Here is a 113,709-nt window from a genome sequence, read left to right on the forward strand (position 1 = left end):
ATCTTGGGATAAAATAAACGCTGCTAAATCAGCCGCTTCTTGATCTGTTAAAGTCCCTGTTGCACCTACTGGCATATTATTTTGAATATAGCCAGCCATTTTTGACATACGCGCCATACCTGCTCCATCATTAAAGGAATTATCACCCCATAATGCTGGACCAGTATTGGCACCAGTCCCAGAGCCATCAGCTGCATGACAAGCTATACAGGACTGACCATAAAGCTCCTCACCATTGTCAACATTTGGAGTCGGTACATTCTTCATATCACTAGTACCTGCCCATTCACGTTTTGCTCCAATTGGAACACCTTCAGAAATATATGCAAAATAAGCGACCATAGCCTCTAGCTCATCACTATTCATTTCGAATTTTTTACCATTCATACTACGAACCATACAACCGTTAATACGCTCTTCTATTGTAACTACACCACCAGAGCGTCCAATATATTGTGGATAATTAGCCATTACTCCTACTAATGATGATGCTTGCTCGTCATAGCCAGCACCAGCATGGCAGCTTGTGCATGATAATTGGTTCCCTACATATTCGTCCGCCGCAACATGTGTGTTATTAACAAGCTCATAGCCGTTTAAAATTGCATCCTTCATTGGTCCATCTGGCACTTCATCAATACTTGGTGGAGCATAGACAACTGACTGAGCAGCTGCTGTCGTTGGTAATTGCGTCTGCACTGTCGTTTCGTTCTCCTCCACAATCGAATCAACTGTAATTTTGTCACTAATAATGGTTGCTACAAAAATTGTGCCTACTAACAGTACTGTCCCTGCTACTCCTGCTACTATAGGTTTCATCTATAATACCCCCCTTTGTATACTCACTTATATTTTAGCAACATAACATTTTATTGGATGTGATTTTTCTCACACTACTGTAAAATAGAACCATTCAGATGATAAAAATGGATAAATTATCCACTAATTGTTGTACTACAACACCGAAATCACGACTTAATACCTCTTGTAGTATGTGGGTGAATCAAAAAAGTGCCGAGTACTTTAAGTACTCGACACTTATCCATCGGTTTACAGGTTACATGCACCATCCGTACACGTATCCTCACCATTTCCCATTAATTGAATCGTTGGCTGAATCCCCACTATTTTTGCTGTTTGATGTAATGTTCGCACAAAGACTTCATTTGGCTCTGCCCCTTTAATGCCATAACGATTTTCAAATACAAAGAATGGCACGCTTTGTATACCAAGTTGCTGTGCATCATATCGATCCTGATCTAAAGCCTCAAGAAAGACATTAGTAGCTAGAATGTCCTGCGCCCCCTCTATATCTAAACCTAATTTTGCAATCACCCTTAATAAAAAGGAATCATCATTCACATCTTCACCAGCCATAAAATAACCAGCCATTAGCGCTTCCGTATATGCCGATGCTTGGCCAAATTGCTGTGTCCATTTTGCTAATCGATGAGCTTTTTCTGTGTGAGCTGTTGTCATCAATTCAAAATTATAATTCAACCCAACTTCTGCAGCTCTTGATGCCATATTCTCTGTCATGTCATGTACTTCTTCACGCGTTGCGTTATACTTCATAACCAAAGTGTCTAAAAAGGTTGGTGCATTTACTTTAGGCGTTTCTGGACCTATTTGAAAAGCCTTGTATTCAATTTCTACTTGTCCCGTATAGCCGCTTGTCTCAATCGCACGTTCCAATTCTCGCTTGGCAATATAACAAAACGGACAAGTAAAATCCGTGAAAACTTCAATTTTCATGGTTAGACCCCTCCAATAATATCTACCCAAATTTTAATGGCAGTCGCCAATATAAGCATTGCCAAAATGCCTTGCAAGCTTTTGGTATTTAATTTTTTTCCAGCTCTCGCACCAAGTGGGGCTGCTATAAGACTAGTAATGATCATAATGAGCGCGGGGAAATATTCAACTTGTCCGGTCATTAATTTCCCAACCATTCCCCCTATGGAGGAGATAAATGTAATTGCTAAACTAGTAGCAATGGTCATACGCGTAGGGATCCCTAAAACCACTAACATAATAGGGACTAATAAGAACCCACCACCTGCTCCCACAATACCTGATCCAATACCAACAACTACGGCCAATAAAATTGCCAATGTCTTATTAAATGTGATATCCTGCATCGGTTGATCATCAATTTGTTTTTTTGGAATAAACATCATGACTGCCGCTATTAAGGCTAGCACACCATAAACTATATTGATGCCTGACTCGGAAAAAAATTTGGAACCAAAACTACCAACAAAACTTCCTGTTAATATAGCACCCCCCATATAGATAATAAGTGATTTATTTAAAAATCCACCCTTGCGATATACCCATACACCCGCAATGGATGCAAAAAATACTTGTATGGCAATAATTCCGGATACCTCATGAGCCGAAAAGGCCATAAATCCTAATAATGGTGGAATATACAGTAGCATTGGGTAATTAATAATGGCACCACCGATACCTAACATCCCTGATACAAACGAACCGAGAAAACCAATTAAAAAGATCGTTAATATCCATGTAATATCCATGCATTCTTCCTCCTTTCCGAAAAGTGAAAGAAGGGTTGTTCTATTTAATAGACAACCCTCCATTAGCCTTAAGCTTTCTGAATTAAAAACGTGATGACACCAGCTTTTTCGGATTGATCTACGATATGATGACCCCCAGCTTTTGCCCAAGCAGGAATATCCGCTAAAGCCCCTTTATCTGTCACCTGAACTTCTAAAATTTCTCCTATATTTAATGTGTCTATCGCCTTTTTTGTTTTCACAATAGGCATTGGACACGAAAGACCTGTTGCATCTAATTGTAAATTTGATTTCATATTGATCCCCTTCAACACGGCAAAGATTGTAAGCGATTTGCCTGTTCTTCTTATTATTTTAGATTCATGAGGGATGAGCGCCTTCAATTTCTGGACGATCCACATTTTTAATACACAGACGTATCCATTGTACTTTTAATAAATTTCATCGAACAGCACAGCGATTTGGGCCGATTTCCATTTCCGTTTGTTGATCTGGCGAAGGCGTTATTTTCCCCATATTTACCTGACGAATTTCTTGATAGGCATTAGGTTGTGGTGGCAATTGATCTGTCACGACACGTTTAAATTCTACTTCATCATGAATATTCAAACCATGATTTTGTAAAAATAAATCCCCTAGTTGTTTCGCTACCGTCCCATCTTCATTAAGTTCATCAATGATCATAAAGTGAGCTGGTAACACGATAAGCTCTCTGGACAATTCTCGATAACGCTTATAAAGTGTATCTCGTAAATCTCCAACCCAGTCCTCAGCAAGGCCTGCTAAATCAGGACGTCCAATAGAATCGACAAATAAAATATCCCCTGTTAACAAATATTGGCTATCGACAACAAATGATGTAGAGCCAATTGTATGACCTGGTGAGTAGATAGCTCCTACATTTATTTTTGATGATCCAATTTGAACAGTCACCCCATCCACTAACGGTCTATATGAAAAGACAACCTCTTCTGCATCTTTCGGTGGCAAGTAATAGACCGCACCAGTTAACTCAGCTATATGGCGTCCACCTGAAATATGATCGGCATGTAAATGTGTATCAAAAACATGTGTAATCTTCACATTCTTCTGTTCGGCGAAATTGATAAATACATCTGTAAAGCGAACAGCATCAATGATAGCTGCCTCTCCTTCAGATATCACCATATAAGAAAGACAGCCCTTCCCTAAACGGACAAATTGATAAAGCTCTCCTCCGCCCGTTAATTCACCAATTTTAATAGGCTCTAAATATTCGCTCCAAGATTTCATACCGCCCGCTAAATAGGCAACATCTCGACCAGCTTCTGACAACATTTCAGCAACCATCAATGAGGATCCTTCCTTAGCACAAACAACTAGAATTTCTTTATTGGAGGGGATGTTCGGCAGGATCTCCTCAACACCATCTAACAGTTCAAAATATGGTACATTTAAATACTCAAATCGGTGACCATCAATTTTCCAGTCTTCAAACGCATCTGCATTACGAACATCTAAAATAAACAACTCTTCATTGTTAATGACCTTTTTAGCAATTTGTGAAGCGTTCCATTTCTGCATTGGCATATATATAACCCCCATAGGTATAATTTCGAAGTTTTTTAAAGCGGAGAGCCTTTAGCCCCTCCGCCTTCCTTGCACAAAAACTCTTTAGAAAGTTAGTGATGGTGCTGCATCTTTTGCAAATTCAAGGAAAGTAACAGCTCCACCCACTTCAATACCATCAATAAAATCATCTGTCGATAAACCCATTACATCCATCGTCATTTGACAAGCAATAAATTTAACACCTAATTCTTGGGATATGTCCACTAGTTGAGGAATGGCAGGAATATTCGCTTTCGCAAACCCTTCTGCATAATGCTCTGCCCCTGCAGGCATTGGTAATGCATGCATCCCTTGCTTATGAATGAGATTCAATCCTTCAAATGTGAAGAAGATTGCTACCTCCTTCTCAGAAGCTGCAGCTGCTGTTGCGATATTAAACACCTTATATGCATCAAATAAACCACCGTTACTTGCAATAATTGCTACCTTGTTTGACATAAAAAATTCCTCCTATTAAATGTTTTTTGTTAATGTACCTTTCCAAGATGTCATTCCTGGTAAAACATTAAAGACCTTTATAAAACCATGTGAAGCTAGCTTCTGCGCAGCCATATCACTACGCTTTCCAGTACGACAAATAACATAAATCTCTTGCTCTTTGTCGAGCTCCAAGAGTCGTGCTTCCAATTCCCCCATCGGGATAGATTTAGCGCCCTCAATATGCCCAAAGGCAAACTCCGCTTCCTCACGTACATCAAGAATTAATCCATGACGATTGTTAATTTGCTCTAGATCAATCGTTGGGTCAAACGAAATTTCTTCTATTTGATCGTTTGTACATTTGCGAATGTAATGCTTGAGCACTCCTTCATTATCTAAAGTGCCAATATATTGGTGTCCTACCGTTTCTGCCCATGCTGCAATATCAGCTTTTGATCCTTTATCTGTCGCAGACACTTCTAAAATTTGACCATCTTCCAGGTCGGCCATTGCTTTTTTCGTTTTCACTATGGGCAAAGGGCAAGAAAGACCCTTGGCATCTAGCTGAAAATCTGCCTTCATCCTCATTACAACCTCCATATACCTATAAGGGTATTATTTTTAGCAAAAAAATATAGCTATAAGCTACTATTGTACTTCGCCCTCCCATGACAACATTCCACCAACCATATTCGAAACATTAAAGCCTTTACCTTCTAATATCTCGGTAGCACGGCCACTACGAGCACCTGATCGGCAAACGATAATATATGGTTCATCCTTATTCAGATCCTGTACGCGGAACTCTAATAAACCAAGTGGAATATGAATAATACCCGGAATATGACCAGTCGCTACTTCATCTACCTCCCTTACATCAATCAAATTCGGCGTTTCGCCCTGCATGATTGCTTGTTCTACTTCTTTTGCTGTAATTTCCTTCATTTTCTTTCCTCCTAATAGGCACTCATTCCACCACGAACATTTGTAATACGCTCAAAGCCTTGCTTTTTCAATTGCTTACATGCCTGACTACTACGCATACCACTTTGGCAAATCACTACCACTTCTTTATCCTTCGGTAGTTTGTCAAAGCTTGACCCGAGAGGCATATTTTTAAACTGCGAGATATGGCGCCCTTTAAATTCGGCTGGCGTGCGTACATCGATAAATATCTTATCCTTATCATTCAGCATATTTTTTAATTGGGCAGTAGAAATCGATTGAACGCCCTTTGTTGGTTTCATTCGCCAAATGAAAAATGCTGCGATAATCGCAATAATGATCCACATTTCCAAGTTATCACCGCTCCTTTTTATACGATAAAGGGTATATAAAAACTATCTGCTTTTCACTACTAAATCCATTGCTTCTCGGATGGCTGAATTCATTTTTTCCGCATTACCTTCAGCAGTAGTGACACAATCTAATAAATTTTCACTAACAATAACTCCTATCGTCCGATCAACTGCTGAACGCACGGCAGATAGCTGTGTAATCACATCCTTACAGTTTTGACCTTCCTCCATCATGCGTAAAATCCCGCGTAATTGACCTTCCATCCGCTTCACTCGATTAGCTGTTTTAGAGTCATAAGCCATTCTGTTCCAGCCCCCTTTCAAAACGATAGATTCAACTTGCTTACGTGATTCATATTATACCCCAATAGGTATATTGTCAACATGAAAGCTTCAACTCTTTTTCTTGAAAGTCTTTATCTGTATTGACTTATACAAAAAAACCCTGCTATGAGCTGTAACTCATAACAGGGATTTCTACGATTTTATTTAGCTAATTGCATGGCTGGTCCGAAGAATTCATAATGAATTTTCTCGTCTTTCACGCCAATTTCTTGTAAATTTTTAATAACTGCTTCCATAAAGCCTACAGGTCCACATACATAAACATCAGCGTTATCAGCTACTCTTTCTGCTAATAATTCTTTTGTAATTTGCTTGTCTTCATCAGAATATAGAGCCGTATACGATGCATTAGGTAACGCATTTACTTTTCCTTGAATATCATCGCTAAACGCTACAACTTTTTCATTGCGTGCGCACTGAATAAAGTTAACTTTATTCGTTGAATCTTCTTTTAGAGATTGTAGCATACTGTTTAATGGTGTTACACCTATACCACCACTCACAAATGTAATAGGAGCAGTTGTTTCTTCTAAAACGAATAATCCTGCTGGCACACTTACATCTACTAAATCTCCAACTTGTAAGTCATCATGAATAAAGTTTGACACTTTACCGTTTGGCGTATGATCACTTTCACGTTTCACTGAAATGCGGTAACCATCTTCTGCGCTTGCTTGTGAAAGTGTGTATTGACGATTCATTAAATACTCTTCACCAGGAACTTTCACGCGGATACTAATATATTGTCCTGGCTCGTAAGATGGTAATGATGAGCCATCTTCATTAACAAAATAAACAGATGTAACTAAGTCGCTTTCTACCACTTTTTTCGCCACTTTTAATGGTCTAAATAGACGCCATCCACCATTATTTTCAGCTTTTTGGTATAACTCTTCTTCTACTTGAATGAAAATATCTGCAATAACGCCATATGCCTCAGCCCATGCATTAATAATATCGTCAGTCGCCGCGTCGCCAAGTACTTCCTTAATCGCTTTTAATAAGTTTTCACCAACAATTGGATAATGCTCAGGTAAAATACCTAAACTACGGTGTTTGTGCGCAATAAGCATGACTGCTGGTAAAATAGCTTCTAAATTTTCAATATGAACTGCCGCAGCATAAACTGTGTTTGCTAAGGCTGTTTGCTGACGACCTTTTTCTTGGTTAGTGTGGTTAAAAATATTTAATAATTCTGGATGAGCTTGAAACATATTTTTGTAAAACGTTTTTGTAATCTCTACACCATGAACTTCTAATACAGGGACTGTTGCCTTAATAATTTGAATAGTTTCTTGTTTTAACATATCGCTTACCATCCTTTCGTGATTACAATATAACGCTTTCATTTTCTTAAAGCAATATGTAAAATACATCTTTAACAAAATGGACATAATTAATGTATTTTAAATACATCTTTAAAAGTGGTTTCAAAATATTATACTTCATTGTAAAAATGCTATAATTACTTTGAATTATAGAAAGTAGGGTGTTCTTATGCGCTTAACTTTATACACAGACTATTCTCTTCGTACACTTATTTACTTAGGTGCAAAAGAAGATGGCCAATTATCAACTATTCAAGAGATTTCAGATGCTTATAATATATCGAAAAACCATTTAATGAAAGTGACGCACCAACTTGGATTGTTAGGCTATATAGAAACAATTCGCGGAAGAGGTGGCGGTATTCGCTTAGCCATCGATCCAAAAACTATCACCATTGGTGAAATTGTTCGTCATACAGAAGAGGATTTTCATTTAGTAGAATGTTTCGATAAAGAGAATAATTTATGTAAAATAGCTCCGGAATGTCAGCTAAAAGGTGTCCTATATGAAGCTTTACAGGCCTACCTAACAGTACTAGATCGCTACACATTAGATGACTTCTTACATTCAAAGGAAAAATTAATGGCCCTCTTGCTAGGTAAATAAAAATACCCGCTCAACGTTTGTTGGACGGGTATTTCTTTTATGAAAAACATCTACAATTGCTTAGTAAAGAAGATCATATCTAATGCACGAATGCCGTTTTCATATATTGGCTCTGGATAGTCGAGAAAGAAATCCTTTTCAATGGTCTCCATGCGAAAACCTGCCTTTTGATAAAAAGCTATATTATCAATACTTGAATTTGCTGTTCCAACTAAAAGCGTTTGATAGCCTTCCTTCTCACAAAATGCCGTAAGCTGTCGCAATACCTCTTTACCTAGCCCTTTCCCTTGGAATTTTGGCACAATCGCAATATTTTTCAACTCAATGGTTGTTTGAGATTGAGGGGTTAATAATGCCACTCCCGCAAGCTGTTCTCCACACTTCACTTCAAATAAGGTACCCTCATCTAGGTATTTTCGGATAGCCTCTTCACTCTCATCAGCAAGTAAAAGCTGTGGTAAAAAGGACTCTCTACTCCCATTTACTTTTTTTAGAGCTGTTCGAAATTGTACAAAATCCTCACGTTCAAAAACATTTAAAACACATGGTTGTTTCTCTTTCGCTTCTAACCATGAATGTTCTTCTGGATAATCTCCTTCCACCCCTAATCGAATAAAGCTCAGCTTTTCCTGTGCCTTTTGTGAACGGATATTCACCTTCCTAGCTCCCGCAAAAACTCGCTTTAGTCCAAGCTCAAAAAAGGCGATATCTAAAATAGCTGTTTTAGCCTCAAGATTATAACCTTTCCCCCAAAATGGATGCCCGAGCCACGAACCGATATGACAACTGTTTTTATGTTGGTCTATAAACATCAATGCGGTCACACCGATTAACTGTCCCTCCTCATTTAAAACAACACGAGGAACGGTCTTCCCTTCTTCTTCATCGATGCATTCACGTTTGATAAAATGAATAGTATCTTCTACTTTACCAACAGGTAGCCCTAGTGCATCTCGAACCTGTGGCATAGAAGACAACTCATGCATGGCCTCGGCATATTTGATATCATGTTTCACTAAAGTTACCGTCATCTTCTAATTCCCCTTTTACTAACATTCTATTGTCGTATTCTATTCTCAACTATACGTTAGTTGCCAGGAGACGCCAAAGCGATCCTGAATCCACGCAAATTTCTTTGAAAACCCATAATGATCAAGTGGCATTAACGCCTGCCCACTTTCCTCTATTTGATTTACTAAATTCTTTATTTCTTCCTCAGATTCACACTCTAGAAAGATAGACGTTGATGGCGTAAACGAAAAGTTATGTTGAATAACACTATCATTCACCATTAATTTTAACCCCTTTAATTGTAGGGTGGCCATCGCTACCTGCTGAGAATTTTCCATATATTCTATCTGTATAACTTCTAAATCTGTAAACCATTGCTGATATTGTTCAATCGCTTCATGCGCTTGTCCTTGAAACATTAAAAAAGTTGTCGCGCTTTTCATCTATTTTTCGCTCCCTCATAATGTGAAATCCACTCTGCTGGTGTCATTTTTGCAACAAGCTCACTAATTAAATCAAAGGGAATATGCTTCGTGCTTGTAAAACGAATACAACTTTTCCCCATATTTAATTTTGTTGGTACTCGCCTCGCATATTCCTCCTGAAACCAAGAAAGTAATGCTTGGTCTGCATATATACCCATGTGGTAGAGCGCAATATGACGTTTTTGAGCTGCAAGACTAATAAAAGGTAATGGCGTATTTGGCGTCACATGATAGCCACTTGGATACGTTTCTAATGGCACAACATAGCTAACCATGTCATATTGCATAGTTTGTTCAAAACCCTCTGGCAAATTGGCTTCTAAAACATCTACAAGCTTACTAAAGGCATCACGCCATTTTTCCTCTACTTGCTCCATATATATGCTCTTCATACCTTGCCTCACTTCGTCGTTATTTTCCCTACTTCACTCATTTATTTGTGCCTTGTGATACAATTCCTTTGCTTTATAGCCTAGTGGAATAATTTGACGCATCTCCTGTAAGCGAGCTTCTTGTGTTTCTAACTTTTTTGCACTATAAATATAACGTGCCCAATCCCTTTGATATCCCGGAGTGAGTCCATCATAAAAGGCTAAGTCATCCTGATTTTAGGAAAGTAAGTCCCGCAATGGAGGGATCATACTCTCATAGTCACTCACACATTGACTAATGGCTGTTATTTTCTTGCCTCTTCCTTTACCATCTCTCTTAATACTTAAGATTGAAAATGTTTCATCTAATGACATCAGGCTAGAAAATTTTAAATCACTACCATCCATATACTTTTCCTCGTCCACATGGATCGCCGGAAAAATCTCATCTCGGTGAATAAACTGTTCATATTTTTTATTACCCTTTTTAGGATAAACAAAAAATAAATAGCCCAGCTCCACTAGACTATTATCTTTTAACACTTTTTGTAAATAAGTTACCATGGCATCTATGGAAAACGCAAAAGAAATAATACGGTCATAAGGTGCCTCTCCAGAATGAAACACTCCATCTAATATCGAATCAAGCGGCTGATTATGGATGGCAATGGATACATCATCCTTTAGTTTAAATTTCTTTTGCATCATTTAAACACCTCTTCTCCCACTCATTTTTAGCTACTAAAAAACAGCTCATACATTTGGAGCTTAGTTTTGATAGTATACTGAATAAATGAGAGCTTGGGAACAAAAAATAAACGCTCGAAAATATCTCAAGCGTTTACAGTTCGGCTTTATTTTATTTTGCGAGTAACTATTATGCCTTTAATAATCGGTATAAAGATTCCAATTACGACAATTGGCAAGAACCACCATCCTATGGAAGTAGTCTCTCCAAGAGCAATGCGAATCATTTGGAATGATATAACTGCGAATAAAATAAGACAGAAGTTTTTTACTTCGTTTAACATTTTTCTGCTATTTAAATAAAATGCTTCTACATTTTGTTCATTCAAACGAGCTGGAAAGTTATACATATGTGGGACTTTCTCTAAAAGACTCATGATTATCCATAGAAACACACCTATAAACGGAAGAATAATGAGCTCAATTTTTGAACCCCACCGATCAATCTCTCCCTTACCATTAAAATGAACAGGAATTTCTTCAGGCAATTTCCCCCACATTACTGCAATATAAAAGATAGATAATAGGAATATGATAACTCCAATATAATCCCAGACCTTTTCAGACCTTGTTTTAGGGATTTTTAAAATAGGTCTATACACTTCGCACCACCTCAGTTCATCTTCATACGTAATTTACGTTTTGCCTACTCTATAAGTTTCAAAATTTATGAATATTGGCTTAATATTCAGTACAAAGAATTAACTTTCGCTTTATTTCTAGCATATTTTAGCGGTAAATGTCTTTTTTTTATTACTTCTATCACGAGTTTCTGTCACCTTTAAACTAATTATTACAGTAAAAATACTCATAATACTTTGTAAAATTCATATTTTCTGATATAAATGATATATATACATATTTCATTAATTTGTAACATTTCTACTAAATACTGAGAAAGGAAATTTCATCTATGCGATTTACTATCTACAAGAAATTATTACTCGGTTTTTTTATAGTTATTTTAGTTCTAGTTGCTACTATCGGCTTAAATATAAAGCAGCTTGATTCAGTGAACAAAACTTATCGTACATTATTGGAGGAGCAAACAACTAAATCTATCGCTATTCAGGAATTACGCGTTATTGCCAAACAAGAGATTGTTAGTTTGCGTGGCTATTTACTGCTTGGAGATAAACAGAATCTTCAAAGCAATCAAGACTCTCGAACAGAATTTAAACAAAAATCTGAAGAGCTAATGTCATCTTTGACGACCGAAAAATCCATTAAATTTCTAGAAGCTATTAATAAAAGCGAGCAAAATGTTCAACAGTTTGCGGACCGCATGTTTGAGTTAAAGGCTTCAGGTGAAACGGAAAAGTATGAAAAGCTTGATAGTACACAGGGGCGTCTAATTATTAAACAATTTGATGAACGCGTTGAAAACCTTTCCGATTATCAAAATGAGTATATTGAAGGAAAAATTGCTGCTACATCGAAACAAATTCAAGCTATTAAGTTCCAAATGTTAATTCTTGGAGTCTTTGCTGTTGTCATAAGTCTGATAATTGCAATGGTTGTTGGTAGTCTAATGTCTCGTCCAATTAACGGCATGGCTAAAGCTGCTAAAAAAATAGCTGAGGGTGACTTAACGGCTGAACAGATTCGTATCAAAAATCGTGATGAAGTGGGTGATTTAGCCCAAGCATTCAATCAAATGGCCGTTAATTTGAAAGATTTAATTACAAATGTACGCCATAACACTGTACAAGTTAGTGGCTCTGCCGCTGAGTTAACAGCAAGTGCTGACCAAACCATTCAAGCGACTGAGCAGATCACTTCTTCGATTCAAGAAGTGGCTAGTGGCTCTGAAGCTCAAGGTAAAAATGCTACAGAAAGCTCCGAAGCGATGAAGAATATGACAAAGGGCATACAGCAATTAGCATCTACTACGGCGGCGGTTTCTGAACTGGCATTGGAAACGAATTCAGAGGCTCAAAAAGGCAATGAATCATTACATCGAGTGATTTCACAAATGACTACCATTAACACTGCTGTATTAGAATCAGCAAGCGTTGTGAAAAATTTAGACGGGCATTCTATAGAAATTGGTAACATTATTGGCATTATTACAGATATTGCAGAGCAGACAAATTTACTAGCGCTCAATGCCGCTATCGAGGCAGCTCGTGCAGGCGATCATGGGCGGGGCTTTGCTGTCGTGGCAGACGAGGTGAAAAAGTTAGCAGAGCAATCCAAAAAATCTGCAGAGCAAATTGCTACGTTGATTGCAGAAATTCAACAAGATACAAACCGTGCTGTGACGGTGATGGATACTGGTACACAAGAAGTACAAATTGGGATGCAAGTGGTACAGGTAGCTGAAGAAGGCTTCTCTAAAATTATGGAGCTTATTGAACAAGTGTCCATGCAAATCCAAGAAGCTACAACAGTTTCGGAAGAAATGTCATCCAGTGCAGAACAAATTTATGCTTCCTTCGATGAAATAGCAACAATCGCGCAAATGTCTTCTAGTAATTTACAAAATGTCGCTTCTGCCTCTGAGGAACAGTTAGCAACTATCGAAGAAGTCGCTGCTTCAGCAGCAACACTTTCAAATATGGCAGAGGAGCTTCAAACAGAAGTCTCTCGCTTTAAATTAGAATAAATGAAAACTGCTCGGATTCCCTCTAGGAAACGAGCAGTTTTTTCTATATATGTATAGGCCTTTACTCACTTATATTTATCGCTTAAATGACTGAGCATTTCTATAATGGCTGCTTCCTCACTAGGTACTTGCAACGTAGCCCAATCACCAACCTGATGATTCCCTACACAAACACTTTCCTTTGCCTTCAAGAACATCGAGACATCGTTTGCATCATTTCCAAAAGCAATATACTCCCCCTCGATGACACCTAATTTAGTTAGGCCATTCCACTTATCAATACCATTAGGGCTTATATCTATAATATTTTCTGATGCATGTTCATAAAGAGTAACAGCAAGCTGTTGTAGCTCAAATAACACTGCATCTCTATTCTCCCCCGGAAATAAAACAACTTTTACAATATCATGAAGATCTTGCAACGCTACTTTTTTAGCTATTTTTAGAGGATCTAGATTTTGATAAATGGGATGCGCTTCACTGCCTGTATACGCATAATCCCACTGACTATCTACTAGGTAGGGTAATTGAAATGCTGTAATGATCTGTCGAAGCGCCCCTACTATCTCCGTCTCAAATGCTGCAACCTCCTTCGTTACTCCATTACAGGCGACGAATGCTCCATTTCCACCTACCATCGGAAATTCTCGCATCTTCTCAGGCAATACAGGTAATAGATCACGTATTGGTCTAGCAGAAGCAAAAATAACTTCATGCCCACTTTGTCTACATGCCTCTAACGCATTGATAATACCCCCACTCAAAGGCTTCCCTTTAAAGCAAATTGTACCGTCTAAATCAAAGACAAATTTCATAGTTCTTCCTACCTCTCCTACGTTCATTCACAATTTTTATTATCTCACAGAAATGACTATTTTTAGTGGACGTTTATTTATTTCACAACTATCAAATATTTAACAGAACAAACAATACTTTAGACAGAATTAAAAAAAAATTTAGAAAATTATTGACAGGCTATTAATATCCACGTAATATTGCTTTCAACAACACATTGCAGGCCAAGATTGGAAATAGTAAAAATGGTGATGTACTTGTAGAGAGCCGATGGTTGGTGAAAATCGGTAGACACACATTTTGAACTCGTCCATGAGCTACTCCCTGAATAGTCTAGTAAGGGATGTCGGTTTCCTCCGTTAACAGGATAGACAGTGATAGCTGTCGATAAGGGGACTTTTTCTGTACAGAGAAGGTCAATTAGAGTGGTACCGCGAGCATAAACTCGTCTCTATTTTTAAATAGAGATGGGTTTTTTTATTTTTTAATGAATCATTGGCCTACGTGTAGATTTTAAATACAGATAACTACAAGAGGAGTGTTAAAAAATGGGAAGAAAAATTTGGGTATTTGATACAACATTACGTGATGGTGAACAGGTGCCAGGAGCCAAGCTAAATTTATATGAAAAAGTAGAAATAGCACAGCAACTGAAAAAATTAGGTGTGGATATTATCGAAGCCGGATTCCCCGCTTCATCACAGGGGGATTTTGATGCTGTCAAAGCTGTAGCTGAGAAGGTCGGTACCACTAGCGATATTATGATTACAGCATTAGCACGTGCAGTAAAGGCAGATATTGATGCCGTCTATAATGCTGTGAAATACGCTGAAAATCCAATGATTCACATGGTTCTTGGGACATCCGATATACATGTGGAGAAAAAATTCAGTAAATCCAAAGATCAAATTCTGCAAATTGGTGTAGATGCTGTAAAGTATGCGAAAACTCTATTGCCACAGGTTCAATATTCTACTGAGGATGCGTCTCGTTCAGACTTTGAGTATCTTTGGAAAACGATTGAAGCTGTTATGCGAGCTGGTGCAACTATGATTAACGTTCCTGATACAGTCGGTTTTGCAGAACCAGAAGAGTTCGGTGAGATGATCTTTAAATTAAACAACCGTATGAAAAACTTAGATGATAGCGTTCTTCTTAGTGTTCATTGCCACAATGACCTTGGAATGGCAACAGCTAATACGCTTGCCGCGATAAAAAATGGTGCCGATAAAGTAGAATGTACAATTAATGGTATCGGTGAACGCGCAGGAAATGCGGCATTAGAAGAAGTCGTTATGGCGCTAAAAACGCGTAGCACTATCTACAATGCTGATACACGTATTAACACAAAAGAAATTATGAATACATCACGACTTGTATCTAGTTTTATGGGCTTAGATGTTCAAGTTAATAAGGCTATTACTGGAGATAATGCTTTTGCCCATTCATCGGGTATCCATCAGGACGGATTACTAAAATCCCGTGATGCCTATGAAATTGTGCATCCAGAAGACGTAGGTCTTGATGATATGGAGCTAGTACTGACAGCACGTTCTGGCCGACATGCCGTGAAAAATGCTCTTGAAAAATTAGGGTTTTCGAATCTTTCTACAGATGAATTCGAGGGAATCTTCGAAGGCTTCTTAAAGCTAGCGGATGCCAAAAAAGAAGTATACGATCATGATTTATACGTGATCGTTGAAAGCTATTATGAGAAACATGATGCTTCTCACAAGAATGCCACACATTATAGTGATCAATTCTTTGATATCGAAGATCTACAAGTCGTCAGCAATACAAGCTTCCCTTCTGCGAGCGTTAAAGTGCGGAAAGGTAATGAAGTATTGAAGGCTAGCGCAGTTGGCTCAGGCCCAATTGATGCTCTCTATTCTGCCATTGCCGAAATTACAAGCATGGATGTAAAACTAGTGGAATATAATATCAATAGTGTTTCGCGTGGCAAAGAGGCGCTAGGAAAAGTAAAAATCACGATTGAGCATGAAGGTGAAAAGTATATGGCTAAAGCTGCAGATACTGACATACTAAAAGCAAGTGCTCTAGCCTATATTAATGCCATCAATAGCATTGTGGTTGCCAAATTGACACCTGTCATGAATTAAAACAAAAGAAGCAGTATGGTCCATTAGCCATACTGCTTTTTCAATGCTAGCGACTATCTCTTACTAACTTTTGATATTCTTCTTCTATTAGTTCGATATCCAGTCGTTCAAACAAAGGTGTTACGCCTTGAATGGTTTTAGGTAACTCTACTTGTTCATGCCACATCATTTCATCTATACCTAGCATATTTCTTACTTTCTCTGCTGAAAACGGTAGGAATGGATGTAGTAATTGTCCGAGATTGGCAATGATATAGACGCAGGTTGCAAGTGTGCAATTGCCCGCCTCCACATGTTCTTTTACTTGTAACCATGGCTGCTGTTCATCGAAGTAACGATTAGCGCCACGAATATACTCAAAAATGGACTCTAATGCTTGCTTGAAATGGCCACCCTCAATAAGAATACCCACTTCATTAAATAGCTGAATAGTTTGTTTGCGAATAGTACTATCCACTTCAGCCTGAGGTACTTGATTAGCAAAGGATTTCTCTATAAATTTCAATGTTCGGTTCACAAAATTACCATAGGCACCAAGTAATTCACCATTATGGCTGTAAATAAATTCTCGCCATGAAAAATCAGTATCTCGATTTTCTGGTGCATTAGTCGTTAAAAAATAGCGAATAGAGTCAGCATCATAACGACTTAAAATATACGGAACCCATACAGCCCAGTTTTGACTCGTCGATAATTTGCGTTTTTCTAATGTTAAATATTCATTAGATACGATATGTGTCGGCAAAGCTTTCGCACCTAGTCCCATTAAAATAGCTGGCCAAATAACTGTGTGGAATGGGATATTATCCTTTCCATGGACATAGTATGAAATGGTTTCTTCATTCCATAAATCTTCAATCGCCATATGATGTTGCTTTGCCCATTCTAGGCTAGCCGTTAAATAACCTGCAACTGCTTCAATCCACACATATATTTTTTTACCCTCAAAGCCAGGAACTGGAACATCTATTCCATTTGGCAAATCTCTCGTTACTGCTCGGTCAGGAACGCCCTCTGCTAAGTAGCGCTCTGTCAATCTTAAAGCATTGTCCCTCCAACGTTTTTCTGCCTTTGCCTCGGATAAAAAGGTCTCTAATCTCCCTTGAAATTGACTAAAGGTAAAATAAAAATGTTCTGTCTCTCGAATGACTGGCTCATTCCCACATATTTTACAGCTCTTATCGATTAAATCCAATGGGTCTAAAATTTCCGAGCAGTTATCACATTGGTCTCCTCTCGCCTTTGCACCACAATTTGGGCATATGCCCTCTACAAATCGATCCGGCAAAAATTGCTGATCTGCCTCACAGTAAGCCTGTTCAATTTTCTTTTTATATAAAAAATTGTTGGCAAGTAGCTGTAAAAATAAGCCTTTAACGGATTCATGATGGTGCTCTGCGTCTGTTCTTGTGTATAAATCATAAGTAAATCCTAGCTCATTAAAACATTTTGTAAATTCTTCATGATAATGATTAGCAATCGCCTCGGTTGTTGTGTTTTCCTGTGCTGCACGTATAGAAATTGGTGTACCATTACAGTCACTACCCGATACGTATAATACTTGCTCACCTTTTTGACGGTAATATCTAGCCAAAATATCACCTGGTAATAGTGCGGCTACATGTCCTAAATGCAAAGAGCCATTTGCATACGGCCAAGCGCCTCCAATAACAATACTCATTCTAAATTGCTCCCCTCACATAAAAAAATGGTAAAAAAAATCGCCCTAATCAAATCTGATTAGGACGAGTCTACCCGTGTTACCACCTATATTTACAAATAGCTCACACTATTTGCCTCATTCAGTACGTCTTTTTTTAAATATGAGATACTGCCGCCGTTGTAACGAGTGCCCATCTCGTCGTAATCTACTTGCTAAAAAGCTTTCGGTACGAAGCTCAAAGGTCATTTTCAAAAGGATTCATTTACCTCATTTCCACCAACAGAGGCTCTCTACAAAATGCTGTTCCTATTTACTTTTCCTTTTCAATGCATTATCTATAGGATTGGCACTATTCTACGCTTTATTGCGATGAAATGCAATAATTGTCGTTAAGGTCGCTTCCATTTTTTCAAAACGCTCACTCATATGTTAATGTGTTTATCATGATTAGCCTATTTCTATGTTTAATAACTCCGTTAAATCATCTATTACAATATGTGCCTGTTGCAATTCATGATCCTGAGCAAAGTCAAAACGAACACCTATTGAGAGTAGCTCATTATCGTGGGCAGCTTGAATATCGGATGAACGATCTCCAACTACCGCCCCGTCCTGAATCCCATTGTCTTGCATTACTTTTTTAACTAAATCTGATTTATGTCCGCTTGCAATGGATTGAATGCTGTAAGTCCCCTTTATAAATTGCTCTAATTGATAGGTTTCAACAATTGCCTGTAAATAGTCAACCTGTCCATTACTCGCTATGTATAACGGATAGCTTTTCGACAATGTAGCAAGGGTTTGCTCAGCATGTGGATAAAGCGCACCTTTACGACTACGGATTTGGTCGGTCAACTCTACATGAAATAGCACATTGCTCTCCTCACGTATGTCTACTGAATGCATTGGACATAAAGTCTCCCATACAACCGGTAAAGGAACGCCCATAATTTCACGGTATTTTTCAATAGGTGTTTCTCCCTGCCATAAGCCCTTTGTACGCAACACATCAAATGTGGCATCCAGCGCAGGTTCTAAAATAAGATTTGTTTGAAATAAAGTGCCATCCATATCAAAAATAAAAGCTTTCGTCACAAAATCACTCCTTGATTAATGATTAAAAAACTCCATATGTAACTTTTCCTTCTTATAATAATCCAAACGATCTTGTAAAGTCCCCGTATGGAATTCAAACTTATGTCCATCAGGATCGGTAAAATAAATTGATTTTTTATCTCTTTCATCTCTTTGTCGGCCATCTAAAATATGAACCTTCAATTGTACCAATTTATCATACATTTTATCGAACTCATCCTCAGAGATCGTGAAAGCGATATGTGTATAGGAATATTGAATGTCATTGCGCGGTATATCTTTTTCAACATTGAGGGCAAGCCACAGCCCATTTACATCAAAATAGGCTGTGTGTTTCCCTTTACAAGTAACTTGGCATCGAAAACATTTTCATAAAATGCAATAGATTGCTCTAGATCAGACACTGAAAATAGTAGATGATTTATGCTTTGTATGGTCATATGTGTTTGTGTGCTCCTCTTTATTTTTTTCCCTTTTTAACGCCTTTAGAAATTTGCTTCCATTTACGTTGCTCCTCGAGCTTTGCCTGCACATTTGTTTTGCGTTCCATATAAGCCAATTCTCTTTGTAGCTTAAAATAGCTTTGTAAACGATTTTGATCAAGTTCACCATCTGCAATAGCTTGCTGTACTGCACAATACGGCTCTTTTTGATGGGTACAATCACGATAACGGCAAGCTTTTGCTAATTCCTCAACATCTTGAAAGCTAGATGATAAACTATCACCTTGATTCCATAATTGTAGCTCACGCATTCCCGGCGTATCAATTAAACAGCCGCCAGAAGGTAACATCACTAACTCTCTGTGAGTCGTTGTATGACGTCCTTTAGCATCGTCTTCACGTATGTCTGATACCTTCATCAGCATTTCGCCACACAGAGCATTCGTTAATGTAGATTTCCCTGCACCAGAGGAGCCCAGTAATGCCCCAGTAACTCCTTCTGTAAATAAGGCCTGAATTTCCGTTAAGCCTTCTCCAGAAATGGCACTCGTTACGAAAACATCTACTCCAAATGCTACTGAATCAACTTCCTTCACTAAGCTTGATGCATCGTCGCATAAATCCGCCTTTGTTAGAACAATAATGGGCTTTGCACCTGAATCCCAGGCAGCTACTAAATATCGTTCCAAACGGCGAATATTAAAATCAGCATTCAAGCTCATGACAAGTAACACAATATCCACATTCGATGCAACAATCTGTTCCTGGATTTCCAGACCAGCAACTTTTCGAGAAAAGACTGATTTTCGTTGGAATAATTGATGAATAATTGCTCGTTCCTCACCAGGCATTTTCTCTACTAGCACCCAATCGCCCACTGCGGGATAGTCTTCACGAGCTAAAGATGTATAGGCATAATGGCCAGCTATGGTCGCAAGCCATTCCCCTTCCTGAGCTAACACTCGATAGGAATGCTTATGCTCTAAAGTAACCCTCGCAGGCACACAATTTTTAAACTTAGACTGTTTCTTCATTTCTAACATTTGCTCTTCAAAATATTTTGTAAAACCTAATGTTGTTAAATTCAAATTAATTTCCTCCTAAAGGTACGTTTCCATGACGCTTCTGTGCAGACTTCCGCCAGAAGCAATTATCTTGATTCAGAAAATTTGAACCACGATAAAAAAACCTTGTATCTGCGCAATTCGGCAGTTACAAGGTTTCACACGCACGTTTAAAGGATATACAAATACCTCGAGCTATGCACGACGTCGCTTTGTATATTTTAGGCGTGTGAAATGAAACAAACCGAATTGCAGTTCGCTAAAAATAGATTTATTCATCATGTCACATCACCTACTTTCCATTTAGTTGTTTCCAATATATATAAAATTTAGGGAATTGTCAAATAAAATATTATTAGCATGTATCTCCTTCCTTCACGCATAGAATGTACAAGACCAATAAATGCGAGGAGATGTTGAATTGCCTAAAATCATTTCTATTAGCACACATCAACCACCTTACACATTACAGCAATCAAATGCAGAGGAGCTTACAAAGGAGCTTTTCTATGAAAAAATCCCAAAACTAGAGCGCTATTTAAAGGTTTTCGATAATGGCGGAATTGAAACACGTCATTTTTGTGTACCACCTGAGTGGCATCGTACAAATCACTCCTTTGAGGAGCGTAATGGTTTATATATTGAACTAGCCACACAATACAGTGTAAGCGTCATTCAGGCATGCTTACAAAATGAAGCCTTCTTACATTCACCCATTTCTCCTAAAGAAATCGATGCCATCATATTTGTAAGCAGTACGGGGATCTCAACACCTAGCATTGACGCTCGTGTGATGAACAAGCTTCCTTTTTCCGATCAATTGAAACGTATTCCGCTATGGGGATTAGGCTGTGCAGGAGGAGCAGCAGGTGTTAGCAGAGCCTATGATTTTTGTAAAGCACACCCTAATGCAAAAGTGCTTGTTGTTTGTGTTGAACTATGTAGCCTCACTTTTCAGCCAAATGATTTTTCTAAAAGTAATTTAATCGGTGCTTCACTTTTTGCTGACGGTGCCGCCTGTATTCTCGTATGTGGCGATGAAATCATGATTGATACAAAAAAACCATCACCATCTATTTTGGCGGCAGGCTCTAAATGGATGCCTGATTCAGAAAATGTAATGGGATGGGACGTTAAAAATAATGGGCTTCATGTCATTTTCCAAAAAAGCATTCCGGCTATTATTACTAGTTGGCTTGGACCATATATTGAACAATTTTTACTGGAACAAGGAATTTACAGTGAACAGCTTACTCATTTTATTGCACATCCTGGAGGAAAAAAAGTATTAAAAGCCTATGAGGACACGCTTTATCTTTCTTCTCAAAAAACCGACATTTCTCGGGAAATATTACGTCAGCATGGTAATATGTCATCGCCAACCGTGTTATATGTGTTAGAACAATTTATGTTACATGAAGGACAAGTGGAGGATACAGGTTTACTCGTCGCTCTTGGCCCTGGTTTTTGTGCAGAAGCTGTATTACTAAACTGGAGGGAGTAGCATGATCTTCTATCTAATTGTAACGCTTGTCATTCTACAAAGATTGACAGAGGTTGTCATTGCTAAACGAAATGAGAAATGGATGATTGCTCAGGGAGCCTATGAGGTTGGTAACTCCCACTACCCTTATATGGTCACTATGCATATTAGTTTCTTCTTGTTTCTAATTGTTGAAGTAGTAACCAATCACAATGGTATATCGCCCTTATTCCCATTATTTTTTATTTTATTTGTAGCCGTTCAGGCATTGCGTATATGGTGTATCCGTTCTTTAGGAACGTTTTGGAATACAAAAATTCTCATTCTACCTCATGCACAAGTCGTGCGTAAAGGTCCCTATGAAATTATGCGCCATCCTAACTATGCTGTCGTTTGTTTGGAAATTCTCCTTCTACCTCTTATGTTTCAGGCATATTTCACGGCGTTTTGTTTTACACTATTAAATATTACAATGCTTTCTGTACGAATTCCGATAGAAGAAAAGGCATTACGAGATGCTACTAATTATAATCGTGTGTTTGAAAAGAAGATTTCGGAATCGTAGCCGAAATCTTCTTTCTTTTTATGAATGCCATTCCCAGTTAAACGGATCTTGTAGTCGTTCCCAAGGATTACGAAACTCTTCATCTGTTAATAAACAGCTGTCCAACTGTTTGATAATACGCTCTCTATCTAAGTCTATACCAATAAGAACAAGTTGGGTCATGCGATCTCCAAACTCGCTATCCCAATCTTCCAACACCTCCGGACTTTGTAGGAAGACATCTTCCTGCTGAGCTTTTGGTAGTGCCGCTACCCAATAAGAAACAGGTTCAATTTTTGCAGATGAACCAGCCTGTGATAGCAATAATGCTACGTCTTGATGCTTTGCACTCCAAACAATTCCCTTTGCTCGCACAATTGATGGTGGCATTTGGTCACACCACTCGACAAAGCGCATTGGATGGAATGGTTTTCTACTTGTATAGGTAAATGAAGATATGCCGTACTCCTCCGTCTCCGGCATATGGTTTTCATGACCAAGCTCTAATTCTTTTAACCAGCCAGCTGATTCTGAGACACGTTCGAAGTCAAAACGACCTGTATTTAAAATTTCAGCAGGATCAATTTCACCACTAACCGTTCGGATTATTTTTGCCTCGGGCTGTAATGCGCGTAGTATACGCTCTAACCGTTCTACTTCTTCTATTGAAACTAAGTCACACTTATTTAATACAAGGACATCACAAAATTCTATTTGATCAATAAGAAGGTCTGCAACATCCCTTCCATCTAACTCACCAATTGCTTCCTTACGCTCTAATAAACTCTCTCCCGATTGAAAATCATGCCAAAAGCGATGCGCATCTACAACTGTTACCATCGTATCCAATTGACAAAATCTCGTTAAATCTATGCCCAGCTCTTCATCTAAATAGCTAAATGTTTGTGCAACTGGAATCGGCTCACTAATACCTGTCGATTCAATCAATATATAATCAATATTGCCAAGCTTCGCAAGACGTTCCACCTCCTGTAATAAATCTTCTCGCAATGTACAACAAATACAGCCATTGGATAACTCCACAAATTTCTCTTCTGTTCGTGAGATCCCGCTGCCATTTGCAATAAGCTCAGCATCAATATTAATTTCACTCATATCATTCACAATAACAGCAACACGTAAATCCTTTTCGTTTTGCAATACATGATTCATCATCGTGGTCTTACCAGAACCTAAATATCCACTTAATACAGTTACAGGTATTTTCATTATTCTCTCTCCAACTCCTTAAATCGTAATCATTACTATTTACAATTTGTAATTAAAACATATATATTTTCAAAATGCAAAGCTTTTAATCACATGAAAAAATAAACTTGACAATTTACACCCTAAAATATATTGTTTAAATCGTAATAATTACTATTTACAAGGAGGCATATTTATGCGCGTACAAATAACACTAGCCTGCACGGAAACTGGTGATAAAAACTATATCACGACGAAAAATAAACGTACTAATCCAGAGAGATTGGAGCTTAAAAAGTATTCCCCTCGCTTAAAACGAGTTACTTTACATCGTGAAACAAAGTAACTTAGGCAGTAGTTAATTAATTTGAATGTTTTTTGGACCAAGCAACCTTGCCCTAAAAAATAACTGTTTCAAAAGAGGAAGGCTTACTCTCTTTTGAAACAGTATTTGTATACCATCTATTCTCTATTTATTTCGAATGCGAGCTCGTTCAATTTTTGATCGAGTTCATCAAGCATTCGTAATCGAAAATCAATCTGCTCGTCTATATTTATAGACTCATTCATTTTTACTCTACTATCATCAGATTGATTTTTATAGCCCTTTATCTCATTAGTAAGTTTTTCTATTTCTAGATTTTTCGTTTCTAATTCTTTTACTAATTGTTCATAAAGGCTATCCGTCTCTACTTTGTTTCTATATGATTGTTCTATCGTCTCTAAAATACGTTCCATTTGTCCACCTGTAACGATAGTAAAGTCATTTAATCTTTTATCTAACGCCTCCATCATTGACTTATAGTTTGTTTCTTCGATAGATACATCAATGTTTTCCTTTAATAACTTATTTTCTGCTCGCAGCTCGCTTAGTTCCTTTAATAAAGACTCTATCGAAGCAATTTGTTTTTTTCTTTGGAGCTCTCGCTTTTGTAACTCTTCATCATATGCTTCCAATTCCTTATCAAAATCTCTCTTCAACTTTAATAGTTCCATCGAAAGATCTTTTCTGAGCCTTGTTAATTGTATATTCTCCCGTTCAAGACGTAGCACTAATGCATAATAATCACTATCCCTAAGCCTTTTCACTTCATTTTTATATTTGGCTAATTCGGCCCTTAAAAAAATAATCATTTGTTGGAGCTGTAGAGGATCATTGTTTTTGACAATATCGTTGTCCATCCTTGCACCTCCTAGCCTGAAAAACTTTTTAGAATTTCAATGACTTCTTCAAACTGTGCTTTACTGTCTTCTAACATTTCATCCAGTTGTTTTAACCACTTTTTTTGTAGTTCTGGATGATCATGTTGTTCAAATTTTTCACTTTTTTCCCCAGAGACAAGATAAGCAATTAATTGTTGTAATGTATTTTTTTCAAGAAAGGCAAAACTATTATCTTGTACATTACGGCGGTTAAGCTGGTCCTTCAGCAATTGTTGGATTACGCTATTAAGTTCTTGTTTTTCATGATCCCCCATTGTTTTCCTCCTGTGTTGGACTAATGCCATTGAGATTAATTGGGTTTAACACAAGCACACCATCAGTTAGCTGATCACAATATGTAAAACCCATAATAGTGCCAGAATAAGATAAATTATGGGACCATTTAATTTGAAAATTGGTAAATGAAATCGTTTCATTTGGTTCGATGGTGGACTTCCCTATTGGTCTCAGCCAGTATTCCTCTTTGCTCGATTTGTCATTAAAACGCTCCCAATTACTTTGCCCCTGCGTCTTTAAAGTAGGTGTAAAATTTTCGTGGACATACCTTCCTGAGAAATAAAACGGAGAATCTTTCGGTAATTTAATGCATAAATATGGATTGGTGACGGGTGTATGCCCAATATTACGAATATGATAGGATCCTAAACATAGACTTTCTTGCTCAGAATCATAGGATATATTGAACGAGGATGTAAAATAACTAATAAGATTAACCTTATTTGGCACTGCTAGCTCTTCTACCAGCTTTTTAATTTCCTGTACATATGTGTTTGTCTGTTCTTTCACCGCTTGTATCTTGTCTTCTATCCGTGTTATCACTTAATGCCCCCTTACTATGGTTCATAAAAAAAAAGAGAGGATAACCCTCTCTTCATGATATGACTTTCCTCTATTTGTTAGCACTATTAACCAACAGTTGGGAAAATAACTGGGCATTGTTGTGGACGAACCGCAGTTGGACATGTGAATGGTAAATCTGCTCTTGGTTCGCAGAAAGTTGCTAAGAATTCCACAGTAACTGGGAATGTTGATTGAATGCTTTGGCAAACAGCAACAGTAATTGTTAACGCAGAAAACGTAATCGCACCTGCTGCAGGCGTTAGTGTACCAGTCGTACATACGAAGCAATCTAAATCTGTATATAGAATTTCTACATCTGTACCCTTAGGTGCACATAATGTCACTTGCTCACAGCGTGAAACAGGAATTTCAGCGCTTGTGAACATTGTTCCATTTGGTAATGTAACTATGATCGTAAGAATGAAATTCTTTTGAATATTTAAATGTTGAAGACAAACAGTTGATCCATCGATAGAGAATTGGCGATTCTCACGGTTTAGGATCACAATTGGATTTGTAGCTGCTGGAATTACACGACATGTAACAATAGCACCAGTTAAGTCAGTAGCTGGTGTTACGCCTGGGAATGTAATTGCTCCAGTTGGTGAAATATCAAATGACATTTCCTTTACAATCCAATCATATACCTTATCAACATTTATACAAATCAGTTCCTGCGCCTGGGATGGCATATGTTCTTGCATCCTTTTGACACCTCCATAAGTTTTTTATCTTTCGTTTGTAGCATATGTTTTTCAGCTATAAGTGCATGGGCTAATAAATAGTTACATTGGATATTTATAAAAATCAACGGCAAACATTTTTACTTACAGTGCTTTCTTTATAATAAGAACTAAAATGTTGAATGAACCGGTATATTTGTAACAGAAAGTCAATATTTTTAATAAACTAATAATGGAAAAGGGGTGAACTACAATGGAAGAGTCAAAATTGTATACCACTCAAGAAATTGAAAATTTAAGGCAAAAAATTGAAACCTATAGAGAATCGTTATCTTCATTAAAAATGGGATCGTCAATTGAAGATTTTCTTTATATGAAGCAGGAGTTTGATGGACTAAAAACGCAGATGGCACATTTAGAGGGGATTACAGAGACATTGGATACTAAACAAAATTCATATATAAAAGGGTATGATGATCAAATAAGGCTTCTGTCCATTCAGATTGAGTCTCTGAATCAAACCATGGAAGAAATGAATCAAGAAATTTTAGCTGTTTTAAACAAATTAGTAACTGTTGAAGGAAATGATACTACAACCATTTCTCCCTCCAATAAAATGCCTTCTCAAACTTCCGCTACTCACATACCTAGACAACCTAGAATGATACAGACAGCAGATAAAACTACGATAACATCAGCACAGCCATCTTATAGATTATTACAAAATTTGGCAGGAAAAGCCACAAACCACCAACAAAATGTAAATAATAATGGCGCTTCCTCTCCTCATAATGATCGACAGACAACTAAACCTGAAGAGCGGCATTTTAATCAGCAGTATTTTCAATCCATTAATACGCATCCAAGCCATATATACAATGGCTTATTCAGAAACACGACAGTTGAATCCACCTTCCATTTTAAAAATGCCACGGATGCAAAAGAAGTTCCAGTAAGTGTTTATGATCCATCTGCTGTACAGCTCACTTTAAGTGAAGAAGACATCGAGAAAGATCATTTACCATCAACTATTGTTCATGAATCGAGTACTGGAACCGAAAAAACAGATGATCCTATAGAGGTTGTGCATTCGAAAAATGAACGTAACAATCATGAGATTTCTGAAGTATCTACAGAATCGTTGGAACAGGTTCATTCGGGGATGCTTAGCGAGCCAGTTAGTCAAGACAATTCGGCAATAGCTAACGAGCCTCTAAACCAAGTTGTTTCAGAATCAGTAACAGAACCTGCTGACACACATCATTCTCCTTCATTAGAAACCGAAGAGTATGTTGAAGTGTATAATTCTGAAGAAGTCTATGAGGTTCATTCGTCCCTTGAAAAAGAGAATAAGCAACCTGATCCTGTAAACACACCAATTGAAGAAAATAAGAAGGGAAAAAACTCATTTTTCGATTTTTTTAAAAGGTGGAGTTAAATTTATCATTTTATAAAACATCCATTATGTATGTAAATATACATAGTGGATGTCTTTATGTTTCAAATAAAGCTGGCTTTAAGAAATCATTGAATTTATAGGTGAAGTAGATATTTGCCCTTAACCCCTAATCTGAAATGAATAGAATAATGAAGAAAGGGGGTGTAAAAATGTGTTTAAATAATTCTATGTGTGGTTGCTCAAAAAATGGCAATGGTGAATGTACTGCATTAGGACCTTTTGTAGCGATTGATGCGGCATGTATTACTACGCCTCAAGCAACTGGCTCAATCATTCCTTTCTCTTCTGGTGTCACACCTGTTGTTTTAGCATCATTAGTTACTGGATTAATTGCAACACCGAGTCTAATCGGATTTGGTACAGCAGTACCTGGTGTTACAATTTTAGGAAATACCATTGATTTATCTGGGGTTGTAACAGAGGCATTCTCAGTTCCTCGTCCAGGTAATATCACGGCTATTTCTGCATCATTCTCTGCAACAATAGCTATTGCTTTAATTGGAACAACAACCGTAACTGCAACAGTTTACCGCGCTCCTGCAGGTAGCACTGTGTTCACTGCAACAACAGCAACTGTCAACTTAGCTCCAGCATTTACTGGTGCCATAGCATTAGGCCAAACTTCATTCGCTTCTGCGAACGTAGCACCAGTTCCAGTCGTAACAGGAGACCGTTTATTAATGGTTTACTCTATTACAACTGCCGGTGTTGCTGTTGCACAAGTTCTAACAGGAACTGCAAGTGCAGGTATTACGATTGCTTAAGCCTCGATACAATCACCTAGAAAGTAATTTAAATATCCTTCATGTATGAAAAAATTGATAGCATTGTACTAAAAAATAATAGGCGATTTCTTTTTCAAGAAATCGCCTATTTCGCATTTTTACTATTTCGTCAAAGCATTCCGAATATGCGCCAAATGATGTTTGCCATGCCATGCATATAACCCAATTGCCTGTTCCAATGTTGTCAGACCTGAATCAGGATGATTAAACGCTCGTTGTAATTGTTCATCTGTTAAGCTTGTTAATAAGTAAACCCAACGTCCATGTAAACATTCGATTAGTTTAAGAGAAGTCGCTATTGGCATTTCTGAATCTGGTAGCAGTGCCCACTCAGCTTCATTGTATGGCTTAATAGTTGGCTCGTCCTCTGTTAAACCTAGCTTAAAGCGGATATAGCTGTTCATATGACTATCAGCAATATGATGGACTAGCTGTGTTACAGTCCAGCTATTTTCACGATAGGATTTTGCCAATTCCTGCTCACTTGCTCCACTTAATGCTTCTTCAAGCTGCTGTGGTAATAAACGAATATCTTCCAACCATTCTTTTACTTGCTGTGATGTCACTTCTGTTGGACATTGAAACTCCCCAATTGGATATCGTAAATCAAAATCGATCAAATTACTCTCCTCCATTTCTATATCCTCTTACTTTTCCAAAGTGTTTTAGGTCACTATTATTCCTGAATATCATAAATCAACGTATCAAAGTATTTACCATTTGTATACAGTAAAATTGCCCATTCTCCAGGACTAGGAATTTTTACGCTTGAAGGTCTATGAGCATCTGCTCCATTTGCGGGCCCGCCAAGGCCTATGCTCCATCCATCCACTAAAATTGGCTGAATAGTTTTAGTATCTCTATGGTAGCCTACTACTGTTAAAAGCCTGTTCACCAGCCTGCATACCCTGTTCAATGGATTCTACCGTTTCACTCAATGCACTAGATGGTGGTGGTGCCGCTGCATACTCTTGAAATGCCTGAATCATCACCTCATGTATAATGGGTGCATCTTTTATTTCTGCTAATACTAGCTCAGTTAACCTCCACGAATGATTTTTAATACACTTTAATGTATATAAACACAAAAAAAACTGTATTACTCATGAAAGAATAATACAGCTTATGACCTCATTTTTTTTCTTTAGCTTTTACTTCTTTCTCAAGATGCTTTTTGGCTATCTTCAATCGTTGAATGTCTTTTTTCTTCAGCGGAATAATCTCATCCTTCATCATTTTAATATAAGAAATCATTAACAACAGTAATATTACCGTAAATGGTAAAGCGGCAATTAACGACGCCGTTTGTAATGCATCTAGCCCACCCGTATACAATAAAACACCTGAAATAGAGGCCATTAATATACCCCAAACTAACTTCGACAGTACTGTAGGGTTTAAGGATCCCCTTGTCGTCATACTGGCCATAATGAAAGTAGCAGAATCGGCTGACGTAATTAAGAAGATAATAATGAGCAAAATCCCAATAAAAGAGGCTACTGTTGAAAGTGGCAAATGCTCTAACATTTGAAACAACGCCACTGTTACATCGTTATGAACGGTTTGTGCAATTTGAGCTTCTTGATGCAAATCGAACCACAAGGCAGTACCTCCAAAAACAGCAATCCAAAAACAAGCAATAAGAGGAGGAATGATTAATACGCCAACAATGAATTCTCGAATGGTCCTACCTTTTGATACACGAGCAATAAAAGAACCAACAAAGGGTGACCAAGCTATCGCCCACGCCCAATAAAAGATAGTCCAATCCTTTACCCACGTCCCCCCGACATACGGTTGCATCCTTAAACTATATTGAATAAAGTTTGAAATATAATCGCCTATTGCTAGTGTAAAGGTTTCCATTATAAATACCGTCGGACCTGTTATAAAAACAAATAGCAGTAACACAATCGCTAGCATCATATTGACATTACTTAAGATTTTCATTCCCTTTTGAAGGCCTGTAGTGGCAGATAACATATAGCCAATAAACATGATAAGAATAATGACTACTTGGAAGAGAAATGTATTAGGTAAACCAAAGACAAAGCTTAAACCTCCATTTGTTTGGAGCACGCCCAAGCCAATAGAAGTAGCTACCCCCATAACTGTTGCAATAACCGCTAAAATATCAATCGTGCCCTTCACGACTCGATTTTTCCCCGTTACAGGCTCTAAGGCGGTTGAGATGAGCATATTTCTTTTTTTGTTAAATTGCACATACGCCATAACGAGCCCCAATATGGCATAAACTGACCATTGGCTGATTCCCCAATGAAAGAATGAATAGCCCATTGCCAGTCGGGCTGAATCTGTCGTAAGAGGTTTTGTGTCACTAAAAGGTGGTGAAAAATAATGACTCATTGGTTCAGCTACTCCCCAAAAGACTAGTCCAACCCCAAGTCCTGCAGAAAAGAGCATAGAAATCCATGTGAGAAAGCTAAATTCTGGGCGACCCTCTTCTGCTCCTAATCGAATAGTGCCATATTTACTAATCGCCAAGCCAAATAGAAAAACCACGATTATAAAGACCGCCATTAAGTAAAACCAACCAAAAAAATCCGTCGTCATATGAAAGACACTGTTCGCTACATTCTTAAACTTTTCCGGTATTATTGCCCCAATAATTACTAAAAGTAAAATGGCTCCACTAGAAATAATAAATACTGGGTTGATTAAATTTTTATTTTTTTGCATACAGCGCCTCCATTAATCCCAGACGTTTTACCAAATTTCCTTTATTATGAGTTTCCTTCAAGTATTTTATAAATCAAAACTTCCTGAAAATAAAAAACCGCATTACCCATAGATAATGCGGCTATTATTTATTCATTTTTAAAAGCAAAACGTATGGCTCTACTCATAACAGTAGGCACAACAGATGCATGATTTTCGTTTAAAGCTTCATAAAAATCAACCTTCATTATTTTTTCAAGCATTGTTGCCATTTGTCGTGCATCATCCACCATAAAGGTTTCCAGTTCACCAGCACTAATAAACAATGTTTCCTTCATAGCCTGATGCTCATTTAAAAATACTGAGGCACATGGGACTAATTCATGCTCATTCCACCAGATGGAGGGACTGATAGCCAGGTAATGTTGAAAGCTTGTTTGATGGTGAAATAATTGCCAAAGCGTAAAATAACCCGCTAACGAGTGACCAAATATCGATTGCTGTGCTTTATTTACTGGATAGTTAGCTTCAATCATTGGCTTTAGTTCTTCTTCTAGGAATCGACTAAAGTTTACTGCCCCACCAAGCTTTTCATGCCCTTTACCTTTAAATCTTGCGGGATAAATATACGTCTCTGCTGGTGCCGTAAAATCATAAAATCGTCGTTCACGTATATCTTCACCATGCCCAATACCAACTACAATGGATGGTAAAATACCTGTTTTTGGCGCATTACGACTTTGCAATCGGACTGCTTCTTTAACTAGAGGAAAATAAGAAGAACCATCCAATACATAGATGACAGGAAAACCTTCTGTTGGAGCTTCCTCATTGGGTATATATACGTTAATCCCATACGTATAGTCTGCCAATTTTGAAGTCATTTGCTGTGTTGAGTAATCTATTTCTGTTCGATTCATTTGTTTTCCTCCTTTAAAACGTCATAACCATAGCATACAGGTGTATTCGTTGCCGGATCTTCCATAATACGTGCATCAATGTTAAAGACTTGACGCATCACTTCTGCGCTCAAAATTTCCTGTGGTGTTCCGGTTTGCATGATAACACCCTTTCGCATGGCGATAAGATGATCTGAATACCTAGCGGCATGATTAATATCATGAAGAACCATGACGATTGTACATTGATGCTGTTCATTTAAATTTTTCACGATATCAAGTACTTCCAACTGGTGGGCCATATCTAAATAAGTAGTCGGCTCATCAAGCAACAATATACTTGTTTCCTGTGCCAATGCCATAGCGAGCCATACACGCTGACGCTGTCCTCCAGAAAGCTGTGCTAGCTCTCGATTTCGATATTCCATTGTATTTGTGACCGTTAACGCCCACTCAATCATTTTTTCATCCTGATTTGTTAAACGATTGACATTGTTGCGATGTGGATATCGCCCATAAGCAATTAACTCCTCGACTTTTAATTGCCCCGGTGCGATGGGTGTCTGTGATAATATTGCTAGCTTCTGTGCAATATCCTTTGTCGATAAATTTTGCATATTTTGCTCCTGCAAGTATACCGTGCCCTGTTGCTTTTTTAAAATTCGTCCTATCGTTTTGAGGAGCGTTGATTTACCACAGCCATTCGGTCCGATAATCGTTGTGACCTTGCCCTCTTCAATCGTTAAATTTAATCCTTCAAACACTCGAACCTGCTCATAACCCGAAGCCAAATTTTCCATTCTAAATGCAGTTTGCACACCGTTTCCTCCTATGCCTTAGATTTTACAAGTAAATACAAGAAATATGGAATTCCTATAATCGACACTACTATTCCAACAGCCAGCTCTGACGGTGCGAATACTGTTTTGCCGATAAAATCAGCTAGGATTAACAAGCCTGCACCAATCAATGCACTTACTGGCATGACATAACGGTGCTGAATACCAACAAGCTGCTTAGCAATATGTGGCGCCATTAAGCCAATAAAACCAATACTTCCTGATACGGATACGCAGGCACTAACTAGTCCCACACTGGCTAATAACAGCTTCATTTTCTCTTTTTCAACAGCAATGCCTAAACTTGTGATGCTATCCTCTTCCAGCTGAAAATAATCAAGTAAATACGATTTTCTATGCACATAAATTCCTAAAATTAAAAGCCAAGGTAACATAGTAAGAGCAAAAATCCAATTCGCATTGTAAATGGAACCTGCCATCCAAATGGCTGCAGATTCAAAATCCTGCGCACTCATTTTTAAAGATAGGAACAATGATAAAGCGCCAAATCCACTGTTAATGGCAATTCCAGTTAATATTAATCGCTGCATATCGAGATGACCGTTTTTTAAAGCAAATGTAAAAATCAATATAGCCGCAATTGTTCCACCGATAAAACCGAACAATGGCATCATTAAAATGGATAGCCAGCTATTCATATCTGCGCTCACTAATTTTAATTGAAAGAAAAACATAAAAATTACGACCGCGGCACCAGCTCCTGCATTAATTCCTAATATCCCTGGATCTGCGAGCCCATTGCGCGTAATACCTTGTAAAACAACCCCAGCCATTCCTAAACCAATACCAACGAGACCAGCTATGACAATTCGTGGTAAGCGGAATTCAAAAATAACAAGATCAAATTTTGGATTAGATTCAATACGCAATAATGTTTTTATGACATCCATCACTGACATATCAAAAACACCATTTGTAATATGTAGATAACTTGCAACTAAAATCAAAAGTAAAAGCATCGACATAGTCAAAAAGAATACACTTGAGGTATTTTTACGCACGTTTTTCACCTCCGTGCTTACGAACTAAATATAAGAAGAATGGTACACCAACCAATGCTGTTAAGACTCCAATTGGCGTTTCAAACGGATAATTGACAAAACGGCTCAGGACATCACAAAGCGCCAAGAAAAAGGCACCAATAACCGCTGCACAAGGGATGATATAGCGATAATCCACCCCAACAAGGAAACGAGTAATATGCGGAATAACTAACCCTACAAAGGCTATTTTTCCAACGAGAGCAACTGCTGTCCCTGTCAAGCATACGACAGCTAACATACTAATAATCCGTACTGCCTTAGTTTTTTGACCTAGTCCCATTGCAATATCCTCACCTAGCGAGGTAATCGTAATGGCCCTCGCACATAATAAGGCCAAAAATAAACCAGTTAATCCAAATGGAATTGAGAGCATCAGCATATCCATATCTACCATATGTACCTTAGTGTTATACCAAGCACTGACTGTTTGTGATACTTGGAAATACATCGCGATCGCTGTAGCTATACTGCTTAAAAATGTCCCAATAACCGTTCCAATAATAGCCAGCCTTACTGGTGATAAACCATTTCGAATTAATGAGCCAAAGCCAAAAACAATGCCCGCACCCAGTGCAGAACCTAGCATTGACAATAAAATCATCTGATAATTAGGCAGTCCTGGGAAAAAGACAATAGCTAATGTTATAACAAATGCAGAGCCATCGTTGACACCCATCAATGACGGAGAGGCTAAATAGTTTCGTGTAATTCCCTGCATAACTGCACCCGCAACTGCCAAAAATGCTCCAACTAACAGTACTGCGGCTATTCTAGGAATACGTCCTGTTCGTATAATTTGGTGATCAACATTGGAAGGATCAAATGCTGATATTGCCTGCCACACAGTGATTACACTAATATCCTTTGTTCCATACATAACAGAAACAAGTGCTACAAGGGCAATAAGGAAAGGAGATACCGCTAATATTGAAAATGACACTATGTTTGTTTTTTTCAACTTTCACACCTTTTTCTATACCATTTTCTTATCCAAACTTCTATTGAACAAAAGGCCGGTAATAGCCCGGTGATATCACCAAATCTACTACCAGCCTGTGTATACTATTTAAGTAATTTTTCAGCTGCTGCATCTAAGAATTTAACCTTAGACCAAGCCGTACCACCTTGTGCTAATGGGTCAATTGTATTGACATAAATTTCTTTATTTTGTGATGCCTTTAAGCTAGTGAAAATTGGATTTTTTTGTAGCTCCTCTAATGCCTTTGGAGTATCCTTATTTTCTGATTCCTCAAATTGAAGGAAAATAGCATCTGGATTTACTTGAGCTAGTGTTTCCAGCGATAATTCTGCTTGCGCTTTAGCTGTCGTAACTACCTCTGGAACTGGCGCACCTAAATCCTCATATAAGACAGGATTTAAATAAACGCCAGCCGGATAAATGTACATAACGCCACCGCGAACACGGATGATTAACACTTGTTTATCAGCTAATTGCTCTTTCGATTTCACCTGTGCATCAGCAACTTTTGCCTCATAGTCAGAGATGATTTTTTTAGCATCATCTTCTTTACCAGCTAGCTGTGCAAGCACTGTCAAATTTTCCTTCCAGTTTGTTGAAATATGCGAGTAAGGAATCATTGTTTGAATTTTTTTCAACTTTTCAGCCGTTTCTTCAGGGAATTTTGAAGTACCCACAATGACATCTGGATCCAAATTAAGAATGGCCTCTGCATTCGGCTCCATTTTATTTCCTACAAGTGTAGCACCTTCAAAATCAGATGCTAGATATGCTGGCACTTTGCCACCAACTTCAAGTACACCTACTGGCTTAATTCCTAGCATTGCAGCGTCTTCCATAGATTCAAGACTTGCAGCGACAATATTTTTCACTTCTGCTGGAAGCTCATATTTCTCACCTAAGTAAGTAATTGTCTGGGTCTTAGCTAGCTCTGTCTGTGATTCTGTTGCACTTGTTTCAGCCGTATTATTTGTTGATGTAGACTCCTCCGCCTTATCTGTTCCACATGCAGCTAATGATAGTGCTAAAAGTGCTGGCGCACACATTTTAAAATATTTATTCATAGATATTCTCTCCTAACGAGCTCATATTGATAATGATAATCGTTTTCATATGTATGTCAATATATAATTGATACTCATTATCATTTACGGATACTATCCTAACAAAGTGAAAATAGATTGTGAATGGACGATTTCGAAAATGACATGGATTTTTGCCGATTAAATCAATAAAAAAACTGTTTCTTTTTTTTAAGAAACAGTCATTTATACGTATTTGGCTTCCTCTATTTTTAATTTTCGATAGGCTGAAGGCGATAAACCTGTACACTTTTTAAATACCCTACTAAAATAAAAACAGTCTATATAGCCAACACATTCTGCAATTTCAGCTACAGGGATTCCACCATATTCTAGCAAGTCCTTTGCTCGTCTTATACGGTATTCCGTTATATATGTGCTTGGATTCATGCCTGTATGCTGCTCAAATAAATAGGCAAATCGACGTCGTTCAATTTCAAATTCACTAGCAATATTTGATACCGAAAGCTGCTCCGCGTAGTGCTCATGTATATACTGTAAAGCCTGCTCCATCATTTCATTGGCATTATCCAGAACCTTCACTTTTGCCGCTATAAGAATGTGTTCCAGCAAATTCATGAATAATGTCTTAGACTTAAATACCGCCATACTCCCTGGAAAGGAATAGCTTTCTACCAATTGCTGAACTTGGGTAATAATTTGCGTATTATGGCCAGTTTTAATAAGAAAGTGTTGCTGAGCTAGTGGATAAAGTGCCGCCTCATCCATAGGTAGATTATAATGAACTACAGCATATTCCCAAACCTTCTGGCTCGTTACGTTCACTTCAATTGGCATTTGAGAACCGGCATGCACTATTACTCCTGGTTCCATCACATAAGGCGTTCCATTCAGGCTAAAAATAGCACTGCCTGCAAGCGGCACAATAATTCCACACTTTCCTGGTGCAGTAGTTCTCCCTAAATCAGCTTCTCCCGGCTCCATTTTTTTCGTAAAGACATCGGTAAATTTTACAGATGCTTGGGCAAAGTAATCTATTAAATACTTGATATCCATGTGCTAGCTCCTATACATGTAAAACGCTCTGAATTTGTGAAAAATGATGTAAATCATGGTCAATTAATCCGCCAAAATAATCCGCAACCGTTATGTTAGACTGCCCAATACTGAACGACTGGTGCCATTGCTCATCTGTCAATTGCTGAATGGTCTGTAGCAATTGACGCCTTGTCGAAACAAATTCAGTAATCGTTTTTTCTAAATGTTGTTCACGACTTTTTTCAGCTGCCTTCGTGTTCATATGCTCGATATATGGCCCTTTTGGTAAAGATGTATTTATAAATAAATAAGGTATTCGATGTTCTAACACAAATGTATCCCATGGGGTAAGATGTCCTATCATCTCTGCAACCGACCATTTTCCAGATTCAATTGGCTTACGCCATTGCTCCTCAGATAAATTCCTCAAATCCTTTACCCAAATAAGAGATTGTTCATAGTGTTTAATAATCGACTTTTTGTCTCGTAGCATTGGATTTGCCCTCCGATTACTGTAGATTAATTTCTAATTTCGGCCATCTTAAATGCCACTGTTTAGAAGTAATTCTTTGGCGATATATCACATATCTTTCTTTATTTTCAAGGAAAAACGGCGTCGGTTCTATTATGCCAGCACTTAACTGGTGAATACCATATGGTGCAGCTACTTGTAGCCGACCATTCGTTAATTTAATACCGATAGCAGTTGCGATTTCAGGAAAATGAGAGATTCCATCTAAGGAAGAGTGATATGGATTACTCCCATTTATGACGTGCATCCTTGCCTGATTTTTGACCGACCAAGGCTCGTCTTTACAAATCTTCAACAGCTCCTGCTCATAATGCTTCTCTTTTTCCTCTGTTAAATTGGATGAATCATAATAGATCACATCAATATCAGCTACTGGTGTTCGATCTTCTTTCTCATAAATATAATCCCATACTTTTGAACGGATGAATCCTGCACATACCCAACAATCAGGGAGATGTACTTTTTCAACAGCTTCTAAAACATTCATCATCCAATCGTCTGCTGCTATTAGACTTATTAAATCATTCTCAGTTTGTAGCAATCTCATCTTAGCCCTCCAAAAGATAAAATAAATTTATAAATACTCAAAAATAATATATTAGATTTATATATTAAAACCCTTTACCCTAAAGCTATTCAAGTGAGGAGAGTCGCTTATGAAAAAAATTTTACTGGTATCGTTCTTTGTACTCCTTAGTTTGATGGGGCATTACTATGCAAAAATTTCTTTGACCCTCGTATGTATTGGTATTATAGCTGCCTTTATCGGTACACTTGCGGGAGGTGGAGGACTGATCACACTTCCTGCAATGATGCTGGTCGGCATTCCCATTCAGACTAGTATTGCGACAAATAAATTTTCAACTGGTATATCGGCTTTATCTAGCATTTTTTATTTACTGTACCATAAGGAGCTGCACTTAAAAGCTATTTTAAAATACATCGCTATTGCAGGTATAGGAGGGGTTGGTGGTGCACTTCTGGCCGTGTCACTATCTGAAAAAACTATGAATTTTACAGCCTGTATCCTACTGATCTTTGCATTAATCGTCACTTTAAAAAATAAGGCTTGGACTAACACTGTGAATCAAACAGAGCATACAACGTCCTCCCTTTGGCAGCCCTTTTTTATTGCTATGTATGATGGTGGCTTTGGCCCTGGTTCTTCAACTTTTAGTATTTTATATTATTTGCGTTGCCAGCACACTTACATAAAAGCCGTACAACTCACTCGTGCACTGCTTTTTGGGAGTTGTACAGGAGCTTTTATTGTTTTTTATCAAACTGGTTTTATTCAATGGCACTATGCAATTGCCATGGCATTAGGCTCTATCCTAGGCTCTCAATTAGGCCTCCTAGTGCTGCCACATATTCCAATAAAAATAGCCAAACTACTCCTACCTGTCATTATTTCATTGTTGATTATTCAGATGCTATGGAAAATCATTTAATATTGCCACTCAAATGTTCATGAATTAACTTCCATTCACCATTCATCAACGTAAAAATATTTGTCGCTCTACCGCTACCTGATACAAATTTTCCATTATGATAGCCTTCATAGTGATATGTATAAAGACAGGTAGCTGTCTTTTCATCAACGGTTAACCATGCTATATCAGCCGCTGAATAGACCTCTTCTTGAATTACATTCCATGCGTGATTGAAGTAAGCACCAATTTCCTCTGTAGTCGTACATGTTTTATCCGAAAACCAATATACAGCCTGTGGATGCAAAATAACTTTTACCTCATTAAAATCATGCGTATTTGTTGCTTGGATATAACGTTCTAATGCTTGTTTATGTGTCATATTCTCACCTCCTTTTTAACAATATTATCCCATATCTTACTTCTTATAAATAATGTATTTATGTGATGTTCTCCTTTGAACAGTTCATAAAGAACACCTATAATAAGGACAAAACCACATAAAAAACGGAGGATACTATGCTAGCTTCTATTGAAGAACAATCCAATCACCATGTTGCTACATTTAAACGCCCGCTCCCTCATGCGATAGAGGTTGTTTGGGCAGCAATTACTAATAATGACAAGCTGCAAAAGTGGATGAGTAATTTAGAAATCATTGAACTTCGTAACAATGGTAAGATGCATTTTAATATGAACGATGGAACAGATGCCTATGAAACAATAGGCATTACTGATTATGCAGAGAATAAAACTCTAGAATTTGATTGGGGTACGGATACTGTACGATTCGAACTTTCTTCTACTGACGAGGGCACATTACTACTATTAGTGGAGACACTTCAAGCTTTAACGGAGCATACGCCAAAGGATTTAGCAGGGTGGCATATATGTCTGGACTTGCTGGCTGATCTGCTAGATGGTCAGGAACCGCTAACATTCCCAATGGAGAGTTGGCAACAGCGATTCCACGACTACAAGGACCTTTTAGATTCCGTAAAATAAACGACTAAAAAAATCCTAGAGTGCAATTGACGTGCACCTCCAATTGTTAGATGTGTCTAATAATTGGGGTCACGTCACAATGACTCTAGGGTTTTTATTATTGGTTAAACGCTGTAGCTATTTCTATGGCCTTTAGAGGGTCCTTTATGGAATCGAGTGTATACACAAGCTTTTCATCCTGCCAAACGATTAAATTGCCTGATTGATAAACGTCCAATTGAGCCATGCCATATTGCTTTGGAATAGGGAGCATATGACTTTCTAAATATTCTACTACCTGCTTTGCAAGCTTGACACCAGCCTCTGGGTTTTCTGTTCGGGTATGTGTAGCAATTGCCCAACGTCCTTCATTCCATCCAGTCCATAAGGAACCGGCTCCCGCATCTTGGTAACCTTTCATATTGTAACCAAGATCCACTTTTCGCCCACCATTTTGATTAAAATTATCAAACGCTATTTGAGTGCTGGCACCTTCTGCATTATTGTATTGCTTAACGAGCAATCGCCCTATGACGGTTGCTGATTTCTTTAATCGAATATCATTAATAGGTATATTCTCTTTACTTTCATAAAAAATAATTTCCACCTGATTCCCTTCAGTTCTTGTAGTAGCTGATAAAAAAGCACCCTCTTGAATAGGTAAAGTTGTTGGCATTTTTACGGTGAAATCAGCAGGTATTTGATCCTTGATTTGTTGCAGGACCGCTGTTTGTTCCATAACGGCTCCGTTTTTATGATGATTAGCTTGTTCTACAGGTATCTGGGTCTCACTTTCATGTGCTTGGTGATTTTCTTCACGATTAGCACAGGCACTTATAAAGCAAATACTCAAAAAAAGGACAAATAGCATTCTTTTCATTCGTGTGAACCTCCATCTATTATTTTCCTTCTCTCAGTATTTTTCCCTAGTAAAAACCAACTTAAACGTTATCTATTTTAGCTCGTTAATTCGCTTCGTAAGTTCATTAAATTTTTCATCTAGCTTGGCGTAATCCTTATCCTTAGCTGTGAGAAAGCTTAGTTTACCTAATATTTCTTGCCGTTCCGTTTCTAGCTTTAAACGAAGTGTCATTACATCCTCGTCCTGCTTAACCTCTTTTCTCCATTTTTTCTCTATCTGTTGACCATGAACCTCCCAGACACTATTCGTTACCTTATCCAGAAAGTAGCGATCGTGTGAGACGACAAGTAATGTTCCATTGTATTGGGCAAGCGTTTGCTCTAACTGCTCACGAGAAGGCAGGTCAAGGTGATTCGTTGGCTCATCTAAAATAAGAACGTTCTTGTCTGCTACTATATATGCCATCAGTTTACATTTTACCCGCTCACCCATGCTCATCTCCCCAATCGAAGATGTCCAATGTGTAGAAGTAAAGCCTAGATTTTTCATGAGATTACGAACTTTCCCTCGCTCTTCAAACGTTTCTTGATAAAAATACTGCTCTGGTGTCTGATCAAGCGGTAGGTCAAAAACTTCCTGTGTTAAATAACCAATGTTAGCTGCCGGAGATACCCATACCTCGCCCTCAGCCTTTAATTGACCTAAGATGACTTTTAAAAAACTTGTTTTTCCACTACCATTTGTTCCCGTGATGGCAATTTTATCTCCAAATTGCGCAGTGATGTTCACATCATTAAACAACAATCTGTCGTCGAAGAGTAAGGAGACATTTTTGGTCTCTAAAAAACGTTTACCGACACGTTGGTTGGTTCCTAAAGAAAAGCGTATTTCTGATTCAGGCTTCACAGCTTCGACCTTGGCCTTCTCAAGCTCTGCTTCTAATCGCTTTTTCTTAGATTTCACCTGGGAATCAAGACGCTTTGCTTTCACACGGTGATATTCCTTAAAACCTTCTAGCTTGGTAGACTGAGCATGACCCTTTTGAGACCATGCTGTTAGTTCCTGCATCTGAGCCTCAATACGCTCAATATTTTTTTGCTGCTTGTCGTATGCACGTTGTTGTGTTAATCTTCGATGCTCTCTTTCAGCCATATAGTTTGAATAATTGCCGTTATGTTCAATAAGTCTCTTGTCCTCAATCGACCAGATTTTGGTCGCTACGCTATCTAAAAAGTAACGATCATGTGAGACAACAATAATCGTTCCCTTATAGTTTTGTACTTGTTTAATCAAAAATGTGGTACTCTGTTCGTCCAAATGATTGGTTGGTTCATCCAGCATCAGAATTTGAGCACCCTGCGAAAAACCTTCTGCCAGGCGCATTTTCAGTTTTTCCCCACCACTTAATGCTGCAAATGGCACATTGGGCACCTTCCATTTAGATAGCAAATCTGCCTCTCTAGCCGTTATTTCCATCCTATTAAAATGAGCTAGTTCCTGCTCTACAATTGCCATTTTCACAGTTTGTAGCCCTTTTATTTCTCCTGCTGTGGGTACTAGCATTCCGCGTATGAATTGAAGCAATGTGGATTTTCCAGCACCATTTCTACCAATAATGCCGATTACCTCACCTTGCTTTACGGTAGCAGTCACATGTTCAAATAAGAATGTATCCTTTATTTCATAGCTAATATCCTGTAATTTTAAAAGTTCCTTCATAACATCCATCCTCTCCAGTTGGAGGAATCAAAAAAATCCCTCCAAGTATTTTGGAAGGATTAGTCATCTCTACATATACACAAAATTAACTGTTGAAACAGCTATATTTGTTACTCCATTACTTATTTTAGACATAGTAAAATAAGCTTGCGGAATAGCGTTATATTGGCCTATTAAGACCAATACAAGCGTTAAATATGGAAAATGGGCAGACTAATCCTATTTTTATGGTTCGTGAAATATAAATTTCATCTGTAAAAAAATAAGATTAGTTATTCATTAGCCACCCATCGTCCCTTCATCTTTTATTACCGTCATTGTAACACCATTTTTTTGAAAATGAAACTTTCTGTGTGTGATATTATCTGAAACATTCAAATGAACGAATTTGATTTCTCGTTATCGTACGGAAATACCAGCCATACCGACTACTCCAACGAAAGCCAGCAATGAATTCTCTTCCTATAACCGTTGGGAAAAACCAAAAGCTCCTACCTGTATTCAACCAAATAAAGGTGTTTCTAAATAGGCAGGAGCGAATACCACTTGATCCTTCTCGCCGTGCAGGCACTGGTGGCGAAAAGCCTGGTGGTGCACTCATTGGCATTTGTCCTGCTGGAGGCGGACCAAAATTAGGTGGAACAAATGGCGGTGTTTCAAAATTATCATTGCCACCCCAACCAGGTCTTCTAAAATTATCTTCTCTAAATGGATTATTATACACACAAGCCCTCCTTTTACATAATTCAATATATGTAATCGGGCATTTAACCGTTGAGCCATTGCCTACCTAGGTGAAGATAATAGCAGAGTACTTTCCCTCATGCTATAACCTCTGGCAGCACATCTAAGTAAAGTGTAGGTATGCATCGCATCATCAGCGTATGGCTCTGATTATGTACAAAACAATGGTGGAATGACCGGCAAACTATTGAGATAAATATGACTGCATAATTCGCCAATCCTCTACTTTTTCGTCAAAGGATTTAATATTTTTCCCTGGTATCGGACTCGTTGACGGCATTTTTTTATAGGCTCGTCCAGCTAAAAGCTCTAATCCAATATGCTTTTTAAAAACATCGAATGCCTTCGCCCCATTAAAGAGTACTAACTCGATGTTCGGGTAGCTTTCAAAAAGGGTTTGAAAATCATTTGGCTTTTCATTACGAATGGCCGCATCTAGGCTCCCTTTTCTCTCACAGGCTTCAATTGTGTCCCAAAGACCGATTGCATTCTTTCTTAATAAAGCCATTCTCTCACTATAATCGTCAGGAACTTCAATCTGTAATAGCTCGCCAATGATGGGCCAAAAGTGATTGCGTGGATTACCATAGTACTGCTGTTTTTCTAATGACTGTTTTCCCGGCATGGAGCCAACAATTAGCACCTTTGTGGATGAATCTACAACGGGTAATAATACATTTTTTACTTCACTAGACACAACAATCACTCTCCTTTTCTCTATTGTAGCGGAAAATCAGATCCGGCAAGTATATCTTGGCTTGGTATTAATAAAGGAAGCTGGGATGAATGATTCCTCACATACGATCGAACAATTTCATAGCCTATACAATAGCCTATCCACGGTGGAAGCTCTCCACCATATAAAAATGGTCGATGCTTTTCCAATCCCTGAAGTTGTAGGTTTGGCAAAAACTGAGATCTCCATAGTTTTATAACCTTCTCGAATGTATAGTTAGTTAACCATGGTGCTAGCCATTTATCTCCGTAAAGTTCTTTCACTGCACATTCTGCTAACCCCTCTAATATAAGAGAATCCAATAAAGTTGTTTCAGCTAAAGACTTTTTAAGATAGTGTAAACGGCAAACATGGTTATATTCATGGGCGAGTAATGCTTGAAGCTCCTGTTTTTCTACTTCTCCCACAAATAAAAAAAGCGAATGAGGATACGCCACACCATTTTTGTTAGTGATATTTTGTTGTCGGGTAATTGGAAATAAATAAATAGGTATAGTTGGACCATCCCACTTCTGCTGTAAGTACATAAACTCCTGCTCCACACAGCCCCACACATTCCTCTGTTTCAGTCTCTCTAGATGAATCTCTTCCTCTGGTAAAAAAAGACCCTGCTGCTGTAATTCGAAGTGTATTTCCTCTGTATATCCCTCTTGAAATAGTTTGACCAAACGATCACATAGAATCGAACACTGCAAGCTATATAGCTCACCACTGCTCTTAGATTTTCTGGCTAATTCATACTCCTCAAGCCATTTATCTGTAGACTCAACTGCCATGTCATCACCTCTTGATAGTATATGTGATGAATAGACAATCGGCTAAAGATAAATGCATTAATTAGCATATATTAGCTTGTAATGAAGTAGAAAGGAGGGATATTTGTGAATCCAACTGATGCTTACAATATTTGTTGTAAATATCACGGTAAACGAGTTAGAATTTCGGATACATCTGGTAGAGTACATGTTGGGGAAATCACGAGGGTAGACAGAAGACAGGTATGGATTCTACCTGATAGAAGATATGGTGGTTATGGTCTTGGCTTTTGGGGATTTGGTGGAGGCGGATTTGGCGTTGGCATTGCACTAGGAACTGTTCTAGGTATTGCACTTGCTCCAATTATTTTCTTCTAGATTATATTGATGTGAAAAACGAGCCATTTCAAACATTGTTGAGATGGCTCATTTTTCATTATTGAACTTGCTCTTGCTGCTGTTTACTTTCAATCAACTCGGATATTGTAACAAATGTGTAGCCCTGCTTTTTTAATGCCGGTATTATCTCCTCTAATGCTTGAATGGTTTGTGTACGGTTACCACCACCATCATGAAATAATATGACATCACCAGGTTTTGTGCCCTTCATAACTTTTTGTACAATTTTCTTTACGCCGGGCTCTTTCCAATCTTGAGTATCCTGATGCCAAGACCACATCACGACCTTGTAGCCATCCTTAACAGCGGCATTTATCATGGCATCTGTGTAATTTCCACCAACAGGACGGAATAAAACTGGGGAAAAACCAGTAATACCATAAATCGTGTCATTCGTCTGTCGAAGCTCTTCTTGCAATTTATTGATGGAAACTTTAAACGGATGTGTATACGTATGATTCGCTAATTCATGCCCTTCTGTATAAGTACGTAAAACAAGCTCTGGATATTTGTCAGCGTTTTTTCCAATAATAAAAAAAGTAGCTTTGGCATCATATTTGGCTAATAAATCAAGCACCGCCGCTGTGTATTTGGGATGTGGGCCATCATCAAAGGTAAGTGCCACTATTTTATCCTCCGTGTTAATATCCCACACAACTTTTCCTGTCTCCTCATAATACGGACGTCCTTTATTAGCATGAGCTTTGAACCCTACAAAAAATCCCGAGATGATTAAAACGAAAACCGTTAAAACCCATACATATTTACGTGTCATAGCATCACCTCCCAAGTCCACATTCACAGAACTCCGTCAACTTACTATTTGCGAATTACTGTGAATTATACTTGTAAGGGACCGTCTGTTTCCCTGTTTTAATTATTTCAAAAAAATTTATATATTTGAACGAAATGTGAAACATCATTCATATTCCTTTCTTTTCTTCTTTATTCATGTAAAATAAAATCATCACTGATATATAACAAATAATTAAATTCAATACATGTTATGTAACACAATAAAGGGGATAATATAAATGTGGATAATTACTGTATTTGAAGAACACACGTATCGGATGTTTGAATATACTTCTAAAAGTGAAGCAATCATTGCATTAAATAAATGTAAACAAACAGCCCTATTATCTTATACAAATTAAATACTAAAAGGAATCTATTCGCCAAGAGTAGATTCCTTTTTATTATTTTGATATTGGACCTTTTTCTTTAGTACCAAGAGTTTTTTATTAGAAATGTCGAACACCTTGATAGTTATCGCCATATGTATATAGAGAAAAGGAGTGATTTCAATGGTGACAATTGAACCTATCATGATTAAGGGGCATTTCTTCACTGCAGTAGTTGTTCAATTACCTAAAACAACACTACTGACCATTTCCAATAATACTGGCTACATTATGTGCGGCGCATTAGATGTAGGTCTTTTAAATAGTCGCTTAGTTGATCGAAAAATTATTGCTGGTCGGGCAGTTGGTGTGAAAACGATTGATGAGTTATTAACGGCTCCGTTAGAATCTGTAACTTATGAAGCCGAACAACTTGGCATTACCGAAGGAATGAGTGGCGTCGAGGCACTTTTAAAAATGATTTAATGTATAAAAAAGCGTCAGTTTTAGAACGAATGACTAGACGCTTTTCCTTTTTTTGAACCCCTACACTGGTTGAATAAGCAAACTCTCTCTTCCCCATACTGTGGGACAAAGGGAGCGTGTTGTCATGAATAATAATAATAAGCATTTTAAAATACATGTAACTTTCCTTGCTATTGCTTTAATCGTTTTTATATGGTCTGTTATTAAACCATCCTCCTACTTAGATTGGCTCGCTGAAGTTAGCCCAGGAATTGTTGCAATAATTATTGTAGTTTGTATTTATCCTAAATTCCGATTCACAACCATTTCATACTTGATCATTACCCTATTATCAATTCTAACATTTATAGGTGGGCATTATACGTATTCAGAGGTGCCACTATTTAATTGGATAAAAGAAGAATTTGATTTGCATCGTAATAATTACGATCGCTTTGGTCATTTTTTAAAAGGATTGCTGACCATTGTTATAAGAGAAATTTTAATTCGAAAAACCCCTCTTACAAAAGGGGCCTGGCTAACAGGTATCTCCATTAGTATTTTGCTTGCGATTGCTGCATTTTATGAAATCATTGAATGGTTAAGCACAAGAATCTCGAAGGGCAGTAAAGGGGCCAAAGACTTTTTAGGGATGCAGGGAGATCGTTGGGACGCTCAATGGGACATGTCTTTAGCGTTGCTAGGTTCCATTATTACCCTGCTTTTATTGACAAAGCTCCATGATAAATATTTAAAGAGATTAAACAAATAAAACCATTTTTTGCATACTATGATGAATAAAAATCTTATGAAAGGTGGTAGTGTATGTACTATGCTCAGCTCCATCATCAGGCATCCATTCCCCTACGTGTTATAACTGTAACGGGCAATGGGCAGGTAAAGGCGAAGCCAAGCTCCATGCAACTACAAATAGAAGTTCAAACACAAGGCCAAAATGTACAAGAGCCACAGCAGAAGAATGCGGTTACTATGAAACAAGTCATTCAATCCATTACAGCCCTTGGAATTCCAAACGAACAAATTCAAACAGCCGCCTATACAATTACCCCACTTTATCATTTTGAAGACGGCCAACAAATTTTCACTGGTTATGAAGTAACGAATGCCATTACCGTCAATGTATCAGATTCTGAACGTGTTGGCTTCATCATTGATACAGCTGTAGAAAACGGGGCAAATCGTATCAGCAACATTCAATTCAAAGTTGACCATGCAGATGCTTACTATCAGCAAGCATTGAGTTTAGCTCTGCATAATGCTCAAGCAAAGGCAAAAACCATTGCAGAAACTATGCATTTACCTTTGCAGCTCCTCCCCACTGAAATTGTAGAAGAACAAGTTAATACACCTATTCTATATCGCTCAATGGCAGTCTCCTCCGATATGACACCTATAGAACAAGGGCAAATCGACATAAATGCCTCTGTCCGTGTGAACTTTCAATATTGAATGATGACTTGAGCCTTCAGCGAAACAACAGCGGAAGGCTTTCTTACTGTGAATTCCATACCCGTTCTATTACAACTTATCAATAATAAAAGGCTATATTTCTTCATTTTTTTCTACCCTCTTCATGCCGAAATAATTTGTTCCTATAACACCCATAACGATCATTACTCCCCCGATTAAATGGTACGTCTGGAAGGTTTCGTGTAAAAATAAAACACCCGCAAATATAGTAATAAGCGTAGCCAAATTACTAAAAACACTCATTTTAGAGGCCTCTAATATAGATAGAGCATAATTTGATAAATAAGACGTGCCGAGCGAGGATAACAGGCCTAAATATAAAATGGCGATAATAAAATCAACATGTAGAAATGGCTGAAAAAAATCATGGATAGTGCCCTTCAACATATGATCTCCAACAGCTATCCCATTAAAAATGACAAATCCACATAATGTCATGACATATGTTAATGTCAGTAAAGAATATTGCTTTGTAAGCCTTCTTGCAAAGACGTTATAAATAGATGCCGCAATTGCTGAAAGTAAAATAAATCCACTGCCAATAACATTTCCAGAAGTTGCATTTGCCCCGTTCATCATTAGCATATACATCACACCAAGTACAGAAAAAGAAATGGCAACAAACTGTCCACGAGTTGCTTTTTCCTTTAACAATAAACCTGCTAGTGCTAATGTAAAAATAGGAATCGTTGCTTGAATAATTCCCGCCTCTGATGAGGAAATTCTAGCAAGTCCAAGCACTTGAAACGTGAAAAAAGCTATGGGATACAATATGGCTAAAGGTAAAATTTTTAATAGATCCTGTTTTTTTATTGTTAGCTTATTTTTCGTGAATACTAGTAAAATAACAATGCCGATGAAAGCAACGGTAAAACGATGAGCTAATGTATCCACAGGGCTCGCCACTGTTAATGTAACTTTCACAAATAGGAATGAAAGCCCAATGATCAATGCATACGAAATCGCTGCTATATAGGCTTTTCTTTTTTTGGACATACGATAATGCTCCTTCTCCATCAATTCCGGCCGGTATGGTTATCGTATAAAAAAGAGCACCATTTGACGATATGAAAAAAACACATCTGTACCGATACAGATGCGTTGGAGGTTATATATGCTTAAATATGAATGGATTTATTCACAGCTTATGACTCAAATACAGGCAGGCACTCTTCCATCAGGTGCAAAGCTACCTTCAATCCGCCAGTTATCACAGCAATACTCCTGCAGTAAAAGTACTATTTTAACTTCTTTAAAAAAACTTGAGGAGCAGCATCTTATCTATGCATTACCGAAAAGCGGTTACTATGTTGTTGACCATCAAGTACCCTTTCAGCCACAGGTTCAAGACCATATAGATTTCGCTACCTCCTCACCTAGCTGGCATGCTTTCCCGTACCAAGATTTTCAACATTGCATCAACAAGGCAATCGATACATACCAAGCAGACCTATTTAGATACGGGACACCGAAAGGCTTACCATCTCTCATAAAAGAAGCCAAAAAATTATTAACTAATTATCAAGTGTTCACAAAAGAGGAAAATATATTTATCACCTCTGGTGTCCAACAATCTCTGTCTTTGCTAAGTATTATGCCATTCCCAAATGGTCGTTCAACCATTTTAGTAGAGCAGCCTAGTTATCATTTGTATATGGATTATTTGAAAACCTATGGAATTCCCGCTATCGGCATTAAAAGAACAACAGATGGTATTGATCTAGATGAATTAGAGCGCATTTTTTGTCATCACGACATTAAGTTTTTTTACACGATGCCTCGCTTGCACAATCCTCTAGGGACTTCATATAGCAAGCAGGAAAAAGATAGGATCCGTAAACTTGCATATCAATATCAAGTATACATTGTTGAAGATGATTATTTAGCGGATTTCGAGCAAAATTCGAAAATAGATCCCATTGTTACAGATGATACACAGCAGTATGTCATCTATTTAAAAAGTTTTTCTAAAATCATGTTTCCTGGTTTACGTATTGGGCTAGCCGTTTTACCAGACAACTTCATCCAGACATTTCAGCAATATAAAAATACCACTGATATTGATAGCTCGATGATTTCCCAGGCAGCTTTAGAACTATACCTAAAAAGTGGCATGTTTGAACGTTATCAAAAGAAGGTCAGCGAGTCTTATGCCATACGAGCTAACATACTTCAACAATCGGTAACAACCCATTTGGCAAAGTATAAGGCTTCTCAGGAAATCTGTATGCATAGCCATATTATTTTACCAAGACAGGTTAATACCGATAAACTGATCCAGCATTTGAAACAAAGCCATATACTTTTAGATTCGATTAACCGCAATTATTTAGAGGAATTTTATCATGAACGAATATTGAAATTAAATGTATCCAATGTGGAAGAGTCGAAAATTGATATGGGTATAAAGGAAATTTCCTTATCTCTTAACGATCCTAACAATTACTTTTATTAAAAGTCATTCATGAAACCTTCTTGTTCTTCATATATTTAGACATCATAAATTGGTTCAATAAGGAGGATTCCATGCACTCTGAGAAATTGCGACTAAGGAAAATTCAGCGTCTTGCATATGAAATTATGGATGAGATGCACAAAGAAAAAGACCGCACGGAAATGCATAAATTAATCCCGATCATTGATAACTTGTCGCGGGCAATTGGAGATTTAACAGATTCGGTGGGTAAGTACTCATTGGATTATGTAGAGGAAAAAGTAAAAACTGCACATGAACTTTTATTTAATAAAGAAAAGGTCGATGCTTATTAATAAAGACAGGGAAAAAGGGTAACCATATAAGTGGCTACCCCTTTTTTTCATTAATGCGTTTCAGGTTCGAATGTTTTACAGTCAGTTTCCTCACTGTTGGAAGCATGTTGTCCCTTCTGGCTGACAACATAAATTTTTTCTGCTGTGCATTTGTTTCCAGAATCCCAAAATGTGCAGTTATTGACTTCACATAGAATTTCTTGTGCCATCGTTTCACACCTCCTCTTTGTTAGCTTTAACAAATTAGAGGTAAACAATACGTTAGTAAGTAAAGTCAGCCCTCGGTTCACACATGAGTGCCGCGTATCCTCTATACTCCATGCCAAATTACTATATTTGACTAATCCGTTACTTTTGTTGGCGTTGCTTCCTGTACAATTATCAGACCGTCATATGCATCTGCAGGTGTCATTTTAATGGTATAAAGCATTTTTGTAAGCTTATACCAAGGACGAAAATCATCGCCTATATTGCCCATTCTTTGCTCCTTTGTAAGGATATTTGATAGCTCTTCTGATTGACTAGCATTTTCAAAATCCACATAAAAGATGTTGTCATGGATATCACTAAAAGCATCCACTAGAGCGTTATGATGTTCTATCGTATACTCCTTACGTTCACCAGACCCATTCGGTGCTTGGAATGTATTTGTCACAAAATCCGTGCCAATGGCAAAGTATTGATCTTTATAGTGCTCATTTAAATATTGTCCCATCGACTTATAACCTGCCATTGTAGCAGACGTTTTATCTATATGGCCATTATGACCAGACATCAATACTTTATCATGGCCCTTCGTCGCTTCGAGATCAACAATCCATTGTAAATTTTTAGCTAAGTATTCATCACGTAAATTCATGTAATTACCATCGTTTAAAAACAATTGCGTACGTTGCTTTAAAATTTGTGCATATTGCGCCGCAAAAGAGAAGGCATCCTTTGATGACTTTTTCTCATAGGCTTCCTTGTTTGATTGTAAATCTTTGATGATGGCATCGATTGTTTTATCAAGCTCTACTAACTGGCTATTCGATAAATCTCTCATTGTTTTGTTGGACACATGTTCTAGCTGAGCCGTATACTGCTTAGCCGTTTCTGCATCGACATCCGCATAATAATCAAGTAAGCCCTTTTTGCTATCATCATATCGTTGCATATCATTACCATAAAAATAAATTTTATCTTCCTCCTTGGCTGTTAAGTTATAGTCATGCATCCATTGGACAAAGTCCACCATTTGTTCAGTTTGATAAATGCCGTAATCCAGTGCTTTAATAGCATCTTGCGCCGTGCCAACACTATTGACAATAAATTGATTTATTTGTTGGGCTCCTCCAAAATCCCCCTCTAAAACAAAGACTCGAACATTTTCATTCTTCATCATTGCTTCAAATAGATCCTTTTTTAAGGCTTGGAATTCCACATTTCCGTGTGTTGCCTCTCCAAATCCAATAATTTTTACATCATCAGGTATAGTAATATCTTTTATTTCACTACTATATTGTGAGATATCTTTGACAGCCGCCCCCTGTCCACAGCCAGCTAAAACTGCTAGTAGTATACATGTAGTTAATATTCTCAAACTTCGTTTCATTTTCATGTCAATTCTCCCTTAAGGTTAAATGGCTTTTCGTTGGAAGTAGTAATACCCACCAAGGAAAAATAGGATGAAGCCACCACCGACAACTGTTAACAATTGCTCCCATGGTACAAAAAATACATCGTCTGTGCTGCCACCAATATACATCATCGAAAAGGGCTGTGCCCAAGGATAGTAAGGTCCAATACGTTCAGAATTAATAGCAAAAATAGAGGGTAATGTAAATACCACATTGACTGCAAAAGGAGCGGCAAAACTTTTAAACATAATCGACATCCATAATTGAAGGGCTACTAAAGGCAATGTCGCTACCCATCCTCCCACAATACTTTTCCACACAATCTCCATTGGAAAAGGATCCGTATAGCCCTTGATCATCCCAACTGTAAAAACTGAACATAAATACAATATCTGCATCGCCATAACAAGCAGTACAATTAACACATATTTAGCGACAAATACTTTCCCCCTCGTTACAGGTAATGCTAATAGCTGCTTCCAGCCACCAGATTGATGTTCATACCTACAGATGAGACTAGCAAAGACCCCCGTAATAAGTGGTAAAAATAATAAAGCATATGTTAAATTCATGGAGAACAAAGCAATATACCATTCATTGATTGGTACTCCTGACATATTATCCTCTAAATTGGCTGATAATCCGATAAATAGGCCAATAATGGGTCCTGCTAAAATGATTGGTACCATCTTTGATTTACGTAACTTAAACCATTCAGCTCGCAGTATAGCCGTCATTTACTTCACGTCCCTTCTTGCAAAATCAATCATGCCAACCATATAGAGGAAAATACCTATTCCTACTCCTAACATGACATTGATGATCGGCTCATCCCATTGATTCATCAACGACGGCCATTTCCATATCATCCAATCTGGTAAAACATAGGAAGAATAGGCAAAAATCACTCCGAAAATACCTACAGTAATAGGAATCCCTTGATTACGGCAAACACTTGCAATCCACAGCTGGAGAGCTAGAATTGGCAATGCTGCTAGAGCTGGGAAGTAACTATACTTGGCGAGCTCTAAGTAAGGTATCGGTTCACCTAAGCTTAAAAATAGTCCGTAACTCAGTGTGAAAAGCATCAACAGTGTTGAAGACAAAAATAACAGAATCGCCAATACTGTAAATTTAGATAAATAGACGGATAATTTAGAAACAGGTAAGGCGATGAGCTGTTTCCACGCATTTGTCTCGTTTTCAATACTCGCCATGAATGATGTTAGGATAGCAATACCTAGTACAATGGCTAGCGGTGTAAAGGAATGAATGTTTTGTAAAAAATAACCCCAATCATCCTCGCTCTGCTGTAAAAGATAGTCTTTCCTCACACCGTAATTGACCATTTGCAGAGCAACTACACCAACGGGACCTAAAAGTGTTAAAAACCATAAACCTTTGCGTTTAATTTTTAAAAAATCAGCAGTTAATAATTTACCCATCATAGCACTAGCTCTCCCGCCGTCATTTGCAGGAAAATATCCTCCAATGAGCGTTTCTCTTCCTCTACTCGAAATACCGAAATGCCCTCCTGAACAAGTACCTGAACAATATGGGCTACTTTTTCGTCAGAGCATTCCTCTAAGAAAATGACACCATCCTGATAGTCTGCCTTAATGCCATTTGCTAAAAGAGAACGCCATCCTTTTTCGCTATTGCTAACTTTAAATATAACCTTTGGTTGTGCAAATTTACGCATTTCCTCAATGGAATCTTGAAAAATCAATGTTCCCTTAGAAACAATGCCTACCTGTGTAGCCATTTGATCGATTTCTGATAATAAATGGCTGGAAATAATAATGGTCATGCCGTATTCCTTCGGTAGTCTTTTAATTAAATTGCGAATTTCAATAATACCTGAAGGATCGAGACCATTCGTTGGCTCATCTAAAATGAGTAACTCTGGGTTGTGCAATAAAGCAGCCGCAATCCCAAGACGTTGTTTCATTCCTAGTGAAAAGCCCTTTACTTTCTTGTTAGCAACTTCCTTCAAACGGACAATTTGCAGAACTTCATCGATTCTAGTTTTTGGCACACCTAGTATTTTTCGTAGTGCCTCCAAGTTCTCATAGGCTGTCAAATGTGGATAATAAGATGGATTTTCAACTAATGAGCCTACGTTCGCTAAAATTTGAGTACGGTCCTTCGCAATGTCCTTTTGAAAAATTTTAATTGTCCCTGAGGATGGTTTCATTAGACCAAGAAGCATGCGAATCGTTGTTGTTTTCCCCGCTCCATTAGGTCCTAAAAATCCGTAAATTTCTCCTTTGCGTATTTGCAAATTTATATTTGATACAGCTTGTTCTTTTCCAAAGTATTTTGATAAATTTTGTGTTTGTACGATATATTCCAATATCCTCACCTCATTAACTATCATAAGAATGGAAGTTTAAAAACAGGTAAGGGCTAAGTTTAAATTTTGTTTAAAAATGCATTTTTTCCATAAAAAAATCTGCGAGCTTTTACTGATCAAGCTTCGCAGATGGATTTGCATGTTTTATTATAATTTTTGTACCCGATGGATCTGAACAAATATCCCACTCTAAATGCATGCCCTTTACCATAACATCTACAATGGATAGGCCAATCCCTGCACCTTTTGCATTCGATTCATTTTTCATACCATTTCCATGATCCTCAATAATAAATGCCGTATAACTCGCTGTCGACTCTGTTTTCACACCTATATATTTCCCGCTATTGGCGTGTCGCAGTACATTTTGGAAGAGATTATCTAATATACGCCCTAACCAAATGGGGTCTACACACCATTCATGATGTTCAAATGCTTGTAGCTCAATATCTATGGTAAATCCCTCACGCTCAAAAACTGGGTACCATGTCGTCAGGTGCTCTCGAACAAAACGAATAGCATTGATTTCTTTCGGTTCAAATTTATATTTACTTGCCATGAGCAATGTGTAGGACATTAAATTTTCAATTAAAGCATCAATATTCACGATAGATGTTTCCATCGCCCGTAAAGCCTGTTTACCTTCCTCTGACAATGTTTCTTTGCTAATGGAGTAAGATTGAGCTCTTACCTTTGTTAAAGGTGTCCGCAAATCATGTGAAAGATTTGCAATTAGCTCTCGTCTTAGTTGCTCTTCTTTTTGCTGACGCTGTTTGCTTTCTCTCAGCTCACAAACCATTCTGTTGAAACTATGCTCCAGTTGCCCAATTTCGTCCTTTTTTTTCACATGGATTTCAATAGGTAAACCATCTACATCCCGTATTTCCATGGCATCTTGAAGATGTAAAAGTCTCTTTCGGATTCCTTTGAAAAATAACAATGATACGACAATGAAAAATAGAATAATCGCAATCACACCAAAAAATAAGAGGTTACCGTAGTTTTCATAAATATTGATAAGTGGTGGATTAAATACGTTTCTTGGAACTTCTAACACAATAAAGCCATTGGAAACATCATCACCTAAGAAAGCAATAACAGTAAATGGGTCTCCTCCATATCGCTGTTTTATAAATTTAGTAGTAAATGCAGGTGTCCACTTTGCTGGAAGCTCCTCCTGCACATTTACCGTAGTCAATAATGTCCCGTATTCACTTACCCAGAACATAGAAGCCGTGGGTAATTGCTCTTGCCACTTTTGAAAAAGTTGGGTAATGGCATCATTTGATACATTGTTTATATTTTTAGACTGAGCGTGCCATTGCTCCTCAATTTCACTTTCCAAAAGGACCTTACTAGAAAACTCGCCTACCCCTGTCTTCGTAATTCCTAATACAAACATAGCTGTCCCCATATAAGAAATTTGAACAATCGATAAGGCTAATATAATGATCAACATATATTTAGCTAGTAGCGATCGGAAGAATTTCATAGTTTCACCCTATACCCAATCCCTCGAATCGTTTCGATAATCATTGGCTTTGCGGGATTTATTTCTATCTTTTCTCTTAAATATCGAATATGTACCATCAATGTTTTATCACCTTCGATATAGCTTTCACCCCAAACGCCCTCATAGAGTTGCTCTTTCGTTAAAATTTGATTGAGGTGGCGAATAAAATACTGTAAAAGATAAAACTGTTTACCCGTCAAGAGAATTTCTTCTTCAGTCAATGTATTAATAATTCTCATATCTTTTGTATACATTTTAAGATGCTGTAGTTCTAGCACATCATCATTTTTTTGGTATCTTCTCAGTAATACTTCAAGCCTTGCTCCTAATTCATCTGGATGGAAAGGCTTTGTTAAATAATCATCTGCGAAATTCAAGCCTTCTATTTTATCTTCGACTGCCGTTCTCGCCGATAGCATTAAAATCGGCAGTTCTTTATTTTCCCGTTTAATTCTTTTCCCGATGGAAAATCCGTCTAACCCAGGTAACATCACATCCAGTATGGCAATATCATTTAAGGCAATATGTTGCTCAATACCATCTCCAGACTCTAGCCATGTTACTTCATAGCCCCTTTCAGTTAACTCTTTACTAACCCAATGTCCTATTTCCTTTTCATCCTCTATGTATAATATACGAATCAATGTTTCACCCTCCTTTGTCTATTTGAAAGATATACTAAAATACCATATTTTGCATTATACATTTATCTTAAAATGAAGTACAAGATAAATTCCATACATGGTCATTATATGGTAATCTTCTACTTATTTTCTTATGAGGGCGTGAAAAAACGCAACTTTTTATTGCTTGAAAAAGTTGCGTTTTCTGTTTACAGAATGTTGTAGCTCGAATCGAACATTCCACTCCGTAAACCTATCTATTGTTTTGCCCCTGCTTGAATAAGAAGGTTGCTAATTTCCTGAAATCCTAGAGATTGTGCATGCTGAAGGGGAGAGATTCCCTTTGCATCTGCCAAATGAACATCCACTCCATGTTCAATCAATACATGAATAGTTTCCTGATATTTTGGGCCACCATCCCCATAGACGATTGCTTCTAACAATGCCGTCCAGCCTGGTTTATTCATATGGTTTACATCGACATTTGTATGCTCAAGAATTTCTTGAACATTCTCTACATAACCATGCTCTGCTGCTGGAATTAATGCAGTCCCTCCAAATCTATTGAAGATGGTAGGGTCTGCTCCTGCCTCAATCGTTAGCCTCAAAATTTTTAAGTAACCTTCGGCGCCTGCATAAAGGAAAGGGTTATTTTCCATGTGATCTCTTCTATTAATGTCAGCACCATGCTCAATCAAAACTTTTACAACATCGGGGAAATTTCCATAGGTTGCAATCATAGCAGCCGTTCTTCCCTGCTCATCAGCAACATTACTATCGATTCCTTTATTTAAAATGTCCGTAACTTGTGTAGCTTCCCCCTGAGTTTCAGCTTGAAAGAAATCCTTTTTTAGTTGGGTTTTATCCGACTCAGTTAATTTATTAAAGCTTTCATAAGCAAGGATATTGGCGATTTCTTTAAATCCCTTTTCCTGGGTATGCTGCAATGGCGTCACACCATCTAAATCAGCCATACTCAATACTCATATCCGCACCATGAGCTAGTAAAACCTTCACCGTTTTCGGTGGTAATATCTACGATGTAAGCCATTATAGAAGGAGCCAATGCTGCTGATCCAATCCCCCCAATAAAACGTGAAATAAGAAAAACGGTGAAATTACTTGCTAAAGCTCCAACTAAATTGGATAACGCAAACAAAATTAGACCACCAATGATCATTGGCTTTCGGCCATACTTATCAGAAAACCTCCCAGCTATTGGTGAAAATAAAAATTGTGTTAATCCGAAAGCAGATACTAAATATCCTGCTGCTTTACCACTTGCACCGAACTCAATCAGCAGCTGTGGGAGAATCGGTATGACAAGACCTGCACCAAGCATAGCGAGAAACATATAAACTAATAGAAGTGGAAATACGGTTTTAGTTGGCATAGTAGTTGTCCCTTTCACACATATGTGCGAGAAAATGGAGACATATCTCCTTTTTTCTTTTATACAAATATGCTAACATGGCACTAACTATATGAAAAATATTAAAAAAATATGTTTTACTTAGGTTTTCCGAATAATAAGGAGGTGTACTTTTAATTGGATATTCGACAACTACGATATTTCATTGCGATTGTAGAGGAAAAAAAGATTTCTGCTGCGGCCGCAAGGCTACATATTTCTCAGCCTCCATTAAGCCAACATTTAAAAGCGATGGAGGAAGAACTAGGCTCAAAACTAGTGGAGAGAAGTGGAAAATATTTCAAAGTCACTGAGGCTGGAAAAACCTTATATAAATACGCACTACAGGTAGCTCAATTAATGGAGGAAGCTGATGCGGAAGTTAAAGATGTAGGATTGGGCATTCATGGACGATTAACATTAGGCATTAATACGTTTTCAGTAGTTGAGCTCCCTTCATTATTACATCAATTTCAACAACACTATCCTAAGGTAACTTATAAGATCCAGCAAAATGAATCCTCTTATCTATGTAAGCTTGTTAGAGACCGTATAGTAGAATTGGCTATCATACGATTACCTTTAGAATTAGATGATTTCTCTGTTCTTCATATGTATACAGAGCCATTTTACTTTATTCAATCCGACAAAAATGATCGACTAGAACATGACGTGACACTGGCAGAAATTCAAAATTGGCCACTCCTTTTACCAAGTACTGAAGGGTTAGGCGTTCACTATTCAATATTAGAAGCCTTTTCACGCTTTCAATTACAATCCCATATCGTGGGTGAATGTTCAGATACCGCACTTTTAATGAATTTAATTGCTACGGGATTTAGCTCCTCTATCGTACCTGAAACTATTCTAAAGCAATATGGTGATTTACCACTTCATGCATACAAAATACCGTCAGAAGAATTATCCACCTCTGTAGGACTCGTATGGCTGAAAAATCATTACCTATCAAAAGCCGCGCAAAACTTTGTGGATTTAATGAGAAGAAATTACTGTTAAATGTATCACTATATCGCTCAATAACAAAAAGTAGTACACTTGCTATTTTCAAGCTGTAGACAAACTCTTAAAAATATTGAGCTTGTCTACAGTCTTCTCTTTATAATGATGTATCGTAATATCGTCGCTTTTCGCGGGAGTTGTTACTCTACAGGAATCCCCCACCTATTCCAAATAGCTGCTCTTATTATGTGAGATACCTATTACTTTTATTGAATAATTAGCATATCGTTCTCATCGAACTGCCACATATCGCCGTAAGCAACTTCCCAATAGAAGCCATTCGGATCTTGGAAGTAGCCACTATAACCACCCCAAAATACAGTTTCGGGATCTTTAACAATGTTTGCCCCAGCCTTTTTGACTAATGCAAAAATACTGTCCACCTCTTCTTTTGATTTACCATTATAAGCAAGAGTGATTCCACCAAAGCCATGACCAATTTCAGGTGGGTTTGCTTCATTAATATCTTTAGCCAATCTTTCAATTGGAAAAAGTGATATTTTTGTCCCTCCATTATTAAAGAACATAACATCAGGATTTGTTTCCTCTCCGTAAACTACAACCTCAAAACCTAACCCTTCTCGGTAAAAAGCGAGAGACTCTACCATATCTTTAACACCTAATGTAATTAAATTTAAACGATTCATCTACCAAACCCCTTTTTATAGTATTACTACATATATTCTCCATCGAACAAACATTTCCTTTTATTACTGAAATAAAGCCATGCATGGCAATTATCTTGGCACACCGACTAGTAGATGTGGTCAATTAAAGGGGCTTACTAATTTAATGAAAATATTTTTATCCCTCTAGCCATTGTTAGCTCACAAAAGTTACCTCTACGTTTCTATGACACAAAAAAGTGCGTACTTTTTTAGAAGGCATGTTAGCAGCATAATAAAAAAGCAATCAAGCAATCACAAAACATGGAGGACTTAAAATGATTACTCATTTACAAGATAAAATCACATTAAACAATGGGCTACAAATGCCTGGAATGGGGTTAGGTGTTTTTCAAGTAGAGAATGATGCTACAGCTGAGATGGTTAAAAATGCTATAGAGGTTGGCTATCGCAGCATCGATACTGCCGCAATTTATGGCAATGAAGCTGGTGTCGGGGAAGGTATTAAACAGGCGCTAACATCAACTAACCTGCAACGTGAAGATTTATTTATAACATCAAAAGTTTGGAACGATGGATTAAGCTATGAGGAAACTGTTACTGCCTATGAGGAAAGCCTAGAAAGACTAGGGCTGGATTATTTAGATCTTTACCTGATTCATTGGCCTGGGAAAGATAAGTATGCTGAATCTTGGAAAGCGCTAGAGGACCTATATGATCAAGGTAAAATCAAAGCAATTGGTGTTTGTAACTTTACTGTTGCGCATTTGGAAAACTTACTATCATTTGCACGTATGAAGCCGGTTGTGAATCAAGTGGAATTCCATCCACGTTTACAGCAAGCTGAGCTTCGTTCATTCTGCGACAAGCACGAAATTCAACTTGAGGCTTGGGCACCATTAATGCAAGGTGGACTTCTTGAAGATGCAACCATTTCAAAAATAGCAGAAAAATATAGTAAATCAAATACCCAAGTTATTTTACGCTGGGATGTACAAAATGGCATTATCACTATTCCTAAATCTGTACGTCGAGAACGTATGATGCAAAACGCTGATATTTTCAACTTTCAGCTAACAGATGAGGAAATGACTATCATCAGTGCGATGAATCTTGAACAACGTGTCGGACCTAATCCAAATGAATTCGACTTTGCTTTATAAGCTGTGTAAAAGGAAAGGAGACTGTCTTCAATATGACAGTCTCTTTCTCCCCTCATTACGATGTTTGCTGCATGGCGATATCTTCATCACGTTGTTTTAACAGTACATCTTCACCTTTATCCTGTAATAATTCAACATGCTTTTCGCCCCAAGTGCAAAGCATGTTCAAAATAGGTTCCATACCGTGTCCATAAGACGTTAAGGAATATTCAACTTTTGGTGGTACTTGATTGAATACTTTTCGATGGATTAATCCAGCCTGCTCCAATTCTCTCAATTGATTTGTGAGCATTTTTTGTGAAATCCCCGGAATCAATCGCCGAAATTCATTTGTACGAATTTTACCATGGTGGTTTAAATGACAAAGAATAATTGGTTTCCATTTACCACCAATAACTTCAAGTGTAGCTTCAACACCAATATTATAAACTTTTTGCATCGTAAACCCCCTGTAATATTCAAAAGTAACTAAAAGTACTCTACGTGCCTTTTTGGTATGTATGAATAGTACTACACTCGATAAAAAAAATCAAAGGAGATTGTTTTAGTATGTCACAATCAAAAAAGCCAAATGCTACATTAACTTTATTAGCACTTGCAATCAGTGCATTTGGTATAGGGTCCACTGAATTTATCAGTGTTGGGCTTCTACCATTAATTACGGATGACTTCGGTATATCTTTAAGTACAGCTGGATTAACTGTTTCTATATACGCACTGGGCGTTACTATTGGAGCTCCATTATTAACAGCCTTCACATCTCGCCTTAGTCGAAAAACTGTATTATTGCTTGTTATGACCATTTTTATAATCGGTAATTTAACTGCAGCTATCGCACCTATTTTCTCCATATTGATTATAGGTCGTATTATTTCTGCATTAGCACATGGTGTGTTTATGTCGATCGCTTCTGTTATAGCTGCTGATGTAGTTGAACCTAATAAGCGAGCAAGTGCTATTGCCTTTATGTTTACGGGATTAACATTAGCTACTGTGACAGGTGTCCCACTTGGTACATTTATTGGACAAATAACAGACTGGCGTATGTCGTTCATTTTTATTGTCATGATAGGAATTATCGGTTTAATAAGTAATGCTTTGTTAGTACCTAATCAATTATCTAAAGGTAATCCCATTTCTTTACACGATATTGGCAAAGTATTAGGCAATATCCGCATGTTATTAATACTTTTCATTACTGCAATCGGCTATGGTGGGGCTTTTGTTGTCTACACCTATGTTTCACCCATTTTAGAACAATATATGGGTTACTCGCCACATGCCGTAATCATTATTCTAGTTGTCTATGGTATTTGCGTTGCTATTGGTAATACACTAGGCGGCCATTTTGCTAACCAACATCCATTACGATCCATCTTTATTATTTTTGTGGGACTTGCCTTGGCGTTACTTGGCATTGGTTTCACTCTTGAGTCACCGATTATAGGGCTAATCATGGTACTGACAATGGGGTTATTTATGTTCATGAATGTCCCAGGATTGCAATTATATGCAGTTCTCCTGTCCGAAAAATATGTGCCATCTGCCATTTCGATGGCTTCAGCATTAAATATTTCTGCTTTTAACGTAGGCATCTTTTTAGGTTCCTATATTGGAGGCGTAATTATTCGTCATCAATCATTAGCACACACGCCTGTTTATGGATTCTTTATGGTTATGCTTGCAGCGGTCGTTACACTCTTATGGCTACTTTTTGATAAAAAGAAACAATAGTGCTCTAAACTTCATTTTGTATAAAAAAGATGTAGAAAATATGTATTGTTTGTTTTTATGTTGTATCCTATAATTTATTTGAATCAAACGAGAATGATTATCATTCTAAATTAAGATAACATTCAATCTGTTTTAGTAAATTTATAGGAGTGAATTGCCATGCGTATCAGTCGATATTTTACATTTGTACTTTTCCTTGTACTGATGTTCGTTTTAAGTGCCTGTGGTTCAAATGAAGCACAAACAAATTCCGAGAGTGAGAATCCAACAAAAGAAGATACACGAGTTGTAGAGGATGGGTTTGGTGAAGTAACAATTCCAACAAATCCACAGCGAGTAGCAGCCATCTATATGGAAGATTATTTAACTGCCTTAGATGTCAAACCCGTTGTGCAATGGTATCACCCATCCTGGGGTAAACAAGATTATTTAGGTTTAGACGTACCTGAGTTTGACGTTACAGGTAGTATGGAAACGTTACTTCAAGCTAAGCCAGATTTAATCATTGTAGATGGTGCGGCAGATAAGGCAAAGTATGAAGAATATTCTAAGATTGCGCCTACTTATCGCTTAAAAGAAGAAATACTACAAGATCCACGTGAGATTGTGAAAACGATAGCTGATGTTTTAAATATCCCTGAGAAAGCAAATGAAATCGTTGATAAATATGAGGAACGTGTTACTAATTTAAAAGCTAAGTTAGATGAATCAGTTGGTGACGAAACTGTTGCCGTTGTTCGTTTAAATGTTGCCGATAAAACATTGGCATTATTCGGAATGAAGAATCGTTACACGGGCTACATTTATACGGAAGCTGGTTTAACTCCACATCCATTAGCTCGTGATATGACAGAGTTCCAAGAGGTCTTGTCTGAAGAAGCTATTCCAGAATTAGATGCTGATCATATTATACTCTTCCCTTCAAATGGCACTTGGGAAACTGAAGAAAATCAAGAGGCGATTAAATGGTTAGATAGTACACTTTGGAAAGCAGTTCCTGCTGTAAAAAATGGACAAGTTTATATTGCCGATCGAACTTATTGGCAGTCTGGTGCCATTACTGCAAACCTACGAAAATATGATGATCTTGAGAAATGGTTCGTGAAATAATTTACAAAAGAAAGCTCTTTAGGGGGCTTTCTTTCTGTTGTTTTCCAAATTTAAACTTTACTTAGGAGTGCGTGGACAATGGGTAATTTAACACAAATCTATCATTTACAAACTATTTCATATACTATTCTGTCAGTGAATATGCAGTCATATAGCCATACATACTTTTCGCTTTTCATCCTTATTAGTGGAAACGGAACACTTAAGACAAATCATGAAACTATCCACCTTATGAAAGAAAAATGTGTGATTATTCCACCTAATAGCCATGTCGAAATTCACACTGCCGATGAGCCTCTCTGCATGTACCAATTGACATTTAACACGATCTATCTTAGTGAATCCCATGCTCCTACTAGTCTCTTTACAAGTGTTAGAGAACTACGTCTCCTTCCTTTCTCTCAATGCAATAAACTATTAGAAGCTATTTATCGGTGTCGTCAAGCAAAGGATGAACACACTATTTTTGAGCAGCATGTTCGTTTTCAAGAATTGATGCTATTTATTTTTGAACAAAACCAACCGAAGCCTATACTACAAAATGATCGTCAATCTGTAGAGCAATCTATTCAATATTTGCACAAATACTTTGGAAGGGATTGGACTGTTGAACAGTTAGCAGAACTAGCAGAAGTTCCAAGATGGAGTTACTCTCGTATTTTTAAAGATATTACGGGGCAGATTCCTCTTCATTATTTAAATAGTATACGTATTGAAAAGGCCAAACAGTTATTAATGACAACTAATGATCGTGTCTTTGAAATTAGTCAGTCCATTGGCTTTAATAACGAATATTATTTTAATCGTCGTTTTAAAGAGCATGTAGGTATTTCCCCAGGGCAATATCGACGAAGTCAGAGCAATAATGTACGTGTATTTGCACCGTTCTTAGAGGACTTCTTTGTAGCTTTAGGGATTACACCCATTGCTCAATTCAGTCATTCCAAATGGGGAAAACAAGACTATTTAGGTTTGCAGGATGTTCCCGATATCGATGTACAGTTTGGAGAAGTGGATCGTCTCTTTCACTATAAACCAACTTTAATTATGTTAGATGCTGGTATAGAGCGTTGGGAAACTTGTCTTCATTTAAATAAGCTGGCCCCAATCTGTCACCTAAACCACCCTGGGGAGGACTGGCAATCGACTCTCTTTAAAATTGCTGATTTAACAGGGAAAACCTCTATGATGCAAGACATTATCATGGAATATGAGGATAAGGTACAGAAGGCTCGACGAATTCTCGGTAAATCCGTTTATGGGCAAAGTGTTGCATTTCTTCGCATTTCGGCCATTGGCATTACACTGTATGCTGGCCCTGAATGCGGCTATACAGGGCCAATCCTATATCGTGACTTGGGCTTAACGCCTCATCCATTAGTATGGAAAATACCGCTTAACCAGCGTAAAGCTCATCTGACATCAGATCAACTGCTACAGCTAGACGCTGATCATTTGTTTATCACCTTCGACAAGCAACACTCCATTTATGAGCATGAAGAGCGTACTATTTTAAAATCTTCTATGTGGAAAAACCTAAGAGCAGTTAAGAGCAGCTGTGTTTATGAGGTGGATTTTTTAACGTGGATGAATTATGGAATCCTATCACATAGCAAAAAAATAGACGATGTATTAAATGTTCTTGGCTAAAGAACGTAAAGGAAGCTGCCATGGCTTCCTTTTTTGTTTATGTAGCATATTATGTTTTACACTCCTGTACAGGACTATCTTTATCCAAACACCTAAAAAGATCATGATACATAAGATAAGATATCAGCTTTTGGATAGGAGGAATTGAATTGTATTATAATCCTTATCCGTATTTTGTTCACCCCTACCATTACCCAATACCATCGACAGCCCATCACCTTGCAGCTAGACCCTTTTCTCAACATTTAGCAATGCCGACCAGTAATAGTGCCTTTCCCCCTGTTGATACACAAAAATTAATATCTTCAGCTACGCGGATAAAGGCGATTATGCAGCAAGCACAATTACTTACGGATAAAATTGATAGCTCTCAACAATTTGCCCATGATTTAAAAAATGCTGCACAACTTTCAAATAAAACAGAGGTCGAAAAATTGATTACATCCACAGGCGTCACTACAAAATTCGAAACCAACTATACACCAGATAATTTTAGAATACAGCTTATGGATAGTGGTTGCTGTAGAGTAACGTTAATTTTGAATTGGTAAATAAAAATTTTAACCCTGTAATCCTATAAAAGTTGTAAACTATAAAAATATATGCTAAAGTATTTGTACTATTATTTCTGAAAATTCTTATATTCTATTTCTTATCAAGAGAGACGGAGGGATCGGCCCGATGAAGTCTCAGCAACCAGCTCAATCAGTATGGTGCTAATTCCTTTTGGCAAAATCTAAGCCTGAAAGATGAGAAGACGAACTACCCACGTATGATTCAGGGAGTCCTCTTCTATAGAGGACTCTTTTTTATTTACCATTACTTTTAGAAAGCAGGAAATTAAATGTCTAACGAACTTTTAGAAGCATTGCACTTACTAAAATCAAAACAATGGGTCGATTTGACACATACCTTCGGCCCACATTCACCTCATTTTTTTATGTTTGAAGATGCTAAATTTGAAACATTATTCTCGCATGATGACGGTTTTTTCGCACAGCAGTTTACTTTTCCCGGACAATATGGAACACATATTGACCCACCTGTTCACTTTGTAAGAGATACTCGTTTTCTAGATGAACTAGAGCTAAAGGAGCTCGTTCTCCCGCTTATCGTTATTGATAAATCACAAGAAGCTACTAGTAATCATGACTTTACGCTCAGTGTCCAAGATATTCTAGAATTCGAGGCACAACATGGACAAATAGAAGAAGGTACTTTTGTGGCACTGCGAACAGATTGGAGTAAGCGTTGGCCCGATAAAGAAGCATTCAATAATAAAGATGTGGATGGCCATAATCATCTTCCAGGCTGGGGCTTGGAGGCATTACAATTTTTATTCAAGGAACGTAAAGTAAGTGCAATCGGTCATGAAACTTTTGATACCGATTCTGCTACTGATTTTCGTCAAAGCGGCAAATTGGATGGAGAATATTTTGTCCTTGATCAAGACACCTATCAAATTGAGCTTATGACTAATTTGGACAAGCTTCCTCCAAAAGGGGCTATTATTTTTAATATTGTACCTAAGCCTGAAAAAGCATCTGGATTCCCTGTTCGATCATTTGCCATTTTGCCATAACAAAAAGTCGGTACGAATCATACCGACTTTTACTTTTGTACGTTTCTTTTTTTCAATAAATAATAAACGATTAACATGACAAGGACAAACAGTAAGATGACATAAATACTGTAATGGGACAAATAGTAACCGACGAATCGCCACTTCTCCCCTAATACTTTTCCTAATGTTATAAATGTGAACGTCCAAATAAATGCTCCTGTATAAGCAAAGAATGCGAATTTCTTATAGGGATAATTATTAATAGCCGCAATATAAGCTGTCAGATGGCGTACACCTGGAATAAAATAGCCCACTATTAATAAAAAAGGACCTACTTTCGTAAACATTTTTTTAGTAAAATCAATTTTTTGCTCAGTTATATGAAATTTTGGCCCATATTTCTGCAAGAGCGGTAAGCCAAATCGGTGGCCGATATAGTAGCTTAAAGTAATACCTCCCATGGCGCCAATCAGGGCGCTTACTAACGCTGGGATATGTTCAAGACTTTCTCGATAAACACTATAGCCTACATAAGTTAAAAATACTTCATCAGGAAGTGGCAACCCAACAATGCCTCCAATTAGGATTACAATGATGCCAAAATACCCGTAATGTTCAATTAGAGATTGCACATGCTGCGCCATTTTCCGACCACCTAACACCTTTTCTATACAGTCATAACCGTATCCCTAAAAAATTGCTCAAGCAAATATGTCGTTAAATAATGTGAAGCTGACGTAAAGCAAAATCTATGCCACCTTCAATGGATTTCTTTGTAACAAAATCTGCAGCATTTTTTAGAGCTTGGCTCCCATTTCCCATGGCAACCCCGAGGCCAACCTGCTCTAGCATATCTATATCATTCTCTCCATCTCCAAAAGCTATTGCATCCTTAGAATTAATCTCAAAATAATCCAGTACAGCCTTCACAGCTATCGACTTGGACACATCCTGCTGTAAGACATTCACAATATAAGGATGCCATCGTTGCCGTAATATATTCGAAAATTGACAAGCTAATCTTTTTTCAGTCTGCTCATCTGCATAAAGACACATAAGAAAAACCTCTTCTTCTATAATACTGTCATTTCTAACGGGAAAATCACGTAAAGACAATGTCTCTTGCATCGCGCTTAAAGCTAACGGATTTTGAATAGCATTCATCGTAAGTTGTTCTGTAAAAAATGTTAAGGAATGCTGTTGTTGCTGTGCAAAAGCTTGAACATTTTGAACAATGCCCTTATCAATCGGAATTTTATGTATGACAACATCCTTGTGCTTCACATATGCTCCATTTGCCGTAATAAAGGTTTCAATTCCCAAACTTTTCAGCTCTTCACACATGGACAATGGCCTTCCTGTCGCAGCCACTAGATGAATCCCTTTATCCTGTAGTAGGTGAATGGCCTGCCTTGTACTTTCTTCCACAGCGCCATCCTCATAATTGATCAGAGTACCATCCACATCAAAAAACACTATTTTAAATGTCATTTACTTCATCCTCTCGCACATAACTTTTGAACTATACAATCGAAATTCCTTGAAATAAATTGTACATAATTCGACAAACTTTTCTTGACCTATATAACTTACTTTAACTACACCGATAAATACTATTACAAGCTTATTTCTAATGATATTTAACTAAAAATGTAAGAATAATTTTTAATTTAATAATTCTAAAGGAGTATACCAAAGAACACAGAATTGTTAAAATGATAGATAATGAATTAAATACATTGAACGATTATCGATTGCGTTTAAATAGAACAAAAGAAATACTAATTCTAGAGCATGCAAAGGAGTTGATTCTTATGGCATTTAACATCTACTACTATGAAAGTAGCGTAGATTGTAAATTTTGCAAAAAGCATTTTACAACGTATAAAGTACGCCCAAATCGATATAAAATTATCGAGGAACAAACAGATTTCATGCCCGTCTATAATGGCCTAAACCCTTTGCTGTATGAAGTTGCTGTGTGCCCACATTGTGGCTTTGCTTTCCATAAATCCATGACGCGGACATACGGACCTTTCATGCAGCTCATAGATGAACTATACATTAAAGAGCTACAGAAACCTATGAATATCTGTCAGGAACGTACAATCGATGATGCCATTATAAGCTTTAAGCTGGCCTATCTAGTATCTCGCGCATCAATGGAAGAATCGCTTTTGATGGCAAATTTCGCATTAAAAATTGCCTGGTTATATCGTTTGAAAAACGACGAAGAATCTGAAAAACGCTACCTTTTTGCCGCTAGAGATTTTTACAGTAAATCATTTGCATCTAACCAGGAAGGTGGAGAGCGAATTCAATTTTTACATGCCGAGCTAAGCCTCCGACTTGGTGATATGACAGAAGCTAAAAAAGGATTTTCTAGATTAATTGCCGATAAGAATGTCTCGCCAAAATATCGAAAGCTAGCACGCAATCGTTGGGAAAATTATAAATATGATGAACAACCTATAACCGTTAAAGAAAGCATGAATTGATGTGACGAGGAGAGGACTAGTTATGTTGCTATTTCAAAAAAAGATAGATGTGAGAGAAGAGGATATTTTTTCAGAACTGCATCATTTTTTATTAAGAAAAAATAATCGTTATTTAACAAATGAAGAGGTTGTGACGTTGACAGGTGTCTCGTCTGAGCTGCTGTATAAATGGGTTAAAGCCGGAAAGTTAAAAAATTCGATTTTCCCAAATTTAGGCGCACCTTGTGAAAGATGTGGACAAATTACTCAAGCGAAAATTTGCGTGAGCTGCTCCTCCTCTATTATTGGTACCTTAAATCAAGAGGAAAAGGATCGGGCATGGTTTAACCAAATTCAACGAAATCACGTTAGAGCTAGTACGTATCATTATAAATAGCTATTGGCATCTCCATTTAAATGGAGATGCTTTCTTTTTTTAAAATCAATCCAAATTTAAACAAAATTTAAACAAACTCCTCCTATGCTTTAAACTTTGCCCCTTATACTTAGGATCAACATAAAGAAAAGGGCTGATTTTCAATGAAACATTATAGAAAACGGAAAGCTTTATTAAGTACAGCACTGACAAGTTTAATCGTATTCAGTGGCATAACTAATGCTTCAGCAGCTGACCCTGCGATAAAAGAGAAGGAAAAATACGGAGCGGTTCAACAGGCTAGGACTACTACTGAAACATTAGAGGATTGGAAAAAATGGGTGAATGATCATGCTTACAGCTTGACTTCCATTCAGCCGGAACCAGCTAGTTCTCAGAAAATCCCTTCTAATAAATTTGAGGACCTAGCAATGCTAAAGCCATTATTACATGATAAACGAATTGTCTTTTTAGGTGAAAGCTCTCATGGGGTCGCACAGTTTAATCTCGCTAAAACTCGTTTAATACAATTTTTACATCAAGAAATGGGTTACAATGTTTTAGCCTTCGAAAGTGGTCTGGGCGATGTCATGAATGCCCAAGGAAAAATTGATAAACAAGCTGCACTACAAACGATGAAGGATGCTATTTTTGGAGTATGGTGGACAAAAGAAACATTGCCTCTTTTTGAATACGCAAAAACAACTCAAGCTACAGAAAAACCTCTTGTTCTAGCAGGCTTTGATATTCAACAGCAAGGGGCATTTACGAATGGGAATTGGTTGCAAAATCCTCAATTGGCTCAGCAATTCAGTGACGCGGAAAAGCAACTCGCAGAATGGAGCTCTAGCAAAGATGTAAAAGGCTACCAGAAAGAAAAAACGGCTATTATTAACGTTTATAAACAAGTAAAAGCACAAGTTCAGACGAAAGAAAAGGAGCTTCAAAAAGCTTATCCGAATGAACTTCAAATAGTAAAGCTGATGGAGCGCACTTTAGCAGATCGTATCCGTTTGGCAGACGAATATGTAGAGCTAACAATTCAATCCACTATCGAGATGGAGCAAAATAAATATGAATCGTTTTTAACAACAATGGAGTGGCGTGATCAGGCGATGATGGAGAACTTACTTTGGCTAGCTGAAGAAGTGTATCCAACAGAAAAGTTTATTGTTTGGGCGCATAATGACCATATTCGTAAGGCTCAATCAGATGTAATGGGCTCCCCATATCCAGTTAAATTAATGGGTGAACGTTTACCAGACATCTACAAAAAATATAGCTATGTATTAGGTCTATATATGACTAGCGGAGAAACTGCCAATAATATGGGCGAGACGATGCCCGTTTTACCACCAATAAAAGGATCTATCGAAGATATTGTATCCTCAGCCAACAAACCTTACACATTCATTGATTTACGTAATCGTCAAAATGAACGTGGTAACTCATGGATGTTTGAACCTCGCCTATCCTATAGCTGGGGAGTAATACAAGAAAGCCTTGTTCCACGCGATCAATACGATGGTATTCTTTTAATTGATAAGGTGAATAAACCAACCTATGTAAAATGACCTTTAAATATAGCAAACTAGTATCCTAGTTTGCTATTACTTTCTAAGTATCCATTGATATCGTTTCCCACTCTTCATTTTGATGACCGATCAACCAGAATAAGGCTCTACGTCTTTCCATAACAATACTTTCATTCATTCCAACAGGAGCCGGTCGTTCTTGTATACGACTATCTACGCACGCCCAGTGTAATCTGAATATCTTGTCGGCTTCATCCATTATTTCTTTCTGACTACGCATCATAATTTGAAGATAAAATTGCTCAAACGTTTCGCAGTTAGAAATAACTTGAATAGCGTACTCACAATCACATACTTCATCAGGAAAATCAAGCTCTTTAACAAATCCCAGTACCCAAATCAGTATCCAATAAGCTTCATATTGCCATGAAATATTAATGGCTTCTTGTGCATTTGGTTGTTGGTCATATAAAAAGGCCCTTTCATTGTCCGTTAGATTTGCCTCCACTTCATATTTATGCAACATATTGATGAAGAAATCTCTTGATTCTTCAACATTTTCTCCTTGTGCCACATCACAAGCAAATTGAATAACAATTAGTAAAGCTACAGCTCTCCTAGCAATATCCTCTTTGGCTTTAAGCTGACAAGCTCCAATTGGCGGAAGTTGCGGGAGTGAATCTGTGTATGGAATACCGTTTTCTTTTAAATACGCTATCGTTTTATTCTTTCTTTGATGACCTTCTTCCGATGTCGCCTCTTGTCCCCTCACCTTCTGTGTACAAGCATAAGGCCTAAAGTTGGATGGCCCTGATTGCCCATCAGGATAAACAATGACTGCACCTTCTTTGTCTAACAAGGTACCATTTGGTAAAAATCCAATTCCTCCAATGGTTAATAGCAGGCTCAAACATAACTGCATTTGTTCACCCTTTATTTCTTTTTCACATTCGATCGCAATTACTGTATTTAACACAGAAATTTGCGTTAAAACTAATTCTTTTAAATGGTTATCTTCAAATGGAATACTGTTGTAATAGCTCATCATTCCAGGGATATTATTCACAAAGTATTCTGAGTTTGTATCTTCAGACATCACCCTAACCATCAATTTATATTTGTTAAATAGTGCTTTGGATTTTATAAGATAGTTATCTTCATTTTTTTCAATAGCAAAACCTTTACTAAAAACATCGAAAATCTTACATTCGATTTCTTTTGTATTATTCATAGAAGCGAATATAGTGAAATTGTTCAATTATTACTCCTCCTTACAATTATTAGATTTCACCAAAGTTCAATGCCCTCTAGAGCTTGGCTAAAAAATTGTTTATGTTTTCGTAGTACTTCATTGTCCTTCCAAAACGTAAGCAATGACAGCCATTTCTCCATATCCACTGAAGTTGTCGGTTTAATTCCTTGCTGCAACATTTGGCATACGGCTCGTATTGCTATTTGACGCTCTACTTCCCTACCATTCAACCACTCAAATAAAGTTTCTGCACTCGGCTGTGATTCTACTAAAAGCGTATCCCACCCCTCTATCGGAAAAGAAACATAACGTTTCATCCATGCTATTGTTCTTGGGTTATGAAAATGACGTAGTCGATGTAAAGCTGTATAAGATTCAATTCTCCTTTTTTCAATATCTTGAAGAACAAGTGATAACCCCACTTCTTCTGGTAGACAGTAGGCGGTTAAGTAATCTCTAATACTATTAGGCAAATCATTTTGATCTTCCCAAAGTGTCATCACCCAATGACTTGCCTCTGTTGCACAAACCTCAACTAGCACTTTGCACCATACTTCTTTATCTACTAAACGCCGTGATTGTTCAATTTGATTTTGAAGTGCGGCAAACACTTTCCCAGTATTTAACCGTGTAAATGCTTCTCGAACCCTAGTATCCTTCATACCATGCATCGACACATATATGAGTAAAGTATCCAGTTGATACATAACGTTCTCCCACGTTGAAGTTAAATATTGTTCAAACCACTTTAGCCAGATTTGAGAAGTGGTCAGACTTAAATCTAGTCCACCTTCACTACAAAACTGTAGATACTGTCCACAATCTGCCCCTATGCATCCTAAAGTTGTAGCTCTCTCTACATAATCTTTAAAATTCAAGGCAAGAAGGTCATACTCACCCCCCTCATGATTCCAATACCAAACGGAACCATCCTCAATCTTAATAAGAAGTGCATCACCATTGCCAGTCGTATGAAATTGTAGGTATAGTTGTTCTTTTGCATTATCACTGTCTCCGCCAAAATCAGGGAATTCGAGTTCTTCCAAGCTCCAGCCAAAATCACCTGAAGGTGTGTCTTCCAGCTCAATAGGAAGTAGTGCCTCGTCAGGTAAAGACCAATATACCCCCACTTGTCGAGAACAATGAAGTAATACATCACGGAACTCAGAAGGAATCGGAACGCCGAGCCACATCTCTACCATTGATAATTCATGCACAGTAGCCATAGGCTTTATCTCCAGTGGATGAATCCAAGCACCTTGCTGTTCAAGCTGTTTTAATAATTGCGTCCATCGATCAATCCATATTTGCATTTCTATTCCTCCATGCTTAGAAAAATATTTCGGATAATGCTCTACTTTTTTCTCTACTAATGTATCGTCAGGAAGTCAATTATGTATTAGAGTTTGGTTTTACTTTGCCTAAAAACACTCGGATTATACTTCTATTTAAATTCAAAATATATGCTAAATTACTTACCTTTACTAGTTCTTTTCTAGTTTTCTTCAGCAATTCTCATAAATCGTATCATGTTGACAATTTGGAAGGATGCGCCTATTATTATAGATACATTCGAATGTATCTATAAGGAGATATTTTATGGCCAGAAATAAATACCCAGAAGTTACGAGAAAAAGAATCATTGAATCAGCTGTTAAATTATTTACTTTAAACGGTTGGGATAATGTAACGATTCAAGAAATTGTCGATGATGTAGGGGATATTACTAGGGGAGCATTTTATCATCATTTTAAAACGCGTGCTGATGTTATTGATGCCATCACAAAGGAAATGCTAACAGCAAATAATTATTTTAATGACATCTCAGATTTGGAAAACTTAAATGCTTTAGAGCGTTTAAGACAAGGCATTTCTTTCTCAATTTCTCAAAGTGGAAAGGAAGAAAACTTATCCTCGATTCATTTGAAAATGAATTCTGCCGAGTTTGTTTATAGCCGCATCACAGAAGGAATTCAGGTTGTTGCACCAGGAATTCAAAAAATTATTGATGAAGGCAATCAAGACGGCTCACTGCAAGTTGCTTTCCCTAAGCAAGCAGCTGAAACTTTTACAATGCTTTTTGACATTTGGATGAATCCTGAAATATTTCGTGTAAGCCGAGCCGAATTTATTCATAAAATTGAACATATAAGTTTGATGTTCAAAGGAATTGGCATACCACTTATGAATGATGAATTGAAAGATGTTTTTTTAGCATTATTTGATAAAGTGCAGGAATAATAAACTACTATATGTAGTTTATTATTTTAATCTTATACATACATTCGTATGTATATATATTTGAAAATATTTTTAATTAATTACATACATTCGTATGTATGTAAAAGGAGATAAATGATGAAAACCTTAGAAGTACTATTTACACTTATTTTAATACTATCGAGTATCTCACTAACTTTTAGACAACGTGGGGTAACTACAATAAATCTTATTATGATAGCTACCAATTATGTTTTGTTAATAGGAACAATTATGACAATTGGTGCTAACTGGCGCATGATCCCTGCTTATTTTGTTTTGATGTTATTAACATTACAAGTTTTTGTGAAGCCAAAAAGTACAATTGTTTCAAAAAAGTTAAGGATGAAAATAATTAAAACTTCAGGTATTGTTGTGGCCACTATTACAATGTTCACATTACCAACGTTATTTCCAATCATGTATTTTCCTGAACTAACAGGAAAATACACAGTAGGAACACAGACATTTCACCTGACCGATAAGAATCGCAAAGAATTTGTTGTACCTAATCATCAGGTGAATCGCGAACTGATGATTCAAGTTTATTATCCTGCTGAAAAAGAGACAGGACAACCTTCACCCTACTTTAAAGATATAGATGCGTTAACACAACAGTTAGCAACGACACAGGGTTTTCCCAATATCGCGACAACGCATTTAGGACTGACGAAAACCCGTTCTTATCAAGATGCGACAGCTATAAAGTCTAAAGAAAAATTTCCACTTTTATTATTTGCACATGGTATGAGTTTATATAGTCGACAAAATACCTTCCAACTAGAAGAATTAGTGAGTCATGGCTATATTGTCGTTGCTCTTAACTTTACAGGTGATGCGGCAACAACAATATTCCCCGATGGTGATCGGGTTGATTTTACACCAATTGAAAACACCATTACATTCTTGAATAATCGAATCCATCTTTGGGAGCAGGATGCATCATTTGTTTTAGATGAAGTCATTAAAGGCGATTTTGATAAGAACTTTCGTGCAATAGCCTCTCTAATTGACTATGATAACATTGGTATGCTAGGTCATTCTTTTGGCGGTGCTACTTCAGCTCAAATGCTAGTAAAGGATAATCGTATTAAAGCAGCCATTGATATGGATGGTGGGTTATATGGCGATTTAATGCCGAAAAATGGTCCTGAAAAGCCTTTTATGCTGATGAATGCTGAGGCATCCATTAACTTTATGAAAGAAGCATATAACCAGCAGCCTGGTAATCGTGATGAATTGTTTGCAGAAGCTTATCTACGAAATAAAACAATTGAAAAGCCTGGTGTCTACACAGCTATTATTCCAAAAACAAATCACGGAAGTTTTACAGATTTAGCAGCCGTTTCGCCGATTATTAATGAATCTGGGGCAGATGTAAATGCAATTTATAAATTGATTAATGAATTATCACTTGGCTTTTTCGATAAAAATTTAAAAGGAATCCAAGACAATAAATTAAATAAAATACAAAAGGCACATCCGGAAATAAACTTAACATTGCATTAAGTTTATTTGGGGTTGTTGATAGGCAGAGATGCATCAACAACCTTCTTTTATTTCCACCATAATCTTTGTTACATATTCCTCTTCACGATTTTTAATAACCGCATCATAAATATATTCCTCATAAACATATTGCCCCAGCTCATAGCCTTCTTCTCTCATGACCTGGAATAATCGCTTGTAGGTCTCTCCCAGAGTTATAGATGTTCCTACATGGTAACCAACAATAAACTTTCCTTCAATCGCTTTAAAATAAGGATGACCTTCCTGCGGATGCGGCTGCTCAATATATAAGTACCTATAATTATCATAGTTACCGGCTAATACCTGCTCCCTTTTGGTAATTCCACCAATGGGATAACCTGTGTCTAAGCGAGAGCGATCCAATTCATCTATAAAATCAGAGACAGCCTTAACAAATTGTTCTTCCGTTGAGTCCTCAATATTTCGACTTAAATACAAGGTTGCCTCTGGAAAATGCTCAATTGTAATGCTATCAAAATCAAGTTGTAGTGACTCCTTCGTTAAATCAATTTTGACATCAATAATGCCTTCAATCATCTCCAGTTCTCGCCGCTTTTTTGCGACAATTTCCTTTTGTAGATGCATCAATTCTAAAAAATTTTCAGGTGATTTCTCCGCCATATACTGCTGTATATCTTTCAAAGACATGCCAACAGCCTTTAATAACTCAATGACGCTAAAAAAATCATATTGAGCGAGTGAATAATATCGATACTCTTTACTATCCTTCATAACAGGAGAAAGCAAGCCAATTTGATCGTAATAAATTAAAGTTTGTTTATTAACCTTACATATTTTAGCAAATTCACCAGTTGTAAAATACTTTACATTTTTATTAAGCATTTTTTGAGTATCCTCTCTTGACTATATAGTAACTATATACTTTAGATTGTACCTATTCACAATAAAAATAGAAAGGTTTTGACATTATGTTCACGGAGATTCGTGACATTACAGCTTTTAACAAACAAGAAATTTTAGCATTACGCATTGCTGACAATCAGCAAAATTTTATTGAAAGTACAGACCAATGCTTAGCAGAGGCGGAGATGGATCGGCGCTTTACACCTTTAGGCTTATATAAGGACAGCACCGTAATAGGCTTCGCTATGTATGGCGTATTTCCTCATGAGGATCATAGTCAACGAGTTTGGCTTGATCGTTATTTAATTGATGAACGCTATCAGGGACAAGGTTTAGGTAAACATTTTTTACAGCAGCTTATACATTACTTAACAGAAAAATTCAGCTGTCACAAAATATATTTAAGTGTTTATGACAATAATGCAGTAGCTATTCAGCTATATAAACAGTTTGGCTTTATGTTTAATGGTGAACTAGATGATAAAGGGGAAAAAGTAATGGTCTTGGAGGTGCATGGATATGACAACCATTAATCCAATTGAAACACGGCCGCTCAAACCATTGTTTTTATCCTATTTATTTCCAGCTATGATTGGCATGCTTCTCATGTCCGTTAATATTTTAGTGGATGGCATTTTCGTTAGTCACGGCGTGGGTCCTACAGCGTTAGCAGGCGTTAATATTGCTGTTCCGATTTTCTCTATTCTGCTGTCTATTTCGCTTTGGATAGGGATGGGTGGAGCTACACTCTATTCCATTTCTCTTGGGGAAGGCAATAAGCAACGAGCCCATCAGCTCTTTACGTTGGCGTTTACTACAATGCTTGTGGTCGTGTTAACAATTATCGGGTTCCTTGCGCTTAATTTAAAAGATATTTCATATATATTCGGGGCAAGTGATGATACGTATCCATATGTGCAAGAGTATTTACACGTTATTTTGTTATTTGGAGTGTTTTATACAATTGAAAATCTTTTAAGTATTTTTATTCGCAATGATGGTAATCCAAAGCTAGCTATGCTGGGTTTAATTACAACATCTGTATTGAATATTATCTTAAATTATATTTTTATCTTCGTTCTAGATTATGGTGTAACAGGCTGTGCATTAGCAACAGCAATAGCTACTATTATAGGTACTGCTGTACTATGTCTTCATTTTTTCCGCCCACATTCTGAATTAAAGTTTGTCTCCTCATTCTTCAATAAGACAAATTTAAGAAAAATTTTCGCTATCGGATTACCTAGTTTTATTGTCGAGGCTTCTGTAGCGGTTATTATTATTTTATATAATGTGACCTTTTTACACTATTTAGGGGCAAACGGTGTGACCGCCTATGCAATGGTCAATTATATCCATACAGTCCTGTTAACGATTTTCTTAGGTATTGGCATGGCTCTACAGCCATTAGTTAGCTATCATCATGGGGCAAGATTACTTGAGCGGTTAACAGCATTACTAAAAATCGGATTAGCTACGGCTTTTATTTTAGGATTAACAACAGCACTTATAGCTATGCTTTTTCCTTCACAGCTTATGGCTTTATTCGGAGATAGCTCATTCGAAATTCGTCATATGGCAACTCAAGGCTTTGTTCATTTTGCTATAGGCTATGTATTTTTAGGTATCAATATGGTGCTCGCCGAATTCTTTCAATCTATCGAAAAAATTCGTATTGCCACAACTATTATGTTACTACGGAGTATTATTTTATTTATCCCAACACTTATTCTTCTGCCTAAAGTGTTTGGATCTCAAGCAATTTGGTGGACCTTCCCAGTGGCAGAGGGTATTACAGCCTTACTTATTTACGGGTATATCAAAAAAAACCCACGAATAATTGCCTCTTCTGGCGATGCTTAAATGGAAAGGGACCTTGTACTTATACAGGTCCCTTTCCTTCTATTTATTCAGTTAAATATTGAATAACAGCCATTTCTTTACCGAAACGATCGCCATTATCGACAAAGCCTAAACTTGCATACAAATGATGCGCGACTTTATTTTTTGGATGATAACCTACTACAACCTTTGTAGCATCCGGTAACTTAGCTATTTCGTTTATTATTTGCTTTGTGGCTTCTTTGCCAATACCTTTACCTTGAAAGTGCTGATCAATCATTATGCGATAGATCCAGTACCCGCCAAGCTCTTCCTTTACTGCATTGAACATTAAAAATCCAACAATTTTGTCTTCATAGTAAATGGCATATGGCTTTAAAGTTGGTTCGAACTTTGATTGCGCAATAGAAATAGCGTTGGATTCAACATAATCCCTTTGCTCTGCTGATGTTTCTAATAGGCAGCAATCATACCAATTATTATTATTTACTTCTTCGATTCTTACAGTATTGCTAGACATATACGGTCACCTTCCAAATTTAGGGAAACACTAAACACTTTGTTAATAAGGCGGTTCCCCCCTGTATTGAACGATAAAAATAAATGTATTTGTCATCATGACCGCCCCCTGTAACAAAGATTCTTATGTAGAATAACATACCTTTTTATACATTATTAATATTATTTTCTATTTAACGAAATTAAAGCCAGCACATATACTCTGTGCTAGCTCAATTTCTATTGCAATTTTTTCATATACTCTTCCAGCAGAATACTCATAATGATTTCGTCTGAGAAAGCATTGTTCATAAATAATGCCTGCCTCAACACACCTTCTTTTTTGAAGCCAACCTTTTCATAGGATTTGATCCCTCTAATATTATGAGAGTAAACTTGTAGTTCCAAACGATTCAGACATAGCTCCTCAAACGTAAATTTTTGAGCAAGTTGAACTGCTTCTGATCCAAGTCCTCTGCCACAATCCTCTAATCCATGCAGGGCTATACGAAACATAGCCTTCTTATTATCTAAATCCACTTCCATAATAGCTAAGTCACCAATTACTTGATCATTATCTACTAAACAAATAGCAAAATCATAGCGAGTAGAATCTTCTTTAAAGCGGTAGATCGCCTCTTTAATTTGTTCTTTTGTTAGCAAGTTACGAGTTCCTGTCATATACATGATTTCCTCATTTTGAAAGCATTTTTCAATACTTTTGCTATCATTAACAGAGATTTCTCTTAAATATACCTTCTGTCCCTTTACCATCATTGTCAAAAACACCCCCTACTTATCTTAAATGAGATACGATGTAAATAAAAAAAGAATCATCTCTACATACAAGATGATCCCTTTTGTAAAGTTATTTTTATTCCATTAATTTTTTGTCCTCAACGTCGTCCATTTTCTGTTTAGATTCTTCTGAGGAAGTAACCCCTAGAATATCAAGTAAGAACATGAACAATGGGATACCGATGATTAATCCCCATACACCAAGGAAATGCTCTGAGAAAAGGATGACCATAAATGTGTAGAAAATCGGTAAATCTGTCTTAGCTGACATAAGCTTTGGATTTAAGAAATACGCTTCAATCGCATGTAAGACCATAACAATTACTAAAATGTAGACAATGTACATTAAGCCACCAATACTATAGGCGATAATACTGAGTGGGATTAATGAAATAATAACACCTGCAACTGGCACTAAGCCAAGAATAAACAGCATAATCCCAAGAGCAATTAGATGCGGGAAGCCCATAATCGAAAGGGCAATCACTGATAATACACAGTTAACAGCAGCAATAATGAACTGTGCTTCAATTACTTTACCAAATGAACGGATGAAAATTCTTGAAAAATAATGCAGTTCATCGTAAAGAGGTCCAATTTTACTATCCTTAAACTTTGCTGTAAATTCAATGATTCGTTTCTTTTCCAACAAGATGAACAAACTCAATATTAGGGAAATCAAAATTTGCATAATGATTTTACCAATATTCGTAATATTTTTAAGAGTTATATCCACACCCTGTTCTAAATACTTACCAAGCTCAATCTTCTCAAAGGTTGGAGCCAAATATCTCGCAATCTCATTGTCATCTGGATCTAGGTTAAAGCTAGCAATAAGATCAAAAAGCTGTGTGACTTGCTGCGTGACAATGGGCAAGTATTTGTAAATCACAGCAACAATACCAGCGACCAGTAACAAATATAATGTTACAGTAACAGCCTTTTCATTCATCGGTGTGTATTTTCTTATTTTTTTCGTTGTCTTCGTAGTAAGCTGATTCATCAAATAGGTAATAATAAACGTAAGCAAAATTAAGTTGATCATACTTCGCATTAAATACAATGCAACAGCAATTCCAACTAGAATGATAAAACGTTTAAATCCATTACTCCGAAAGAAATTATTCATTTATTCACTCCTTCTACAAAACGGCCTCGCTGCCTTTGCCACCTAAGGTTGCACTAGTAACTAAACATCAGTAGTAAACATTAATTTACATCAATACGCATCATTCTTATGTAAAAATTTCCCTCTATTTAATGAGTATAGCCATCCACCTTCAAATTAAGACGAAATTCATGTTTCTTTAGAAGTATCTGTATAAAACCTAAGGGCGTGAAGTGAATTGTATGTCTAGTCAAATTAAAAAGTTAATACTTTTATCTATTTTGAATGCTTTATCAGCGTATAAGCCTATATTTTATGAATCTATTATAACCCTTTGAATCGACATATCCAATTTGTAAGTTCATTTATAATGGTATTTGTACTACTTTTATATGATTACTCTATGCTATTTTAATGGAGAGATGAAAATGAATAATAGAAAAGGAGATGGGTTCAATGAAAATTAGTAGAAATCCTGAAAACATTCATCCACCTGTAGCCCCTTATGTACATCAGATCGAAGTAACAGGACCAAACAGATGGTTAACATTATCCGGGCAAATTGGCATGGAGATAGATGGGTCAATACCTGAGGATCCGGTTGCCCAATTGAAGATAGCACTAGATAATATTCGGAAAAATCTTGATCATGCCAATATGGAGATTCAAGATATTACAAAGCTCGTGTTTTACTTGGTAGGCGATATGGAGGCTCAACAACGAAAAGAAATAATGAATGATTTTTTACAAGGACATCTTCCATGTACAACCTTACTGTACGTAGTGGCACTGGCTGCTCCGGCCATAAAGGTCGAGATTGATGCTTGGGCTTGTAAAGAAGTATAAATTTATTTTATGTAGAGCTTTATAGAAATGTGATTTGAATTTATTCTTAGAAAATTCCCCTTTAGAGACTCTAAAGGGGGATGAAATCTTCCATTATTGTTTTTCATATAAGGTAAATACCGTTAAGCCTCCGATATTCGCAAAATCAGCTACTGTAGGGTTTGGAACATCTAAATCAGAGAACGGTACAATTCCTGTTAAAATTGCTGCCACATAGGTTTTATGGACGTTTATATTTTATTCTTTTACTAGTTTAAAATTTTATTTAAGTAATGTCAGAGTCGCAGCTATTGCATTATCAACGAATGAACGCTGTGGCTGTGATTTCATCATAACGGTTAATCCAATTAACGATACAATGAGTGCCTGCGCAAGTGATTTTGCATCCGTGTCAGCCTCAAGCTCACCTGCTCGGACCCCTCGCTCAATGGTCTCCTGAAAAATAACTGCTAAATAAAGTTGGTGCTCCCTCGTTAAAATCTCAAATCTTTCGTCATGAGGAGCGAGTTCAACCATTGTATTAATACAAAAACAACCGTTACTAAGATCTTTCGTATACTCAGCTTGAATCACTTCTTCAAAAAAAGTAGCAAATGCCTGCTTTACAGAAACATGACTTTGAAGTCTAGTCCGTATATCAGCTGCTCTAGATGTCGTATATCTACGCAGTGCTGCTTCGAATAGCTCTTTTTTATCACCAAAGGTTGAGTAAATACTTGGACGTTGAATGCCCATTCTTGAAGTAAGATCACTTAGAGAAGTAGCTTCATATCCCTTCTCCCAAAATAACTGCATGGCAGCCTCTAAAACTTTTCCTTCATCAAATTCACGGGTTCTTGCCATAAAATCACCTCCACTGTAGTAGATTTCGCCATTTAAACTATATAAAAATTAAAATACCAAACAGTATGTAATCATTGTATAATCAGCTGGTTCCATTGTCAATTTTACACTATTCATTGTAAGGATATAAAAATAAATACTAAATAAACGCTTGACACCTTCCATAAGGTTAAGATATATTTACCAACAATTATATTGTACCAAACGGTACGTTATAATGAAATTCTATATGGACTGGAGGATATAAGATGGACGAAGATCTTAGACAGACATGGGATGCACCTTCGATGAATCTACAGTCGTCCATGCCACGTGCTGTCACATTTTTATTCGCAGCAGCCTGTGGAATGTCAGTCGCCAATATTTATTTTGCACAGCCGCTGCTTGATCAGCTGTCTATTGCGTTTAATATTGATCCGTCGATTATTGGTGTTGTCATTACAATCACGCAAATCTTTTACGGGTTAGGCCTATTACTTCTAGTGCCACTTGGGGACTTACTTAACCAACGACGTTTGATTATCGGACAGATGCTATTATCCACAACGGCTCTAGTTATAGTCGGTACTGCTTCTTATAGCATAGTTCTTTTCACAGGCATGGCTTTAGTAGGTTTACTTGCAGTTGTGACACAAACGCTTGTAGCATTTGCAGCAACCATCGCTTCCCCAGCAGAGCGTGGTCGAGTCGTTGGGATTGTCACGAGTGGAATCGTCATTGGCATCCTGCTCGCCCGTACCTTCGCAGGACTATTAACTGACCTTGCAGGATGGCGTACTGTCTATTTAGTCTCTGCTGCCTTCATGCTCATCATGGTCTGTTTGTTTGTAAAGGTGTTACCTACAGTGGAGCGAGAAGTAAAATCACTCCCCTACCATCAACTCATTAGATCTGTGTTCACTTTATTAAAACAAGAACGAACACTACGTATCCGTGCAGTTCTAGCCATGCTAATTTTTGCTGATTTCAGTATTTTGTGGACATCACTTGTTCTTCCACTTAGTGCACCACCGTTGGCACTTTCACATAGCGTAATTGGTGCTTTTGGTCTTGTTGGAGTGGCCGGCGCGTTGGCTGCGGCACGGGCAGGGAAATTGGCTGATCGAGGATACGCACAAAGAACAACAGGTATAGCATTAGCACTATTACTAATTTCTTGGTTGTTTATTAGCTATCTAGAACAATCGTTATTTGCGTTAATTGTAGGGATCGTATTGCTAGATTTAGCTGTACAGGCCGTACATGTTACGAATCAGGCGCTAATTCTTCCATTACGTACAGAGGCACGAAGTCGACTTACTGCTGGATATATGATTTTTTATTCCATCGGCAGTGCAAGTGGCTCCATTGCTTCTACACAAATATATGCACACTTTGGCTGGGAAGGGGTCTCTTTCCTCGGAGCTTCAATTAGTGCTATAGCAATTCTATTTTGGGCAACGACTTTACGATTTACAAAACATTAAATTGACAAGGAGAATGACAAATGGAAATAGGAATTACCTCTTTTGTAGAAACAAAACCAGATGTTCATAGTGGGGAAGTGATTAGTCATGCCCAACGCTTACGTGAAGTGGTTGAAGAAATCATTCTTGCCGATCAAGTAGGACTGGATGTATTTGGGGTTGGCGAGCATCATCGAGAAGACTATGCTGCATCTTCCCCTGCAATGGTGTTGTCCGCCGCTGCTTCACAAACGGAAAAAATACGACTTACAAGTGCGGTGACTGTCCTTTCTTCAGCTGACCCGGTTCGCGTCTATCAAGATTTTTCTACTTTGGACGGACTTTCAAATGGGCGTGCGGAAATTATGGCAGGTCGTGGGTCGTTCATCGAATCTTTCCCTTTATTTGGATACAATTTAAATGACTATGATGAACTATTTGAAGAGCATTTAGATTTATTACTTAAAATTCGTGAGGAAGAAAAAGTAGTGTGGGAAGGGAAGCACCGACCGGCGATCAATAATTTAGGTGTGTATCCAAGACCTGTTCAAAAATCCTTACCCATTTGGGTTGGTAGTGGAGGAAATCAACAATCAGCCATTCGGGCAGGTCTTTTAGGATTACCACTTATGCTAGCAATCATTGGTGGCAGTCCTATGCAGTTTGCTCCAATCGTACAACTTTATAAAAAAGCTGCTGCTCATGCAGGTCATGATTTATCTAAGCTTCAGGTAGGCTCCCATTCGATAGGTTTCGTTGGTCCGAATAACGAGTGGGCAGCAGATACATTTTTCCCATCTACACAGGCGGGCATGAATAAACTGGGCAAAGAACGGGGTTGGTCCTATTATGATCGTTCTAGCTATGATACTGCACGTAGTTTTGAAGGGGCATTATATGTCGGTGATTCAGAGACAGTTGCTCAGAAAATCATTCATCTTCGTAAACATGTAGGGATCACACGATTTATGTTATACGTACCTTTAAGTACAATGCCACATGATCAAGTCATGCAAGCTATAGAACTTCTAGGAACCGAAGTGGCTCCTCGTGTGCGCGAAGAAGTTGCCCAATGGGAGGCTGAAATGGCAGTACAAGGACATCCATTTATTTAAAAATTCATTACTTTACAGGGGGAATTTATATGACAATCAATGACCGAATCTTACCCGAATTAAGGCAGGCTTACTCCCAATTTCCAGGCTTTCGACTAGACGAAGATTTAGAGTGGAGTCGTCGTCTCTTAGTCCAATCTCCATTAGAGGAATCAGAGCTTGTAGTTATAACTAATCGTACGATTCCCAGAGGTGATGGGGGTGAAATGCTAGTTAAAATATATGAACCCGTTAAACGGAACCACGATAAACTTCCAGCTATGCTTTGGATTCATGGGGGTGGTTTCGTGATGGGACACCCTGATATGGATGATCTTCTATGTGAACGTTTTGTTCAGACCGCTAACTGTGTTGTCGTCTCAGTTGATTATCGACTTGCCCCCGAGCATCCCTATCCAGCTGCGATTGAAGATTGCTATGCAGGGTTAGTATGGATGACAACTGAAGCTCCTACTCTTGGCATTGATAGTAAACGAGTGGCAATTGCCGGTGCAAGTGGAGGTGGAGGTCTAACAGCAGCTCTAGCATTAATGGCTCGCGATAAAGGAGGACCCTCAATTATATTCCAGATGCCACTGTATCCAATGCTTGATAACCGAAATGAAACGACTTCTAGCTACGAGATTACTGACAGTCACGCAACATGGAGTAGAACAAATAATTTGACCGCTTGGCGTATGTACTTAGGAGAGGAACAGGACACCCATGAACTTTCTCCATATGCGGTTCCTTCAAGAGCAGATAACTTAGCAGGACTACCGCCTACCTACACGTGTATAGGTCAACTTGATTTATTCAGAGATGAAACACTCGATTATGTAACACGACTTGCTCAAGCAGGAGTAGATGTTGAGATGAATCTCTATCCTGGTAGCTTTCATTGCTTTGAAGTCTTTGTGCCGGATGCTGAAATTAGTCTGCGTGCTAGTCAGAATTATTTAGATGCCATGGCCCGTGCGCTCAACGGCAGATGAGATTTCGCCGGATCAAAAAAATGCGAAAATGTTGAGTTCTCAACATTTCGCATTCATTTAAGTAGATTCTATATCTTAGTCAAGCTCACGTACTTTAATCGGAATTAGTATACTTTCTAATTGCTCTCGTTGTTGCTCATATTGAGATGGTAGCATTAATTGGCTTCCCATCGTCTCCATTGTTTCGTCATGAGCAAATCCCGGAGGATCTGTAGCAATTTCAAATAAAATTTCACCAGGTTCACGGAAATAAATCGCATTAAAATAATTACGATCTTTGACTTCCGTTACATGTTGACCATGATTCATAACATACTCTTGCCATTCTAAATGATCCGTATTATCTTGAGCTCTCCACGCAACATGGTGAACCGTTCCTACACCCATTTGTCCACGTTGTCCTACAACCAATTTTAAATCAACTGTGTTGCCAATCTCCGCATTAGATTTAAAACGAGTGTAGTCACCCTCTGTCGCTACTCTTTCAAGACCCATTACTTCTGTTAAAACTTTTGCAGTCTCTTCAGGGTGGCTGGAATATAAAGTGGCTCCACCAAATCCTTTAATGGCAACCTCTGGCGTTACTTCTCCAAATGTCCAGTTATTTAATTCGCCTGCAGCACGTGCAACGAGTTCGATATGCAGACCATGCGGGTCATCGAACTGAATGACTTGCTCACCAAAGCGTTCAGCTTTTTGGAAAGGAATCGAAAATTTGGCTAAACGATTAATCCAAAATGGTAGTGCCCCCTCTGGTACAACATACGTTGTGACACCAACTTGACCGTCACCAATTCGTCCTTGATATGCATTGGCCCAAGGGAAGAATGTAATGATTGTTCCAGGTTTCCCACCTGCATCACCGAAATATAAATGATATGTGCCAGGATCATCGAAGTTTACTGTTTGTTTCACTAAACGCAAGCCTAATACACCTGCATAAAAATCAATATTCTCTTGTGGGTGGCCTACAATAGCTGTGATATGGTGAATACCTGCTGTATGTTTTTTCATGGTAACATGCCCTTTCCTGACTAATTTTCTCTCCCACACTTTATCCAATTTCGTCCTACCCCAAACGCGTAGGCTTAACGAATAGTGTATAAAGCTTTTGACCATGGGATTACTTGATCTAACATTTGATTGACTGAATCAGTTTGTATAGCTTGTGGTTTAAAGTCTGAACCATTTTCAAAATCTGTGAATAATGATAATGCAGGGTGAACACGTACATCTGCGATTAAAAGCTCACCCATGATGCCACGTAAATGTTCTGCTGCACGAGCACCACCTACAGAACCATATGAAACGATGCCTGCTGCTTTGTTATTCCACTCAGCACGTAAATAATCTAGTGCATTTTTTAGAGCACCTGTAATAGAGTGATTGTATTCTTGTACGATGAACACAAATCCATCTTGTTTAGCAATAACTTCTGACCAAGCCTGTGCACCTGAAGCATCTTGCCCTGACTCTCCTAATAATGGCAATTTATAATCAGCGATATCAATCACTGTGTAGTTTGCATCTCCTCGTTGATCTGCAATTTCCTTTACCCATTGTGCTACCTGAGGACTTACACGTCCCTCACGTGTTGATCCAATAATAATACCGATATTTAATTCTGCCATTACTTGTTCCTCCTCTTTTTTTGAAGAAAATAATTTATTCCAAAAACCCATTATTGTACCTCCTTACGAAAGCTAAAGGTTTGAATTCGTTTATCTTGAATTTAGTTATCTTGAATTCGAGATAATAATAACACGCCTCTTTCTTAAACGTCAACACCTTTGTTTTACTAATTTAAAAAAGCAGAGGAATCTATCCCTCTGCTCTTGCTAAATGTCTATTAACTTGTGACTTTAAACAGCTATATTGAGCATTATTTGTATCCTGATAAGCCTCTGCCCTATTCGAATCAATGTCTTGATAATCAATTTTAGATGAAAACTGCTCTTCCGTAAAATCCATTCTCTCTCCATTTATTACATTATAAAAGTGCCAGCCCTCATCCAAACTTGTTTTCCTAATTTCCCCGCCAAGTATATCTTGCACCACTAGAGAAGTAACACCACATTGTCCTTTTGCAGGATTTTCAACGCTCCATTTAGAACTTGATTGAGTCGACCAAGATTGCCTTAAAGCATTTAATACGTTTCTCTTCATGCTTGTCTCCTTAAAATGGAACGTCATCTATTTTAATAGACGTTGGATTTCCTAGAACCCAATCTTCTTTAATAGCACCATAGACAATACTATCGGTCACTGTGCCATCTTCATTTTCCCAGGCATTTCGTAAATAGCCTTCCTTCACAAAACCAGCTTTGCTAAAACATTTCCGCATCCCTATATTATCAACTCTTGTATAGCCTTCAATACGAATCTTACCCTTTACCTCAAATAGATATTCTTGTAACCATCGAAGTGCCATTACGCCATATCCTTTCCCCCTACAATTTGCATGTAAGCGGATATCAAACAGTGGGATGGTGTCACTGATATCATGAATAAAGATAATTCCTACTCTATCTCCATTTTCCAGTATCTAATAGGTTTCACGATCATTCTCATAATATCCCTCTGCGAACGCTGCTCGAACGCTCTCTTCTTTAACGTGCTGATCGGTGTGGTAAATCCATTTATTTTGAGTTAGTAAATGGACTAAGTCATCAATTTCACCCGTAAATAATTTGATTTCCATAAAGATCCCCTTTTTTATAAGTCCTCACATATATCAGAAAAGATAAAATTGGTTTTTGTATGTGCATATAGCTGTAAATCATCAATAAATTGCTCTACATCAGAAAAAGATTGAAAATGAGCCTTTAATAAGAAACAAGTTTCTCCTGATATTCGATAGCAAAAATCTACGTTTGTAAATGTCAGGATATGTTCTTTAAAATCTGCATAGCGATTATTTTTAATTGTTGCCTCCATTATAGCTTCAATGGGAAAGCCTAGCGCCTTTGAATTAATGTCTAATGTATATTTCCTTATGACTTGCTGTTCCTCTAAATGTCGTACCCTTTCACGAACTGCAGGGGCCGATAAATGTACTCTCCTACCTAACTCGCTCATAGAAATTCGGCTATCTTTTTTCAATTCTTTTAGTATTGTTTCATTAATGAAATCCATTGTAGAAAATTCCCTTCATTTTAAAAGAGAAAGAAAATATTTCCCTTCGAATTGGTATGTTAACAACACCATTCATATTTTACACTAATTATAGGAGGGAAGATTAATGACACTCATTCATTTATATGACAAGGGCTTAACGCCATTTCAACAACTACTAGGCTATAATGAGGAAATACAGTCGCATTGGTTACAATTAGGGAAAACGGTCGAAAAGGACGGTCATTTATCTGCACATTTAAAAGAAGAGGTCCGAAAAACATTAGCACAAAAAAATGGTTGCCAATATTGTCAGGCGAAAGGTATACCTGCCCCTCAACATTACGATGAAAAAACAGCCGTTTGTACAGGTTTTGCTGAGGCATTCTTAGTCACTAAAGGTCATACCTCACACTATGTCACCGCTGTCTTAAAAGAATATTTAACAGAGGCTGAAATCAGTGAACTACTGGCATTTATTTGTTTCACAACCGCACAGCAATACTTTGGGGCTCTTATGCAATTGAAATAACAATAGAACTAGAGTCCCCTAGTTCTTATTCGTCCATTTCTTCATTCTATCCGACTACTTCATTTTTTTATCGATTTCATGAACAATATCTATAATCAATTTCTTACTTAGCTCTTCTTTCATATTGTTCTCAGCATCCACCATTACTTGCTCAATGAGACAACCTTCATTATGAAAGGAATCCTCGTGGTCAGAGGAACAACTGAATAATGAGGTTTGTCCCTCGATTGCGTAAATCACATCTAAAAAGGAAACTTCTTGAGGGCGCTTCGAAATGCGATAACCTCCATTGACACCTGGATTCGATTCGATTAAACCCGCCTTTACAAGCTTTGTTAAAATTTTCGAAAGATAGGTTGGAGATAGTTTCTGCATGTCTGCTAGTGTCTCAACATTCATTGATTTTCCTTTAGGTGTATTCGTCAAAAACACCATTGTATGTAACGCATAGTTTGTTGCTTTTGAATATTTCATCATTCATTACCTTCTTTCATTAATTAAGGACCTTTATTATCTGTAATTAAAAAACATTCTACCATATATCGAGAAAAAAGCATGTTTAATAAAACACGCTTTTTATTTTTTAATTTGCTTGACTATAACCCGCTTCTTCAGCCTTTGCATCTGCCTTCGTCACATGAATAGTCCCAGATGGATGATTAGGTGGCGCATAAATCGTGTAGAGCTTTAATGGTTCATCTCCTACATTTGTAATATTATGCCATGTACCTGCGGGTACCATGACGGCCGTATCTTCAGAAACATTTCTTTGAAAGTTTAAATAATCCTTAGTCGGTCCCATTTGGGCAACTCCCTTACCCTCTTCAATACAAATGAATTGATCAACATGCGGATGCACTTCTAAGCCAATATCATCTCCTACATCGATGCTCATCACAGTTACTTGTAAGTTTGACCCTGTCCACAGTGCTGTGCGGTAATTTTTATTTTGCTTTGTAACGTCCTCTATGTCCACAACGAATGGCTCTGGTCCATAATCTCTCCGCACATTACTTCTGGTCCCCTGTTCTAGCTGTGTTGGATAAGCCCAATAAACAGGGTGATAGCCGTAATACACGGGGTAATTATGATAATAAGGGTAATGCATTGGTCTCAGTCCTCTCACATATTATAAATATATAGTATGCAGATGGTTGAAAGAATGTACGAATTCTAGCTACCTCAACTACAAGGGCACTCTTTGGATATCATGATGAAAAAGTGAGGTTTTTTGATGTATGAGAATTTAGTAAAAAAGCTAGCTCATACCACATCGATTAAGTGGCATCCTAGATGTAATGTAAAAGATAGCTGGATAACCGATGCAGAAATAGAGCTAGGATTTCAATTACCGCCCTCTTATTGCTGGTGGTTAATAAATTATGGCAATGCTCGACTAAATGGAGGAAACATTCTGACGGTCAGTCAACCTGAATACAGAGATATCGACGATAGCGACATTCTCTATATTCACCGTCTGAACTTGGACGATGAAGATTGGTACAAAAAATATCCAAATAGATTGGACTTATTTGTACCAGACGCAGATGAGCTTTATTTCTTTGATTTATCCGCAAAAGATGAAGATGGGGAGTTTCCCGTCATGTGTTATGACCTAATGAATGACATGATTTATGAGTACGCAGCTACATTCTCAGTTTTTCTTGAAAGATTACTTGATGAACATAGATCATTTTAAAGGTCATTCACTACATAGATAATTCCCTTTGAAGACGCATCCTAAATTTTTCATCTGTAAGAAATTTTAATTGAAAGCTATTCATACTACTAGATAATTTAATTTGTTCCATTGTATTTAAGTCGTTGGCAAAAAAAGCTATCTCCGTCTGATTCCCTTCTTTATCTTCCGCATAGGCGGCTAGTGTCAATACAAAGGCTGTTGACCCTCCTTTTTGACCTGCATGTGTAAGCCATTCTTGATTTCTAGGGTTTTGCATCAAATGTTCCATCACAGGATCTAAGTATTTATGTACATCTTCGGTAAAGTAATTTTTACTATTCAACTTTTCTAAAATAGAAATGTAGTCACTAGTAGAAGCCCTTATTAAACGATCAGACCAAACCCTTTGAACATCCAAATTGAGCATTTTTATTGCTTGAGCTTTCTCCTCTTTTGTTAAAGGTTTTTCTAGCCAATTCTCATGAATAGCCAATGCCCGTTCTCGATATTCAGCCATCCCCATATCTTTTAAAGCCGCTAGTGTTTCTTTTTTCGTTAGACTCTTTTCATCTCGCAATTGAATGGGGATATAAAGAGCACTTACGATTGGATAGAGGGGTTCATGACCTTTTACATCTAGTTGAGTGAGAACCTCATTAATAGTTTGAAGCCCTAGTACATGCATTAAATAATCTGTATTTGCATTAGAACTATAAGTAATCATTCCCTTTGCAACCTCGCTCAGCGGCACACTTTCCTTCCCATTGAGGTTTAACTGTGCTAGCCACGCTTCATGTGCGCCACCATCTGTTTTTGGGATATAAAATGTCTCTAATTCCCTTAAGCGAACTTGTTGCTGAGGATTGATATGTCCATCTGCGGCTTGTTGCGCATATGCGATCGCTACGATGATTTTAACTGTACTGGCTAAAGGCAATGGTTCCTTTGTATGCTGCTCTACCCAGCTCTGGCGATTATATTGTATCGCTACTGAAACATTTTTATTGCCCTTGTTTTCTTTCATAAATTGCACAATATATTCAGGGTCGTCTTTCTTGACTTCCTTTTGGAATTTCCAAAATACAATGCCTATGACAAACCCTGCACAAACTAAAAGTCCACCAGTTAGCCAAACCCATTTTTTCATAACGATCCCTCCTTTATGTTGTAGATGAATGAATTTAATCGGAGCGCTATTGCTCTATTTATAGCTTCAGGCGGCATGACTTCCACAACTAGGCAAACGAAATTCCTAAATTGGTTCGAAGCAAATTGTAGCCGTAATGTCATTTCTCCCCCATCCTTCGCCCCCGAAGGTAAGAAAAGAATGTTCAGCAAAGCATTGATGAATTTAGTCATCGATTTTTCTTGAGAAATAAAACGAATGCTAATAAAGCCAAAAAGAATAAACTTAGATAAACACTAGATAAATTAGCCATATATTGAATGTAATAATGAGTATCCATTATTGTACTTTGTTGAATCATAAAATTAGAAATAATCGTCGGACTAAATAACGAAATAACAGCGATCAAAATGATACAAAATGAAAAAATTCGTTTATCCAAAAAATTACCTCAAATTAGGTCATCAAATCACACTACTCTAATGAATTAATGAAGCTCTTAATGTATTTATGCCATTTTCTAAGTATCCTTTGAGACAGGTTAATGTATAAATCCAGCCTTCTTTTTGACCCATCATTTTCGTCACAATTTCCGGATCATGTGCGTTCAGTCCTGATTCCACTACCTCAATGATTGTCTCACCTTGATATTCCTCAAGGGTCATAGTAACAATCGTCACTTCACCATGCTCCTCTCCCCAAGAAAATACAATTTTTTTGTTAGTCTCTATTTCAAGTACTGAGATAATTCCTTCTGCGCTATACTCCTCGTATCTCAATGTAATCCTCTTCCCCTCCGCCCATCTTTCAGAGCTACTAGAAAACCAATAATGTCCGATTTCAGTAGGAGAAATAATGGCTTCAAAAACTTTATGAGCGGGCTGCTTGATTTTTAATTTAGTCGTCACATTCGTATTCAACATCGATCATCATCCTTTTTCATAGTGTCTATCTATCACATTCGCCAAATTTTCCCTCTTCCCTCTCTTTTATTAAAACTTTAATAAAAAAATGCGATTCCCCCTAATGGTAGAATCGCATCTTTACATTGGTAAAATGACCTCAAATATTGTGCCAACATTCAATGTACTGCTAACATTTATTTTCCCTTGATGTTTTTCAACGATTGTTCTTACAATAGATAAACCTAATCCCGAACCACCCAACTCACGGGCTCTGGAATGATCGATACGGTAAAACGGCTCAAAAATATAGTGGAGCTGATCTTTTGGTATCCCTATTCCTGAATCCGCAATTGAAATATGAGTAGCGCTATTCTTAACATGTCCTTGAACTTCAATAATTCCATTTTCGTGATTGTACTTAATTGCATTTTCAATCAAATTATAAAAAACTCTATAGAGTAACGTTTGATTTCCCTTTATCGTTTCAACATCGATATCGACAGAAATAGTTAAGTTTTTCTCTAAACATAAAGGATGTAAGTCCTGTGTAATCGTATCAATCATTGTTCTAAGCTCAATTTCATCTGTAAAATGTTCCGTTTGCTCATAAGCTAATGCTAAAAGATCATTGACAACTTGAATGAGCCTTTGTGTACTTTCCTCTGTCACCTCTAGGGTTTCCTTATAATCTTCTACTGTCGGAGATTTTTCTAGTTTTAAAACCTGAATACCTGCCATCATTGTTGTTAGTGGTGTTCTCAATTCATGTGCTGCATTGGCAGCAAAGCTCTTTTGGTACAGAAACGATTCTTCCAATCGATCTAGCATGTGATTGAATGAAGCTGTAAGATCCCCCATTTCATCTTTAGTAGAAATATGTTCTATACGTTGCGATAAATTATGCTCGCTTATATTTCCGATTTTTCGACTAAGATCATTAACTGGCTTTAAAGCCTTACCTGCCACTACGTAAATGATTATAATACCTGCTAGAATGATAATTACCATCCAAATAATACTCTGATTAATAAACTTCTCTTTCGCTTTTCTCACATCTGTAACCTCTATATAAGAGCTGATGCCATGATCCAACTTGGTTTCTACTGACGCCTCATCCATGATTTCCTTATGAAGACTATTTTCTTGATTGAGTAACGATGACGTAATAGGCTGAACAATTTTTTCTTCGGCACTATAAATCGATAATAGTGTTAGTAAAATGGTAACCACTACAAAAATACAGCCAGTTAAAAGTGTTAGTCTCACTCTTAATGTTAAGTTATTCATAGGCACCTTTGTCACTTTCTGTAATCATATAACCTTGTCCTCGTACTGTATGAATTACTTCTTTTTCCCCCAAAACATCTGCTATTTTTTTTCGTAATGAATGGATATGGAACTTGAGTGAATTAGAAAATAAATCCGCATCACTATCCCAAACATGCTCTATCAATTCCTCTGAGCTGATGACCTTATTTTGTTGTAGCATGAGGTATTCTAAAATGGCATATTCTTTCTTGGTAACAGGTATCATCTCACCATTCACTAAAACTATTTTCCTCGAGCTATCCAATGTTATTTTTTCCAAAGACATAATGGTACTCTTTTGACTAAAAGTTCGCCTTAATAAGTTGCGTATACGTGCATCCAATTCTTGAAAGTCAAATGGCTTTATTAAATAATCATTCGCTCCTCTATCAAGACCAGCTATTTTATCATGAATAGCTGATCGTGCCGAAAGGATCAGTATTTTCACATCCTCGCTCTGAACTCGAATCTGCTCTAGCACCTCTATTCCATCCATCTTAGGTAAGTTTAAATCTAATATAATAAGGTCATATTCATTGATTTCGAATAATTCTAATGCTTCCTCACCATCAAAAGCTGTATCGACGGCATAGCCGGATTTCTTTAAACCTTTAGAGAGAATTTTTGATAAAACAGCCTCATCTTCTACCAATAAAAGTTTCATTTGTTCTATCCACCTTTTAACATCAAATATTTTTAACAAACCGTTAGTTTTATCAATTTTGGTTAAACAAGTCCTAACCCTTTGTCCTAGAATAGCCTACTTGAAATTGTTTTAAAATCATTCCAGTCACCTCTTGTCTCTTTTACCGTCACAACGTAAGAAGCTTGTTTTGACTTTTTCAAAACAAGCTTCTTTTGGTTACTTTTCTTCTTTTTCGCTATCAGTCACTGTCTTTTTCATCATCACTGCACCTTCAGGAACTTCCGGCATCTCTCCAGGCTCAAAGGTTTTTACGTTTGACTTTACTTTTCCTTCTTCATCAATCACCTTTTTGTTCATTTCCAATTTGCCTTTAGAAATATCCTCTTTCTCCCCAGGCTTAAGCACCTTCACTTCAGCCTTAATTAATTGTTCTCCCTTTTCGTTCTCATCATTTGAAGAAGCTAATGAAGAAAATGAATAGCCACCTGTTAATAATCCTAATGCTAATGTTCCTATCCCTAATACTCTTAATTTCATAAAATATCCCTCCAAAAATGTTTTGTAACAATAGTTACACACTGAGTATATCGATTGTTAGGTTAGATGGAGGTTAGATTTTAGTTGAAAGAATAATTTCTTTTAACTACCTACATTCAAAAAAATGCGATTCCTCCTAATGGTAGAATCGCATCTTTACAGTTAAAATATCTTATTATTTTTTATTGTGAATTGTATGTCTGCTACATTTTCAATAAAGTTTTTATCATGTGTCACGAAGATTATGGTTCCCTCATAAGCCGTTATAAATTGCTCTAACGCCTCTAATGCTTGAATATCTAAGAAGTTGGTTGGCTCATCTAATAACAGTATATTATAGCTTCCTAAAAACAGATAACACAGCTGGAGGCGTATCGCTTCACCACCGCTTAATGAGTTCACACCCTTTTGTATATCAGTTCCTACAAACTGCATGGAACCTAGAACGCTTCGTAAAAAGCCTTCATCGTAATCAGAGCGATTTTTTAAAAATTGGAGGACCGTTTCCTCACTTTTAAATTGGTAGCCCATTTGATGGAAATAGCCTATTTTGGCCTTAGGGGAAATGGTTAACCCCTCCCCATAGTTTGCAATATGTTGTAGTAAGGTACTTTTTCCACAACCGTTACTACCTGTCAAAGCAATTTTTTTACCCAATGGTATTTGAAAGCTTACGACATCCAATAGGACTTTTCCTGGAATGTGTAAAGTGAATTGATCTGCCATAATCGGAAATTTATTGTGTAGTTCCAATGCCTTCGATTGTCGGAAAACTATATTTCTGTCTACCTGCACCGCATCTACTTTCTGAAGCTTCTCTATTCGCTGTTCTATTGCCTTGGCTGCACGTTGTACGTTTTTTTGACTTGTCCCTTTGGACTTTGTCATAAACATGCGATTCGGCTTTGCATGAGCTTCTCTTTTTGACATGTTACCTGCTTGGGTAATTTTTTCAGCCTTTTTCATTTTATCTTCGGCAGCTTGTTCAAGACGACTTCTTTCTTTCAAATATAAGTCATGCGCCTGACGTTGTTGATCTTGCTCCAACTGCTTTTGACAAGCATAATTACTATAATTTCCGGAATAAATGTTTACTGTGCCCCCATCAATCTCCCAAATTGTTGTGACCAATTGATCCAGAACCGCACGATCATGGCTAATTAGTACGAGGGCACCATAGTAATAACGCAATTCATCCACTAGAAATGAAATACCCTCTTGATCTAAATGTGTTGTTGGTTCATCAATGAGCAGCGCCTCCTCATAGAAAGAAAATAAATGAGCTAACTTTAATCTCGTTTGTTCCCCACCACTTAGTCCTTCAGAATTTACTGGAATAGCTAATTTCCCTAATAACTGTGCCTCTGCCCCTACAGGCGTTGGTGCTTCCATTTGTTCAAAATAGCCGAAATGTACATGACTATTTACCTTCCCACTTGTCGGCTGAACCTTGCTAGCAAGTAACTTCATTAATGTACTTTTTCCAGCGCCATTTTTCCCAACGATACCGATTCGATCGAATTGATGAATGGCTAATTTTTCAATGTTTAAAATCTCTTTATCTAAATAATTTACAACTACGTTGTCTAATTCAAAGCAAACTTTTTCCATATGACTACCTCCCGAAATTAACTCATTTCGTATCGATAGCTATGGTACCGATACGAGCCTCTAGTTAAAGCTCGTATCAAAAGAATAATAGCATATGCATGATCTATTCCTCCTTATTGGATAAAACAAAAAATCACAGACAATTTGCCTGTGATCCAAGTAACTAGGATATATTAGAGAATAAGCCTCTTTAAATAAAGGCGTGAGCTGTTCTCTTTCTTATGCAATTGAAGATGATTAAAAAAGGACAGACTATCCCGTATACTCTGGCTTCACAAACCGAGTTTTTGACCCTATTCAGTTATTGGCTCAAAATGGTGCAACGTAGTCTCATTGAATATGTCATTTTTTAATAATCCTCCTTAAAAGTATTATGATTATTATAAATATTTATTCTAATTAGTCAAGGTCTTCTTAGTCTAAAGACATACAAAAAAGGTCGATATATCCTAAATGAATATTACAAAAAAAGTATATCATTTGGTGAAAACCTGATATAGTATGGATTTAAGAAAAAATCTAATTTGATATGGTGGTGTTATGTGAATGAAAAAATACGTAATAGATATTTTAATGATTATGCTTGGATCACTGCTTTTTGCCCTAGCAGTTAACTTATTTGTTATTCCAAATGATTTGGGTGAAGGTGGCGTAACGGGCTTAACGATTATAGCCTATTATCTTTTCGGATGGTCTCCGAGTATTGTCAGCTTTATGATGAATGCGGCTTTACTACTAGTTGGCTATAAATTTCTAAATAGACAAACTACAATTTATACGATCATTGCGGTCTCATTCCATTCTTTATTTTTACATTTAACAGAAACTTGGTCGATTTCCTCAAATGAAATTATCGTAAATACGATTTTTGGTGGAGTATTTGCTGGGGTCGGTATTGGTTTGATTATTAGAGTCGGTGGTACAACGGCAGGTTCTACGATTTTAGCTAGAATCACTAACAAGTACCTTGGCTGGAGTATTAGCTATGGACTTTTATTCTTTGATTTAATCGTTGCTTTTTCATCTTATTTTATCATCGGAGCAGAGGCATTAATGTTAACAATAATCATGCTTTATGTTGGTACTAAGGTGATGGAGTTCGTTATCGAAGGGGTTAATCCTAAAAAAGCAGTAACGATCATCTCTAAAAACCCAGAAGACATTGCTGGACAGGTAACTGCTTATATGAACCGCGGAGTTACGGTACTTTCCGGTCATGGCTATTATACAAAGGAACAAAAAGAAATTTTGTATATCGTCATTAGTAAGCAAGAAGTTGTAAAGCTCAAAAAAATTGTCAAAGAAGTCGACAAGGATGCCTTTATTGCCATTCATGATGTAAGGGATGTTTTTGGAGAAGGCTTTATTGAATTAGCTAAATCTTAAGATAGTAAAACACCTTTTGTAGGAAAACAAAAGGTGTTTTTTCTATTACCTATTATCAATCTGTAAGGAGCTATCAATAATGCTATCCAATAGGGCAGAATAGCTAATTCCTGCAGCAAAGGCGCTTTTTGGTAGCAGGCTATTTTGGGTCATGCCAGGTAATGTATTAACCTCCAACACATAAGGAACGCCCTCCTTAATTAACATATCTACTCTAGCATACACACTACATTTTAAAGACTTATAGCTGGTCATAGCAGCCTTTGCCACACGGTCATGAATCGCAAGTGGGAGTTCCACAGGCTCCTCTATTGTAGAAGCATCATCATATTTCGCCTGGTAGTCAAAAAATACTGCCGTATGTTTGATTGAAAGGACTGGCAATAGCCTATCATTGAGGATTGGGCATGTAATTTCGTCACCAATCATGTACTGCTCAATAATAATTTCGTTATCCCACTTCAATACCTCTGCAACAGCCGTCAATAAGGCATTTCGATCATGGACAATTTGAACACCTACACTAGAGCCACCAGCATTTGGTTTAACGACCAGCGGATAACCCATCAGCTCTATGTCCTGTAATGGAAGCTCCTCGCCCTTTACGAGATGCATCCAATCTGGTGTGGCGATCCCTTCATAGCGCAGTATTTTCTTGGCCATATTTTTATCCATGCACAAACTACTTGCTAGAAGACCACTTCCTGTATAAGGAATACCCAATGTTTCTAATACACCCTGAATCGTGCCATCCTCTCCAAACTTACCGTGCAGTGCTAATAAAGCTACATCGATACCTTGCACTTTTTCTATTACCTCTTGATGGTCTTCCAATACTATTTCAACAACATCGTATTTTTGTTTATTTAAATGAGCAACCATTTCCTTCCCTGTCATAATCGAAACCTGCTTTTCAGAGGAGGTACCGCCCATAATTACGCCAACCTTCATCTTTTCAACCCCTTCTATCATTTCTTAATGTATCCCCAATAATTTGAATACCCCGGACAATATCTTCTTCTGATAAACGGGAAAACCCTAGGCGAAATGTGTTTTTACCAAGACCATTTGTATAAAATACATCTCCTGGATAGAACACCACACCTTCGTCATAACATTTTTCTAATAATCTGCGAGCATCTATGCCCACTTCTAGTTCAATAAAGAGATGCAGTCCTCCATCCCCTCTGATTTTGCAAAATGGAATGTACTGCATACAGGCTTGACGAGCAAGCTCATACTTTTTCTTATAAACAGCTCTTGCTTTCTTTAAATATTTTTCAAAATAACCATCCTGTAAATATTGATATAACACTGCCTGATCCAGTGTCGATGTATGAATTGTCCGCGCTCTTTTCATGCTTTCTAGGCTAGCAATTAGCTCCTTATCTGCTAAAATCCAGCCAACACGTAAGCCTGGGAAAAGGATTTTAGAAAAGCTGCCAATATAGACAATGTTATTACCGGAACCACTAAATGCAATTAGTGGTGCCAAATGAGAGCTTGAATACCTTAATTCCTCATTAAAGCCATCTTCTACGATAGGTATTTGATAGTTGGAAAAAAGCTGAAAAATAGCATTCCTCTTCTCAGAGGAGGTGACAATTCCAGTTGGATTATGATAGGACGGGATGAGATAGGCAAAATCAAAATCCATTTTGGCTAATGTTTTTTCTACCTGCCCCATATCAATGCCATCATCGCTCATATCAACGCCATGAATTTCTAGCCCATGTAAACGAAAAAGCTTCAATGCTGCATGATGTGTAGGATTTTCACATAGAACACGCCCAGATTTTTTAGCTATTGAGGATAATAAAATATCGAGCCCCTCCGTAAAGCCGTTAGTAATTAAAATATCTTTATTAGAAATATCTACACCCTTCACTTCCATATAGCGAAGGAGATAATCAATTAAAGGTTTATACCCTTTTGCATAGCCATAATTCAAGACAATATCGCCTTCAAGGGACATACGTGTAAGAAAAGCCCGTTTAAAATTTTCAACATCAAAAAGCTTTTCTTCTGGAGCAATACTAGTAAAGGAGATCATCCCTTTTTGCCACTGAATATCTTGTCGGACTAAATCGATTTCATCCGCTAACAAAGTTGCTGTATTCAGCCTATTTTTCCAGTCAAGTTCAATAGGGGACGTTTTCAACGTAGTAACCTTTCCTACAAAGTTCCCTTTTCCTTTCACTGCATAAATGATTCCGTCCTGCTCTAGCTCAGCATATGCATTCAGCACTGTATTTCTGCTAACTGCTAATAGCTTACTAAGTTCACGCGTAGATGGAAGCTTTTGATGTTCTAACAGATGCCCTTTGACAATCATATCTTGAACATAATCCTTCAATTGCACATAAACAGGACGATCATCCACCATCTTAAAATCATTAAACAATCCCTGACCCCCTTGCTTCATTCTTGCATAACAAGAGTGAACTCAAAAGGTCCACTCAGTATGTAATTTCCTATTGTAGTGGTTGTTCTTCTTTCTATCTTATTTCAAAATTATTATACGTATCAAACGTGATGAAGATCGTTCACAATATTAACTATTTGCCACACTATGATAAGGGTCGTAATAATTTATTTAAGCTCGAACTTTTTATAAGGAAATCGAGGTTCAACAAACATTTATTTATTGTCCATCAGGTCAACAATGGGCAGATGATGAAACGGGTAAATACGGTATTTTCATTACAAAGTAATCGACCCCACTATTGCCAAAGGGTACAATAATAATTTAGAGGTGGTTCATGACCAATTTGTCTTATGAGAAGGACAGCCACTTCCAATTCCAGATGAAAGAGTGATTGTCATGATTAATGGAGGTAGACTCTTACAACATCTTCAAGACTTAAGCCAAATCGGCTGCAATGAAGCTACAGGTGGGATTAATCGCTTCTCCTTTACACCAGTAGAAAAACAGGCTATTGAGCTAGTGACCATTTATATGGAACAGGCTGGCATGAAAGTAACGGTTGACGCTGTTGGAAATCTCATTGGTACTTATGGTGAAGGCGATGAAACCATTATGCTAGGCTCACACATTGATACAGTACCAGAAGGCGGCAAATACGATGGAGCATTAGGGGTATTGGCAGCTATTGAAGTCGTAAATAGGTTGTATGAGCAACAAATACTACCCTCTAAAAAGATACAAGTTGTCGCTTTTAAGGATGAGGAGGGAACGAGATTTGGCTTTGGGCTACTTGGTAGTAGTGCGATGGCCGGGCTTTTAACGGAAGAACAATTACAGCACACAGATGAGGCTGGCATTTCCATTGAAGAAGCTATGAAGGAATTCCAATTGTCGCCATATCCTTTAGTTAATGCTCAACGAAATGACATTAAAGCTTATTTAGAAATGCATATTGAGCAAGGCAAGGTGCTAGAAAATGAAGGTTTACCTGTCGGTGTTGTAACAGGTATAGCCGCTCCTGTATGGTTAGAAATTACTGTCACTGGCGTCAGTGAACATGCTGGTGCAACACCTATGCCCATTCGGCAGGATGCTCTAACTGCGGCGAGCGAGATGATTTTAGCGATTGAACGGCTATTAAATGACACTACAGATGCCGTTGCAACGGTCGGCAAGCTTACTGTGTCCCCGAATGGAACAAATGTGATCCCAGGCAAAGTTACTTTCTCAATTGATCTACGAGATATAGACGAACAAAAAGTGAGATCACTAGAGACTATGATTTTGCAGCAACTACAACAAATCGCAGACCGAAGAAATGTTAAAATGGCTTCAAAAATATTACAGCGCATTAAACCTGCAAAAGCGGATGAGAAGCTACAGCAACAACTTGCCATAAGTATTGAAAAGCAAGGGATACGTCCATATTCTCTTATAAGTGGTGCAGGACACGATGCCATGAATATGGCTGAAATCGCTCCAATCGGGATGTTGTTTGTCCGCTCAAAAGACGGCATTAGCCACAATCCCTTAGAATATAGCTCCGATGAGGATATCATTATAGCCACTACTATTTTTTATGATGCTGTCGTCGAGCTCTCTAAATAATTCACTGTAATAGAAGTAGCCATTCTCTAGTTTTTTTCAGAATGGCTTTTTAATATCATTTTTTGAATAACCCTACTATAAAACCTTCTAACCCAAAATGCGGATCTGCTGTAGTCATTGGTAACATTTTACGTATTTCAATTTATTCCAAAAAATTAAAAATTTCCTGTAGTTGACTTTGGGTATAACCAAGCCCACCCTCTAAACTGCGCTTTAAATATACTTCCTCATCTGTCAGGGCAGAGCCACCGTACGTTCCATTCTCCTCAAATGAACATACAGCAAAGTATCCATTCTGCTTTAATAACCTATTAATGATCTCTATATAACTGATGAATCGAATCCTCGTAATGATAGGATTCATATGACTGCTCGACCATTTGCTCCTTTTTAAAACCTGTCCAAAATCTAAAGCCCTTATTTTTCTTTTTCAGTAGGTCGATACAATGATGATGAGCAATTTTATAGAGCCACGCTGAAAAAGACACTGAGTAAGTGAATTGGCGAATATTCTCTAAACCTTTTATAAAAACATCCTGCGAGGCATCCTCAGCTTCTTCTTTGTTTCCTAATAGGTAGTAACAGTATAGATAGATTTGTTTTTGGAAGCACCGTATGATTTCCGTGTAGGCATAAGTATCCCCTGCCTGAACTTGTTTAACTACCTCTTTTATTACTACCGTTTCCTCTGTTTTATTTGATATACTCACAAGCTTCCATCCTCTCTATCTGTATAACTAAATTCACTACCGTTTTGTGACAGCAAAAGAATAAAAATTGGCGTTAAAATATATAATTTCTTAATTATAATAACCCCTCTTCAACCACATGGAATTGAACTGGTTTCATTTTACCAAAAGGAATTTATTTTCTTTTTATATGCTATAGTTTATTAATGGATATTTTTTCTATAATTATGGAGGTGCACTGAAATGGAAGACATTTTAACGATTACAAATTTAACGAAAAGTTATGGAAACAAGGAAATATTAAAAGGAATAAACCTCCATGCTACTAGAGGAGAAATTATCGGATATATTGGTCCTAATGGTGCTGGTAAAAGCACGACTGTTAAAATTATTTTGGGGCTTGAAGGTGATTATGGTGGTGAAATTAAGCTCTTTGGTGAAAGCATTGGGCAAGATCAAATAGACTATAAGCGGAGAATTGGTTACGTTCCAGAAATCGCTGATGTGTATGACAACTTAACAGGTTATGAATATTTAACCTTTATCGGTCAGTTATATGGGCTAGAGCTAGAGGAGGCAGCTGACAAATCGAAATCGCTCATGGAGTTGTTTGGAGTGGGTGAGGCGTACCATTCTAGAATTTCCTCGTACTCAAAGGGCATGCGACAAAAACTATTAATCATTGCTAGTCTTATACATAACCCAGACCTATTATTTTTAGATGAGCCGATCAATGGCTTAGATGCAAACAGTGTAATGATTTTTAAAGAGATTTTAACGCAGCTCGCAGCCAATGGAAAAACAATATTTTACTCTTCTCATATTATGGATGTCGTTGAAAAGATCAGTAGTCGCATCATCCTGCTATATGACGGCAACATAGCAGCGGATGGAACCTTTGCCCAATTACAAGCTGGTAACACTGAAGGAACGCTAGAAAGGATCTTTAATCAGTTAACAGGATTTCATGAGCATCAGGAAATTGGTGAGAAATTTGTATCCATCGTTCGAGGAGTACAATCATGACAGATTTTAAAACACTCCAATTGCTTGATTTATTCCGCTGGCTCTTTGTAAGAATGGGTATTGATTATGACCTAATGAGAAAAATCCTTCATATCAAATTAACAATGGATGAACGTAAAGTACCAACACTATTTAATCAGAACAAAAAGAAGAACGATCAAAAATATGGCTATATTAAATCGCTATGGATTTATGTTTTATTCGGCCTTATACTGATTCCACTCATGGGATTTGGTCAAAACTTTTTGTTTCAAATGAGTATTGCGTTTGCCATGATCATTTTTTTAATTATGACTTCATTGATTTCTGACTTTTCCTCAGTACTCTTAGATGTACGAGACAAAAGCATACTATCAACTAAGCCGATTTCCGCTAGAACCATTAACGCAGCAAAATTTATGCATATTTTCATTTACTTATTCTATTTAACAATTGCCTTAACAGGTATCCCTTTACTCGTCAGCCTTTTTACGCAAGGAATTGTATTTTTCCTTTTAACCGTTCTAGAGATTATATTAATTAATTTATTTATTGTAGCGATCACTGCCATTTTATATATTGCCATTTTACGATACTTTGATGGTGAAAAGCTAAAAGATATGATCAACTATGTACAAATTGCCTTGTCGTTAATGCTCATGATCGGCTACCAGGTTCTGATTCGGTCCTTTGAATTCGTTAATTTGGATATGACGGTGTCATTTCATTGGTGGAGTCTCTTCCTAATACCGATGTGGTTCGCTGCACCCTTTAACTTATTACTAAATGGCGATACTTCGTTATTAACAGTACTATACAGCATCTTCGCTGTAATCATACCGATACTTTCGATTGGGTTATATATTAAACTCATCCCAACCTTTGAACGTAACCTTCAAAAACTATTAAGTATAAGTAAATCAAAAAAAGAGAAGAACAATCGACTGAAGGTACTTTTATTAACGCTGCTATGTAGAACACATGAAGAAAGAGCATTTTTTCGTTTCGCCTCTCTTATGATGAAGCAAGAACGCGAGTTTAAGCTCAAAGTTTACCCTTCTTTAGGTTTTTCATTTATCATCCCATTTATTTTTATATTTACCTTTAGCGGATCCGAAAAAATTGATTACGCTACTAGTATGAGCTACTTAAATATTTATTTTAGTATGATGATTATTCCAGCTGCTGTACTTTTACTTGGTCATTCGGCTAAATTTAAAGCGGCGTGGATTTACAAAATACTTCCATTAAAAGATTATACGAATTTACAAAAAGGCAGTTTAAAGGCATTTTTAATCAAATTATATGTCCCATTGTTTTTAGTGCTAAGTTTGGTCTTTAGCTATATATACGGTATTCGAATTATCCCAGACCTACTAGTAGTTTTAGTGACAAGCTGGATATATACACTGTTTTGTTTCGTAACGATGAGCAATAAAATACCTTTTACCAAACCATATGATGAGGTTGGAGATGCTCAAGGCTGGAAAACTTTTTTATTGTTTATCCCTATAGCTATTTTGGCAGGTCTACACTATTTAATTGCCAGTCAAATAGCATTCGGACCTACTATTTATTTCATAGTGCTTTTTTTCATCAACATGCTTGTATGGAAGTTAGCTTTCAAATGACAAAAACGGCTCGAGTCCCACCTTATATGGGACCGGCTGTTTTCTTTTAAAACGCCTTGCGCTTATATATCCTTACCGAGAGCATCCATGAGCCTATATATAGTACAACGATTAGTAATGAGACAATAAGGTATAGTTGTAGTTCCTGTACAGTCATGAAATTTTGTACAACGGTTCTTATTTGTTTATTTAAGTTAGGGACAAAATAATTGATGATTACCATATAAACTCCAAATAACCCCATGATAGCAATAGTTAAATACTTTGTTTTGAATTTATAGGAAATCGGTAAAATAAACGAAATGACAATCATAACGAGGCCCATAATCAGTAATACTTCTTTCCACAATACAGCTACCTGATTCCCATTTAAAAGAAAGTCGAACAAATACGTAAGGAACATAAAGAGCCCTGTAAAAATTAAAGCTCCTATATATTTTGAACTAACAATTTCTTTTCTTGTATACGGTAATGAATTAAGTAAAATATTTGCATTATCTTTTTCATCATTCGAAAAAGCACTTAAAACAAATACGATACTATATATAAATACTATATATACTGATGGAACATTGACCATTAAATAAAGAATAATCGTTGCTATGTAGATGATTAAAATGTTTTTTTGAATTAATATATCTTTTAAAATAAGGTTCAACATATCCTTACCACCCTTTCTTTGTATAATACATAATGTCTTCAAGCGTAGGCTTTTCAACCACCACTGTATCACCAAATATAGTAGCTGCTCGATGTTTATTGGCTGTTAATGCTTCAAAGCCTCTGTTTGTTTTACGAAGGGCGACGAATTCCTGCTCCGTTTCGCGATCTAATAAATCCAAGGTTCCTTTAACAATAGCGTATTCCTCTTGAATTTTATAAAACTCCTTTGTGAAAATATGCTCGCCATTATGAATAAACGTTATATAATCTGCGATGCGATCTAAATCTGTCGTAATATGTGTGGAGAAAAATATAGTTTTGTCTCCATCTTGCATTAACTCATGTAAAATATTGAGTAATTCTCTGCGAAAAATAGGGTCGAGCCCCGACGTTGGTTCATCCATGATGATTAATTCAGCGTGATGTGCTAACGCGATGGCTAAGGATGCTTTCATCTTCATCCCTTTCGAAAAGGTCTTCATATTTTTGTTCAAGGGTAGCTCAAACTGTTCCACATAATGCTGAAATGCCTTGTCATCCCATTTTCTATAGGCAGGTTTAATGATCTTTTTCATATCCTTGAGTGTGATATTTTCATAAAAGATATTCTCATCATAAACAAAACCGATACGTTCTTTTATTTCTTTTTCATGTTTCTTATAAATTTTACCAAAAATAGAAATAGTCCCACTATCCTGCTGCAATAAATTCATAATCATTTTAATGGTCGTTGATTTTCCTGCACCATTTCCGCCAATAAACCCTGTGACAAACCCTTTTTTAACATGGATTGAAAAATCCTTTATTTGAAAACCATTAAAGGACTTTTGTATTTGCTGTAATTCAATAACATTTTCCATTTATTCATCCTCCGTATACAATAAAGTAAGCATAGCCTTTAACTCTACTAAACTAATATCCATTTCCTTCGCATTTTGAATCGCCACCAACAGTTTTTCCTCAATGGCCTTCATTTTTCTTTCCTTCATCATTTCTGAATTTTGTTCAGAGATAAATGAGCCTTTCCCAACAATAGAATAAATAAATCCATTTTTTTCAAGCTCTTCATATGCCCTTTTCGTTGTAATGACACTAATCTCTAAATCTTTTGCAAGTTGGCGCATGGAAGGTAATGACTGCCCCTCTTGTAATTGCCCTGTTAAAATTAGCTTTTTAATCTGTGCATAGATCTGCTCATAAATAGGCTCTTTAGAACTGTTCGAAATAATAATTTGCATGCAAATACCTCTTTTAAAATATTGTATATATACTTTATATACAATATATACACATAGATACAAATATGCAAGTAAAATTTTCCTTTTTGTGAAATAAAAATAAAAGCATATAGCCAAATAAATGACTACATGCCTTTTCAATTTAAAATTTAAATGCAATTACTTCTTCCTTACCGCTTTGCATATTTTTTATTTTATACATATTTTGCGTGACCTCATCTTCTCCTAGGACTATAACCTTTGGTGTATTTTCCCGATTCGCTTTCTCCATTGCTTTTTTTACTTTTTTCCCACTAAGCTCAACTTCTACCTTATATTCATGTTGCCGCAATGCTGCTGCCAACTTCAGCGCCGACTTTTCTGTTCCAAGGGGAATAATATAAATATCCACAATAGGAAAGTTTTTCTCGATTCTTCCTATAACCTCCAAGGCTGTATAAATGACGTCTAATCCAAAAGAAATTCCCACAGTGGCATACGATTGCTCCTCAGACCCCAAAAGGCCACCAATCGCCTGATCATAACGTCCCCCACTCCCAATACTCGAACGAATGGTTCCATCTGCTAAGAAGATTTCATAAATTGTTCCTGTATAAATTTCAAGCCCTCGTGCTAAAAATGGATTGAACGTACATTTCTCATTTAATCCAAGTGCATTTAAATAAGCTGTTAGCTCCACTAATTCCTGTATACCTTGCTGCAAAATGATGTTTTGATTAGCGAACTCATTAAAATAGGCCATATTTATTTGAGGTTGCCCCTCTAAAAATTGCTTTATTTTTGTCATGCTGTTTTCAGAAATTCCCAATTCCCTCAATTCAGATAGCATTGTTTTTTGGTCTATTTTCTCGATTTTATCTAATATTAAAATAACCTGATTCATTTGTTGCTGCTCTACTTCAAATAATTGCAGTAAACCAACTAAAATTTTGCGATTGTTATATTGGATGTTAATCTGGAGATTAAGCTTATCAAATGCATCTATCGCCATCATCATTAGTTCCGCTTCAGCAGCTTGTGACGTCACCCCAACAATATCTACATCACATTGTGTAAATTCACGAAAACGTCCAGCCTTAATGGGCCCATCTCGAAACACTTTACCAATTTCATAACGTTTAAATGGCATAGTAATAGAGGGATTCGTCGCTACTACCTTTGCAAATGGAATTGTTAAGTCATAGCGTAACGCTAAATCACGCTCACCTCTATCCGTTAGTGTATACATTTCCTGTACAATTTCAGCACCACCAGCATATTTAGAAGCCATCAACTTCGTATAATTAAGAATTGGTGTCTCAATCGGCTTACAGCCATAAGCCATAAACGTGTCTTCTAAAGTGCGCCGAATAGCACGACGGGCAACCTCCTGCTCAGGTAAATAATCTTGTGTGCCACGTACATTTTGGTAATCCATTTTTTTCATCACTTTTGCCTCCTCATTTTTTGACAAATAAAAAAACCGTATACGATAAAGCTCTCCATCAGCTTTATTTATACGATTACATGAGAAATAGTCTTCCTATTCAATATTAATTAATTAATAAAGATAGCAAGACTACTGACTATGATGATGTTTTGTTGTGTACGATTGGACAAAGGTGATTGTCATATGTATTCCCCCTTTTATGTTAAGAGATACTATAAGACAAAACGAAATAAATGTCAAATTATTTAGAAAATTTTATAAAAGTACACTTTTTAATTTTTCTAGTACCTCTATCACATTCACCAACTCCTCATCCGATAGCTGTGCTTGATATTTTTTAGTGATTTCTTGATTAAACGCTTCACCTTCCTGTTTATACAGCAAACCTTTCTCACCTAATTCAATCGAATAGCCACGCTTATCATCGACATGCTGCCTTTTTATAATATAGCCATCCTTTTCAAGCTTTGCTATCTGCTGGCTCACGGCACTTTTGGTAATCGTCATTTTTTCAGCTATTTCTGATGGTGAAATGGAAGGATGACGAATCACTAATGCCAAAAGGACCGCTTGCTGATTATTTAAATTGAACTTAGTATAGTCTCTTTTCATTTTCTCAAGAACAATCCAAATATCTTCAATTGTATGATTAATTTGCTCTGCTACATTGTTAGTCTTCATTTTTTTGAGTATCACCTTTTTCACGCCATTTTTTAGGATTAAGATAGCTTTTAAATTTGTTAGCTACTTCTTTCCCGACAAGTAAAGCGCCCAACCAAAATAAGATTTCAGCTACAATGATGCTGCCTGGAATAATACCTGCTTTTACTTTCGTAGGAATAGGTGTGAATGGTGTAATGACTGGGATTAACCATAGTGACAGAGAAAAAATAATAATGCCTACTCCAAGTTTATAAGCAAAGGGCTTATGTGTTTTTTCGTTAGGGTTCATGGAACCATTCTCCTATATAATAATTTATTTAAGTTAACTAAACTAAATTATAGACTTCTTTAGTATGTAAAGCTATGTTTTAATTGTTACGAGAAAAACAAAAACCCCATCTATTTGAAAATTGATGAATACAATAGATGGGATGTATTTGTTTTTTGTGTTTATTATTTTCCAGATGTAAGTGGCATACGTGACTCATCATTTGGCTTGTTAATTAGATAATTATAAACGAGAATTTCTAGCTCCTTCTTGTCAAAATTCTCATAAACATCCATTCTTTTATTATTTTCAAGCATACCCATAAATTCAGGCGTTCCATAGATCTCTTCTTTACCTTCTAAATAATAGGTTTGATTGACTCCAGCAAATCCTGGATCTGAGCTTAATGATTCCACATAAAGGTTATTGTCCTTCATGTAATAAGTCCATGAGATTGGATACCCTGCAATATTAGATGTTACACTTTGAGGGTTTGCTGATATGTTCGTTAAACGGGTTGAATTGTCGTCGCCGTATAAACCTTCAACACGGTGCTTAGCAACGAAAGTTACAGATTGATTTTCTAAAGAAGCTGCATTTAGTCCATTCATTTCAAAGCGAAGCTCTGTTTCATTAGGATTTCCACCTTTACCAGACATATACCCAGTCAGTAAAGTTCCGCCCACATCCAGTTGATAATCCCTATATGGAAAAGTCTCGTATTTTTCTTGAGTAAGAATCAATCGAACTTGGGTCGGTGTAACCGTCATTTCATGGATTTTAGTTCCACCAGGCACATTGTCAATTGGGATATTTAGTACTTGCTTAAATGACGCATTTTCCAATTGTTTTTTAGTTAGATTTAGTTTTATACTCCAATCACTCTCTTTTGTTTCTAGTACTCGATTATAAGAAATTTGGAATTTAGTACCTTCTTGGTGTAAGGCATCAGACTCGAACAGTTGCTGACTAAAATATTCTCCATTTGCTCCTTGATTTCCTAAGAAAGATCTTTTCCCATTTTCAATAGAATTTTTTCTATCATTAATCGCCTCAATAAATATCCCTGTATTCCGTACTTTTGAATCTGTAAGCGTAACTGCTGATTTAAGCAATACTTTACCCTCATCTTGTTCAAAAGATTGGATAGTCACGGTGTCAATCCCACCTTTTTGAATTAGGAACACTTGCGTAGTCAAGTCATTTGGATTATAGCTGATAGAATGTTTCTCATTGCTGATGAACTGCATATTCTCCATTGTAAACTCCACATCTGCCATCTGGCCTTCTACAACCCAATCCGTTTCAAAATATCCCTGGAAGACACCAAGCTCTTCATTCCAAGAATGTGTATAATTCCCTTCAATAAAATTACCCTTCGCATCTTTAAGTCCGGTAAATTCAAAGCCTATTTCCTCCCCATCCCAAGATGCTTCAGGTTTCAAACTATATAACAGGAAAGTTCTATTATCATCAATAAACGCTGTGTGTACCGTTAACGTAAATCCGTCCTTCGTAATGGATTGCTCAATCGTTTGGCCTAAGCCTTGCGCTAATGCCGATTGAATACCAGCTCTATATGAAAGAATGTTTGACCAATCATAATTCAGGGCTGCATAAACTGGCGTGGCCATTAGCGCGACAGCTAGTCCAGCCACCAAAGCGAATTTCTTTCTTCTGCGGGGGCGTTGTTCAACCGTTTCACCTTCGGTAATCTTTAACTCATCTTGTTCAATAGAGCTCCACATTTGTTCAAAA

The 113,709-nt window shown here is 37.2% G+C and carries 130 protein-coding genes, 2 pseudogenes, 1 riboswitch and 2 other annotated features (2 of these 135 running past the window's edge); of the genes and pseudogenes, 42 read left to right on the forward strand and 90 right to left on the reverse strand.

Translation table 11 applies throughout. From position 1 onward, the window contains the following. The 11 genes from AC1Q6O_RS15005 to hmpA form a co-directional block, all read right to left on the reverse strand. Positions 1-819: the 5' portion of a c-type cytochrome gene (locus AC1Q6O_RS15005; protein WP_008175239.1), read on the reverse strand. 132 nt of this gene lie to the left of the window's left edge; the window shows 819 of its 951 coding nt (coding positions 1-819); its start codon is at positions 817-819; its stop codon lies off the left edge, out of view. A gap of 231 nt (positions 820-1,050) precedes the next feature. Further along, positions 1,051-1,755, reverse strand: a complete 705-nt coding sequence (locus AC1Q6O_RS15010) for a DsbA family oxidoreductase (RefSeq protein ID WP_090002060.1) — start codon at positions 1,753-1,755, stop codon at positions 1,051-1,053. A 2-nt stretch (positions 1,756-1,757) separates the two neighbouring features. After that, positions 1,758-2,543 (reverse strand): sulfite exporter TauE/SafE family protein, encoded by a 786-nt coding sequence (locus AC1Q6O_RS15015; RefSeq protein ID WP_089985802.1) that lies wholly within the window; start codon positions 2,541-2,543, stop codon positions 1,758-1,760. A gap of 68 nt (positions 2,544-2,611) precedes the next feature. Continuing rightward, complete coding sequence (locus AC1Q6O_RS15020; RefSeq protein WP_043989918.1) at positions 2,612-2,839, reverse strand: sulfurtransferase TusA family protein; 228 nt, start codon at positions 2,837-2,839, stop codon at positions 2,612-2,614. A 145-nt stretch (positions 2,840-2,984) separates the two neighbouring features. Next, complete coding sequence (locus tag AC1Q6O_RS15025) at positions 2,985-4,112, reverse strand: MBL fold metallo-hydrolase (RefSeq protein ID WP_089985803.1); 1,128 nt, start codon at positions 4,110-4,112, stop codon at positions 2,985-2,987. A gap of 84 nt (positions 4,113-4,196) precedes the next feature. Then, entirely contained in the window at positions 4,197-4,592 is a 396-nt protein-coding gene (locus AC1Q6O_RS15030) for a DsrE/DsrF/DrsH-like family protein (RefSeq protein ID WP_089985804.1), read from the reverse strand. A gap of 15 nt (positions 4,593-4,607) precedes the next feature. Beyond that, positions 4,608-5,156, reverse strand: coding sequence for a sulfurtransferase TusA family protein (locus tag AC1Q6O_RS15035; protein ID WP_083796477.1), 549 nt, complete (start codon positions 5,154-5,156; stop codon positions 4,608-4,610). A 66-nt stretch (positions 5,157-5,222) separates the two neighbouring features. Then, entirely contained in the window at positions 5,223-5,519 is a 297-nt protein-coding gene (locus tag AC1Q6O_RS15040) for a rhodanese-like domain-containing protein (RefSeq protein ID WP_008175246.1), read from the reverse strand. A gap of 11 nt (positions 5,520-5,530) precedes the next feature. After that, a complete protein-coding gene (locus AC1Q6O_RS15045) occupies positions 5,531-5,872 on the reverse strand; it encodes a rhodanese-like domain-containing protein (protein WP_089985806.1) in 342 nt (113 codons plus the stop codon). Positions 5,873-5,914: 42 nt separating this feature from the next. Beyond that, positions 5,915-6,175: a metal-sensitive transcriptional regulator gene (locus AC1Q6O_RS15050; protein WP_008175248.1), complete on the reverse strand. Its 261-nt coding sequence runs from the start codon at positions 6,173-6,175 to the stop codon at positions 5,915-5,917. Positions 6,176-6,357: 182 nt separating this feature from the next. After that, the gene (gene hmpA / locus AC1Q6O_RS15055; protein WP_089985807.1) at positions 6,358-7,524 is read right to left on the reverse strand and encodes an NO-inducible flavohemoprotein; all 1,167 of its coding nucleotides are present in this window, start codon (positions 7,522-7,524) and stop codon (positions 6,358-6,360) included. 190 nt (positions 7,525-7,714) lie between these two features. Here hmpA and AC1Q6O_RS15060 point away from each other — a divergent pair, with 190 nt between their 5' ends. Continuing rightward, positions 7,715-8,152 (forward strand): Rrf2 family transcriptional regulator, encoded by a 438-nt coding sequence (locus tag AC1Q6O_RS15060; protein WP_008175250.1) that lies wholly within the window; start codon positions 7,715-7,717, stop codon positions 8,150-8,152. A gap of 50 nt (positions 8,153-8,202) precedes the next feature. On the opposite strand, the gene AC1Q6O_RS15065 is transcribed toward AC1Q6O_RS15060, so the two are convergent. From AC1Q6O_RS15065 to AC1Q6O_RS15090, 6 genes and pseudogenes are all read right to left on the reverse strand, one after another. Next, positions 8,203-9,183: a GNAT family N-acetyltransferase gene (locus tag AC1Q6O_RS15065; RefSeq protein WP_008175251.1), complete on the reverse strand. Its 981-nt coding sequence runs from the start codon at positions 9,181-9,183 to the stop codon at positions 8,203-8,205. Between the two features lie 45 nt (positions 9,184-9,228). Next, a complete protein-coding gene (locus tag AC1Q6O_RS15070; RefSeq protein WP_008175253.1) occupies positions 9,229-9,606 on the reverse strand; it encodes a VOC family protein in 378 nt (125 codons plus the stop codon). Next, on the reverse strand, positions 9,603-10,040 hold the full coding sequence (locus AC1Q6O_RS15075) for a DUF1801 domain-containing protein (RefSeq protein ID WP_164908745.1): 438 nt from the start codon (positions 10,038-10,040) through the stop codon (positions 9,603-9,605). Before AC1Q6O_RS15075 ends, AC1Q6O_RS15070 begins: the two co-directional genes overlap by 4 nt. A gap of 33 nt (positions 10,041-10,073) precedes the next feature. Beyond that, positions 10,074-10,232 (reverse strand): annotated as a pseudogene (locus AC1Q6O_RS15080) (YdeI/OmpD-associated family protein); the annotation flags it as partial. A gap of 24 nt (positions 10,233-10,256) precedes the next feature. Further along, complete coding sequence (locus AC1Q6O_RS15085; protein WP_090002062.1) at positions 10,257-10,727, reverse strand: hypothetical protein; 471 nt, start codon at positions 10,725-10,727, stop codon at positions 10,257-10,259. 146 nt (positions 10,728-10,873) lie between these two features. Next, positions 10,874-11,368 (reverse strand): DUF1648 domain-containing protein, encoded by a 495-nt coding sequence (locus AC1Q6O_RS15090; RefSeq protein WP_008175259.1) that lies wholly within the window; start codon positions 11,366-11,368, stop codon positions 10,874-10,876. Positions 11,369-11,679: 311 nt separating this feature from the next. Between AC1Q6O_RS15090 and AC1Q6O_RS15095 the strand changes: the two genes are divergently transcribed. Beyond that, the gene (locus AC1Q6O_RS15095; protein WP_089985811.1) at positions 11,680-13,374 is read left to right on the forward strand and encodes a methyl-accepting chemotaxis protein; all 1,695 of its coding nucleotides are present in this window, start codon (positions 11,680-11,682) and stop codon (positions 13,372-13,374) included. A gap of 65 nt (positions 13,375-13,439) precedes the next feature. On the opposite strand, the gene AC1Q6O_RS15100 is transcribed toward AC1Q6O_RS15095, so the two are convergent. Further along, complete coding sequence (locus AC1Q6O_RS15100) at positions 13,440-14,216, reverse strand: HAD-IIB family hydrolase (protein WP_089985812.1); 777 nt, start codon at positions 14,214-14,216, stop codon at positions 13,440-13,442. Between the two features lie 170 nt (positions 14,217-14,386). Further along, positions 14,387-14,625 (forward strand) — a binding site (T-box leader). A 92-nt stretch (positions 14,626-14,717) separates the two neighbouring features. Between AC1Q6O_RS15100 and AC1Q6O_RS15105 the strand changes: the two genes are divergently transcribed. Beyond that, positions 14,718-16,289 carry a 2-isopropylmalate synthase gene (locus AC1Q6O_RS15105; RefSeq protein ID WP_089985813.1) on the forward strand — a complete coding sequence of 524 codons (1,572 nt, stop codon included), beginning with the start codon at positions 14,718-14,720 and terminating at the stop codon, positions 16,287-16,289. A gap of 46 nt (positions 16,290-16,335) precedes the next feature. Here AC1Q6O_RS15105 and metG read toward each other — a convergent pair whose 3' ends face one another. The 4 genes and pseudogenes from metG to rsgA all read right to left on the reverse strand — a co-directional run bounded on the left by metG (position 16,336) and on the right by rsgA (position 20,578). Next, the gene (metG, locus tag AC1Q6O_RS15110; RefSeq protein ID WP_090002064.1) at positions 16,336-17,970 is read right to left on the reverse strand and encodes a methionine--tRNA ligase; all 1,635 of its coding nucleotides are present in this window, start codon (positions 17,968-17,970) and stop codon (positions 16,336-16,338) included. Between the two features lie 57 nt (positions 17,971-18,027). Then, positions 18,028-18,288 (reverse strand) — a binding site (T-box leader). Positions 18,289-18,399: 111 nt separating this feature from the next. Continuing rightward, on the reverse strand, positions 18,400-19,047 hold the full coding sequence (locus AC1Q6O_RS15115; RefSeq protein WP_090002065.1) for an HAD hydrolase-like protein: 648 nt from the start codon (positions 19,045-19,047) through the stop codon (positions 18,400-18,402). Between the two features lie 15 nt (positions 19,048-19,062). Further along, a pseudogene (fosM, locus tag AC1Q6O_RS15120) lies at positions 19,063-19,487 on the reverse strand (FosM family fosfomycin resistance protein). 20 nt (positions 19,488-19,507) lie between these two features. Then, complete coding sequence (gene rsgA / locus AC1Q6O_RS15125; protein WP_008175282.1) at positions 19,508-20,578, reverse strand: ribosome small subunit-dependent GTPase A; 1,071 nt, start codon at positions 20,576-20,578, stop codon at positions 19,508-19,510. 397 nt (positions 20,579-20,975) lie between these two features. Here rsgA and AC1Q6O_RS15130 point away from each other — a divergent pair, with 397 nt between their 5' ends. Next, the gene (locus AC1Q6O_RS15130; protein WP_090002067.1) at positions 20,976-22,058 is read left to right on the forward strand and encodes a type III polyketide synthase; all 1,083 of its coding nucleotides are present in this window, start codon (positions 20,976-20,978) and stop codon (positions 22,056-22,058) included. A 1-nt stretch (position 22,059) separates the two neighbouring features. Next, positions 22,060-22,602, forward strand: a complete 543-nt coding sequence (locus AC1Q6O_RS15135; protein ID WP_089985818.1) for an isoprenylcysteine carboxyl methyltransferase family protein — start codon at positions 22,060-22,062, stop codon at positions 22,600-22,602. 18 nt (positions 22,603-22,620) lie between these two features. Here the strand turns inward: AC1Q6O_RS15135 and AC1Q6O_RS15140 are convergent, their stop codons facing one another. Continuing rightward, positions 22,621-23,814, reverse strand: coding sequence for a GTP-binding protein (locus AC1Q6O_RS15140; protein ID WP_170844099.1), 1,194 nt, complete (start codon positions 23,812-23,814; stop codon positions 22,621-22,623). Positions 23,815-23,986: 172 nt separating this feature from the next. On the opposite strand from AC1Q6O_RS15140, the gene rpmG reads away from it, so the two are divergent. Beyond that, positions 23,987-24,136 carry a 50S ribosomal protein L33 gene (gene rpmG, locus AC1Q6O_RS15145; RefSeq protein ID WP_008175287.1) on the forward strand — a complete coding sequence of 50 codons (150 nt, stop codon included), beginning with the start codon at positions 23,987-23,989 and terminating at the stop codon, positions 24,134-24,136. Positions 24,137-24,252: 116 nt separating this feature from the next. Here rpmG and AC1Q6O_RS15150 read toward each other — a convergent pair whose 3' ends face one another. From AC1Q6O_RS15150 to AC1Q6O_RS15165, 4 genes are all read right to left on the reverse strand, one after another. After that, positions 24,253-24,972 (reverse strand): hypothetical protein, encoded by a 720-nt coding sequence (locus tag AC1Q6O_RS15150; protein ID WP_089985820.1) that lies wholly within the window; start codon positions 24,970-24,972, stop codon positions 24,253-24,255. 11 nt (positions 24,973-24,983) lie between these two features. After that, entirely contained in the window at positions 24,984-25,268 is a 285-nt protein-coding gene (locus AC1Q6O_RS15155) for a hypothetical protein (protein ID WP_089985821.1), read from the reverse strand. Then, positions 25,255-25,833 (reverse strand): hypothetical protein, encoded by a 579-nt coding sequence (locus tag AC1Q6O_RS15160; RefSeq protein ID WP_089985822.1) that lies wholly within the window; start codon positions 25,831-25,833, stop codon positions 25,255-25,257. Before AC1Q6O_RS15160 ends, AC1Q6O_RS15155 begins: the two co-directional genes overlap by 14 nt. An 86-nt stretch (positions 25,834-25,919) precedes the next feature. Further along, a complete protein-coding gene (locus AC1Q6O_RS15165) occupies positions 25,920-26,558 on the reverse strand; it encodes a BMQ_0737 family morphogenetic spore coat protein (RefSeq protein WP_089985823.1) in 639 nt (212 codons plus the stop codon). A 232-nt stretch (positions 26,559-26,790) separates the two neighbouring features. On the opposite strand from AC1Q6O_RS15165, the gene AC1Q6O_RS15170 reads away from it, so the two are divergent. After that, on the forward strand, positions 26,791-27,975 hold the full coding sequence (locus AC1Q6O_RS15170; protein ID WP_089985824.1) for a hypothetical protein: 1,185 nt from the start codon (positions 26,791-26,793) through the stop codon (positions 27,973-27,975). A 170-nt stretch (positions 27,976-28,145) separates the two neighbouring features. After that, the gene (locus AC1Q6O_RS15175) at positions 28,146-28,760 is read left to right on the forward strand and encodes an exosporium glycoprotein BclB-related protein (RefSeq protein ID WP_089985825.1); all 615 of its coding nucleotides are present in this window, start codon (positions 28,146-28,148) and stop codon (positions 28,758-28,760) included. 122 nt (positions 28,761-28,882) lie between these two features. On the opposite strand, the gene AC1Q6O_RS15180 is transcribed toward AC1Q6O_RS15175, so the two are convergent. From AC1Q6O_RS15180 to AC1Q6O_RS15235, 12 genes are all read right to left on the reverse strand, one after another. Next, positions 28,883-29,416, reverse strand: coding sequence for a YfiT family bacillithiol transferase (locus AC1Q6O_RS15180; RefSeq protein WP_090002069.1), 534 nt, complete (start codon positions 29,414-29,416; stop codon positions 28,883-28,885). Between the two features lie 41 nt (positions 29,417-29,457). After that, positions 29,458-29,676 carry a hypothetical protein gene (locus AC1Q6O_RS15185; protein ID WP_090002071.1) on the reverse strand — a complete coding sequence of 73 codons (219 nt, stop codon included), beginning with the start codon at positions 29,674-29,676 and terminating at the stop codon, positions 29,458-29,460. Further along, complete coding sequence (locus AC1Q6O_RS15190) at positions 29,642-29,770, reverse strand: hypothetical protein (protein ID WP_258870082.1); 129 nt, start codon at positions 29,768-29,770, stop codon at positions 29,642-29,644. The genes AC1Q6O_RS15185 and AC1Q6O_RS15190 overlap by 35 nt, the downstream gene beginning before the upstream one ends. A gap of 142 nt (positions 29,771-29,912) precedes the next feature. Further along, positions 29,913-31,481 carry a BCCT family transporter gene (locus tag AC1Q6O_RS15195; protein ID WP_090002072.1) on the reverse strand — a complete coding sequence of 523 codons (1,569 nt, stop codon included), beginning with the start codon at positions 31,479-31,481 and terminating at the stop codon, positions 29,913-29,915. 128 nt (positions 31,482-31,609) lie between these two features. Further along, positions 31,610-32,380, reverse strand: coding sequence for an alpha/beta hydrolase (locus AC1Q6O_RS15200; RefSeq protein WP_089985828.1), 771 nt, complete (start codon positions 32,378-32,380; stop codon positions 31,610-31,612). Next, the gene (locus AC1Q6O_RS15205) at positions 32,377-33,159 is read right to left on the reverse strand and encodes an ABC transporter ATP-binding protein (protein ID WP_115648604.1); all 783 of its coding nucleotides are present in this window, start codon (positions 33,157-33,159) and stop codon (positions 32,377-32,379) included. The genes AC1Q6O_RS15200 and AC1Q6O_RS15205 overlap by 4 nt, the downstream gene beginning before the upstream one ends. 29 nt (positions 33,160-33,188) lie before the next feature. After that, on the reverse strand, positions 33,189-34,184 hold the full coding sequence (locus tag AC1Q6O_RS15210; RefSeq protein WP_089985914.1) for a FecCD family ABC transporter permease: 996 nt from the start codon (positions 34,182-34,184) through the stop codon (positions 33,189-33,191). A 28-nt stretch (positions 34,185-34,212) separates the two neighbouring features. Continuing rightward, positions 34,213-35,220 carry a FecCD family ABC transporter permease gene (locus tag AC1Q6O_RS15215; RefSeq protein ID WP_008175316.1) on the reverse strand — a complete coding sequence of 336 codons (1,008 nt, stop codon included), beginning with the start codon at positions 35,218-35,220 and terminating at the stop codon, positions 34,213-34,215. A gap of 104 nt (positions 35,221-35,324) precedes the next feature. Beyond that, positions 35,325-36,305, reverse strand: coding sequence for an ABC transporter substrate-binding protein (locus tag AC1Q6O_RS15220; protein ID WP_089985831.1), 981 nt, complete (start codon positions 36,303-36,305; stop codon positions 35,325-35,327). 204 nt (positions 36,306-36,509) lie between these two features. Then, positions 36,510-37,340 (reverse strand): helix-turn-helix domain-containing protein, encoded by an 831-nt coding sequence (locus tag AC1Q6O_RS15225; RefSeq protein WP_090002076.1) that lies wholly within the window; start codon positions 37,338-37,340, stop codon positions 36,510-36,512. A gap of 10 nt (positions 37,341-37,350) precedes the next feature. Continuing rightward, entirely contained in the window at positions 37,351-37,815 is a 465-nt protein-coding gene (locus AC1Q6O_RS15230; protein WP_492401637.1) for a DinB family protein, read from the reverse strand. 16 nt (positions 37,816-37,831) lie between these two features. After that, entirely contained in the window at positions 37,832-38,401 is a 570-nt protein-coding gene (locus tag AC1Q6O_RS15235) for a nucleotidyltransferase family protein (protein WP_089985833.1), read from the reverse strand. 109 nt (positions 38,402-38,510) lie between these two features. Here AC1Q6O_RS15235 and AC1Q6O_RS15240 point away from each other — a divergent pair, with 109 nt between their 5' ends. Beyond that, positions 38,511-39,305, forward strand: a complete 795-nt coding sequence (locus AC1Q6O_RS15240) for a sulfite exporter TauE/SafE family protein (RefSeq protein ID WP_090002078.1) — start codon at positions 38,511-38,513, stop codon at positions 39,303-39,305. Here the strand turns inward: AC1Q6O_RS15240 and AC1Q6O_RS15245 are convergent. Beyond that, a complete protein-coding gene (locus AC1Q6O_RS15245) occupies positions 39,298-39,666 on the reverse strand; it encodes a YybH family protein (RefSeq protein WP_089985835.1) in 369 nt (122 codons plus the stop codon). The two genes, AC1Q6O_RS15240 and AC1Q6O_RS15245, sit on opposite strands and share 8 nt — an antisense overlap. A gap of 137 nt (positions 39,667-39,803) precedes the next feature. Here AC1Q6O_RS15245 and AC1Q6O_RS15250 point away from each other — a divergent pair, with 137 nt between their 5' ends. Continuing rightward, positions 39,804-40,289, forward strand: a complete 486-nt coding sequence (locus AC1Q6O_RS15250) for an SRPBCC family protein (protein WP_090002079.1) — start codon at positions 39,804-39,806, stop codon at positions 40,287-40,289. Between the two features lie 97 nt (positions 40,290-40,386). Here the strand turns inward: AC1Q6O_RS15250 and AC1Q6O_RS15255 are convergent, their stop codons facing one another. Together AC1Q6O_RS15255 and abc-f are read right to left on the reverse strand one after the other, a co-directional pair. Beyond that, the gene (locus AC1Q6O_RS15255; protein ID WP_090002081.1) at positions 40,387-41,148 is read right to left on the reverse strand and encodes a hypothetical protein; all 762 of its coding nucleotides are present in this window, start codon (positions 41,146-41,148) and stop codon (positions 40,387-40,389) included. 72 nt (positions 41,149-41,220) lie between these two features. Then, positions 41,221-42,849, reverse strand: coding sequence for a ribosomal protection-like ABC-F family protein (gene abc-f / locus AC1Q6O_RS15260; protein WP_090002167.1), 1,629 nt, complete (start codon positions 42,847-42,849; stop codon positions 41,221-41,223). A 449-nt stretch (positions 42,850-43,298) separates the two neighbouring features. On the opposite strand from abc-f, the gene AC1Q6O_RS15265 reads away from it, so the two are divergent. After that, on the forward strand, positions 43,299-43,643 hold the full coding sequence (locus AC1Q6O_RS15265; protein ID WP_175486634.1) for a hypothetical protein: 345 nt from the start codon (positions 43,299-43,301) through the stop codon (positions 43,641-43,643). Between the two features lie 134 nt (positions 43,644-43,777). On the opposite strand, the gene AC1Q6O_RS15270 is transcribed toward AC1Q6O_RS15265, so the two are convergent. Then, positions 43,778-44,290 (reverse strand): DNA-deoxyinosine glycosylase, encoded by a 513-nt coding sequence (locus tag AC1Q6O_RS15270; RefSeq protein ID WP_090002084.1) that lies wholly within the window; start codon positions 44,288-44,290, stop codon positions 43,778-43,780. A 20-nt stretch (positions 44,291-44,310) separates the two neighbouring features. After that, positions 44,311-45,105: a DUF2268 domain-containing putative Zn-dependent protease gene (locus AC1Q6O_RS15275; RefSeq protein WP_090002086.1), complete on the reverse strand. Its 795-nt coding sequence runs from the start codon at positions 45,103-45,105 to the stop codon at positions 44,311-44,313. A gap of 105 nt (positions 45,106-45,210) precedes the next feature. Here AC1Q6O_RS15275 and AC1Q6O_RS15280 point away from each other — a divergent pair, with 105 nt between their 5' ends. Further along, positions 45,211-45,462 (forward strand): hypothetical protein, encoded by a 252-nt coding sequence (locus AC1Q6O_RS15280; RefSeq protein ID WP_008175336.1) that lies wholly within the window; start codon positions 45,211-45,213, stop codon positions 45,460-45,462. A gap of 58 nt (positions 45,463-45,520) precedes the next feature. Here the strand turns inward: AC1Q6O_RS15280 and AC1Q6O_RS15285 are convergent, their stop codons facing one another. Next, a complete protein-coding gene (locus AC1Q6O_RS15285) occupies positions 45,521-46,258 on the reverse strand; it encodes a polysaccharide deacetylase family protein (RefSeq protein ID WP_090002089.1) in 738 nt (245 codons plus the stop codon). A 259-nt stretch (positions 46,259-46,517) separates the two neighbouring features. On the opposite strand from AC1Q6O_RS15285, the gene AC1Q6O_RS15290 reads away from it, so the two are divergent. The 4 genes from AC1Q6O_RS15290 to AC1Q6O_RS15305 all read left to right on the forward strand — a co-directional run bounded on the left by AC1Q6O_RS15290 (position 46,518) and on the right by AC1Q6O_RS15305 (position 48,542). Beyond that, the gene (locus AC1Q6O_RS15290; protein ID WP_255250388.1) at positions 46,518-46,640 is read left to right on the forward strand and encodes a hypothetical protein; all 123 of its coding nucleotides are present in this window, start codon (positions 46,518-46,520) and stop codon (positions 46,638-46,640) included. Between the two features lie 150 nt (positions 46,641-46,790). Beyond that, entirely contained in the window at positions 46,791-47,093 is a 303-nt protein-coding gene (locus tag AC1Q6O_RS15295) for a YunC family protein (RefSeq protein ID WP_008175342.1), read from the forward strand. Positions 47,094-47,217: 124 nt separating this feature from the next. Next, positions 47,218-47,844, forward strand: a complete 627-nt coding sequence (locus AC1Q6O_RS15300) for a DUF2238 domain-containing protein (protein WP_043989941.1) — start codon at positions 47,218-47,220, stop codon at positions 47,842-47,844. 53 nt (positions 47,845-47,897) lie between these two features. After that, positions 47,898-48,542, forward strand: coding sequence for an SIMPL domain-containing protein (locus AC1Q6O_RS15305; protein WP_008175347.1), 645 nt, complete (start codon positions 47,898-47,900; stop codon positions 48,540-48,542). Between the two features lie 93 nt (positions 48,543-48,635). Here the strand turns inward: AC1Q6O_RS15305 and AC1Q6O_RS15310 are convergent, their stop codons facing one another. Continuing rightward, positions 48,636-49,559 carry a DMT family transporter gene (locus AC1Q6O_RS15310; RefSeq protein WP_089985841.1) on the reverse strand — a complete coding sequence of 308 codons (924 nt, stop codon included), beginning with the start codon at positions 49,557-49,559 and terminating at the stop codon, positions 48,636-48,638. A gap of 118 nt (positions 49,560-49,677) precedes the next feature. Between AC1Q6O_RS15310 and AC1Q6O_RS15315 the strand changes: the two genes are divergently transcribed. Both AC1Q6O_RS15315 and AC1Q6O_RS15320 read left to right on the forward strand, forming a co-directional pair. Further along, positions 49,678-51,018: an aminotransferase-like domain-containing protein gene (locus AC1Q6O_RS15315; protein ID WP_089985842.1), complete on the forward strand. Its 1,341-nt coding sequence runs from the start codon at positions 49,678-49,680 to the stop codon at positions 51,016-51,018. Positions 51,019-51,089: 71 nt separating this feature from the next. Further along, complete coding sequence (locus tag AC1Q6O_RS15320; protein ID WP_008175353.1) at positions 51,090-51,332, forward strand: hypothetical protein; 243 nt, start codon at positions 51,090-51,092, stop codon at positions 51,330-51,332. A 50-nt stretch (positions 51,333-51,382) separates the two neighbouring features. Here AC1Q6O_RS15320 and AC1Q6O_RS15325 read toward each other — a convergent pair whose 3' ends face one another. The 9 genes from AC1Q6O_RS15325 to AC1Q6O_RS15365 all read right to left on the reverse strand — a co-directional run bounded on the left by AC1Q6O_RS15325 (position 51,383) and on the right by AC1Q6O_RS15365 (position 58,854). Beyond that, a complete protein-coding gene (locus AC1Q6O_RS15325; RefSeq protein WP_004231699.1) occupies positions 51,383-51,541 on the reverse strand; it encodes a DUF1540 domain-containing protein in 159 nt (52 codons plus the stop codon). 131 nt (positions 51,542-51,672) lie between these two features. After that, a complete protein-coding gene (locus tag AC1Q6O_RS15330; protein ID WP_008175364.1) occupies positions 51,673-52,932 on the reverse strand; it encodes an erythromycin esterase family protein in 1,260 nt (419 codons plus the stop codon). 18 nt (positions 52,933-52,950) lie between these two features. Further along, positions 52,951-53,688, reverse strand: coding sequence for an ABC transporter permease (locus AC1Q6O_RS15335; protein WP_008175366.1), 738 nt, complete (start codon positions 53,686-53,688; stop codon positions 52,951-52,953). Beyond that, on the reverse strand, positions 53,689-54,399 hold the full coding sequence (locus AC1Q6O_RS15340; protein WP_090002090.1) for an ABC transporter permease: 711 nt from the start codon (positions 54,397-54,399) through the stop codon (positions 53,689-53,691). Beyond that, positions 54,396-55,307: an ABC transporter ATP-binding protein gene (locus AC1Q6O_RS15345; protein WP_008175369.1), complete on the reverse strand. Its 912-nt coding sequence runs from the start codon at positions 55,305-55,307 to the stop codon at positions 54,396-54,398. The genes AC1Q6O_RS15340 and AC1Q6O_RS15345 overlap by 4 nt, the downstream gene beginning before the upstream one ends. A 109-nt stretch (positions 55,308-55,416) precedes the next feature. Continuing rightward, a complete protein-coding gene (locus tag AC1Q6O_RS15350; RefSeq protein WP_008175370.1) occupies positions 55,417-56,799 on the reverse strand; it encodes a sensor histidine kinase in 1,383 nt (460 codons plus the stop codon). Then, a complete protein-coding gene (locus AC1Q6O_RS15355) occupies positions 56,796-57,464 on the reverse strand; it encodes a response regulator transcription factor (RefSeq protein WP_008175372.1) in 669 nt (222 codons plus the stop codon). The genes AC1Q6O_RS15350 and AC1Q6O_RS15355 overlap by 4 nt, the downstream gene beginning before the upstream one ends. A 236-nt stretch (positions 57,465-57,700) precedes the next feature. Continuing rightward, a complete protein-coding gene (locus tag AC1Q6O_RS15360; RefSeq protein ID WP_090002092.1) occupies positions 57,701-58,417 on the reverse strand; it encodes an ankyrin repeat domain-containing protein in 717 nt (238 codons plus the stop codon). A 2-nt stretch (positions 58,418-58,419) separates the two neighbouring features. Continuing rightward, on the reverse strand, positions 58,420-58,854 hold the full coding sequence (locus tag AC1Q6O_RS15365) for an MFS transporter (RefSeq protein ID WP_309599048.1): 435 nt from the start codon (positions 58,852-58,854) through the stop codon (positions 58,420-58,422). Between the two features lie 138 nt (positions 58,855-58,992). Between AC1Q6O_RS15365 and AC1Q6O_RS15370 the strand changes: the two genes are divergently transcribed. Beyond that, positions 58,993-59,871, forward strand: coding sequence for a LysR family transcriptional regulator (locus tag AC1Q6O_RS15370; RefSeq protein ID WP_090002096.1), 879 nt, complete (start codon positions 58,993-58,995; stop codon positions 59,869-59,871). 209 nt (positions 59,872-60,080) lie between these two features. Here AC1Q6O_RS15370 and AC1Q6O_RS15375 read toward each other — a convergent pair whose 3' ends face one another. Then, entirely contained in the window at positions 60,081-60,521 is a 441-nt protein-coding gene (locus tag AC1Q6O_RS15375; protein ID WP_090002098.1) for a VOC family protein, read from the reverse strand. 296 nt (positions 60,522-60,817) lie between these two features. On the opposite strand from AC1Q6O_RS15375, the gene AC1Q6O_RS15380 reads away from it, so the two are divergent. Further along, a complete protein-coding gene (locus AC1Q6O_RS15380) occupies positions 60,818-61,663 on the forward strand; it encodes an aldo/keto reductase (protein ID WP_090002100.1) in 846 nt (281 codons plus the stop codon). Between the two features lie 55 nt (positions 61,664-61,718). Here the strand turns inward: AC1Q6O_RS15380 and AC1Q6O_RS15385 are convergent, their stop codons facing one another. Further along, on the reverse strand, positions 61,719-62,102 hold the full coding sequence (locus AC1Q6O_RS15385) for a winged helix-turn-helix transcriptional regulator (RefSeq protein ID WP_008175386.1): 384 nt from the start codon (positions 62,100-62,102) through the stop codon (positions 61,719-61,721). Between the two features lie 110 nt (positions 62,103-62,212). Here AC1Q6O_RS15385 and AC1Q6O_RS15390 point away from each other — a divergent pair, with 110 nt between their 5' ends. From AC1Q6O_RS15390 to AC1Q6O_RS15410, 5 genes are all read left to right on the forward strand, one after another. Beyond that, entirely contained in the window at positions 62,213-63,397 is a 1,185-nt protein-coding gene (locus AC1Q6O_RS15390; protein WP_090002102.1) for an MFS transporter, read from the forward strand. 159 nt (positions 63,398-63,556) lie between these two features. After that, positions 63,557-64,507, forward strand: a complete 951-nt coding sequence (locus AC1Q6O_RS15395) for an ABC transporter substrate-binding protein (RefSeq protein WP_089985851.1) — start codon at positions 63,557-63,559, stop codon at positions 64,505-64,507. Positions 64,508-64,585: 78 nt separating this feature from the next. Then, positions 64,586-66,157: a helix-turn-helix domain-containing protein gene (locus AC1Q6O_RS15400; protein ID WP_090002104.1), complete on the forward strand. Its 1,572-nt coding sequence runs from the start codon at positions 64,586-64,588 to the stop codon at positions 66,155-66,157. 149 nt (positions 66,158-66,306) lie between these two features. Further along, a complete protein-coding gene (locus AC1Q6O_RS15405; protein WP_090002106.1) occupies positions 66,307-66,708 on the forward strand; it encodes a YuzC family spore coat inner layer protein in 402 nt (133 codons plus the stop codon). Positions 66,709-66,806: 98 nt separating this feature from the next. After that, a riboswitch (SAM riboswitch) is annotated at positions 66,807-66,913 on the forward strand. An 88-nt stretch (positions 66,914-67,001) separates the two neighbouring features. Next, positions 67,002-67,739 (forward strand): cyclase family protein, encoded by a 738-nt coding sequence (locus AC1Q6O_RS15410; protein WP_090002108.1) that lies wholly within the window; start codon positions 67,002-67,004, stop codon positions 67,737-67,739. A 29-nt stretch (positions 67,740-67,768) separates the two neighbouring features. Here AC1Q6O_RS15410 and AC1Q6O_RS15415 read toward each other — a convergent pair whose 3' ends face one another. Further along, complete coding sequence (locus tag AC1Q6O_RS15415; protein ID WP_089985855.1) at positions 67,769-68,365, reverse strand: DedA family protein; 597 nt, start codon at positions 68,363-68,365, stop codon at positions 67,769-67,771. A 73-nt stretch (positions 68,366-68,438) separates the two neighbouring features. Further along, positions 68,439-69,212, reverse strand: coding sequence for a Cof-type HAD-IIB family hydrolase (locus AC1Q6O_RS15420; RefSeq protein WP_090002110.1), 774 nt, complete (start codon positions 69,210-69,212; stop codon positions 68,439-68,441). Between the two features lie 224 nt (positions 69,213-69,436). Between AC1Q6O_RS15420 and AC1Q6O_RS15425 the strand changes: the two genes are divergently transcribed. From AC1Q6O_RS15425 to AC1Q6O_RS15435, 3 genes are all read left to right on the forward strand, one after another. Further along, a complete protein-coding gene (locus tag AC1Q6O_RS15425; protein WP_346037526.1) occupies positions 69,437-70,219 on the forward strand; it encodes a DUF2225 domain-containing protein in 783 nt (260 codons plus the stop codon). A 22-nt stretch (positions 70,220-70,241) separates the two neighbouring features. Beyond that, complete coding sequence (locus AC1Q6O_RS15430; RefSeq protein ID WP_012295965.1) at positions 70,242-70,595, forward strand: hypothetical protein; 354 nt, start codon at positions 70,242-70,244, stop codon at positions 70,593-70,595. Between the two features lie 143 nt (positions 70,596-70,738). Beyond that, entirely contained in the window at positions 70,739-72,148 is a 1,410-nt protein-coding gene (locus tag AC1Q6O_RS15435; protein WP_492401651.1) for an erythromycin esterase family protein, read from the forward strand. 43 nt (positions 72,149-72,191) lie between these two features. Here the strand turns inward: AC1Q6O_RS15435 and AC1Q6O_RS15440 are convergent, their stop codons facing one another. Further along, positions 72,192-73,367, reverse strand: a complete 1,176-nt coding sequence (locus AC1Q6O_RS15440; protein ID WP_089985858.1) for a DUF4272 domain-containing protein — start codon at positions 73,365-73,367, stop codon at positions 72,192-72,194. A gap of 29 nt (positions 73,368-73,396) precedes the next feature. Beyond that, complete coding sequence (locus AC1Q6O_RS15445; protein ID WP_107922337.1) at positions 73,397-74,674, reverse strand: SMI1/KNR4 family protein; 1,278 nt, start codon at positions 74,672-74,674, stop codon at positions 73,397-73,399. A 286-nt stretch (positions 74,675-74,960) separates the two neighbouring features. On the opposite strand from AC1Q6O_RS15445, the gene AC1Q6O_RS15450 reads away from it, so the two are divergent. Both AC1Q6O_RS15450 and AC1Q6O_RS15455 read left to right on the forward strand, forming a co-directional pair. Further along, positions 74,961-75,602 (forward strand): TetR/AcrR family transcriptional regulator, encoded by a 642-nt coding sequence (locus AC1Q6O_RS15450; RefSeq protein WP_012295970.1) that lies wholly within the window; start codon positions 74,961-74,963, stop codon positions 75,600-75,602. Between the two features lie 117 nt (positions 75,603-75,719). Continuing rightward, on the forward strand, positions 75,720-77,129 hold the full coding sequence (locus AC1Q6O_RS15455; RefSeq protein WP_115648602.1) for an alpha/beta hydrolase family protein: 1,410 nt from the start codon (positions 75,720-75,722) through the stop codon (positions 77,127-77,129). A gap of 33 nt (positions 77,130-77,162) precedes the next feature. On the opposite strand, the gene AC1Q6O_RS15460 is transcribed toward AC1Q6O_RS15455, so the two are convergent. Further along, a complete protein-coding gene (locus AC1Q6O_RS15460) occupies positions 77,163-77,993 on the reverse strand; it encodes a MerR family transcriptional regulator (protein ID WP_008175407.1) in 831 nt (276 codons plus the stop codon). An 86-nt stretch (positions 77,994-78,079) separates the two neighbouring features. Between AC1Q6O_RS15460 and AC1Q6O_RS15465 the strand changes: the two genes are divergently transcribed. Next, complete coding sequence (locus tag AC1Q6O_RS15465) at positions 78,080-78,547, forward strand: GNAT family N-acetyltransferase (RefSeq protein ID WP_036121436.1); 468 nt, start codon at positions 78,080-78,082, stop codon at positions 78,545-78,547. Further along, a complete protein-coding gene (locus tag AC1Q6O_RS15470) occupies positions 78,534-79,877 on the forward strand; it encodes an MATE family efflux transporter (RefSeq protein ID WP_008175411.1) in 1,344 nt (447 codons plus the stop codon). Before AC1Q6O_RS15465 ends, AC1Q6O_RS15470 begins: the two co-directional genes overlap by 14 nt. 43 nt (positions 79,878-79,920) lie before the next feature. Here AC1Q6O_RS15470 and AC1Q6O_RS15475 read toward each other — a convergent pair whose 3' ends face one another. The 3 genes from AC1Q6O_RS15475 to AC1Q6O_RS15485 all read right to left on the reverse strand — a co-directional run bounded on the left by AC1Q6O_RS15475 (position 79,921) and on the right by AC1Q6O_RS15485 (position 82,281). Next, a complete protein-coding gene (locus AC1Q6O_RS15475) occupies positions 79,921-80,376 on the reverse strand; it encodes a GNAT family N-acetyltransferase (protein WP_492401655.1) in 456 nt (151 codons plus the stop codon). A gap of 218 nt (positions 80,377-80,594) precedes the next feature. Then, positions 80,595-81,128: a GNAT family N-acetyltransferase gene (locus tag AC1Q6O_RS15480; RefSeq protein ID WP_492401685.1), complete on the reverse strand. Its 534-nt coding sequence runs from the start codon at positions 81,126-81,128 to the stop codon at positions 80,595-80,597. A 100-nt stretch (positions 81,129-81,228) separates the two neighbouring features. Next, positions 81,229-82,281 carry an AI-2E family transporter gene (locus AC1Q6O_RS15485; RefSeq protein WP_008175417.1) on the reverse strand — a complete coding sequence of 351 codons (1,053 nt, stop codon included), beginning with the start codon at positions 82,279-82,281 and terminating at the stop codon, positions 81,229-81,231. A gap of 435 nt (positions 82,282-82,716) precedes the next feature. Between AC1Q6O_RS15485 and AC1Q6O_RS15490 the strand changes: the two genes are divergently transcribed. Continuing rightward, on the forward strand, positions 82,717-83,106 hold the full coding sequence (locus AC1Q6O_RS15490) for a RidA family protein (RefSeq protein ID WP_008175420.1): 390 nt from the start codon (positions 82,717-82,719) through the stop codon (positions 83,104-83,106). A 261-nt stretch (positions 83,107-83,367) separates the two neighbouring features. On the opposite strand, the gene AC1Q6O_RS15495 is transcribed toward AC1Q6O_RS15490, so the two are convergent. Beyond that, entirely contained in the window at positions 83,368-83,949 is a 582-nt protein-coding gene (locus AC1Q6O_RS15495) for a TetR/AcrR family transcriptional regulator (RefSeq protein ID WP_008175424.1), read from the reverse strand. Positions 83,950-84,197: 248 nt separating this feature from the next. Here AC1Q6O_RS15495 and AC1Q6O_RS15500 point away from each other — a divergent pair, with 248 nt between their 5' ends. The 3 genes from AC1Q6O_RS15500 to AC1Q6O_RS15510 are packed head-to-tail and all read left to right on the forward strand — an operon-like array spanning position 84,198 to position 87,483. Continuing rightward, positions 84,198-85,415, forward strand: a complete 1,218-nt coding sequence (locus AC1Q6O_RS15500; protein WP_089985864.1) for an MFS transporter — start codon at positions 84,198-84,200, stop codon at positions 85,413-85,415. Positions 85,416-85,435: 20 nt separating this feature from the next. Beyond that, positions 85,436-86,509: an LLM class flavin-dependent oxidoreductase gene (locus AC1Q6O_RS15505; protein WP_427534747.1), complete on the forward strand. Its 1,074-nt coding sequence runs from the start codon at positions 85,436-85,438 to the stop codon at positions 86,507-86,509. Positions 86,510-86,538: 29 nt separating this feature from the next. Next, positions 86,539-87,483, forward strand: a complete 945-nt coding sequence (locus AC1Q6O_RS15510; RefSeq protein ID WP_107922339.1) for an alpha/beta hydrolase — start codon at positions 86,539-86,541, stop codon at positions 87,481-87,483. Between the two features lie 75 nt (positions 87,484-87,558). Here the strand turns inward: AC1Q6O_RS15510 and AC1Q6O_RS15515 are convergent, their stop codons facing one another. The 6 genes from AC1Q6O_RS15515 to AC1Q6O_RS15540 all read right to left on the reverse strand — a co-directional run bounded on the left by AC1Q6O_RS15515 (position 87,559) and on the right by AC1Q6O_RS15540 (position 90,618). After that, positions 87,559-88,497 (reverse strand): ring-cleaving dioxygenase, encoded by a 939-nt coding sequence (locus tag AC1Q6O_RS15515; protein WP_107922340.1) that lies wholly within the window; start codon positions 88,495-88,497, stop codon positions 87,559-87,561. Between the two features lie 74 nt (positions 88,498-88,571). Beyond that, complete coding sequence (locus AC1Q6O_RS15520; protein WP_342550633.1) at positions 88,572-89,165, reverse strand: NADPH-dependent FMN reductase; 594 nt, start codon at positions 89,163-89,165, stop codon at positions 88,572-88,574. A gap of 139 nt (positions 89,166-89,304) precedes the next feature. After that, positions 89,305-89,649, reverse strand: coding sequence for a YunG family protein (locus AC1Q6O_RS15525; RefSeq protein ID WP_096365686.1), 345 nt, complete (start codon positions 89,647-89,649; stop codon positions 89,305-89,307). A gap of 10 nt (positions 89,650-89,659) precedes the next feature. Beyond that, positions 89,660-90,028, reverse strand: coding sequence for a GNAT family N-acetyltransferase (locus AC1Q6O_RS15530; protein WP_342551141.1), 369 nt, complete (start codon positions 90,026-90,028; stop codon positions 89,660-89,662). Beyond that, positions 90,029-90,184 carry a hypothetical protein gene (locus AC1Q6O_RS15535; protein ID WP_237068844.1) on the reverse strand — a complete coding sequence of 52 codons (156 nt, stop codon included), beginning with the start codon at positions 90,182-90,184 and terminating at the stop codon, positions 90,029-90,031. A gap of 14 nt (positions 90,185-90,198) precedes the next feature. After that, positions 90,199-90,618 (reverse strand): Lrp/AsnC family transcriptional regulator, encoded by a 420-nt coding sequence (locus AC1Q6O_RS15540; protein WP_107922341.1) that lies wholly within the window; start codon positions 90,616-90,618, stop codon positions 90,199-90,201. A gap of 106 nt (positions 90,619-90,724) precedes the next feature. On the opposite strand from AC1Q6O_RS15540, the gene AC1Q6O_RS15545 reads away from it, so the two are divergent. Further along, complete coding sequence (locus AC1Q6O_RS15545; RefSeq protein ID WP_089985872.1) at positions 90,725-91,129, forward strand: carboxymuconolactone decarboxylase family protein; 405 nt, start codon at positions 90,725-90,727, stop codon at positions 91,127-91,129. Between the two features lie 54 nt (positions 91,130-91,183). On the opposite strand, the gene AC1Q6O_RS15550 is transcribed toward AC1Q6O_RS15545, so the two are convergent. Both AC1Q6O_RS15550 and AC1Q6O_RS15555 read right to left on the reverse strand, forming a co-directional pair. Then, positions 91,184-91,606 (reverse strand): Rrf2 family transcriptional regulator, encoded by a 423-nt coding sequence (locus tag AC1Q6O_RS15550; protein WP_089985873.1) that lies wholly within the window; start codon positions 91,604-91,606, stop codon positions 91,184-91,186. Between the two features lie 106 nt (positions 91,607-91,712). Continuing rightward, complete coding sequence (locus tag AC1Q6O_RS15555) at positions 91,713-92,237, reverse strand: cupin domain-containing protein (protein WP_342550634.1); 525 nt, start codon at positions 92,235-92,237, stop codon at positions 91,713-91,715. Positions 92,238-92,363: 126 nt separating this feature from the next. Here AC1Q6O_RS15555 and AC1Q6O_RS15560 point away from each other — a divergent pair, with 126 nt between their 5' ends. After that, the gene (locus AC1Q6O_RS15560; protein ID WP_089985875.1) at positions 92,364-92,828 is read left to right on the forward strand and encodes an SMI1/KNR4 family protein; all 465 of its coding nucleotides are present in this window, start codon (positions 92,364-92,366) and stop codon (positions 92,826-92,828) included. 10 nt (positions 92,829-92,838) lie between these two features. On the opposite strand, the gene AC1Q6O_RS15565 is transcribed toward AC1Q6O_RS15560, so the two are convergent. From AC1Q6O_RS15565 to AC1Q6O_RS15590, 6 genes are all read right to left on the reverse strand, one after another. Beyond that, positions 92,839-93,957, reverse strand: a complete 1,119-nt coding sequence (locus tag AC1Q6O_RS15565) for a serine hydrolase (protein WP_427534752.1) — start codon at positions 93,955-93,957, stop codon at positions 92,839-92,841. Between the two features lie 458 nt (positions 93,958-94,415). Further along, positions 94,416-94,859, reverse strand: a complete 444-nt coding sequence (locus AC1Q6O_RS15570) for an SRPBCC family protein (RefSeq protein ID WP_036121463.1) — start codon at positions 94,857-94,859, stop codon at positions 94,416-94,418. 120 nt (positions 94,860-94,979) lie between these two features. Next, positions 94,980-96,128, reverse strand: coding sequence for a sensor histidine kinase (locus AC1Q6O_RS15575; RefSeq protein WP_342550637.1), 1,149 nt, complete (start codon positions 96,126-96,128; stop codon positions 94,980-94,982). Further along, complete coding sequence (locus AC1Q6O_RS15580) at positions 96,121-96,813, reverse strand: response regulator transcription factor (protein WP_342550638.1); 693 nt, start codon at positions 96,811-96,813, stop codon at positions 96,121-96,123. The genes AC1Q6O_RS15575 and AC1Q6O_RS15580 overlap by 8 nt, the downstream gene beginning before the upstream one ends. A gap of 198 nt (positions 96,814-97,011) precedes the next feature. Next, positions 97,012-97,332: a hypothetical protein gene (locus AC1Q6O_RS15585; RefSeq protein ID WP_342531233.1), complete on the reverse strand. Its 321-nt coding sequence runs from the start codon at positions 97,330-97,332 to the stop codon at positions 97,012-97,014. Between the two features lie 162 nt (positions 97,333-97,494). Beyond that, a complete protein-coding gene (locus AC1Q6O_RS15590) occupies positions 97,495-98,943 on the reverse strand; it encodes an Msr family ABC-F type ribosomal protection protein (RefSeq protein WP_492401665.1) in 1,449 nt (482 codons plus the stop codon). A 546-nt stretch (positions 98,944-99,489) separates the two neighbouring features. On the opposite strand from AC1Q6O_RS15590, the gene AC1Q6O_RS15595 reads away from it, so the two are divergent. Then, positions 99,490-100,329: a YitT family protein gene (locus tag AC1Q6O_RS15595; protein WP_492401667.1), complete on the forward strand. Its 840-nt coding sequence runs from the start codon at positions 99,490-99,492 to the stop codon at positions 100,327-100,329. 45 nt (positions 100,330-100,374) lie between these two features. Here AC1Q6O_RS15595 and AC1Q6O_RS15600 read toward each other — a convergent pair whose 3' ends face one another. Then, a complete protein-coding gene (locus tag AC1Q6O_RS15600; protein ID WP_036121469.1) occupies positions 100,375-101,280 on the reverse strand; it encodes a D-alanine--D-alanine ligase in 906 nt (301 codons plus the stop codon). 4 nt (positions 101,281-101,284) lie between these two features. Then, positions 101,285-102,733: a MocR-like pyridoxine biosynthesis transcription factor PdxR gene (gene pdxR, locus AC1Q6O_RS15605; RefSeq protein WP_375105832.1), complete on the reverse strand. Its 1,449-nt coding sequence runs from the start codon at positions 102,731-102,733 to the stop codon at positions 101,285-101,287. A gap of 420 nt (positions 102,734-103,153) precedes the next feature. Between pdxR and AC1Q6O_RS15610 the strand changes: the two genes are divergently transcribed. Next, on the forward strand, positions 103,154-104,365 hold the full coding sequence (locus AC1Q6O_RS15610; RefSeq protein ID WP_342531237.1) for a Zn-dependent hydrolase: 1,212 nt from the start codon (positions 103,154-103,156) through the stop codon (positions 104,363-104,365). Positions 104,366-104,676: 311 nt separating this feature from the next. Here AC1Q6O_RS15610 and AC1Q6O_RS15615 read toward each other — a convergent pair whose 3' ends face one another. After that, positions 104,677-105,075 (reverse strand): RNA polymerase sigma factor, encoded by a 399-nt coding sequence (locus AC1Q6O_RS15615; RefSeq protein ID WP_008175481.1) that lies wholly within the window; start codon positions 105,073-105,075, stop codon positions 104,677-104,679. Between the two features lie 222 nt (positions 105,076-105,297). On the opposite strand from AC1Q6O_RS15615, the gene AC1Q6O_RS15620 reads away from it, so the two are divergent. Then, positions 105,298-106,080 (forward strand): ABC transporter ATP-binding protein, encoded by a 783-nt coding sequence (locus AC1Q6O_RS15620; protein ID WP_008175483.1) that lies wholly within the window; start codon positions 105,298-105,300, stop codon positions 106,078-106,080. Continuing rightward, a complete protein-coding gene (locus tag AC1Q6O_RS15625; RefSeq protein ID WP_492401671.1) occupies positions 106,077-107,690 on the forward strand; it encodes a hypothetical protein in 1,614 nt (537 codons plus the stop codon). The genes AC1Q6O_RS15620 and AC1Q6O_RS15625 overlap by 4 nt, the downstream gene beginning before the upstream one ends. A gap of 46 nt (positions 107,691-107,736) precedes the next feature. On the opposite strand, the gene AC1Q6O_RS15630 is transcribed toward AC1Q6O_RS15625, so the two are convergent. From AC1Q6O_RS15630 to AC1Q6O_RS15660, 7 genes are all read right to left on the reverse strand, one after another. Next, entirely contained in the window at positions 107,737-108,351 is a 615-nt protein-coding gene (locus AC1Q6O_RS15630; RefSeq protein ID WP_089985887.1) for an ABC-2 transporter permease, read from the reverse strand. Positions 108,352-108,355: 4 nt separating this feature from the next. Then, positions 108,356-109,213, reverse strand: coding sequence for an ABC transporter ATP-binding protein (locus tag AC1Q6O_RS15635; RefSeq protein ID WP_492401673.1), 858 nt, complete (start codon positions 109,211-109,213; stop codon positions 108,356-108,358). Then, complete coding sequence (locus AC1Q6O_RS15640) at positions 109,214-109,591, reverse strand: GntR family transcriptional regulator (RefSeq protein WP_346037507.1); 378 nt, start codon at positions 109,589-109,591, stop codon at positions 109,214-109,216. A gap of 142 nt (positions 109,592-109,733) precedes the next feature. After that, positions 109,734-111,017, reverse strand: a complete 1,284-nt coding sequence (locus AC1Q6O_RS15645) for a histidine--tRNA ligase (protein ID WP_043989952.1) — start codon at positions 111,015-111,017, stop codon at positions 109,734-109,736. Positions 111,018-111,275: 258 nt separating this feature from the next. Then, positions 111,276-111,701: a MarR family winged helix-turn-helix transcriptional regulator gene (locus tag AC1Q6O_RS15650; protein ID WP_239355441.1), complete on the reverse strand. Its 426-nt coding sequence runs from the start codon at positions 111,699-111,701 to the stop codon at positions 111,276-111,278. Beyond that, positions 111,691-111,972 carry a transporter suffix domain-containing protein gene (locus AC1Q6O_RS15655; RefSeq protein ID WP_008175495.1) on the reverse strand — a complete coding sequence of 94 codons (282 nt, stop codon included), beginning with the start codon at positions 111,970-111,972 and terminating at the stop codon, positions 111,691-111,693. Before AC1Q6O_RS15655 ends, AC1Q6O_RS15650 begins: the two co-directional genes overlap by 11 nt. A 164-nt stretch (positions 111,973-112,136) precedes the next feature. Continuing rightward, a protein-coding gene (locus AC1Q6O_RS15660; protein WP_492401675.1) for a DUF4179 domain-containing protein crosses the window boundary here: on the reverse strand, positions 112,137-113,709 show its 3' portion. It continues 65 nt past the right edge of the window; only the last 1,573 of its 1,638 coding nucleotides appear in the window; its start codon lies off the right edge, out of view — the gene reads right to left on this strand; it ends in the stop codon at positions 112,137-112,139.

The sequence above is a fragment of the Lysinibacillus sp. GW823-FHT06C08 genome (genome assembly GCF_058795135.1).

What these genes read in the sequence shown, in the direction of transcription:
- AC1Q6O_RS15010 (WP_090002060.1), bottom strand. Translation starts at nt 1,755, where the DNA reads ATGAAAATTGAAGTTTTCACGGATTTTACTTGTCCGTTTTGTTATATT.
- AC1Q6O_RS15015 (WP_089985802.1), bottom strand. Translation starts at nt 2,543, where the DNA reads ATGGATATTACATGGATATTAACGATCTTTTTAATTGGTTTTCTCGGT.
- AC1Q6O_RS15020 (WP_043989918.1), bottom strand. Translation starts at nt 2,839, where the DNA reads ATGAAATCAAATTTACAATTAGATGCAACAGGTCTTTCGTGTCCAATG.
- AC1Q6O_RS15025 (WP_089985803.1), bottom strand. Translation starts at nt 4,112, where the DNA reads ATGCCAATGCAGAAATGGAACGCTTCACAAATTGCTAAAAAGGTCATT.
- AC1Q6O_RS15030 (WP_089985804.1), bottom strand. Translation starts at nt 4,592, where the DNA reads ATGTCAAACAAGGTAGCAATTATTGCAAGTAACGGTGGTTTATTTGAT.
- AC1Q6O_RS15035 (WP_083796477.1), bottom strand. Translation starts at nt 5,156, where the DNA reads ATGAAGGCAGATTTTCAGCTAGATGCCAAGGGTCTTTCTTGCCCTTTG.
- AC1Q6O_RS15040 (WP_008175246.1), bottom strand. Translation starts at nt 5,519, where the DNA reads ATGAAGGAAATTACAGCAAAAGAAGTAGAACAAGCAATCATGCAGGGC.
- AC1Q6O_RS15050 (WP_008175248.1), bottom strand. Translation starts at nt 6,175, where the DNA reads ATGGCTTATGACTCTAAAACAGCTAATCGAGTGAAGCGGATGGAAGGT.
- hmpA (WP_089985807.1), bottom strand. Translation starts at nt 7,524, where the DNA reads ATGTTAAAACAAGAAACTATTCAAATTATTAAGGCAACAGTCCCTGTA.
- AC1Q6O_RS15060 (WP_008175250.1), top strand. Translation starts at nt 7,715, where the DNA reads ATGCGCTTAACTTTATACACAGACTATTCTCTTCGTACACTTATTTAC.
- AC1Q6O_RS15065 (WP_008175251.1), bottom strand. Translation starts at nt 9,183, where the DNA reads ATGACGGTAACTTTAGTGAAACATGATATCAAATATGCCGAGGCCATG.
- AC1Q6O_RS15070 (WP_008175253.1), bottom strand. Translation starts at nt 9,606, where the DNA reads ATGAAAAGCGCGACAACTTTTTTAATGTTTCAAGGACAAGCGCATGAA.
- AC1Q6O_RS15075 (WP_164908745.1), bottom strand. Translation starts at nt 10,040, where the DNA reads ATGAAGAGCATATATATGGAGCAAGTAGAGGAAAAATGGCGTGATGCC.
- AC1Q6O_RS15085 (WP_090002062.1), bottom strand. Translation starts at nt 10,727, where the DNA reads ATGATGCAAAAGAAATTTAAACTAAAGGATGATGTATCCATTGCCATC.
- AC1Q6O_RS15095 (WP_089985811.1), top strand. Translation starts at nt 11,680, where the DNA reads ATGCGATTTACTATCTACAAGAAATTATTACTCGGTTTTTTTATAGTT.
- AC1Q6O_RS15100 (WP_089985812.1), bottom strand. Translation starts at nt 14,216, where the DNA reads ATGAACGTAGGAGAGGTAGGAAGAACTATGAAATTTGTCTTTGATTTA.
- AC1Q6O_RS15105 (WP_089985813.1), top strand. Translation starts at nt 14,718, where the DNA reads ATGGGAAGAAAAATTTGGGTATTTGATACAACATTACGTGATGGTGAA.
- metG (WP_090002064.1), bottom strand. Translation starts at nt 17,970, where the DNA reads ATGAGTATTGTTATTGGAGGCGCTTGGCCGTATGCAAATGGCTCTTTG.
- AC1Q6O_RS15135 (WP_089985818.1), top strand. Translation starts at nt 22,060, where the DNA reads ATGATCTTCTATCTAATTGTAACGCTTGTCATTCTACAAAGATTGACA.
- rpmG (WP_008175287.1), top strand. Translation starts at nt 23,987, where the DNA reads ATGCGCGTACAAATAACACTAGCCTGCACGGAAACTGGTGATAAAAAC.
- AC1Q6O_RS15150 (WP_089985820.1), bottom strand. Translation starts at nt 24,972, where the DNA reads ATGGACAACGATATTGTCAAAAACAATGATCCTCTACAGCTCCAACAA.
- AC1Q6O_RS15155 (WP_089985821.1), bottom strand. Translation starts at nt 25,268, where the DNA reads ATGGGGGATCATGAAAAACAAGAACTTAATAGCGTAATCCAACAATTG.
- AC1Q6O_RS15165 (WP_089985823.1), bottom strand. Translation starts at nt 26,558, where the DNA reads ATGCAAGAACATATGCCATCCCAGGCGCAGGAACTGATTTGTATAAAT.
- AC1Q6O_RS15170 (WP_089985824.1), top strand. Translation starts at nt 26,791, where the DNA reads ATGGAAGAGTCAAAATTGTATACCACTCAAGAAATTGAAAATTTAAGG.
- AC1Q6O_RS15175 (WP_089985825.1), top strand. Translation starts at nt 28,146, where the DNA reads ATGTGTTTAAATAATTCTATGTGTGGTTGCTCAAAAAATGGCAATGGT.
- AC1Q6O_RS15180 (WP_090002069.1), bottom strand. Translation starts at nt 29,416, where the DNA reads ATGGAGGAGAGTAATTTGATCGATTTTGATTTACGATATCCAATTGGG.
- AC1Q6O_RS15190 (WP_258870082.1), bottom strand. Translation starts at nt 29,770, where the DNA reads ATGATTCAGGCATTTCAAGAGTATGCAGCGGCACCACCACCATCTAGT.
- AC1Q6O_RS15195 (WP_090002072.1), bottom strand. Translation starts at nt 31,481, where the DNA reads ATGCAAAAAAATAAAAATTTAATCAACCCAGTATTTATTATTTCTAGT.
- AC1Q6O_RS15200 (WP_089985828.1), bottom strand. Translation starts at nt 32,380, where the DNA reads ATGAATCGAACAGAAATAGATTACTCAACACAGCAAATGACTTCAAAA.
- AC1Q6O_RS15205 (WP_115648604.1), bottom strand. Translation starts at nt 33,159, where the DNA reads ATGGAAAATTTGGCTTCGGGTTATGAGCAGGTTCGAGTGTTTGAAGGA.
- AC1Q6O_RS15210 (WP_089985914.1), bottom strand. Translation starts at nt 34,184, where the DNA reads ATGTCGATGCTTTTACTTTTGATTTTAGTTGCAAGTTATCTACATATT.
- AC1Q6O_RS15220 (WP_089985831.1), bottom strand. Translation starts at nt 36,305, where the DNA reads ATGAATAAATATTTTAAAATGTGTGCGCCAGCACTTTTAGCACTATCA.
- AC1Q6O_RS15225 (WP_090002076.1), bottom strand. Translation starts at nt 37,340, where the DNA reads ATGGATATCAAGTATTTAATAGATTACTTTGCCCAAGCATCTGTAAAA.
- AC1Q6O_RS15230 (WP_492401637.1), bottom strand. Translation starts at nt 37,815, where the DNA reads ATGCTACGAGACAAAAAGTCGATTATTAAACACTATGAACAATCTCTT.
- AC1Q6O_RS15235 (WP_089985833.1), bottom strand. Translation starts at nt 38,401, where the DNA reads ATGAGATTGCTACAAACTGAGAATGATTTAATAAGTCTAATAGCAGCA.
- AC1Q6O_RS15240 (WP_090002078.1), top strand. Translation starts at nt 38,511, where the DNA reads ATGAAAAAAATTTTACTGGTATCGTTCTTTGTACTCCTTAGTTTGATG.
- AC1Q6O_RS15245 (WP_089985835.1), bottom strand. Translation starts at nt 39,666, where the DNA reads ATGACACATAAACAAGCATTAGAACGTTATATCCAAGCAACAAATACG.
- AC1Q6O_RS15250 (WP_090002079.1), top strand. Translation starts at nt 39,804, where the DNA reads ATGCTAGCTTCTATTGAAGAACAATCCAATCACCATGTTGCTACATTT.
- AC1Q6O_RS15255 (WP_090002081.1), bottom strand. Translation starts at nt 41,148, where the DNA reads ATGAAAAGAATGCTATTTGTCCTTTTTTTGAGTATTTGCTTTATAAGT.
- abc-f (WP_090002167.1), bottom strand. Translation starts at nt 42,849, where the DNA reads ATGAAGGAACTTTTAAAATTACAGGATATTAGCTATGAAATAAAGGAT.
- AC1Q6O_RS15265 (WP_175486634.1), top strand. Translation starts at nt 43,299, where the DNA reads ATGAATTCTCTTCCTATAACCGTTGGGAAAAACCAAAAGCTCCTACCT.
- AC1Q6O_RS15275 (WP_090002086.1), bottom strand. Translation starts at nt 45,105, where the DNA reads ATGGCAGTTGAGTCTACAGATAAATGGCTTGAGGAGTATGAATTAGCC.
- AC1Q6O_RS15285 (WP_090002089.1), bottom strand. Translation starts at nt 46,258, where the DNA reads ATGACACGTAAATATGTATGGGTTTTAACGGTTTTCGTTTTAATCATC.
- AC1Q6O_RS15290 (WP_255250388.1), top strand. Translation starts at nt 46,518, where the DNA reads ATGTGGATAATTACTGTATTTGAAGAACACACGTATCGGATGTTTGAA.
- AC1Q6O_RS15295 (WP_008175342.1), top strand. Translation starts at nt 46,791, where the DNA reads ATGGTGACAATTGAACCTATCATGATTAAGGGGCATTTCTTCACTGCA.
- AC1Q6O_RS15300 (WP_043989941.1), top strand. Translation starts at nt 47,218, where the DNA reads ATGAATAATAATAATAAGCATTTTAAAATACATGTAACTTTCCTTGCT.
- AC1Q6O_RS15305 (WP_008175347.1), top strand. Translation starts at nt 47,898, where the DNA reads ATGTACTATGCTCAGCTCCATCATCAGGCATCCATTCCCCTACGTGTT.
- AC1Q6O_RS15310 (WP_089985841.1), bottom strand. Translation starts at nt 49,559, where the DNA reads ATGTCCAAAAAAAGAAAAGCCTATATAGCAGCGATTTCGTATGCATTG.
- AC1Q6O_RS15315 (WP_089985842.1), top strand. Translation starts at nt 49,678, where the DNA reads ATGCTTAAATATGAATGGATTTATTCACAGCTTATGACTCAAATACAG.
- AC1Q6O_RS15320 (WP_008175353.1), top strand. Translation starts at nt 51,090, where the DNA reads ATGCACTCTGAGAAATTGCGACTAAGGAAAATTCAGCGTCTTGCATAT.
- AC1Q6O_RS15325 (WP_004231699.1), bottom strand. Translation starts at nt 51,541, where the DNA reads ATGGCACAAGAAATTCTATGTGAAGTCAATAACTGCACATTTTGGGAT.
- AC1Q6O_RS15330 (WP_008175364.1), bottom strand. Translation starts at nt 52,932, where the DNA reads ATGAAAATGAAACGAAGTTTGAGAATATTAACTACATGTATACTACTA.
- AC1Q6O_RS15335 (WP_008175366.1), bottom strand. Translation starts at nt 53,688, where the DNA reads ATGACGGCTATACTGCGAGCTGAATGGTTTAAGTTACGTAAATCAAAG.
- AC1Q6O_RS15340 (WP_090002090.1), bottom strand. Translation starts at nt 54,399, where the DNA reads ATGATGGGTAAATTATTAACTGCTGATTTTTTAAAAATTAAACGCAAA.
- AC1Q6O_RS15350 (WP_008175370.1), bottom strand. Translation starts at nt 56,799, where the DNA reads ATGAAATTCTTCCGATCGCTACTAGCTAAATATATGTTGATCATTATA.
- AC1Q6O_RS15360 (WP_090002092.1), bottom strand. Translation starts at nt 58,417, where the DNA reads ATGGCTGATTTAGATGGTGTGACGCCATTGCAGCATACCCAGGAAAAG.
- AC1Q6O_RS15375 (WP_090002098.1), bottom strand. Translation starts at nt 60,521, where the DNA reads ATGAATCGTTTAAATTTAATTACATTAGGTGTTAAAGATATGGTAGAG.
- AC1Q6O_RS15380 (WP_090002100.1), top strand. Translation starts at nt 60,818, where the DNA reads ATGATTACTCATTTACAAGATAAAATCACATTAAACAATGGGCTACAA.
- AC1Q6O_RS15385 (WP_008175386.1), bottom strand. Translation starts at nt 62,102, where the DNA reads ATGCAAAAAGTTTATAATATTGGTGTTGAAGCTACACTTGAAGTTATT.
- AC1Q6O_RS15390 (WP_090002102.1), top strand. Translation starts at nt 62,213, where the DNA reads ATGTCACAATCAAAAAAGCCAAATGCTACATTAACTTTATTAGCACTT.
- AC1Q6O_RS15395 (WP_089985851.1), top strand. Translation starts at nt 63,557, where the DNA reads ATGCGTATCAGTCGATATTTTACATTTGTACTTTTCCTTGTACTGATG.
- AC1Q6O_RS15400 (WP_090002104.1), top strand. Translation starts at nt 64,586, where the DNA reads ATGGGTAATTTAACACAAATCTATCATTTACAAACTATTTCATATACT.
- AC1Q6O_RS15410 (WP_090002108.1), top strand. Translation starts at nt 67,002, where the DNA reads ATGTCTAACGAACTTTTAGAAGCATTGCACTTACTAAAATCAAAACAA.
- AC1Q6O_RS15415 (WP_089985855.1), bottom strand. Translation starts at nt 68,365, where the DNA reads ATGGCGCAGCATGTGCAATCTCTAATTGAACATTACGGGTATTTTGGC.
- AC1Q6O_RS15420 (WP_090002110.1), bottom strand. Translation starts at nt 69,212, where the DNA reads ATGACATTTAAAATAGTGTTTTTTGATGTGGATGGTACTCTGATCAAT.
- AC1Q6O_RS15425 (WP_346037526.1), top strand. Translation starts at nt 69,437, where the DNA reads ATGATAGATAATGAATTAAATACATTGAACGATTATCGATTGCGTTTA.
- AC1Q6O_RS15430 (WP_012295965.1), top strand. Translation starts at nt 70,242, where the DNA reads ATGTTGCTATTTCAAAAAAAGATAGATGTGAGAGAAGAGGATATTTTT.
- AC1Q6O_RS15435 (WP_492401651.1), top strand. Translation starts at nt 70,739, where the DNA reads ATGAAACATTATAGAAAACGGAAAGCTTTATTAAGTACAGCACTGACA.
- AC1Q6O_RS15445 (WP_107922337.1), bottom strand. Translation starts at nt 74,674, where the DNA reads ATGCAAATATGGATTGATCGATGGACGCAATTATTAAAACAGCTTGAA.
- AC1Q6O_RS15450 (WP_012295970.1), top strand. Translation starts at nt 74,961, where the DNA reads ATGGCCAGAAATAAATACCCAGAAGTTACGAGAAAAAGAATCATTGAA.
- AC1Q6O_RS15455 (WP_115648602.1), top strand. Translation starts at nt 75,720, where the DNA reads ATGAAAACCTTAGAAGTACTATTTACACTTATTTTAATACTATCGAGT.
- AC1Q6O_RS15460 (WP_008175407.1), bottom strand. Translation starts at nt 77,993, where the DNA reads ATGCTTAATAAAAATGTAAAGTATTTTACAACTGGTGAATTTGCTAAA.
- AC1Q6O_RS15465 (WP_036121436.1), top strand. Translation starts at nt 78,080, where the DNA reads ATGTTCACGGAGATTCGTGACATTACAGCTTTTAACAAACAAGAAATT.
- AC1Q6O_RS15470 (WP_008175411.1), top strand. Translation starts at nt 78,534, where the DNA reads ATGACAACCATTAATCCAATTGAAACACGGCCGCTCAAACCATTGTTT.
- AC1Q6O_RS15475 (WP_492401655.1), bottom strand. Translation starts at nt 80,376, where the DNA reads ATGTCTAGCAATACTGTAAGAATCGAAGAAGTAAATAATAATAATTGG.
- AC1Q6O_RS15480 (WP_492401685.1), bottom strand. Translation starts at nt 81,128, where the DNA reads ATGGTAAAGGGACAGAAGGTATATTTAAGAGAAATCTCTGTTAATGAT.
- AC1Q6O_RS15485 (WP_008175417.1), bottom strand. Translation starts at nt 82,281, where the DNA reads ATGAATAATTTCTTTCGGAGTAATGGATTTAAACGTTTTATCATTCTA.
- AC1Q6O_RS15490 (WP_008175420.1), top strand. Translation starts at nt 82,717, where the DNA reads ATGAAAATTAGTAGAAATCCTGAAAACATTCATCCACCTGTAGCCCCT.
- AC1Q6O_RS15495 (WP_008175424.1), bottom strand. Translation starts at nt 83,949, where the DNA reads ATGGCAAGAACCCGTGAATTTGATGAAGGAAAAGTTTTAGAGGCTGCC.
- AC1Q6O_RS15500 (WP_089985864.1), top strand. Translation starts at nt 84,198, where the DNA reads ATGGACGAAGATCTTAGACAGACATGGGATGCACCTTCGATGAATCTA.
- AC1Q6O_RS15505 (WP_427534747.1), top strand. Translation starts at nt 85,436, where the DNA reads ATGGAAATAGGAATTACCTCTTTTGTAGAAACAAAACCAGATGTTCAT.
- AC1Q6O_RS15510 (WP_107922339.1), top strand. Translation starts at nt 86,539, where the DNA reads ATGACAATCAATGACCGAATCTTACCCGAATTAAGGCAGGCTTACTCC.
- AC1Q6O_RS15515 (WP_107922340.1), bottom strand. Translation starts at nt 88,497, where the DNA reads ATGAAAAAACATACAGCAGGTATTCACCATATCACAGCTATTGTAGGC.
- AC1Q6O_RS15520 (WP_342550633.1), bottom strand. Translation starts at nt 89,165, where the DNA reads ATGGGTTTTTGGAATAAATTATTTTCTTCAAAAAAAGAGGAGGAACAA.
- AC1Q6O_RS15525 (WP_096365686.1), bottom strand. Translation starts at nt 89,649, where the DNA reads ATGAAGAGAAACGTATTAAATGCTTTAAGGCAATCTTGGTCGACTCAA.
- AC1Q6O_RS15535 (WP_237068844.1), bottom strand. Translation starts at nt 90,184, where the DNA reads ATGGAAATCAAATTATTTACGGGTGAAATTGATGACTTAGTCCATTTA.
- AC1Q6O_RS15540 (WP_107922341.1), bottom strand. Translation starts at nt 90,618, where the DNA reads ATGGATTTCATTAATGAAACAATACTAAAAGAATTGAAAAAAGATAGC.
- AC1Q6O_RS15545 (WP_089985872.1), top strand. Translation starts at nt 90,725, where the DNA reads ATGACACTCATTCATTTATATGACAAGGGCTTAACGCCATTTCAACAA.
- AC1Q6O_RS15550 (WP_089985873.1), bottom strand. Translation starts at nt 91,606, where the DNA reads ATGATGAAATATTCAAAAGCAACAAACTATGCGTTACATACAATGGTG.
- AC1Q6O_RS15555 (WP_342550634.1), bottom strand. Translation starts at nt 92,237, where the DNA reads ATGCATTACCCTTATTATCATAATTACCCCGTGTATTACGGCTATCAC.
- AC1Q6O_RS15560 (WP_089985875.1), top strand. Translation starts at nt 92,364, where the DNA reads ATGTATGAGAATTTAGTAAAAAAGCTAGCTCATACCACATCGATTAAG.
- AC1Q6O_RS15565 (WP_427534752.1), bottom strand. Translation starts at nt 93,957, where the DNA reads ATGAAAAAATGGGTTTGGCTAACTGGTGGACTTTTAGTTTGTGCAGGG.
- AC1Q6O_RS15570 (WP_036121463.1), bottom strand. Translation starts at nt 94,859, where the DNA reads ATGTTGAATACGAATGTGACGACTAAATTAAAAATCAAGCAGCCCGCT.
- AC1Q6O_RS15575 (WP_342550637.1), bottom strand. Translation starts at nt 96,128, where the DNA reads ATGAATAACTTAACATTAAGAGTGAGACTAACACTTTTAACTGGCTGT.
- AC1Q6O_RS15580 (WP_342550638.1), bottom strand. Translation starts at nt 96,813, where the DNA reads ATGAAACTTTTATTGGTAGAAGATGAGGCTGTTTTATCAAAAATTCTC.
- AC1Q6O_RS15585 (WP_342531233.1), bottom strand. Translation starts at nt 97,332, where the DNA reads ATGAAATTAAGAGTATTAGGGATAGGAACATTAGCATTAGGATTATTA.
- AC1Q6O_RS15590 (WP_492401665.1), bottom strand. Translation starts at nt 98,943, where the DNA reads ATGGAAAAAGTTTGCTTTGAATTAGACAACGTAGTTGTAAATTATTTA.
- AC1Q6O_RS15595 (WP_492401667.1), top strand. Translation starts at nt 99,490, where the DNA reads ATGAAAAAATACGTAATAGATATTTTAATGATTATGCTTGGATCACTG.
- AC1Q6O_RS15600 (WP_036121469.1), bottom strand. Translation starts at nt 101,280, where the DNA reads ATGAAGGTTGGCGTAATTATGGGCGGTACCTCCTCTGAAAAGCAGGTT.
- AC1Q6O_RS15610 (WP_342531237.1), top strand. Translation starts at nt 103,154, where the DNA reads ATGATTAATGGAGGTAGACTCTTACAACATCTTCAAGACTTAAGCCAA.
- AC1Q6O_RS15620 (WP_008175483.1), top strand. Translation starts at nt 105,298, where the DNA reads ATGGAAGACATTTTAACGATTACAAATTTAACGAAAAGTTATGGAAAC.
- AC1Q6O_RS15625 (WP_492401671.1), top strand. Translation starts at nt 106,077, where the DNA reads ATGACAGATTTTAAAACACTCCAATTGCTTGATTTATTCCGCTGGCTC.
- AC1Q6O_RS15630 (WP_089985887.1), bottom strand. Translation starts at nt 108,351, where the DNA reads ATGTTGAACCTTATTTTAAAAGATATATTAATTCAAAAAAACATTTTA.
- AC1Q6O_RS15635 (WP_492401673.1), bottom strand. Translation starts at nt 109,213, where the DNA reads ATGGAAAATGTTATTGAATTACAGCAAATACAAAAGTCCTTTAATGGT.
- AC1Q6O_RS15640 (WP_346037507.1), bottom strand. Translation starts at nt 109,591, where the DNA reads ATGCAAATTATTATTTCGAACAGTTCTAAAGAGCCTATTTATGAGCAG.
- AC1Q6O_RS15645 (WP_043989952.1), bottom strand. Translation starts at nt 111,017, where the DNA reads ATGAAAAAAATGGATTACCAAAATGTACGTGGCACACAAGATTATTTA.
- AC1Q6O_RS15650 (WP_239355441.1), bottom strand. Translation starts at nt 111,701, where the DNA reads ATGAAGACTAACAATGTAGCAGAGCAAATTAATCATACAATTGAAGAT.
- AC1Q6O_RS15655 (WP_008175495.1), bottom strand. Translation starts at nt 111,972, where the DNA reads ATGAACCCTAACGAAAAAACACATAAGCCCTTTGCTTATAAACTTGGA.